Here is a 112944-nt window from a genome sequence, read left to right as displayed (position 1 = left end):
CAGGCGCTGTTCGGGGTTGCCCAGTTCGCGCCAGAGGGCGGGGCGGCCGGGGCCCTGGCGCTTGCGGCAGGTGAGCAGGGCGGCGGGGCCGGACGGCGACGGGGACAACTCGACCTGCCAGTACATGGTGTTGGCGGAGAGGAAGACCAGGGAGGTGCCGCCGTCGCGGGCGCCCTCGATCGTGCGGCGCATGGGTACCGACCAGTACTCGTCGTGGCCGGGGAAGACGATGCCGCGGTAGCGGGTGGGGTCGACGCGGCCGGCGTGCAGATCGCGGGCGTCGGCATAGGCGAGGTCGTAGCCGTAGCGCTCGGCCCAGCGGATGAAGTCGTAGGCGTGGCCTACGTGGAGGGGCAGGCCGGCGCCGGCGTAGGGGCGGTCGAAGGAGACGGTGGTGGCGGCGTCCCGTTCGCCGAGGAGGGCGCCCTTCTCGTCCCAGGCGTGGTAGAGGCTGGCGCCCGTACGGCCGTCCTCGGGGTAGAGGTTGTACGCCTGCCAGGTGATGTCGGGGAGCAGCAGCAGGAGGTCGGCGGGCTGGTCGTCGCGGACGGTGAAGGGGATGTGGGAGCGGTAGCGGCCGTCGGCGGTGGTCAACACGGCGACGTAGGCGCCCAGTTGCCAGTACGTGGGCACCTGGAGGCGCCAGGACAGCCACCAGTGGTGGCAGGAGACCGTGCGGTCGACCAGCAGGGGGGACGGCTGGACGATGCCGGCCAGCCGGGGGCTGGTGGTGATCTTGGCGGCTCCGGCGCCGGCGTAATGGCCGATGCGGTAGACGTCGATGCTGAAGGGCTGCGGCGGGTCGACCGAGACCCGGAAGTCGATGGCCTCGCCGGGGGCCACCGTGCCGGTGCCGGCGAAGCCCTTGATCTGGCAGTGCACGTCGTCGGCGGTGCGCGGGCCGTTGTGCTTGCGGGGCGCGGGCACCAGCAGGTCGCCGCGGGCGACCGCGGGATCGACGTACCAGGGAATGATGTGGCCGGAGTCGAAGTACGTCTCGCTGCCGCGCAACCAGGGCAGCGGGCCCTGTCCGAACGGGTCCGTGACCGCGTGGGCGAGGGCGCCCGACTCCCAGCGCCTGATCTGTTCCGTCGCCACCTTCCACTCCCCTCCCGCGTCCCCCTTGGCCGCGGCCGACCGGGCGGGTGGCCGCCGCCCGCCGCTCCGGGCCGCCGCCGTACGCACGGGGACGGATCCCGGCATCGGGGCGAACGGGCCTTACCCGCCCCCCAGCACATCACATTACGCACTCACTTCGTCACCCTTCGTCGTGAATTTAGGTGCGCTTGCCCCGAAGCATGAACTGAAAGCGAACACTCAGCCGATCCGGCGGTCCCCTGCGATCACACGAGCGGTCACACCAGCCGGACCGGCTTCTCGGGGCGGATGCCTATGGTCGTCAGCCAGCCGCGGAGCGGTTCCGCGTCGCCGTCGTCGACGAGGCAGAGGACCGGGCGGCCGAGGTCGGCGCGGCGGGTGCCGTCGACGATGAGGGCGGGGCCGTCGAGCCAGTCCAGGCCGGGGGCGGCGCCGGCGGTGTCGACGGCGGCGCAGCAGACCATGGCCGTGACGTGGTCGGCGAGCAGTTCGCGGCCGGTACGCGGCGGTTGCAGGGGGAACAGCGGGAGGCCGCCCTCGGCCAGGCCGTCGCCCCAGGCCACCCCTGCGGCGGCGTCCCGCGTACCGCTGCCGCGGGCGGCCTGGCGGGCGGCTTCCTCGCGCTCCTCGCGGGCGACCTCCGCGCCCAGCCGGGCGGCGACGAGATCGCCGGTGCGGGAGTCGCGGGCCAGGCGGTCGATCACCCGGGCCAGGGTCGGGCCGGTGGGGGCGGCGGCCGCGGGGGCGGCGGCCGAGCCGGGGGGCTCCCCGCCGGGCCGGCCCGCGGGGCGATGGCCGGCGGACGCACGGGCGCGGGCGTAGGTCAGCGGCGGGGCGGTGGTGGTGCGGTGGGTGGTGGTGGGCGCCGTGGGCGGGGCCGGGGAGGACGGCTCGGCGGGGGTGGCGGGGTGGTCCGGCGTACGGGACGCGGGGCCGTCCTCGGAGGCGGTGTCCGGCGGCGGGGTCACCGGGAGTTGGTCGAGGACGCGGTGCAGGCGGGCCGCCTCCAGGCGCCACTTCCGGTCCACGACCTCTTCCGGATACTGCTGCCAGCCGACCGGTGACCAGTCGGGCCCCGGCTCGGCCGGGCCGCCGTGGAAGAGCCGGGCCGCCAGCAGGGAGGCGGCACGGTCGATGGCGCCGGGCTCCTCCAGGAGGTCGCAGGCGGGCCGTTCGCCGAGGCGGGAGGCGAAGCCCTCGGCGAGGCGGTCGCGGCGGGAGAGTTCGGTGAGCGCGGAGACCACGCCGGCGTCCAGCCGGGAGGGCCAGCGGCCCATCCGCCAGGCGGGCAGCGCGACCCTGGTCAGCAGCCGGTCCCAGCCCGCGTACGCCAGCCCGACCTGTTCCTGGGCGACGATCCGCAGGCCGTAGTCGACGGTCTGGGCGCGCTCGGAGGCGGCGGCCGCCACCCCGCGCTCCATGATCGTGGCGTGTTCGCGGCAGGCGCGCAGCAGCAGCCGGGCCACTCGGCCGACGAAGCGGAGCGGGAGGCCGCGCAGCGGGCCCCTGGCGCGGGCCGCGACCGCGACGGCTGCGTCCAGGCCGCGGATGAAGCGGCGGGCGGCGGCTATGTCGGGGTGCGCCGACGGGCCGGTGCCGGCGACCACCGGGGCCAGCAGGGCGCGCAGCTCGGCGACCCGCATCCACCACAGGAACGGTGAGCCGATCACCAGGACCGGGGCGTCAGACGCCCGGCGGCCGGCGCCCCGCGCGGGCCGCGGCGGGCCGTGGGCGCGGTGCGTACGGTCCTCCAGCCAGCTGTCGCAGTCCGGGGTGAGCGCTATCGCGGACGGAGCGGGGACGTCGAGGCGGTCGGCGAGGTCGCGGACGAGGCGGTAGAGATCGGGGGCGGACTCCTCGGAGAGCGGCACGGAGGGGCTGAGGGCCGGCCGCGCGCGGACGACGACCGCGGCCACCAGCGCGGCCAGCAGGAGCGTGAGCACGGCGGCACCGCTGACCGTCCAGCGGGCGATGCCCCAGCCGCCGTCGGCGCCGAGACCGGCGCCGAGATGGCCGGTGGCGCCGCCCGCGAAGAGCACCACGGCGACCGCGGCGGGCAGTATCGCCGCGGCCAGCGCCGCGCCGCGGACGCGGAGTACGGCCAGGGCGCGGGCACGCGCCGCCAGGACGCCTGTTTCCGGACTTGCCACGAGCCTGTACACCCCCTGCTGTCCTGATGGAGCCGGACCGGAGAGATAAGGAAGGAGAGCGAACACGGGACGGGGAACGGGACGGACGGACAAAAGATGATGCGGTGCGTGGGCGAGCGAGGTCACTCCCCCACCACTGTGGCACTGGCCACTGACATCGCAATGCCGGTGACCCACTTGCCGGACGCCACCGTGGCAACCGTGCCGGATGAGGGCACTGCGACCACAGGACGCTTGCGCGGCACCCTAGTTGGGGGTTGTTCTTTCGTCAGCCGGTTACCGGCGCGGTCACTCGATGGAATGGCTTTGGGTAAAGCCGAGGACCGGCGACCGGTCGATCTGGGCCGCTTCCCGGATGTCCGGAAGGCCCGGAAATAGTCGAGGCATATGCCATGGGGAATGACATATGCCTCGGACCACGTGTGCGACGCGTGCGGACGCGCCGGGAGACGCGCTACGCCTCCGCCGCCGCCTTGGCGGCGATGTCGGTGCGGTGCTGGGAGCCGTCCAGGGAGATCCGGCCGATGGCCCGGTAGGCGCGCTCCCGGGCGGTGGCCAGGTCGGCGCCGGTGGCCGTGACGGACAGCACCCGGCCGCCCGCGCTGAGCACCGCGCCGGACGCATCGCGCTCGGTGCCGGCGTGCAGCACGTACGCATCGGGGGCGTCCTGCTCGGCCACCTCGGCCAGGCCCTCGATCGGGTCGCCGGTGCGCGGGGTGCCCGGGTAGTTGTGGGAGGCGATGACGACGGTGACCGCGGCGCCGTCGGTCCAGCGCAGCGGCGGGAAGGTGGCCAGGGTGCCGGTCGCGGCGGCGTGCAGCAGGCCGGCGAGCGGGGTCTGGAGACGGGCCAGTACGACCTGGGTCTCCGGGTCGCCGAACCGCGCGTTGAACTCGATCACGCGGACCCCGCGGGAGGTGATCGCCAGGCCCGCGTAGAGCAGCCCGGAGAACGGGGTGCCGCGGCGCCGCAGTTCGTCGACGGTGGGCTGGAGCACGGTCTCGAGGACCTCGTCGACCAGCTTCGGGTCGGCCCAGGGCAGCGGGCTGTAGGCGCCCATCCCGCCGGTGTTGGGGCCCGCGTCGCCGTCGTGGGCGCGCTTGAAGTCCTGGGCGGGCTGGAGCGGGACGACGGTCTCGCCGTCGGTGACGGCGAAGAGGGAGACCTCGGGACCGTCCAGGAACTCCTCGATCACTACGCGGTCGCAGGCCAGCGCGTGGGCGCGGGCGGCTGCCACGTCCTCGGTGACGACGACGCCCTTGCCGGCCGCCAGGCCGTCGTCCTTGACCACGTACGGGGCGCCGAAGGCGTCCAGCGCCTCGTCGATCTCCTCGGGGGTGGTGCAGACGTAGCTGCGGGCGGTGGGCACGGCCGCGGCGGCCATCACGTCCTTGGCGAACGCCTTGGAGCCCTCCAGCTGTGCGGCCTGGGCCGACGGGCCGAAGACCGGGATGCCGCGGTCGCGTACGGCGTCGGCGACGCCCGCCACCAGGGGGGCCTCGGGGCCGACGACGACGAGGTCGGCCTCCAGGCCCGCGGCGAGTTCGGCGACGGCCGCGCCGTCGAGGGCGTCGACGCCGTGCAGTTCGGCCACCTCGGCGATGCCGGCGTTGCCGGGAGCGCAGTGCAGCGCGGTGACGTCGGGGTCGAGGGACAGAGAGCGGCACAGGGCGTGTTCGCGGGCGCCGCCGCCGATGACGAGGACCTTCACGCAGTGCAGCCTAGACGAGCGGCGCGACGGGCCCGACGCCAGCCCGCAGGGCTGCGGGCACGGGCGCGGGCGCGGACACGGGCCGCCGGGCGGGCCGGAAACCGTCCGCCCCCGCGGCGGCAACTCTTTCGGGTGAGATCCGCGGCGGCCCTATACCCGATCCCGCACCACTTCCGGGCGGAAACGGCGGGACCGCGGGACGGTGGCCAGCCGTTCGGCGGTAGGAAGGGGGACGTGCGCAGCCGCCGTCTCGTTACGCCACGGGCGCACCGCACATATCCGTACAGAGGGAGCGCACGGGTGAGTCAGCCGGAGATGCAGCCCGAGGTGCCCCCTCGGGGGGAGGGCGGGCGGGGACGTGGCCGCGGGCGGCACCCGGACCGCTTTCGGGACCGGGGGCAGCCGGAGCGCCGCGCCACCGGCCGGTTGCGGGGCCCGGGCGATCTCATCGGGCGGGCCTTTCCGGGCGGCGACTGGGGCGAGCCGGCCGACCGGCTGGACGCGCTCTATCTGTGGACCGAGGAGAACGCGCTGCGCACCGCCGACTGGTACCTGCACGACCGGCTGGCCAAGCGCCGGGGCGCGCGGGTGCTGCGGCTGGGCACCGCGGCCGGGATGACCGCGGGCGGGGCGCTGCCGCTGCTGGACCTCGCCGGGGTGTGGGGGCACGGGGCGCCGTGGGGCGCGCTGGCGCTGCTGCTGGCGGCGGTGTGCGTGGGCGGCGACCGGTATTTCGGGGTGACCACCGGCTGGATGCGCGATCTGGCCACCGCGCAGGCGATCCACCGGCGGCTGGAGGCGTTGCAGTTCGACTGGGCGTCCGAGGGGGTGCGCGAGGTGCTCGGGCCGACGGAGGGCACCGCGAGCGAGGCGGCGGAGCGCTGCCTGGGGGTGCTGCGGCGGTTCAACGAGGACGTCGGGGAGCTGGTCCGGGCCGAGACGGCGGACTGGATGGTGGAGTTCCGGTCCGGGCCGGTGCCGCAGGCCACGCAGGCGGTGCTGCCGTGGGCGGCGCCGCGGCAGGAGGGCCCGGGCCAGGCGGGGCGGTTCATGCTGCCGCCCGGTGCGCGGCCGAACATGCCGCGGCAGCGGCCACCGGAGGCGCCCCGCTGACGGTGCGCCCGCGCCGGGTGCGCGGTGGGAGGGCGGGACCGGGCGGGCCGGCGGGGGTGTGGGGCGCCCCCACCGGCCCGCCCGGTGCGGTGTCCGTACCGGTGCGGTGTCCGTACCGGTTCAGCTGAAGACGATCATGGAGCCTTGGCCCAGGCTCCGGGTGGCGGCGGCGTGCAGCCCGAGCCAGACGTGCCGCTCCCGGGCGAACGGGCCGTCGTCCAGAGGGGCCGCGCCCGCCCGCTCCTCCAGCGATGTGGGGCCGGCCGGCGGCGCGGGCGCGGCCGGCGGGTTGGCCGGATCGATGCCGAGGGCCGGTGCGACCAGTTCGAGGTCGCGCAGCAGGCCGTGCGAGGAGCCCAACGGGCCGCCGCCGGCGAGCAGTTCGTCGTTGGCGAGCGGGTGCGGGAAGTCGACCGGGACGTACGCGCCCGCGTGGTCGTAGTGCCAGACCAGGTGGGACTGCTGTGCGGTGGTCTCGAACATCTCCAGCAACTGCTCGTAGTCGCCGCCCAGTTCGTCGACCGGGGTCACCTCCAGGCCGCACAGCCGCAGGAGGTAGGCGCGGCGCAGGAAGTGCAGCGCGTCGTAGTCGAAGCCGGCGACCGGTGCCACGTCGCCGGAGAGGCCCGGCATGTAGCTGAAGACCGGGACCGTGGGCAGGCCCGCCTCGGCCAGGGCGCTGTCGTAGGCGGCGATCTCTTCGGAGAACGGGTTGTCGGGGCTGTGGCACAGCACATCGACGAGGGGTACCAGCCACAGGTCACATGCCACGGGTGAGGGCTCGCTTCCGGTCGGGGACGGGGACACCGGCGCACGTACAGGTACGGGTACGGCCCATTACGGCCGATGGTCGGGACAGCGTAGTGCTACCCGGGCCTTCCGACGAGAGCGAGGGAGTGCTCGTTGTACTCGGCGATCAGCCGCTGGGCGTCCGGCAGGTCGTGCCGCAGGAGGGCGTCGGCGAGTTCGCTGTGGCCGTGCCAGAGGCGGCCCCTCAGCTGCGGCTCGCGGCGCAGCAGGGGCACCGCGAACATCCAGGTCTGGACGCGGAGCCGGTCGAGGAAGTCGCTGATGTAGGGGTTCTTGACGATGCCGCTCAGCTCGCGCCAGAACCGCAGGTCGTAGCCGATGAGGACGTCCAGGTCGCCGGCCCGCGCGGCGCGCTCGGCCTCCTCGGCGCGGCGCCGGACGGAGATCAGCACCTCGGCGGGGGTGGCCAGCAGGGCCCGTTCGGCGCCGCTGCGGAAGATGCCCTCGATGATCAGGGTGCGAGCCTCGACCATGGCGCGGAAGTCGTCGGCGGTGAAGGCGTGCACCTTGAAGCCGCGGTGCTGCTCGACGTCCAGCAGGCCCTGGGCGCACAGGTCGAGCAGCGCCTCGCGCACCGGCGTCGCGGAGACGCCGTACTGGTCGGCGATCTCCTTGACGGTGAAGGGGTGGCCGCACGGCAGCCGGCCGGCCAGCACCTCGTCGCGCAGCGCGTCGGCGATCTGCTGGCGCAGGGTGCTGCGCCGTATGACTGAGCTCTCTCCGCCGGCGGCCATCCGGTGCGTCCCCTTCGACGTCCATGACCGCAGGTGAGCGCGGCCCTCGCCCACGATAGGCGAGGGCCGCCGCACGGTGCCTCCCGATGGGTACGAGCGATCGGCCGGCTCAGGCGGTGTGCGCGTCCGCGGCGGTCAGCGCCTCGTCGAGGGCGGCCAGGCCCTCCTTGGCCTCGGCCTCGGTGACGGTGCAGGCCGGGACGACATGCGTCCGGTTCATGTTCACGAAGGGCCACAGGCCGCCGCGCTTGCAGGCCGCGGCGAATTCGGCCATCGGGGCGTTGGCGGCGCCGGACGCGTTGTAGGGCACCAGCGGTTCGCGGGTCGCCTTGTTCTTCACCAGGTCCAGGGCCCAGAAGACGCCCATGCCGCGGACCTCGCCGACCGAGGGGTGGCGCTCGGCGATGGCGCGCAGCGCCGGGCCGATCACCGTCTCGCCGATCTCCGCGGCGTTCTCCACGATCCGCTCCTCGGCCATCGCGTTGAGGGTGGCGACGGCGGAGGCGCAGGCCAGCGGGTGGCCGGAGTAGGTCAGGCCGCCGGGGTAGGGCCGCTGGTCGAAGGTGGCGGCGATCTCGGCGCTGATGGCGACGCCGCCCAGCGGTACGTAGCCGGAGTTGACGCCCTTGGCGAAGGTGAGCAGGTCGGGGGTGACGCCGAAGTGGTCGGCGGCGAACCAGCGGCCGGTACGGCCGAAGCCGGCCATCACCTCGTCGAGGATGAAGACGATGCCGTGGCGGTCGCAGATCTCGCGGACGCCGGCGAGGTAGCCGGGCGGCGGGACCATGATCCCGGCGGTGCCCGGGACGGTCTCCAGGATGATCGCGGCGATCGACTGCGGGCCCTCGAAGGCGATGGTCTCTTCCAGGTGGGCCAGGGCGCGCTCGCACTCCTGGGCCTCGTTCTCCGCGTGGAACGGCGAGCGGTAGAGGAACGGGCCCCAGAAGTGGACGACGCCGGCCGAGGCGGTGTCGGAGGGCCAGCGGCGCGGGTCGCCGGTCAGGTTGATCGCGGCGGCGGTGGCGCCGTGGTACGAGCGGTAGGTGGACAGCACCTTGGCGCGGCCGGTGTGCAGCCGGGCCATCCGGACCGCGTTCTCCACGGCCTCGGCACCGCCGTTGGTGAAGAAGATCTTGTCGAGGTCGCCGGGGGTGCGCTCGGCGATCAGCCGGGCGGCCTCGGAGCGGACGTCCACGGCGAAGCCCGGGGCGAGCGTGCAGAGCTTGCCGGCCTGCTCCTGGATGGCCGCGACGACCTTGGGGTGCTGGTGGCCGATGTTGGTGTTGACCAGCTGGGAGGAGAAGTCGAGGTAGCGGTTGCCGTCGTAGTCCCAGAAGTACGAGCCCTCGGCACCGGCGACCGGCAGCGGGTCGATCAGGCCCTGTGCGGACCATGAGTGGAAGACGTGCGCGCGGTCGGCGGCCTTGACTGCGGCGCCGGCGGAGGGGTCGGGGTGCTTCGTGGTCACGGTCGGTACCTCGGATCGGTCGCGGGGGTCCACCGCTGGACAGGAACGGCGAACGGCTCCCAGCCTAAGGATCACGGTCCGCCGACCGGTACCGACACTGTGTATGGCACTCACCACGCGCACGGACAGAATGTCTACGGTCCTGGAGGAAACTCCAGGGATGCCCGGGGGTGGGGTACCTCCCCCGGGCTCCGTCAGGAACCGCGGCGCTCGGCGTGCGGCGCGCGGGGCACGGCGGTCAGGCCGCCGCTGTGGGAAAGGCGGTGCGGACCGCCCCGTGCCAGTGGTTGGCGTACAGATGGGGCCGCAGCGCCGATAATCCGGCGCAGTACTTGGTGAACTCGGCTGCCTGGAGCCCGTATCCCGTCAGCAGCCGGTCGGCCTCGGTGAGCCGCCCGCAGGTCTTCGTGTCGACGAGGACCAGCCCGCCGTCGGCCCGTACGGTGCGGCCGGTCTCCAGGTCGCGGCAGAGGAGGGCCGCGTCGCAGGTGACGCGCTGGCCGTCCGCCACGAAGGTCGTCCGCTGGTAGTCGGTCTCCAGGGAGCGGCCCAGCTGGGTGGGGGCCTGGATGCCGTACGTGCGGTCGAGCACGGAGGCGAGGAAGCCGCGCGGGGCGTCTCCCAGGGCCGCGGCGCCGGGCATCAGCGGCTGGCGGTGTTTGACCGTTTCGCCGTGCCGCCCCTTGAGCTTGATCTCGAACTGCCGCTCTCCGGTGTCGGCGTAGAGCCGTTCGCGGATCTTGAAGCGGAGCCGGTTGCGCTGCCGGTGGTCGTGGAAGGAGCGCAGGTCGGGGGTGTCGTAGTAGAGGGAGTGGTAGCGGAACCAGCGGCGGCCGTTGATGCACAGCACCGCGAACGGGCCGCCGGGGCGCCGCCGGTCGGTGAGTTCGGCCGCGAAGGCGGCGAAGACCTCGACCGGGACGAGGTAGGTGCTGCTGTAGCGGGCGAGGAGTTCGGCGCGGGCCTGGACCTCGGCCAGCGGAACCGGTCGGGCGGCCATCGCGGCGCGCGCGATGGCTCGTACGGCGGGTATCACACGGTCTCCTTGTGATGGGGGACGGGGGATCGTGCACGCCTGGGCATCGTGAGGTGTCTGTCGTCGCTCTGTGCGTCGCTCTGTGCGGTTGTTCTGTGCGGTTGTTCTCCGCTCTCGACGATCGGTAACCCCGTAAAGTTCCGGAACGCGGAATCAGACATCCATTCCGTCAATTCCCGGACAGGGAAGCCCTCTTGGCGACACGGCAGGCCGTCAGGCCACCGCCCTGTATGCCGCGCAGCGGGGAACCCGGCCCTCGTGGACGGCGGCGCCCCGGCCCGCCCCTACGGGCGCACGCCTTGGCCGAATCCCGCCCCACCGGCCTGACGTACGGCCTCGATATCCTCACCGCGGACGAGTTGGCGCTCCCACTGGGCGGGGTCGGGGGAGACCGGGCAAAGGGGCGGCGGATCATGGAACAGCAGGGGCGTTCGGGACGGGCGGGCCGGTCCGGAGGGCTGACTCCGCTGGGCGCGCAGGATCCCCAGTGGATCGGGGACTACCGCCTGATCGGACGGCTCGGCGAGGGCGGCATGGGCCGGGTGTTCCTGGCCCGTTCGGACCGCGGCCGGACCGTCGCCGTCAAGCTGGTGCGTGCGGAACTGGCCCACCAGGAGGAGTTCCGGGCCCGCTTCCGGCGCGAGGTACGGGCCGCCCAGCAGGTCGGCGGGGAGTGGACCGCTCCCGTACTGGACGCGGACACCGAGGCCGAGACCCCCTGGCTCGCCACCGGGTACATCGCCGGCCCCTCCCTCCAGCAGGTCGTCGGCGGGGGCGCACCGCTGCCGGAGCGCACGGTGCGGATCCTGGCCGCCGGGCTGGCCCGCGCGCTGCGGTCGGTGCACGCCGCCGGGATCATCCACCGCGACCTCAAGCCGTCCAACATCCTGATCACCATCGACGGCCCGCGGGTCATCGACTTCGGCATCGCGCGGGCGCTGGAGGGGGTGGCCGCGAGCGGGGTGACGCATACGGGGGCGGCGGTGGGCTCGCCCGGCTTCATGGCCCCCGAGCAGGTCCGCGGTACACCGCTCACCCCGGCCTGCGACGTCTTCTGCCTCGGCTCGGTGCTGGTGTACGCGGCCACCGGCCGCCAGCCGTTCGGCTCCGACACGACCCTGCCGCACGCGATGATGTACCGCATCGCCGAAGAGGAACCGGACCTGACCGGCCTCCCCGACGGGCTGTACGACCTGGTCACCGCCTGCCTGGCGAAGGACCCGGCCCGGCGCCCCGCGCCCGGGGACCTGGCGGCGCGGGCCGAGGAGGGCCTGCCCGCCGCCGGGGCGGCCGACGACGAACCGTGGCTCCCGGGCGCGCTGATCGCCCGCCTGGGGCGGCATGCGGTGGAGCTGCTGGACGCGGAGAACCCGCACGACGGCCCGGACCGCACGCCCACCCCGCCGACCGCCGTCCGGCCGCACGGGACATCCGCCGCGGACCCGGCCGCCGGGCCGCCCGCCACCGTGGCGCCGTCGGCCGCCCCGGCGCACCGCCGCCGCACCCGTCGGACCCGCCGCACGCGCCGCACCCGCCGGACGCTGCTGGCCGCGGCCGCGCTGGTGCTGGCCGGAGCGGGCGCCGCCACCGCGTACGCGCTGCTGGGCGGGTCGGACGGCAGCGCCGTCGCCACCGAGAAGGCCCCGGCCCGGACCACCGCGCCGGACGGCGGCATTCCGGCCGGCTATCTGGGCGTCTGGTCGACGACGGTGGGCGACTCCGCGCTGGACGTCCGCCGCTTCACCCTCGTCCAGGGCAAGCCGGGGGAGACCGTGCTCCGGATGGCTGCCACCGGGCCCACGTACGACTGCCGGTTCGCGGCCACCCTCAAGAGCGCCGGTCCGCCGGTGCGGCTCGGCCCGTCCACCGTGGTCTCCGGCCCGCCCGACACCTGCCGCCCCGGCTCCCCCAGCACCCTGGAGCTGATCGGCGGCCAGCTGCGGCGCACCTTCGACAAGGCGGGCGGCCTGGCGCCGCTGCTGTACACGAAAACGGGGTGACGGCACAGGCGCGCCGCCTGTGCCGTCACCCCGGGCGGCGGTCCGGCCCCGAGGGGACCGGACCGCCGGGGCCGTGCCGGACTTCCTTACGACAGGAAGGAGTTGATCTCGATGGTCTCGTCCCGGCCCGGGCCCACACCGATCGCGGAGATCGGGGCGCCGGACATCTCCTCCAGCGCCTTGACGTACGCCTGGGCGTTCTTCGGCAGGTCGGAGAAGGTCTTCGCCTGGGTGATGTCCTCGGACCAGCCCGGCAGCATCTCGTAGACCGGCTTCGCGTGGTGGAAGTCGGTCTGGCTGTAGGGCAGTTCCTCGACGCGCCTGCCGTCGATCTCGTAGGCCACGCAGACCGGGATCTGCTCCCAGCCGGTGAGGACGTCGAGCTTGGTGAGGAAGAAGTCCGTCAGGCCGTTGACCCGGGTCGCGTAGCGGGCGATGACCGCGTCGAACCAGCCGCAGCGGCGGTCACGGCCGGTGGTGACACCGCGCTCGCCGCCGATCCGGCGCAGCGCCTCGCCGTCCTCGTCGAACAGCTCGGTCGGGAACGGGCCGGCGCCGACGCGGGTGGTGTACGCCTTGAGGATGCCGATGACCCGGCTGATCTTGGTCGGGCCGACACCCGCGCCGGTGCAGGCACCGCCCGCGGTCGGGTTCGAGGACGTCACGAAGGGGTACGTGCCGTGATCGATGTCGAGCAGGGTGCCCTGCCCGCCCTCGAAGAGCACGACCTTGTCGTTGTCCAGGGCGTCGTTGAGGATCAGGGTGGTGTCGGCGACATAGCCCTTGATCTGGTCGGCGTAGCCCAGCAGCTCCTCGACGACCTGGCCGGCCTCGATGGCGCGGCGGTTGTAGAGCTTGGTGAGCAGCTGGTTCTTGACGTCGAGCGCCGCCTCGACCTTCTGGACCAGGATCGACTCGTCGTAGAGGTCCTGGACCCGGATGCCGGTGCGGTTGATCTTGTCGGCGTAGGTCGGGCCGATGCCGCGCCCGGTGGTGCCGATCTTCCGCTTTCCGAGGAAGCGTTCCGTCACCTTGTCGACGGTGATGTTGTACGGCGTGATCAGATGCGCGTTACCGCTGATCAGCAGCTTGGACGTGTCGACGCCGCGCTCGTTGAGTCCGCTCAGCTCGGAGAGCAGGACCGCGGGGTCGACGACGACACCGTTGCCGATGACCGGGGTGCACCCCGGCGAGAGGATTCCGGAAGGGAGGAGGTGCAGTGCGTACTTCTGGTCGCCGACGACGACCGTGTGGCCGGCGTTGTTGCCGCCCTGGTAGCGCACCACGTAGTCCACGGACCCACCGAGCAGATCGGTGGCCTTTCCCTTGCCTTCATCACCCCACTGAGCACCGAGCAGCACAAGTGCGGGCACAGGCGTACACCCCTTCCGGGCGGGGCATGTCCAACGTGCGTGGATGGCGTGGCGTCGCGTGTTCGCGCAGACGTCATCGCCAGAGCCGTCGGACCGGTGCCCCGGAATAGACGAAGCCCCTGGCGCAATAGCGCAAGGGGCTCTTGCACCGAGATGCTACCTGAGGAAGGACCGAGGTGTCGGCGCAGCCTTCTGGGCACTCTCCCGCGGACTCCGTTCGGGGGTGCCCCCTGCTTGTGGTCATCGACCCGGTCGCCCGCAGTACGGACGGCGAGTCCGTACGCATCGCGAAGGATGTCCTGTGCGCGGGCGCGGGAGCGAAAATCTGCCTCCCCGAGGGGCCCGAGGAATTCGCCAGGGCACTGGCCCGGCGCGGCCACCGCCGCCCGGTGGTGATCGGCGACGACCGCGCGCTCCTGCGGGTCGTGGGCCTGCTCCACAGAGAGCGGGAACTGGGCGGGGTGCCGCTGTCGATGGTGCCGGTGGGCGCGCCGGCCGCGGTCGCGCTGAGCCGGACGCTGGGCGTCCCCACGGACGCCGTCGCCGCCGCGCGCGCCGTACTGGACGGCGGGGAGCGACCGATGGACCTGCTCACGGACGACAGCGACGGCATCGTGCTGGGCGGGCTGCGGATCCCCTGCGGGGACGGGGCGCCGCCGGAATACGGGGTGCTCGGCGATCCGGGGCGGTGCGGCGGCTACGACCCGCCGGGCCATGTCGGGGCCACGGGGTACACGGACGAGGCCGAGGCCCCGGAGGACGCGGCGCACCCCGGGGCCGGGCACCGCCCCTGGTGGCGGCCGGCCGCGCGGACCGCCCGCACGGCGCTGTCGCTGCTGGCCCCGGCGGCCGGGCTGGGCGGCCGGCGCGGTCGGGTGCCGGCGCAGCGGCTGCGGCTGCGGATCGAGGCGGACGGGGCGCTGCTGGCGGACCTGGACCGGCCGGTGCGCGGGGTGTCGGTGATGCCCGGCGGGGTGCGTGCCGAGGGCGGCGCCGGTCCGCACGACGCGGACGGCGCGAGCGACACGGCCGGTGCGCACGGGCCGGCGGCGGCACCGGACGTCCCGGCGCCGTCCGGCGGGCTGGCCGAGGTGGTGGTCCACTGGGCCGGCGAGGGGCACCCCGTACGGGCCCGGGCGCGGGCGGTGACGGTGTCCGGGGCGGACTTCCACTACCGGGCGGACGCGCTGGTCGGCGGGCCGGTCAGGACGCGTACGTGGACGGTGCAGCCGGGGGCCTGGCGGCTCCAGCTGCCGCGGCGGGACTAGGGCCTGTCCGACCCTGGCCCAGAAAGGCCCTGACCGCCGGCACCGGGGAACGGCCGGTGCCAGGGCTCAGCGCCGGGGGGCCTCGGCCGGGGCGGTGCCGTCCTGGTCGGTGCGCAGCCGGCCGAGGTGGTTGCGCCAGCGGTCCATCATGCCGGTGAGCTCCTGCTGCATGAACTCGATGAAGGCGAGGGTCTCGGCGATCCGGCGGCCCGCGTCGGAGTCCTCGCCCAGGCTCTCGACGCCGTCGCGGAGGGTGTGCTCCCAGCGGATGAGGACGCTGTCCCGGCGGGTGAGCGCCTCGTACCACTGGTCGCTGTGGACGCGGTACCGGTCGCGGCGGGAGCCCGGCTCGCGCTCGCGGCCGACCATGCCCACCTGGGAGAGGTAGCGGATCGCGCCGGAGACCGCGGCGGGGCTGACCTGGAGCCGCTCGCCCAGCTCGGCCGAGGTCAGCACGCCGGTGTCGGAGGCGAGCAGGCAGGCGAAGACCCGGGCCGGCATGCGCTGCATCCCGGCGTCGACCATCTGCGCCGCGAACCGCTCGACGAAGGTCGGCACAGCGTCGTCACGGCCCGCGCGGACGTCCCGGCCGTCGCGCCCGGCTGCGTCCTGCGCCTCCTGTGTCTCTGGTGCCTCCGGTGCCTCCGGTGCCTCCGATGCGTCCAGCGCGGTCCGTCCGCTCCGCCGGTCGCTGCTGCCCTGCTGTCGCTGCTCGCCCATACCCGCATCATCTCCCCTGATCAGAGCCGCTCCGCCAACTTTATACGGTTTCTTAACTTCACAAGTTTGTGAATCTCGCGTACCTTCGGAATCATGACGAAGGCGATCAGCGTGTCCGGCCTCCACAAGTCCTTCGGCCGGACACAGGCGTTGGACGGCCTCGACCTCGAAGTCGAGGCCGGTGAGGTGCACGGCTTCCTCGGGCCCAACGGCGCGGGCAAGTCCACGACGATCCGGGTGCTGCTGGGTCTGCTGCGCGCCGACCGCGGTGCCGCCCGGCTGCTGGGCAGGGACCCCTGGCAGGACGCGGTCGCGGTCCACCGCCGGGTGGCGTATGTGCCCGGCGACGTCACCCTGTGGCGGAACCTCTCCGGCGGCGAGGTCATCGACCTCTACGGCCGGCTGCGCGGCCGGCTCGACACCGCGCGCCGGGCCGAGCTCCTGGAGCGCTTCGAGCTGGACCCCACCAAGAAGGGGCGCACGTACTCCAAGGGCAACCGCCAGAAGGTCGCGCTGGTCGCCGCCTTCGCCTCGGACGTCGACCTGCTGATACTCGACGAGCCGACCTCCGGGCTCGACCCGCTGATGGAGGAGGTCTTCCAGTCCTGCGTGGCGGAGGAGCGCGACCGCGGCCGTACGGTCCTGCTCTCCAGCCATGTGCTGTCCGAGGTCGAGGCGCTCTGCGACCGCGTCAGCATCATCCGCAAGGGCCGCACCGTGGAGTCCGGCTCCCTCGGCGAGCTGCGGCACCTCGCCCGTACGTCCGTCGTCGCCGAGCTCGCCGGAGCGCCCGAGGGTCTCTCCGGACTGCCCGGCGTCCACGACCTGGACGTGCGGCCGGGGGCGGGCGGCGCGGGCTGCCGGGTCCGGCTCCAGGCCGACACCGACAAGCTCGACGCGGTGCTCCGGCTGCTCGGCGCGGCGGGCCTGCGCAGCCTCAGCAGCACGCCGCCCACCCTGGAGGAGCTGTTCCTCCGCCACTATCAGGACGACGTCCGGCGGCCGGGCGGCGCCCGCACCGAAGGGGCGGTCGCGCGATGACCGCGGTAGCGGCGGCCCCCGCCCGCGCCGGGGGAGCCCGCCATCTCGCGGGCACCGGCGCCCTGTTGCGCCTCGCCCTGCGCCGCGACCGGCTGATGATCCCGGCCTGGGTGCTGGTCCTCGGGCTGTCCGTCGCCGGCATGGGCTCGTCCCTCCAGGCGCTGTACGGCACCGCCGCCAAGCGCGCCGACCTCGCCGCGTCGATGAACGCCAACGCCTCGCTGCGCGCGCTGTACGGACCGGTCTTCAGCGACTCCGTCGGCGGCCTGGTCGCCTGGCGGATGGCCGGGCTCGGCGCGGTGCTGGCCGCCGTGATGAGCCTGCTGATCGTCGTCCGGCACACCCGCGAGGAAGAGGAGACGGGCCGTCAGGAGCTGCTCTCCGCCGCCATGGTGGGACGCCGGGCGCCGCTGACCGCGGCCCTGCTGGCGGCGCTCGTCGCCAACGCCGGGCTCGCCGTGCTGATCGCCGCCGGACTCGCCAAGTCCGGGCAGCCGGCGGGCGGTTCGCTCGCCCTGGGCATCGCGGTCGGCGGCGCCGGCATGTTCTTCGCCGCCCTGGCCGCGATCGCCGCGCAGCTCACCGAGAGCGCCCGGATGGCCAAGGGCCTGACCGGCGCGGCCCTCGGGCTGGCCTTCGCGCTGCGCGCCGCCGGTGACGCCGCGAGCGCCCCGGGCGGGGCCACCGCCAGGGAAGGCGGCGCCCCCGTGCTCACCTGGCTCTCGCCGGTCGGCTGGTCGCAGAACCTCCGGGCGTACGCCGGTGAGCGCTGGTGGGTGGTGCTGCTCTTCGCCACCGCGACGGCCGTGGCGACGGCGGCGGCGTACGCCCTCACCGCACGCCGCGACATCGGGATGAGCTTTCTGCCGGCCCGCCCCGGACCGGCCCGGGCGCCCCGCTCGCTGGGCGGCCCGTCGGGCCTGGCCTGGCGGCTCCAGCGCACCACCCTGCTGGGCTGGACGGCCGGCTTCGCGCTCGCCGGTGCGGCGTTCGGCGGGATCGCCAAGGGGGCCGCGAGCATGGTCGGCGGCAATCAGCAGACCCGCGAGCTCTTCGAGCGGATGGGCGGCCAACGGGGGCTGACCGACGCCTTCCTGGCCACGATGACCGGCCTGCTCGGCATGATCGCCGCGATCTACGCCGTGGGCGCGGTGCTCCGGATGCGCGCCGAGGAGACCGGTGACCGCGCCGAACCGCTCTTGGCGAGCGCGGTGGGCCGGGTGCGCTGGGCGTGCGGTCATCTGGCCGTCGCCGTGGCGGGCAGCGCCGTGGTGCTGGCCACCGGCGGGCTGGCCCTGGGCATCAGCTACGGCGCCTCCGTGGGCGACCTCGCCGGCCGTACGGGTCCGGTGCTGACCGCCGCGCTCGCCCAGCTCCCGGCGGTGTGGACCCTCACGGGGCTGGCGGTGCTGGTCTTCGGCCTGCTGCCGAAGGCGACCGGCGCCGTCTGGGCCCTGGTCGGCGGCTGCCTCGCCCTGGGCTGGGTCGGTCCCGCCCTCGATCTCCCCCAGTGGGCGATGGACCTCTCGCCGTACGGGCATCTGCCCAAGCTCCCCGGCGGGACGGTGACGGCCGCACCCTTCCTGTGGCTGCCGGCCCTGTCGGCGGTCTTCATATCCGCCGGCCTGACCGGCCTCCGCCGCCGCGACCTCGGCTGACCCTCTGTCGTGCGCCGCCGGAGCTGTAGCGGACTCCGGCGGCGCACTCCCGCCGGCCCGCCGAATCGTCCACAGCCTGTGGACAGTGCCGTCCGAAGCGTCGACCGACGTGCCGCCCCGGTGTGCGGACCAGGCCGGCGCACCGGGCGCACCCGTACCGGAAAGGAGATCATTGTGGCGCGGACCGCCCGCCGTATCGCCCGCCGCACCGGCCGTCCGCGGCCCTCAGCCGCCCGGCGTCACCAGCCGCGCCTCGTACGCGAACACCGCCGCCTGGGTCCGGTCGCGCAGCCCGAGCTTCACGAGAATCCGGCTGACATGCGTCTTCACGGTCGATTCGGCGACGACGAGATGCTCCGCGATCTCGCCGTTCGACAGCCCCTGGGCCACCAGCACCAGCACCTCCGTCTCCCGCTCCGTGAGATCGCCGATGCGCTCCTGGGCCGGCGCACGGGGTGCGCCGAGCCGGGAGAACTCGCTGATCAGCCGCTTGGTGACGGTCGGGGCGAGCAGCGCCTCCCCCGAGGCGACGATCCGCACGCCCTCGGCGAGCTGGCCGGCCGAGGCGTCCTTGAGGAGGAAGCCGCTGGCTCCGGCGCGCAGCGCCTGGTAGACGTACTCGTCCAGGTCGAAGGTGGTCAGCACGAGGACCTTGGCGTCCGCGTCGGCGGCGACGATCTCGCGGGTCGCCTCCAGCCCGTTCATCTCCGGCATGCGGATGTCCATCAGGACGACGTCGGGCCGCAGGACCGCCACCTTGTGCACCGCCTGCCGGCCGTCGACGGCCTCGCCGACGACCTCGATGTCCGGCATGGCGTTCAGCAGCACGGAGAAACCCTCGCGAACCATCACCTGGTCGTCGACGATCAGTACCCGGATCATGCGGTCCCCCTGCCCGACGCGGTCTCCCCCGCCGTGTGCGCGACGGGAATGAAGGCCGCGACCTCGAACCCGCCGTCCTCGGTGTGGTCGGCCGTTATCTCGCCACCCAGCATCTGCACCCGCTCCCGCATACCGAGCACCCCGTGCCCGGCGCCCGGGGACGGCTTGGCGAGCCGGCTCGGCGCGCCGTTGACGATCCGCAGTCCGAGCCCGCCCAGGACGTAGGAGATCTCCACCCGGGCCTCCGCGCCCGGCGCATGCCGCAGCGTGTTGCTCAGCGCCTCCTGCACGATCCGGTAGGCGGACAGCTCGACGCCCTGCGGCAGTGGCCGGGGCGCCCCGGTGGTCACCGCCTCGACGGTCAGACCGGCGCTACGGACGCTGCCCAACAGCGAATCGAGGCTGTCGAGCGTCGGCTGCGGGGCCTCCGGGTCGCTCTCGACGAAGGCGTCCGGATCCTCGGAGCGGACCACGCCCAGGATGCGGCGCAGTTCGGTGAGCGCGGCGACCGCGTTCTCGCGGATGGTGGCGAAGGATGTGGCGAGTTCGGGCGGGGTGTCCGCCACCCGGTAGGGCGCCGCCTCGGCCTGGATGGCGATCACCGACATATGGTGCGCGACGACGTCGTGCAGCTCGCGGGCGATCAGGGCGCGCTCCTCCAGCAGCGTGCGCCGGGAGCGCTCCTCGGCGGTGACACTCTGCGTCTCGACGACCTGCCGGCGCTCCTCGCGCCAGGCGCGGATCGCCGCGGCGGAGACGAGGACGACGCCGCAGAAGAAGGCCACCTCCGCATTGTCGGTCGCGCTCCCGCCGGCGAGCGTCGACAGCACCGCCCCCAGCCCGAAGGTGACCAGCCACATCTCGACGGCCAGCCGCGGCCGGGTGCGCAGCACCACCAGCGCCATCACGACGAGGTGGATGGCGAAGGCCGCGCCGTACGAGAAGCCGCCGCCGTACGGGGAGAAGATCCGCCCCAAGATCATCCCCAGGACGACCGCCGACAGCGACAGCCAGAAGGCGCCCACCGGCCGGAAGAGGGTGAGCGCCGGTGGCGCGGCGAGCAGCAGCGCGAATCCCACCGCGAAAACGCCGCGGATCGGGCCCGGGTCATAGCCGGTGGCGACGGTCGAGAGGAAGACACATGCCGAGAAGAAGCCGACGGCGGAGTGCGGCAGCCAGCGCGCCCAGCGCCGTACCCGCCCCGGCAGCCACCGGGGCAGTCTGGAGTCCTCCAGCGGCGGCATCGGACGGAGGGCGAAGGCGTCGACGAACAGGTCCTGGCGCAGGGTGTGCAGCGCGCCATGGGCTATTCGGGCCTCCGAGCGCAGGGTGCTCTGCGTCTGGGTCGTCTCATTCACGCAGACAACGGTAAGCAGCGATGGCCGCCCAGGCGTCCCCACGGAAGCGGATCTATGGGCGTCCGTCTCAGGTACTACGCGGGCGGGATCGGCTGCCCCGCAGGTCACACGGGCGGCGGGCGGTCGCCGCCGACGCCATGGTCATATCGGTCACATCTGGATATCCCGCACAAGACAGGCGGCTGCGGCGTCGGGCCGCTGCCGTCCTGGCCGGCTGGCGTCCTCCCCCGACCGACGTCCCGTCCACGATCGACGCCCTACCCTCGGCTGCCGTCTCCCGGCGGACGCCGCCTTGGCCGGTGGCCACCGCCCTGTGTCCGCCGGCCGGCCCCCGCTCCGCCCGCCAGCCCGTCAGCCCGCTGGTCAGCCCGTCTGCCGGCCCTCGTCGGCCAGCAGCGCGAGGAGGGTGCGGAAGGCGGCGGTACCGGGCGTGACGGGTGCGTAGTGGCCGACGTCCGGGAGTTCGCGCAGCTCCGTGGCGGTGGGGTGGGCGGCGGCGTAGCGGCGCGAGAGGTCCGGCGGGACGTCCAGGTCGGCGGTGCCGTGCAGCAGCGTGACCGGGACGCCGGCGGGCGGGTGGGCCATCGGGTCCGCGGCGGCCAGGCGTTCCGCGAACCCCGGCCCGGGGCCCAGCAGCTCGGCGACCGCGCCGTCGCTCAGGCCCAGCTCGTGGGCGCGGGCCAGATCGGCGACCGGCGCGACCGCGACGACCCGGGCCACCGGCGGGCCGGGGCGGGCGGCGGCGAGCAGCGCGAGGTGCCCGCCCGCCGAGTGCCCCACGAGGACGACACCACGGCGGCCCGGCCCGGCCCCCGCCGCACCACCGGACCCGCCACCGGGCTCGCCACCAGCCCCCGCCGCGGCCCCGGGGCCGGGCACCGCACCGACCGCCGCGCCGACCGCCGTGCCGATGGCCGCCGCCACGTCCGCGAACGTCCGCGGCGCGCCGCCGCCCGCGCCCACCCTGCGGTATTCGGCCAAGGCGACCGACAGGCCGTGGCGGGCCAACGCGTCGGCACACGGCGACAGATGGCGCCGGTCGTACGCCGCGCGCCAGAACCCGCCGTGCAGCAGCACCACCAACGGGCCCCCGGGACCGGCCCCGGCCCCGGACCTGGACCCCGGCTCCGGCCACCGCCCGTACAGGTCCACCACCTGGTCCGGATGGGGCCCGTACGCCACCGTGCGGACCGGCGCCACCGGGGCGAGCCCCAGCAGCGCCGCCTCCTCGCCGGCCGCGCTCACCCGCCGTCGCCGCCGGCCGCCGGGCCCGCCGCCCCGGGCCCCTCGGCCGTCTCGCGGTCCACCTGCTCCCGTAGCACCTCGCCGAGCACCCAGGCCGCCCGCTCCGCGTCCGCGAAGGTCGTATAGAGCGGGGTGAAGCCGAAGCGCAGCACGTCCGGGCGGCGGAAGTCGCCGACCACACCGCGCCGGATGAGCTCGTCCATCACCTCACCGGCGCCCACCGCCTCCAGCGACACCTGGCTGCCGCGCCGCCGGTGCTCGTACGGCGTGACCGAGCGGACCCGGCCCGGCGGCGCGTACTCGTTGACGCACTCCAGGAAGAAGTCGGTCAGCGCCAGGCTCTTGGTGCGCACCTCCTCGATGGAGACGCCCTCCCACGCCTCCAGCGCCGCCTCCAGCGCCAGCAGCGACAGGATGTCGGGGGTGCCGACCCTGCCGCGCACGATGCCGTCGGCCGGGGTGTAGCCGGGCTCCATCCCGAACGGGTCGGTATGCGAGTTCCAGCCGGGCAGCGGCGACTCGAACCGCTCCTGGAGGCTCTCCCGGATGTAGAGGTACGCGGGCGAACCCGGGCCGCCGTTGAGGTACTTGTACGTGCAGCCGACGGCGAGATCCACCCCGTGGGCATCCAGCCCGACCGGCAGCGCACCGGCGCTGTGGCACAGGTCCCAGACGGCGAGCGCGCCCGCGGAGTGCAGCGCGGCGGTGATGCCGGGCAGGTCGTTGAGCTCCCCGGTGCGGTAGTCGACGTGGTTGACCAGCGCGAGCGCGGTCCGCTCGGTGACCTCGTCGGCGATGCGCGCGGGCTCGACCGGGCGCACCGCGAGACCGGCCATCCGGGCCGCCGAGCGCGCGATGTAGCCGTCGGTCGGGAAGGTCGTGGCGTCGACCAGGATTTCCGTACAGCCCTTTCCGGCCATCCGGATGCCGCCGACCACCGCCTTGAAGATGTTGACGCTGGTCGAGTCGCCGACCACCACCCGGCCCGGCGCCGCCCCGACGAGCGGCGCGATCCGGTCGCCGACCCGCTCCGGCGCGGTCCACCAGCCCGACTCGGTCCAGGACCGGATGCGCAGCTCACCCCACTCACGGGTGATGACATCCGCGATCCGGCCGGGCACCGAGCGGGGCAGTGCGCCCAGCGAGTTGCCGTCCAGATAGACGGTGTCCTCGTCGAGGACGAAGCGGTCGCGGGTGGCGGTGAGCGGCCCGGCCGCGTCCAGCTCCGCGGCGCGCGCCGCCTCCTTGCGCGTGCCGAAACCGCCGGACGAGCCCGCGGACTGCCGCGGCGTCACGGCGCGCTCCGGGCTCCCGGCACCCTCGGGGCGCTGTGCCCCGCTGCTCTCAGGACTCCCACTGCTCTCAGGACTCCCGCTGCTCTCGGGACTCCCACCGTTCTCGGGACTCCTGCTGTTCTCAGGACTCTCAGACATGGCTTCGCGCCGTCCACAGCTCGGGGAAGACGTTCTTGCGGGCCCGCTTCTCCAGCCAGGCGACTCCCGCGGACCCACCGGTACCCATTTTCGCTCCCATCGCCCTCCGGGTCGCCACCAGATGGTCGTTGCGCCAGCGCCAGACCAGCTCGGCGACATCGGTCAAGAGCTCGCCGAGCCGGACCAGTTCGGACTCCTGCGGCCCGGCGAAGATCTCGGCCCACACCGCCTCGACGGCCGGGTCCGGCTCGTAGCGCAGCGCCGGGTCCCGCCGGAGCACGGCCGCCGGGACGGCGTGGCCGCGGCGCGCCAGCAGCCGCAGCGTCTCGTCGTACAGGCTCGGTTCCTGGAGCGCCTTCTCCAGTTCGGCGTGCTCCTGGGCGGCGCCGCGGTGCGGCACCAGCATCGACGCGGACTTCTCGCCGAGCAGGAACTCCAGCCGCCGGTACATCGCTGACTGGAACCCGCTGCCCTCGCCGAGCGCGGCGCGGTAGGAGTTGAACTGCGCCGGGGTCAGCCGGGCGAGCGGCTTCCAGGCGGCGTTCAGCGCCTCCAGCTCGTACGTGGAACGGCGCAGCGCGTCCATCGCCACCGTCAGATCGTCGCGGCGCAGCGCGTCGGCGGCGGTCTGCCACTCATGGACGATGACGGTGAACCACAGCTCCATGACCTGGGTGGTGACCAGGAAGACCATCTCGCCGGGGTCGTCGGAGTGCGGCTGCTGGAGATGCGTGAGGACACGCGCCTGGACGTAGTCCTCGTACGGGGTGGTGGTGCTGCTGCCGATGCTCAGATCGGGGCCGAACGGCGGGTCCGCCTCGGGGGCCTCGGCGGCCTCAGGGACCTCGGTGGCCGGCGCCGGCGGGCGGTGCGCGGGATCGGTGGGAGACGGATGCGACATGAGGGACTCCTCAGGTGCGAACTCCGGGTAGCGGTCCGCTCCTTCCTTGTCGGCACGGGAGCCCCGGTCCCCTCAGGCTCGGGATGACCCGGCCCACTGAAATCATCGGTGCTGGGCCACCACCGCGCAAGGGCCGACCGCGGACATGCGGCCGGCCCCTGGGACCCCGGCTCCCGGGCCCCCGTCCCACCCCGTAGGGCGAGCGCAGGCGCTCCTGTCAGGGCGACGTGTTCCCGTCAGGGCAACGTGCTCCCATGAGGACGACGTGTTCCGTCAGGGCAGCGCGTTTCGTCAGGACAGCGTGTCGGCCGCGGTCGGCGAGGAGTCCCGCAGGAAGGCCGAGCAACGCTCGTACTCGTCCTGCTCACCGATCGCCTGAGCGGCGCGGGCAAGGGCGTGCAGCGCCCGCAGGAAGCCGCGGTTGGGCTCGTGCTCGAAGGGCACCGGGCCGTGGCCCTTCCAACCGGCCCGGCGCAGCGCGTCCAGCCCGCGGTGGTAGCCGGTACGGGCGTAGGCGTACGACTCGACGGTCCGGCCGGCCTGGAAGGCATCGTCCGCGAGCTGGGCCCAGGCCAGCGAGGAGGTCGGGTACTTCGCGGCGACATCGGACGGGGCCGTGCCCGACGCGAGCAGCTCGCGGGGCTCGGGGTCGTCGGGCAGATGGGTCGGGGGCGGTCCCCCGAGCAGGTTCTCGTGAATGGGCATGGTCTCAGTATTGCCTGGCCGCTGCGCTGGGCTGCATCCCACGTTGTCGGCCCTCCCGCCGGTCCGCTGCGCTTGGCCGGCTTCCCACGTTGTCGGCTCTCCCACCGTCGGGGTTTGGCTGTGCTGCGCCTGCGGCGCGGAGCCGCTGCGCGGGGCCCGCCTCCCACGTTGTCGGGTGCCCCGCCGTGGTGGTTTTTGTCCGCTGCGCGGGGCTTTCGGGGTGCGGTGACGGTCCTCCGGGGCGGGGTGTCCGGACTGCTTCGCTTTACGTCCGGACACCCCGCCACTCCGGCCCGTCCCCTCCCGTGGGTGGGTGAGTTTCGGGAGGTGGGGGTCAGTGCGAGTGGTGTGGTGCGGCCGGCTACGGGTCGGGGACACCGGGGGGTTGCTCCTGTCCGGGGTTGGCTTCGCCCGGGTCCAGGGGCGGGGAGGTCACGCCGCAGTGGTACGTGCACTCGGCGTGGCACGGTTCCGGGGCCTGCAGGGCGTCGTTGCGGACGGTCAGCCAGGCGGTCAGCGCGCCCAGCAGCAGCACGAGCGCGCACAGCAGCATGGCCCGCCGGAAGGCCGCCGAGAACTCGGTCGACGAGCGGTACGCCTCCGGGCCCATCCCGGCCAGCAGCGGCAGCGCGGCCACCGCCATCAGGCTCGCGGCCCGGGCCGCCGCGTTGTTGATCCCGCTGGCCAGGCCCGCCCGGTCCACATCCACCGAAGCCAGCACGGTGGACGTGAGCGGGGCGACCAGGGTCACCATGCCGGCGCCCAGCACCACCAGCGCGGGCAGCACATCGGCGACGTAGGACGCGCCCGGGCCCACCCTGGTCATCAGCAGCATCCCGGCCGCGCAGAGCACCGGGCCGGCGGTGAGCGGGATCCGCGGGCCGATGCGCTGGCCCAGCTCGCCCGAGCGGGCGGACAGCAGGAGCATCAGCACGGTCGTGGGCAGCAGCGCCGTACCGGCCTGGAGCGCGGAGTAGCCCGCGACGACCTGCAGCTGGAGCACGGTCAGGAAGAAGAACCCGCCGAACGCGGCATAGACGCACACCGTCACCGCGTTGACCGCGGTGAACTGCCGGCCGGCGAAGATCTCCGGCGGCAGCATCGGATCGGCCCGCCGGCGCTCCACCCGGACGAACGCCACCCCGAGCAGCACCCCGGCCACCGCGGGCCCGATCACCCCCGGCGCGACGCCCCGTCCCGGCGCCGCGATCAGCGCGTACGTCACCCCGGCCAGCGCCAGCGCGCCGAGCACCGCGCCCGGTACGTCGAAGCCGCGCACCCCGCGGGCGCCCCGCTCCCGGGTCTCGGGTACGTGCCGCAGCGCCACCGGCACGCAGACCGCCGCCAGCGGCACGTTCAGGAAGAACACCCAGCGCCAGCCGGCCCCGTCCACCAGCCAGCCGCCGATGAACGGACCGACCGCCGCGGCCACCCCGCCCAGCCCCGACCAGGCGCCGACCGCCCGCGCCCGGTCGTCCGGATGGAAGACGGCCTGGATCAGCGCGAGCGAGCCGGGGGTGAGCAGCGCCCCGCCGACGCCCTGGAGCGCCCGTGCCGCGACCAGCACCCCGGCGTTCGGCGCCAGCCCGCACACCAGCGAGGCCACCGCGAACCACACGACTCCGATGACGAAGACCTTGCGCCGCCCGAGCCGGTCGCCCAGCGCCCCGCCCAGCAGGATCAGCGAGGAGAGCGTCAGCATGTAGGCGGTGACGGTCCACTGGAGGACCGCGAGATCCGCGTTGAGGTCCGCGCCGATCTTCGGCAGCGCGACATTGACGACCGTGGTGTCGAGCATCGCCATGCCCGACCCCAGTACGGCCGTCGCCAGCACCCAGCGGCCCTGCGGCGAGGCCAGCCGGATCCCGCCGGGCTCATCCATGGCGCGGCTCACTCATACCGTGAGCATGCCCCGATCCGCGGGCGGCCGCACGAGCCCCGGACGCGGCAGGGCCCCGTACCCGGAACGGATACGGGGCCCTGGTGAACCGATGTGCCTACTTCAGCTTGGTACCCGTGGAGCGCAGGTTGGCGCACGCCTCGGTGACGCGCTTGGCCATCCCGCCCTCGGCCAGCTTGCCCCAGCTGCGCGGGTCGTAGGTCTTCTTGTTGCCGACCTCGCCGTCGACCTTCAGCACGCCGTCGTAGTTGCGGAACATGTGGTCCGCGACCGGGCGGGTGAAGGCGTACTGGGTGTCGGTGTCCAGGTTCATCTTGACCACGCCGTTCTCCAGCGCGGTGGCGATCTCCTGCTCGGTGGAGCCGGAGCCGCCGTGGAAGACGAAGTCGAACGGCGCGGTCTTGCCGTACTTGGCGCCGACGCCCTGCTGGAGGTCCTTCAGCAGCTCGGGACGGAGCACGACGTTGCCCGGCTTGTAGACGCCGTGGACGTTGCCGAAGGAGGCGGCGAGCAGGTAGCGGCCCTTCTCGCCCAGGCCCAGCGCCTCGGCGGTACGCAGCGCGTCCTCGACCGTGGTGTAGAGCTCGTCGTTGATCTCGTGGGTGACGCCGTCCTCCTCGCCGCCGGTCGGAGTGATCTCGACCTCAAGGATGATCTTGGCGGCGGCGGCCTTGGCCAGCAGCTCCTGGCCGATGGCCAGGTTGTCGGCGAGGGTCTCGGCCGAGCCGTCCCACATGTGCGACTGGAACAGCGGGTTCTCGCCCTTGGCGACGCGCTCCGCGGAGATGTCCAGCAGCGGGCGGACGTAGCCGTCCAGCTTGTCCTTGGGGCAGTGGTCGGTGTGCAGCGCGACGGTGATGTCGTACTTCTTGGCCACGACGTGCGCGAACTCGGCGAGCGCGACGGCGCCGGTCACCATGTCCTTGCTGTACTGACCGCCCAGGAACTCCGCACCACCGGTGGAGATCTGGATGATGCCGTCACTCTCGGCCTCGGCGAAACCGCGCAGCGCTGCATGCAGGGTCTGCGACGAGGTCACGTTGATGGCCGGGTAGGCGAACTTGCCCGCCTTCGCCCGGTCCAGCATCTCGTTGTAGATCTCAGGAGTTGCGATGGGCATCTGTCCGCTCCTTGTATGTGCGGGGTGTGCGTTCTTGGCCCTGACCAGGGGGCGACGACTTCGCCGTGGCACATCTTCCCAGACTCGCTGCGCAGCTCCACATCGCCCGTTCGGCGGGCCCGCGCGTGCGGTGTGCCGTTTCACGTGAAACGGCGTGCCGGGTTTCACGTGAAACGGCGCGCCGGGTCACCCCCGGCACGCCGCATCTGCATCAAAACCGCAGTTCAGAGGCCGCTCCGTCGACCGGTACTCAGCTGAGGCCGAGGTCCCCGAGCTGGTATCCGGTGATGTACGGGAGCCCGGCGTCGGCAAGAGCCGAAGCGGCACCCCGGTCAACGATCGTCGCAACCGCAACGACCTCGGCCCCGGCCTCACGCGCCGCCTCGACGGCGGTCAGCGGCGAGCCACCCGTGGTGGAGGTGTCCTCGACGACCAGCACCCGGCGGCCGGTGATGTCCGGACCTTCGATACGGCGCTGCATACCGTGGGTCTTCTGCGCCTTGCGCACCACGAACGCGTCCAGCCGCCGGCCGCGCGCGGCGGCGGCGTGCAGCATCGACGTGGCCACCGGGTCGGCACCGAGCGTCAACCCGCCGACCGCGTCGTACTCCAGATCGGCGGTGATGTCGAGCATCAGCTGACCGACCAGCGGCGCCGCCTGGCCATCGAGGGTGATCCGGCGCAGGTCGATGTAGTAGTCGGCCTCCTTGCCGGAGGAGAGCGTCACCTTGCCGTGCACCACGGCCTTGTCCTTGATCTGCTGCAGCAGCTCGCCGCGCACGTCGTCAGTCATGCGTATGAGCTTAGGACAGAGCGCGTGGACGGCCGGGCCCGCCGGCTACAGCGCCCGCCAGGCCCACGTCGTGGAGATCTCCAGCGGATCGATCGGGGTGACCAGGCGCGGGGCGGTGTTCAGACCGTTCGGCGGGCCGGACTGCGGCTCGACGCAGACCGCCGCCTCCTGCTCGTCGTAGACCACGACCCATTCGGCGCGGCTGGACACCGTCAGCTCCAGCCGCCCCGGCCAGGTGAGCGTCACCTCGACACCGCGCGGCATTCCGAAGCAGTCGTCCCAGGGACCGGGCCGCTGCGGGATCCGGCGGCCGGTCGGCAGATGGTCCGGCCCGCGATCCTCCTGCCACTCGGCGGCGAAGTCGACGCGCACGTCCCCGCCCGTACCGAGGTTCCGCAGGAACCACGGGTGCCAGCCGGCCTGCGCCGGGAAGGAGTCGCCGGTCGCCTCGACGCCCATGGTGAGCGTCAGCGAACCGCCGTCCTCGGCCAGCTCGACGACCTGGGTGACGGTCCCCGGATACGGCCACGGCGCCGCCGGATCGGTCAGCTCGTAGGTGAAGGCAGCCGCGGTGCCGCCGGTCCGCACGGTGCGCCAGCGGACGTCGCGGCCGGTGCCGTGGATGGCGTGCGGCGGCGAGTTGACCGGCATCTGGTGCCGCTCGGCGCCGTTGCGGAACTGGCCGTTCTCGATCCGGCCGCACCACGGCACCATCGGGAAGCAGCCGTACTTGTCGCCCTGCCGCAGCAGCTCCGTGCCGCCGACGCGCAGACTGCCGATCCGGCAGCCGTTCTCCGGGTGGACGGTCAGTTCGGTGTCTCGGGCGGCCAGCCGTACGCCGTCCGCCCCGCGCGTACCGGCCGCGCTCTGCGTGGTGTTCTCGGTGCTCACGGAAGCGACCCTAGCGGTGTGGCGGCGGCCCCGCCGGTGCACGGCCACCGGCAGGGGGAGGCCGGACGGAGACCGCCCCGGTCAGCGGCGGCGCCGCAGCACCCGGCCGACGACCACCGCCGACGCCAGCACCACCGCGGCGGCGGGCGCCGCCCAGCGCAGCGTCGCCGAGCCCCCGCTCGTCTCGGGCGCGGGCACCGGCGCGTACCGGCCGCGCGGCGGGGCGTGGTCCACCTCCTCCGCGCTGCGCCCGATCATCGTCCGGCGGGCGTGCGCGGCCTCCGCGGGCACGGTGCCGTGCCCGGCACCGATGTCGTCCGGCGCGGCCAGGTCGTCCCCGAGCTCGTCGTCGAGGTCGTCCTCGTCGTCGGCGTCGATGACGTCGTCCACGCCATCGACGTCCTCGACGGAGAAGTCGTCCGCCGCGTCGGCCGCGGCCGCCTCCTCGGCGTCCGCGACGACGCTGACGTCGTCCTCCGCGTCGCTGAGCGGGTCGAGCGCCGGCGGCGGCACCTCGGTGTCGAAGACGCTCTGCGGCACCGGCCCGGCGCCGCCCTCCGGCTCCGCCACCGGCCGCGCCTCCAGATCGGCCGCGAGGTTCTCCGCGAAGCGGTCCAGCAGCCGGCGCCCGGCGGTCCGCGCGGCCTGGCCGTCGACATCGGCCAGCCGGCCGTCGCTGCGGACCGTGCCCCGGCACGTCAGCACCGTCCCCGGGCCGGGCTCGCCGGCGGAGGACAGTCCTACGGTCAGCGTCAGCGACACCGCCCCCTCGCCGCGTGTCTCGGCGCCGGTCGCCTCGACGGTCAACGGACCGGTGCCGTCCGCCGCGCCGCCGCTGACGGTCAGCGCCCCGCGATAGGTGATGGTGGAGCTCCCGACGCGCAGTCGCAGCCGGCCCTCGGGGCGGTGCGGGGCCGCATCGGCGTCGAGTTGGACTCCCGGGACGCAGCGCGCCACCCGCTCCGGCTCGGTGAGTGCCTGCCGCACGGTCCCGACGGGAAACGGAACGTACACCTCATGCTCCATGTCATGGGAGCCTAATTCCTTCGTCAGCGCCACGGGGAGCCCTTGGTGGATGTCCGTGGTGTTCGGGTCGGGCCCGCGGCTCACTCCAGATACCGGGGACGCATCAGCGTCGACGGCGCCAGGCCGGGGATCCGGTCCCGTACCGCGCCCTGCCGCCCGGCCTGCGCCTCGCCGAGGACGACGGACGCCGCCGGCGGGGCGTCGGGAGCCGAGGCCAGCCGCGGCGGCTGCCGAGCGGCCAGGAGGAAGCCCCAGTACCGGACCCCGCCCGGCGGGGCGGCGGGCGGTACCCGCCAGAGGTACGGCACCGTCGTGGGCGCCCGGTCGCTCGTCCCGGGCCGCCCGAACACGGTGTACGGCGCGACCGAGCGGTCGGGGCCGCCCGAGAAGTCCGAGAGCCGGCCGGGGATGCGGTACGGGAGGGTCGCCAGGCCCACCGACCGCAGGGTCGCGTCCACCGTCCAGTACGTCTGCGGCCGGGCGCACGGCGGTCCGGCGTGCACCACCATCCGGCCGTCGTCGGCCAGCAGCCGCAGAGCGAGGCCGTAGAACTCCTGGGAGTAGAGCTTGGTGCTCGCGGTGATCCCCGGGTCCGGCAGATCGGAGACGATCACGTCGTACCGCTCCGGGCGCGGCCGGTGGACCGAAGCACCCTGCTTCCGCAGCCAGTTGAACGCGTCGGCGGTCACCACCCGGACCCGCGGATCACGCAGCGCCCGCGCGTTGAGCGCCGACAGTCCGGGGTCCGTGCGCGCCAGCCGCACCACCCCCGGGTCGATCTCGACGACGGTGACCGAGCGGACCGTGCGGTAGCGCAGCAGCTCGCGTACCGCGAGGCCGTCGCCGCCGCCCAGGACCAGCACCCGGCGGTGCGGGCCGCCGGCCATCGCCGGGTGCACCAGCCCCTCGTGGTAGAGGAACTCGTTGACCGCGCTGACCTTCAACCGCCCGTCGAGATAGAGCTCCAGCGGCCTGCCGGAACCTTTCCTCCCCCGCCCCGCACCGCTCGCGCCGCCGCGCGATCCGCCCGTGCCGCCGGTCAGCACCACCTCCTGGATGCCGGTCTGCACCGCGACCCGGGCCGCCGACCCGTACACCGCCTGCCGGGCGGCCTGTTCGAAGGGCCCGGCCAGCACCACGCCGGTGGCGAGCAGCGCGAGCACCAGCACGTTGGCGGCGAGCAGCAGCCAGCGCGTACGGGCGGTCAGCTCGCGCCCGAAGAGCCACAGCACCAGCACCGAGCCGGCCACCGCGTTGATCCCGCCGGTGAGCAGCGCACCGGTCAACTGGCCCAGGCAGGGCAGCAGAAGAAAGGGGAAGGCCAGCCCGCCGACCAGTGCGCCCACGTAGTCGGCGGCGAACAGATCGGCCACCGCGCCGCCCGCGTCCTGCCGGCGCACCCGCTGGATCAGCGTCATCAGCAGCGGCACCTCGGCGCCGATCAGCGTGCCGATCGCCAGCGTGAAGCCGACGAGCGCGGAGCGGGACTGCCCGAACCACGCGAAGCAGGCGTAGAGCGCCATCGCGGAACTGCCGCCGACCAGCGCGAGGACCGTCTCGACCACCCCGAAGCCGACCGCGGCGCGGCAGCGCAGCCGCTTGGCCAGCAGCGCGCCGACCCCCATCGCGAAGACCATCACGGAGAGCACGACCGACGCCTGGGTGACCGAGTCGCCGATCAAGTAGCTTGCCATGGCGACCAGTTCGAGTTCGTAGACCAGCCCGCAGGCCGCGCAGACGAAGACCACCGCGAGCACCAGCAGCCGACCGAGCCCGGACGGCACCGGCAGCCGGGCCGGCATCATGGCCTCGGGCGGCCCGAGGGCGCCGAGGAAAGGCTCTGGCGGGTCGATCATGACATGAACGCTACGTGACGACGAGGTGGCCCTATGTCACCCACACGAGTGCACTCTGGGTGCCGCGCGCACCAGTTGACACCTCTACGACCACGGCGCAACCAGGGCCTCACACACCACCTCCGGCGCCCCTCAGGCCGCGATCACCGCCCGCACCCCCACCCGCGTACGGGTCGCCACCAGGCGCCCCTCCTGCGGGTAGGCGTGCCAGGTCCGCCAGCGCACCTGCCCCTGCTGACGCTGCGCCAGCATCGCGGTGAAGGCGTGCGGCGAGCCCGGGAAGGTGCCGGCGAGGCCGTGCGGATGCTCCGCGACCAGCGCGAGCAGCTCCTGCGCCCGCCCGGCGAACGAGCCGCGCGACAGCGTCTCGACGTGCGCGGCGAACTCGTACTCCCAGTCCCCCAGCCGCTTGGCCACACCGAGCGGCAGCGGCGTGCTGCTGCCCGGCATACAGGCGACCGTCTCGGAACAGTTGCCGTGCTCCTCATCCAGCAGCACCTGGTGGGAAGCCCCGAGCAGCCTCAACTGCACCCGGGCGTCGTCGAGTTGGAGATTCAGTACGGCCAGGGCCGGCAGGGGTTCCCTGCCCAGGGCCCAGGCGAGATCGGATGCGCGGGTATCGGTGTACGCCGTTTTCAGGGTCGTGAGCATGGGTCGGCTCCGCAAGCACGCAGTGGATGGTGGGCCGGTCCGCCCGAGAAGGATCAGGGATGTACGACTGCCTGCCGGCTCGTGCCCACGTGGGGTCCGAGAACTGGGGGATTCTCAAAGGAGAGGGAATCACGGATGGCGTGCCGCCCACAGTGATTTTACCCAGCTTCGCCGGGTTTCCATCCCCTAGAGGGCCATGCAGTTCACCTGTTCAACCACCAATCCCACAAAGGGCGTTGAACGTTTCACGCCATGCGCTGGACGCATATGCAAGGCCGCATGGGCTGCCCGCATGTGTGCCACCGGAGACCGGGTACGAGCGCGACACAACGGCCGTTTCCGCCAGGAAAAGCGGAGTGCCCGCGACCGCGCGCGGAACCCGCGCCGCGACCGTGGGCACATTCGTGCGAGTTCCCCCAGGGGTCTGTCAGGGTCCCCTTAGAGCGGCCCCTCAGGAACTGCCGCAGCCGCCACCGCCGCAGGAGGAGTGCCCGCCGCAGGAATGGCCGCCGTGGTGGCCGCCGCCACCACCGCACGAGTGGTGATGGTGGTGCCCGCCGCTCGAACCGGAACCGACGTCGCCGGCCCCCGCCGCCCACCAACTGCCGCCCCCGTCGCCGCCCCTGCTCCGGGAGCCCTTGGACGCGCCGTACCCGCTCCGCTTCCGGCCGGAGCCGCCCCGCGAGGCCACCCCCACCAGCCCGAGCACCACCACGCAGATCACCGCGAAAAAGAACAGGCCCATCATTCCCGCCTCACACTCCTTCCGTTCCCCCGAAGCGAGGCATCGCTCCGTCCGGCGCCGGTGCGCCGCCGCGGCGCCGTCCCGCGCCGCCGGCCGCGCTCTCCAGCGGCCTCATGGTCTGTCGTGCAGGGGCTGATGCCCCGCCCAGGAGGGCTCAAAGCACAGTTGAGGAACTCCAGAGGTTCGGCGCAGGATGGCGCGCATGGACCGACCGCTGCTCAACCGCCGCCTCGCCGCCTTCGGCACCACGATCTTCGCCGAGATGTCGGCGCTCGCCCAACGCACCGGCTCCATCAACCTCGGCCAGGGCTTCCCGGACGCCGACGGCCCGGAGGAGGTCCGCGAAGCGGCGGTGCGCGCCCTGCGGGACGGCCGCGGCAACCAGTACCCCCCGGGCCCCGGAATCCCCGAGCTGCGCACCGCCGTCGCCGCCCACCAGCAGCGCTTCTACGGGCACCTGGGGCTGTCGTACGACCCCGACACCGAGGTCCTGGTCACCGCCGGCGCCACCGAGGCCATCGCCGCCTCGCTGCTCGCCCTCCTCGAACCGGGCGACGAGGTCGTCGCCCTGGAGCCGTACTACGACTCGTACGCCGCCTGCATCGCGATGGCGGGCGGCAGCCGCGTCCCGGTGACGCTGCGCCCGTCCCCCGAGACCGGCACGTACCACCTCGATCTCGACGAGCTGCGCGACGCGGTCACCGACCGCACCCGCCTCATCCTCCTCAACACCCCGCACAACCCCACCGGCACCGTCCTGACCCGCGACGAACTCGCCGCCGTCGCCGAACTGGCCGTGGAGCGCGACCTCCTGGTCGTCACGGACGAGGTCTACGAACACCTCGTCTTCGAGGGCGAGCACCTCCCCCTCGCCTCGTTCCCCGGCATGCGCGAGCGCACCGTCACCATCGGGTCGGCCGGCAAGACCTTCTCCTTCACCGGCTGGAAGGTCGGCTGGGTCACCGCGTCCCCCGAGCTGACCGCGGCCGTCCGCTCCGCCAAGCAGTTCCTCACCTACGTCTCGGCCGGCCCCTTCCAGTACGCCGTCGCCGAGGCCCTCGCCCTGCCCGACAGCTACTTCACCGCCCTGCGCGACGACCTCCGCGCCAAGCGCGACATCCTCGCCGGCGGCCTCGCCGACGCCGGCTTCCAGGTCTTCCGGCCGGCCGGCACGTACTTCATCACCACCGACATCCGCCCGCTGGGCGAGCAGGACGGCTTCGCCTTCTGCCGCACCCTGCCCGAACGCGCCGGCGTGGTCGCCATCCCGAACGCCGTCTTCTACGACCACCAGGACCAGGGCGCCCCGTTCGTGCGCTTCGCCTTCTGCAAGTGCACCGCGACCCTGGAGGAGGCGGCGGGGCGGCTGAAGCGGCTCTGAGACCGCGGTCCTCCGAGGAGGGGCCGCCACCCGTTCGGGCGGCTGCGGTCGCGGGCGGGGGCGGGGCGCGGGGAGTCTGGGTGCGGACCCGGCCCCGACCCGTCGGACAGGCCCTGGCGGTCCGGTGCCCTGACCTGCCTCCGGCGCGGAGGCGCGCCCCCGAACCGGAGGTGTTCCGTGTCCGCCGAGACCGCCGAAACACCGGAGACCGCCGAGCCGCCGGGGACGCCGCGGGCGGCGGACCCGGGCGGGCGTCCGGGGCCCCTACGGGAGCGGGTGCGGGCGGGGCTGCGGCGGGCGCGGACCGCGCTCGTCCTGTTCGCCGGGATCCGGGCCGCCGGGATGCTGTGCACCGCGGTGTGGGCCTGGCACACCGGGCGGCATCCGCGGACGCTGCTGGGCGCGTCCTGGGACTCCAGGTGGTATCTGAGCATCGCGCTGCACGGCTACGGGGCGCCGGCGCCGACCGGGATGTGGCCCGATCTGCCCGTCGCGGACCTGGCGTTCTTCCCGCTGTACCCGTGGCTGGTGCGGGCGGTGGGGACGGCGGCCGCCCCGGTCGGGGCGGTGAACGCCGCCCTGCTGGTCTCCTGGACGGCGGCCGGGGTGGCCGCCTGGGGGATCTACGCGGTCGGGGAGCGGCTCCACGGGCGACGTACCGGAACCCTGCTCGTCGTCCTGTGGGCGCTGCTGCCGCAGGCCGTCATCGAGTCGCTCGCGTACACCGAGTCGCTGCTGACCGCGCTGTCCGCCTGGTCGCTGTACGCGCTGCTCACCCGGCGCTTCCTGTGGGCCGGGGTGCTGGCGGCGACGGCGGGGCTGACCCGGCCCAGCGCGCTGGCCATCGTGGCGGCGGTGGGCGCGGGAGCGGCCGCGGAGGCGTGGCGGCGGGGAAGCGGCGGTGCCGGGGAGGGCGGCGGCCGGGGGCCGGGGCTGCGGCCGGTGGCGGCCGTGCTGGTCGCGCCGGCGGGCTGGCTGGGATACGTGCTGTGGGTCGGCGTGCGGACCGGCGGCGGGCCGCTCGGGTACTTCGACGTACAGGAGCTGTGGGGCTCCCGTTTCGACTTCGGGCGGGACACGCTGCGGGAGATCAGGCACCTGGTGCTCGCCGGCGCCCCGCCGGTGCACTTCATGGCGGTCGCGGTGATCGCCGCGGCGCTGCTGCTGTACGCGCTGCTGGTGCTGGACCGGCCGCCGGTCGCGCTGCTCGTCTACACCACGGTCCTGGTCGCGATCGCGCTCGGCGGCACCGGATACTTCCCGTCGAAGCCCCGCTTCCTGCTGCCGGCCTTTCCGCTGCTGCTGCCGGCGGCGCGGGCGCTGGCGCGGGCCCGGATCCGCACCGCCGTCCCGGTCGCCGGCGCGCTCGCCGCGCTCTCGCTCGGGTACGGGGTCTATCTGCTGGCGATCGCGTCGCTGCCGCCGTGACGTCGTTACCACGGCCCGCTCCCGGGACTCGCCGCTGTAACGGCGTCACAGACGGACGCGGGCCCCGGGAACCGACAACGGTCGGCTCCTGGGGCCCGCGCAGCCGGGGTGCGGGTCGGACGGGGCTCAGCCCTCGTCGTCCCCCGGCTTCTCATCGCCTTCGATCTCGGCCTCCAGACCGAGCTGCTCGACGAGCCACTTGTCGAATTCGATCGAGGCGCGGACCCAGCTGACCGTGCTCGACACGAAGTGTTCGAGCGAGACACCGGTGCCGACCAGCATCGATGCCTCACCGATCAGACGGACCGTGCCGTCGTCATGGGTGTGGGTGTACGCCTTGGGCCACAGCGTCCGGCGGTTCCAGTCGTCGATCGCTTCCAGCAGCTTCGACTTCTCGTCGATGCCGTGGGCACGGTCGTAGAACGTCCGGACGGAGAAGATCTGCTGCTCCTCCTCGCCCCGGAACATGAAGTACGTGCGGAACTGCTCCCACGGGGCGGCGAGGTCACCCTCCTCGTCGACTACGTACTTCAGCTCCATCTGGTCGAGGAGCTGCTTGACCAGGTCCTGGTCGGGCACGACGGGACCATCAGGCCCCGACGGCTGAGGTTCGGGCTGGCCCCCGAAATTCGGAATCGAGGACGGGTCGATGCTCACCGTGGAATTCCCTTCGTATGGTCTCTGCCATCCTCCCCCATATGCGCCCCGTCCTGGCAACCCCGGACCGGCAGACGCCGCGCATCCGGGGTGGCCGGAGGGCGCGGCCCGGCCGGGAAGGTCAGCCGGCCGGTCGGGCGGCCGCCACCGTCAGGCCCTCGCCGTCCCCGTCCACGTCCACGTCCACCCGGACGGTGTCCCCGTCGAGCACCTCGCCCGACAGGATGGCGCGCGCCAGCTGGTCGCCGATGGCCGTCTGGACCAGGCGGCGCAGCGGCCGGGCACCGTACGAGAGGTCCGGCGCCGGGGCGCCTGCGACCGGCTCCCGGCCGAGCCAGGCGAGCCAGGTCAGCGCCCGGTCGCTGACATCCAGGGTGAGGCGGCGGTCGCTCAGCCGGTGCTGGAGGTGGCTCAGCTGGAGCTGCGCGATCCGCTGGAGCTGGTCGGTGCCGAGGGGGTGGAAGACGACCAGGTCGTCGAGGCGGTTGAGGAACTCGGGGCGGAAGGAGGCGCGGACCGCCTCCAGCACCTTCTCCTTCTTCTGCTCCTCCTTCAGGAGCGGGTCCATCAGGAAGGCGGAGCCGAGGTTGGAGGTGAGGATGAGGATGGTGTTGCGGAAGTCGACGGTGCGGCCCTGGCCGTCCGTGAGGCGGCCGTCGTCGAGCACCTGGAGCAGGATGTCGAAGACCTCGTGGTGGGCCTTCTCGACCTCGTCGAGCAGCACCACGCTGTACGGGCGGCGGCGGACCGCCTCCGTCAGCTGGCCGCCCTCCTCGTAGCCGACATAGCCGGGCGGCGCGCCGACCAGCCGGGCCACGCTGTGCTTCTCGCCGTACTCCGACATGTCGATCCGGACCATCGCCCGCTCGTCGTCGAAGAGGAAGTCCGCCAGCGCCTTGGCCAGCTCGGTCTTGCCGACACCGGTCGGGCCGAGGAAGAGGAAGGAGCCGGTGGGCCGGTCCGGGTCGGCGATACCGGCGCGGGTGCGGCGCACCGCGTCGGAGACCGCGCGTACCGCCTCGCCCTGGCCGATCAGCCGCTTGCCCAGCTCCTCCTCCATCCGCAGCAGCTTGCGGGTCTCGCCCTCCAGGAGGCGCCCGGCCGGGATGCCGGTCCAGGAGCCGACCACGTCCGCGATGTCGTCCGGGCCGACCTCCTCCTTGACCATCGGCTCCCTGGTCCCAGCGCCCTTGGCGGCCTCCTGCTCGGCCTCCGCCCGCGCGGCCTCCTCCAACTCCCGCTCCAGGGACGGGATCTCCCCGTACAGCAGCTTGGAGGCGGTGTCGAAGTCGCCGTCGCGCTGGGCGCGTTCGGCCTGGCCGCGCAGTTCGTCGAGCCGCTCCTTCAGCTCGCCGACGCGGTTGAGGCTCTGCTTCTCCTTCTCCCAGCGGGCGGTCAGACCGCGCAGGTCCTCCTCCTTGTCGGCGAGGTCCTTGCGCAGCCGCTCCAGCCGCTGCACGGAGCCGGCGTCGGTCTCGTTGCGGAGCGCCAGCTCCTCCATCTTGAGGCGGTCGACGGCGCGCTGGAGCTCGTCGATCTCGACGGGGGACGAGTCGATCTCCATCCGCAGCCGGGAGGCGGCCTCGTCGACCAGGTCGATGGCCTTGTCGGGGAGGAACCGGGAGGTGATGTAGCGGTCCGAGAGGGTGGCCGCGGCGACCAGCGCCGAGTCCGCGATCTGCACCTTGTGGTGGGCCTCGTAGCGGCCCTTGAGCCCGCGCAGGATCGCCACCGTGTCCTCGACGGTCGGCTCGGCGACCAGCACCTGCTGGAAGCGCCGCTCCAGCGCCGGGTCCTTCTCGATGCGCTCGCGGTACTCGTCGAGGGTGGTGGCGCCGACCATCCGCAGCTCGCCGCGGGCCAGCATCGGCTTGAGCATGTTGCCCGCGTCCATGGACGAGTCGCCGCCGGCGCCCGCGCCCACGACCGTGTGCAGCTCGTCGATGAAGGTGATGACCTGGCCGTCGCTGTCCTTGATCTCGGCCAGGACGGTCTTGAGCCGCTCCTCGAACTCGCCGCGGTACTTCGCGCCGGCGACCATCGCGCCCAGGTCGAGCGCGACCAGCCGCTTGTCGCGCAGCGACTCGGGGACGTCGCCCTTGACGATGCGCTGGGCCAGCCCCTCGACGACGGCGGTCTTGCCGACGCCCGGCTCGCCGATGAGGACCGGGTTGTTCTTCGTACGGCGGGACAGCACCTGCACCACCCGCCGGATCTCGTGGTCCCGGCCGATGACCGGGTCGAGCTTGCCCTCGCGAGCCGCCGCGGTGAGGTCCGTGCCGAACTTCTCCAGCGCCTTGTACGTGCCCTCCGGGTCCGGGGTAGTCACCCGCCGGCCGCCGCGGCTCGCCTCGAAGGCGGCCAGCAGCTTCTTGGCCGTGGCGCCCTGCTGCTCCAGCAGCTCACCGGTGCGCCCGCCCTTGGCGGCGATGCCGATGAGGAGGTGCTCGGTGGAGATGTACGCGTCGCCCAGGTCCTTGGCCCGCTGGGCGGCGTCCGCGATGACGGCGAGCAGCTCGCGGTCCGGCTGCGGCGGGGCCACGGTCGAGCCCTGCACGCTGGGCAGCCCGGCGAGCTGGCGCTCGGCCCCGGAGCGCAGCGCGACGGCGTCCGCCTCGACGGCCGCCAGCAGGTCCATGATGTTGGCGTTGTCATCGGGCCGCCCCGCCAGCAGCGCGAGCAGCAGATGCGCGGACGTCATGTCCGCATGCCCGGCGGCGATCGCCCGCTCGTTGGCGGCGCTCAGCGCCTCCCGGCTCTTGTTGGTCAGCTCGGCGTCCACGTCCTCGTGATCCTCCTCGTGCCCTGTGCGCTGCGCGCGCCTCTGCGTACCGATCCTGCCGCGGGGGCTAGCCCTGCTTTGGCTAACGTGCGATAAGTTGAGTCTATTCCACTCAAGGTTCGTTTCCCACCCACGGGCGAACCGACCGGACACCGCCACCGGGGCGCGCAGTCGCCCGGCGGGCTGGGAGGCATGACCGCCGAGCCCACCCCCCGCGAGACCGACGCCCAGTCCGCGATCCTGCTGGAGATCTTCCACGAGCTGGACGCGGCAGCACCCGAGTGCGTACGGGCCCAGCTCATCGAGGGCGAGATGGTGGTGACGACGGCACCGGCCGGGAACCACGAACACTGCCTCAGCGGCTTCACGGAGCAGCTGCTGCGGAACCGCCCAGAATTCGACCTATCCGCGCACAAGGGGCTGATCCCGCCGTCGTCCGGCTCGCATCCCGACAACCACGTGATCCCCGACTTGACGATCGTCGGAACCCGGGAGTTCCGGGGCACCCCGCCATGGTGGAGACCCGGCACGGAGCTGAAGATGGTCATCGAGGTGACGGGCGACCGGCCGGAACTCGACCGAACCGCCAAGCGCCGCAGCTATGCCCTCGGAGGCACGCCTCTCTATCTGCTGATCGACCGCGGCCGGGCCACCACCACGCTCTTCCACGAGCCCTCCGACGGCGATTACGAATCGCGCGTCACTGCCCCCTTCGGCAAGCCCCTCTCCCTCCCCGCCCCCTTCTCCTTCGACCTGGAGACGGGCGACTTCCTCTGATTCCCGGGCCCCCAACTACCCTGGCCCCCATGGCCCACGACCTCTCCGCCCTCACCCCCGAGTACCTCGCCTTCTGGGGCGAGTACTTCATGCCCACGCTGACGACCCTGCGTACGGACGGCACACCGCATGTCGTGCCGGTCGGTGTCACCTACGACGCCGGGCAGCGGATCGCGCGGATCATCACCCGCAAGGACAGCACCAAGGTCAAGAACGTCCTGGCCGCCGGAGCGGGCGGGGCCACCGTGGCGGTGTGCCAGGTGGACCGCGGTCGCTGGGCGACGCTGGAGGGCACCGCCCGGGTGCGTACGGACGCCGAGTCGGTGGCCGACGCGGTGCGCCGGTACGCCGAGCGGTACGGCCGGACCCCGGAGCCCAACCCCGATCGCGTCGTGATCGAGATCTCGGTGACCAAGGCCCTCGGCCGGGCCTGAGAGCCCGCGGCCGAGTCCCTTTCACGAGCCTCTTCCACGAGTCCCGCGCGTTCCACGAGCCCCGTTCCGGACCCGTACGCGCGCCGGGCGGCGCCGCGTCCGCGCACTGGTCCGGACCTGGCCGAAACCGAACCCTCCGGATCCGCCATCGGGCGCCTTCCTGGTACTCAGGAACGGCAGGAACGAACACCTCCGCACAACGGCGAGCGGCATCGGACCTGTCCCGGGCACAAAGACGGCAGCTGGAGGCCGCATGGCGTCGGCATCACGTATCGCGACGACCGTTCCACGCCGTCCGCGCCCCGCCCCTCCCCGCCCGTACGCCGAGAACTGCCCCCGGTGCGGCGGTCAGCTCGCCGTGAACCAGGACGGCTGGAAGATCTGCCATGCCTGCGGATACGCCTCGCCACCCGGTGCAGCCCCTCCACCGCGGGCCGTCGGCGGGGGTATCGTCGCCCCCACAGTCGCCACGCCCCGGAGGGCACGATGAACTCGGTCCGAGTGACGGCGATCGCCTGCCTGATGCCGCTGTCCGAGCTGGACGAGGATCCGTTCCTGGTCGATGACCGCAGCCAGCACGACATGTGCAAACAGTGGGCGGCAGCCCGTGATTACCACCTGACCTGCCAGCTCAGCCTGCACCAGCTGCGCGCCGACCACAGCGCACTGTGGAGCGACGTCGAAGACGGCCGGGTCGATGTGTTCGTGACGCCCAACCGCCGGGCGCTGGAGTACGCCATCGACGGGGCCGACGAGTTCGGCCGGCGGTGCGCGGCGGCGGGCGTCCGCCTGGAGACCGCCGATCTGGACGAGCCGGTCTACACGCTCGCGATGAAGTCCCATGTGCACCGGCGGCTTTCGATGCCGACCGCGGGATACAACGGCTGCTGACGACACGCGAAGGGCCGGGGTGGTCTCCCCGGCCCTTGCCGCACGGACGAGCGGCGGTGGCGCTCCGCGCGCTACTCCGACGACCGCTTGGGCCGCCACACCACCAGCGCACTGGTCTGCTGGACGTCCTGATACGGCACCAGATCGCGGCGGTACGAGGCGTGCACCGCCGCCTCCCGCTGCCGCATCGCGCTGGCCGCGCCCTCCAGGGCGCCCTGGAGCTCGGCGACCCGCTGCTGGAGGGCCGCGACCTGGTTCTCCAGCTCGATGATGCGCTTGATGCCGGCGAGGTTGATGCCCTCCTCCTGCGACAACTGCTGGACGGTGCGCAGCAGTTCGATGTCGCGGGCGGAGTACCGGCGGCCCCGGCCGGCGGTGCGGTCGGGGGAGACCAGGCCCAGGCGGTCGTACTGCCGCAGGGTCTGCGGATGCAGGCCAGAGAGCTGAGCCGCGACGGAGATGACGTACACCGGCGATTCATCGGTCAGTTCATACGGGTTACGACGCTGCCCGCCCCGGCTGTCCATCTCAAGCTCCCTTCGCGGCCTTGAACAGCTCCGCCCGCGGGTCCGGGCCCGCGGTCGCCTCGCGATAGGTCTCCAGCGACTCCCTTGCCTTGTCGCTGAGATCCTTGGGAACGATCACCTCTATGGTGACCAGCAGATCACCGCGGGTGCCGTCCTTACGGGCCGCGCCCTTGCCGCGGGCCCGCATCGTGCGTCCGTTGGGAGTGCCGGCCGGCAGCTTGAGCTTCACCGGCGGTCCGCCCAGCGTCGGCACCTTGATCTCGCCACCGAGCGCGGCCTCCGGGAAGGTGACCGGCACCGTGACGGTGAGGTTGTCGCCGTTGCGGCCGAAGACCGGGTGGGCGTCGACATGGACGACCACGTACAGATCGCCGGCCGGGCCGCCCTGTTCACCGGGAGCGCCCTTGCCGCGCAGCCGGATGCGCTGCCCGTCCGAGACGCCCGCGGGGATGCGGACCTGCATCGTGCGGGCACTGGTCGCCCGCCCGCTGCCCTTGCAGACGTCGCAGGGGTCCTGGGCGATCAGGCCGCGGCCCTTGCAGTCGGCGCACGGGTCGGTGAGCGAGAAGCCGCCGCCCGCGCCCCGGCTGACCTGGCCGGTGCCGACACAGGTCGGGCAGACCCGAGGCGTACCGTTTTTGTCGCCGGTGCCCGAACACGCCTTGCAGGGAGCCTGGCTGGACATCCGCAGCGGGACCGTGGCCCCGTCGACCGCCTCGGTGAAGCTGAGCGTCACCTCGGACTCGATGTCCTGGCCGCGGCGCGGCTGGGTGCGCGTACCGGTGCCGCCGCGGTTGAACAGGCCGCCGAAGACGTCGCCGAGCCCGCCGCCGAAGCCGCCGGCGCCGCCGCCCTGACCGTGCGAGCCCCCGAAGAGGTCGCCCAGGTCGAAGTTGAAGCTGCCGCCGCCTCCGGGGCCGGGCCGGAAGCCGCCGTTGCCGAACAGCGCGCGGGCCTCGTCGTACTCCTTGCGGCGCTTGGCGTCGCCCAGGATGTCGTTGGCCTCGGAGATCTCCTTGAAGCGCTCCTCGGCCTTGGCGTCGCCCTTGTTGGCGTCCGGGTGGAACTCGCGGGCCAGCTTGCGGTACGCCTTCTTGATCTCCGCTTCGGTGGCGTCCTTCGGGACGCCGAGGACCTTGTAGTAGTCCTTCTCGACGAAGTCCTTGGTGCTCATCCCCGACGTCCCTCCTTCCGCGCGGATCTCTCTGCCGCCCTTACGTCAGCCCTCGTCCGGGCCACCGCTCTCCTCGTCCGAAGCCTTGGCCCCCTTGGCGCCCTTGGCACCCTTGGGGCCCTTGGCGTCCTCGTCGGAGGCCGACTTGGCGCTCTGCGCACCCGGCTGCGGTTCGGCGACGGCGACCCGCGCGGGGCGGATCGTCCGCTCACCGATGCGATACCCGGGCTGCAGGATGGCGACGCATGTCGTCTCCGTCACGTCCGGCGCATACGAATGCATCAGCGCTTCGTGGATCGTCGGGTCGAAGGGCTCGCCCTCCTTGCCGAACTGCTGCAGACCGAGCTTGGCGACCACGGTCTCCAGCGATTCGGCGACCGACTTGAAGCCGCCGACCAGTTCGCCGTGCTCACGGGCCCGGCCGACGTCGTCGAGCACCGGAAGGAGCTCGGACAGCAGATTCGCCGCGGCGATCTCCTTGACCGTGACCCGGTCCCGCTCCACCCGGCGGCGGTAGTTCTGGTACTCCGCCTGGAGCCGCTGGAGGTCCGCCGTGCGCTCGCTGAGCGCCGAACGCACCTGGTCCAGCTGCGCCTGGAGCGCCACGTCCTGTACGTCCCCGGCCGGGGCCGAGCCCGCCTTGTCGGCGGACTCGGCCTGCGCCGCGTCTTCGGGGGCGGCGTCGGAGGGGACGTCGGGCTTCTCGTCGAAGCCCGGGGTCTCCTCCGTCACGCCGCACCGTCCTTCTTGGGCTTCTCCTCGTCGACGATCTCGGCGTCCACGATGTGGTCCTCGGCCTTGGCCTGCTGGCCGGCCTGGGCGCCCTCGGCACCGCCGGCGGCGGCCTGCGCGGCCTGGGCGTCGGCGTACATGGCCTGGCCCAGCTTCTGCGAGACGGCCGCGACCTTCTCGGTGGCGGTGCGGATCTCGGCCGTGTCCTCGCCCTTGAGCTTCTCCTTCAGCTCACCGACGGCGGTCTCGACCTCGGTCTTCACCTCAGCGGGGACCTTGTCCTCGTTGTCCTTGAGGAACTTCTCGGTCTGGTAGACCAGCTGCTCGCCCTGGTTGCGGGTCTCGGCGGCCTCGCGGCGCTTGTGGTCCTCGTCCGCGTAGCGCTCGGCCTCCTCGCGCATCCGGTCGACCTCGTCCTTCGGCAGCGAGGAGCCGCCGGTGACGGTCATCTTCTGCTCCTTGCCGGTGCCGAGGTCCTTGGCCGTGACGTGCATGATGCCGTTGGCGTCGATGTCGAAGGAGACCTCGATCTGCGGGACACCGCGCGGGGCCGGCGGCAGACCGGTCAGCTCGAACATCCCGAGCTTCTTGTTGTACGCCGCGATCTCGCGTTCGCCCTGGTAGACCTGGATCTGCACGGACGGCTGGTTGTCCTCGGCCGTGGTGAAGATCTCGGAGCGCTTGGTCGGGATGGTCGTGTTGCGCTCGATGAGCTTGGTCATGATGCCGCCCTTGGTCTCGATGCCGAGGGACAGCGGGGTGACGTCCAGCAGGAGGACGTCCTTGACCTCGCCCTTGAGGACACCGGCCTGGAGCGTGGCGCCGATGGCGACGACCTCGTCCGGGTTGACGCCCTTGTTGGCGTCCTTGCCGCCGGTCAGCTCCTTGACCAGCTCGGCGACGGCCGGCATACGGGTCGAGCCGCCGACCAGGACCACGTGGTCGATCTCGGCCAGCGCGATACCGGCGTCCTTGATGACGTTGTGGAACGGGGTCTTGCAGCGGTCGAGCAGGTCCGCGGTCAGCTGCTGGAACTGGGAGCGGGTGAGCTTCTCGTCCAGGTGGAGCGGGCCCTCGGCGGAGGCGGTGATGTAGGGCAGGTTGATCGTCGTCTCGGTGGACGACGACAGCTCGATCTTCGCCTTCTCCGCGGCCTCGCGCAGGCGCTGGAGCGCCATCTTGTCCTTGGAGAGGTCGACGCCGTGGCCGTTGGCGAACTGCTTGACCAGGTAGTCGACGACGCGCTGGTCCCAGTCGTCACCACCGAGGTGGTTGTCACCGTTGGTGGCCTTCACCTCGACGACGCCGTCGCCGATCTCCAGCAGCGAGACGTCGAAGGTGCCGCCACCGAGGTCGAAGACCAGAATGGTCTGGTCATCCTTCTCCAGGCCGTAGGCCAGGGCGGCGGCGGTCGGCTCGTTGACGATCCGCAGGACGTTGAGACCCGCGATCTCGCCGGCCTCCTTGGTGGCCTGGCGCTCGGAGTCGTTGAAGTAGGCGGGGACGGTGATGACCGCGTCCACAACCTTCTCGCCCAGGTACGCCTCGGCATCCCGCTTGAGCTTCTGCAGGATGAAGGCGCTCATCTGCTGCGGGTTGAAGTCCTTGCCGTCGATGTTGATCTTCCAGTCGGTGCCCATGTGGCGCTTGACCGACCGGATGGTCCTGTCGACGTTGGTGACCGCCTGGCGCTTCGCGACCTCGCCGACCAGCACCTCGCCGTTCTTGGCGAAGGCGACGACGGACGGCGTGGTCCTGGCGCCCTCGGCGTTGGTGATGACGGTGGGCTCACCGCCTTCGAGAACACTGACGACGGAGTTCGTCGTGCCCAGGTCGATGCCGACCGCACGTGCCATTTCGATTCCTCCAGCTGACTTGAGTGGAACAGGCTCAAGAGTGCAACACAGGTGCAAACCTGTCAACAGACCTGAGTCCGACCCACTCAACTTTTATGTGGCCCTTATCCTCACCAGGCCGCCACTCAAGACGCGGACCCCCGGCGGAGGGTTGCCCGCGCGACACAGATCACCGGCCGCGCGGCTTCATGAGGCCCGGAATACTGGGTAACCTCAGCCGCAGACCCAAAAAGTTACTGCTTAGTAGTTCCGCTCGGATCCGGCTGATCTGGTCGCGCAGATCCCTCAGATCCCGCAGATCCTTCTGATTTCGCCCGCTCTCGCAGGTTCGAGGAGCCCCCAATGCAACTCGCCGCGATCATCGTGTCGCTGGTCCTAATCGCGGTCGGCGTAGCGCTGTTCGGCCGTGCCATCCTGCAGATCTACCGCCAGCTGCGGCTCGGCCAGTCCGTCCCCGCCGGTACCCGCACCGACGAGCCCGTGCAGCGCACGGTCACGGTCGCCAAGGAGTTCGTCGGCCACACCCGGATGAACCGCTGGGGCGTCGTCGGTGTGGCGCACTGGTTCGTGGCGGTCGGCTTCCTCACCCTGCTGCTGACGATCGTCAACGCCATCGGCCAGCTCTTCAAGGCCGACTGGCTGCTGCCGTTCCTCGGCAACTGGCTGCCCTGGGAGCTGTGGGTCGAGGGCATGGGCACGCTGACGACCGTGGGCATCATCGTCCTGATCGTCATCCGGCAGCTGAGCAGGCCGGGCGGGGCGGGCCGCAAGTCCCGCTTCGCGGGCTCCAACACCGGCCAGGCGTACTTCGTCGAGGGCGTCATCCTCATCGTCGGCGTCTGCATCGTGATGCTGCACGCCCTGGAGGGCGCCCAGCACGGCGTCGACCACTACGAGGCGGCGTACTTCGTCACGTACCCGGTGGTCGCGGCGCTGAAGGGGCTGAGCGTCGGCACGCTGCAGAACCTGACGTACCTCTTCGCCGGCATCAAGATCGCGACGTCCTTCATCTGGATGATCACGGTCGCCCTCAAGACCGACATGGGCGTGGCCTGGCACCGCTTCCTGGCCTTCCCCAACATCTGGTTCAAGCGCGAGGCGGACGGCGGGACGGCGCTCGGCGCGCTCCAGCCGATGACGTCGGGCGGCAAGCCGATCGACTTCGAGGACCCGGGCGAGGACGACCAGTTCGGCGTCTCCCAGATCGAGCACTTCTCCTGGAAGGGCCTGCTGGACTTCGCCACCTGCACCGAGTGCGGCCGGTGCCAGTCGCAGTGCCCCGCCTGGAACACCGGCAAGCCGCTCTCCCCGAAGCTGCTGATCATGTCGCTGCGCGACCACGCGCACGCCAAGGCGCCGTACCTGCTCGCCGGCGGCGGCAAGGACGCCGAGGGCAACGAGAAGGGGACCGAGGAGCAGCTCAAGGACGTGCCGGCCGCCGCCCTCGCGGAGGCCGAGCGCCCGCTGATCGGCACCCTCGCCGAGAACGGCGTCATCGACCCCGACGTGCTGTGGTCCTGCACCACCTGCGGCGCCTGCGTCGAGCAGTGCCCGGTCGACATCGAGCACGTCGACCACATCGTCGACATGCGCCGCTACCAGGTCATGATCGAGTCCTCGTTCCCGTCCGAGGCGGGCACGATGCTCAAGAACCTGGAGAAGAAGGGCAACCCCTGGGGCCTGGCCAAGAAGCAGCGCCTCGCGTGGACCAAGGAGGTCGACTTCGAGGTCCCGGTCGTCGGCAAGGACGTCGAGGACCTCACCGAGGTCGACTACCTCTACTGGGTCGGCTGCGCCGGCGCCCTGGAGGACCGCGCCAAGAAGACCACCAAGGCGTTCGCCGAGCTGCTGCACATCGCGGGCGTGAAGTTCGCGATCATGGGCGGCGACGAGGCGTGCACCGGTGACTCCGCCCGCCGCCTGGGCAACGAGTTCCTCTTCCAGCAGCTGGGCCAGCAGAACGTCGAGGCGCTGAACATGGCCTTCGGCGAGGACAGCGAGGACGAGTCGACGAAGAAGCCCAAGGCGTCGAAGAAGATCGTGGCGACCTGCCCGCACTGCTTCAACACCATCGCCAACGAATACCCGCAGCTGGGCGGCGAGTTCGAGGTCATCCACCACACCCAGCTGCTCCAGCACCTGATCGACGAGGGCAAGCTGATCCCCGTCACGCCGGTCGAGGGCCTGATCACGTACCACGACCCGTGCTACCTGGGCCGTCACAACAAGGTCTACACGCCGCCGCGCGAGATCATCGCCAAGGTGCCGGGCCTGCGCAACGAGGAGATGCACCGCCACAAGGAGCGCGGCTTCTGCTGCGGCGCCGGCGGCGCCCGGATGTGGATGGAGGAGCGGATCGGCAAGCGCATCAACAACGAGCGCGTCGACGAGGCCCTCTCCCTCAACCCCGACATCGTCTCCACCGCCTGCCCGTTCTGCCTGGTCATGCTGACCGACTCGGTCAACGGCAAGAAGAACGACGGGAAGGCGAAGGAGTCCATCCAGGTCGTCGACGTGGCCCAGCTGCTGCTGGACTCCGTCAGGACCCCGATCGACCCGCCGTCGGACGACGCCGAGTCGGCGGACGCGCCGGAGCCCGAGCCGGTGAAGTAGCACCTCGGACGCAGCGCACGGTGGCCGGCCCCGCACCCCGCGGGACCGGCCACCGGCGTTCGGGGCCCGGTGCGCCCGGCCGGTGTCCCGTCACCGGTGTCCGATGTCCGGCGTCCGGTAATCGGTTGCCCGCTCCCCCCGCCGCCGCCGACGATGGCCGCATGGCACAGGAGACCCGCGGCACCGCGCCCGCCCCGTCACCCGTCGAGATCCGCGCCGCCGAGCCCGCCGACGCCGCCGGCATCGCCGCCGTCCACCGGGAATCGCGGCGCGTCGCCATGCCGTACCTGCCGCCCCAGCGGCGCAGCCACGGCGAGGTCACCCACTGGATCCGGGAGAGCGTGCTGCCCCGCTGCCACACCGTGGTCGCGGCCCGCGGCCCGGAGATCCTCGGCTACGCCGCCGTCGACGGCGACCTCCTCGACCAGCTCTACCTCCGCCCGGACGTCCGCCACGCCGGCATCGGCAGCCGGCTGCTCGCCGAGGCGCGGCGGCACAGCCCCGGCGGCTTGTCGCTGCACGTCTTCCAGCAGAACACCGGCGCCCGGGCGTTCTACGCCCACCACGGCTTCACCGTCGTGGCCACCGGCGACGGCAGCGGCAACATGGAGAACCTCCCGGAGCTGACCCTGCGCTGGACCCCGGCACCTTCCGGCCCCGACCCGGCGGACAGGCCCTAGGTGTATTGCCCTGTGAGGTTGGGGACGCGGCTGGCGGGTGGTTTGCCCTTGAGCGCGGTGTGTCCGCGGTGGTGATTGTAGGTGTGGAGCCATTGGGGGAACGCTTCGCGGCGTTCGGTCTCTGAGCGGTAGGGCTTCGCGTAGGCCCATTCGTCAAGCAGGGTGCGGTTGAAGCGTTCGACTTTGCCGTTGGTCTGTGGTCGGTAGGGCCGGGTTCGCTTGTGGGTGATCCCGGCTGCTGCGAGGGCATCGCGCCAGGTGTGGGACTTGTAGCAGGCGCCGTTGTCGGTCAGGACGCGTTCGACGGTGATGCCGCAGGTGGTGAAGAACGTTTGGGCCCGGGTCCAGAAGGCGGTGGCGGTCTCCTTTTTCTCGTCGGTGTGGATCTCGCTGTAGGCCAGGCGGGAGTGGTCGTCGACGGCGGTGTGGATGTAGCTGTAGCCGACTCCCGAGCGGGTCTTGCGGCCTGCTTGCCGGCCGAGTGTCCTGTGGCCGCCGCCGTCGGGGATGTTGCCGAGCTTCTTGATGTCCACGTGGACCAACTCGCCGGGGCGGTCGCGTTCGTAGCGGCGTATCGGCCGGCCTGTGGCCCGGTCCAGGTGGGTCAGGCGGGCCAGGCCGAACCGGGTCAGCACGCGGTGCACGGTCGAGGGGACCAGTCGCAGCAGGTGGGCGATGCGGGCCGGGCCCCACCGGCGCAGGAGGCGGACCTTGATGATGCGCCGTTCCGTGCGTGTCGGGGTGCGGCGCGGGCTGTGGTGTGGGCGGCTTGAACGGTCTGCCATCCCCGCCTCACCCAGCAGCCGGTAGCGGTCGGCCCAGCGTTGGGCGGTGGTGGGCGAGACCTGGAAGCGTTCGGCGGCCCGCCGCAGGGTCCAGCCCTCGTCGACGACGCAGCGGGCCAGACGCAGCCGTCCAGTCTCGGTCAGGGGTGCATTACGGTGGGGCACGAGGGCCTTTCGGTCGGTGTAGACGTCGCAATCCACACCGAACCCGGAAGGCCCTCACCTGTTCAAGATCCCTCAGCCGAGACCTGCCTCACCGTCCACAACCTCCCCGGACAGAACACCTAGGGATCCCCCCGGGACGTCCCCTAGGGGATGTCACAGGTCGGCAGCAAACCCCGGGCGGGTCTCCCGGTCCGGCCTCCGAGCCCGCGCGGACCAGGTACTTTCGAAGGCGTGGCTGGATTCAGGATGGGTCGCGGACGGGATGCCCGCCCCGCGCAGAACGGACAGCAGCAGGGGCACCAGGGGCCGCACGCACCGTACGGGCAGCAAGGGCCGTACGGGCAGCAGCCCCCGCCTCCGCACGGCCAGTGGGTGCCCCCGCAGGCGCCGCCGCGGCCGTACGGCGCTCCCCCGGGCGGCCCGCGCCCGCAGGGGCAGCCCGAGTACCTCGACAACGGCGGCTATCAGGACGCGGGCCCGTCCTACGCGCCGTACTCCGACGACAACTCCCCGAGCCGCACCCGGGAGTTCAGAGTGGGCGAGGCCCCCGACGCGTACGGGGACGGGTACGGCCCCGCCGACGGCGAGTACGCGGCCGGCGGCACCTACCGCGCCGGCCAGACGACGGCGCCGCCGGCCGGCCCCCGGCTGCACTGGAAGCAGCTGCTGTCCGGTGTGGTGCTGCGCCCCACCCCGACGTTCTGGCAGATGCGGGACCACACGCTCTGGGGCCCGGCGCTGATCGTCAGCTTCGTCTACGGCCTGCTGGCGGTCTTCGGCTTCGAGAAGGCGCGCGCGGATGTGCTGAACGCCACGCTCGGCAACAGCGTCCCCTGGGTGCTGATCACCGCCGTGATGTTCGTCATCGGCGGTCTGATCCTGGGCGCGGTCACCCACACCATGGCCCGCCAGCTGGGCGGCGACGGCGCCTGGCAGCCCACCGTCGGCCTGTCCATGCTGGTCATGACGATCCCGGACGCGCCCCGGCTGCTGTTCGCGATGTTCCTGGGCGGCGACAGCCCGCTGGTGCAGGTCCTGGGCTGGGCCACCTGGCTCGCCACCGGCTATCTGCTGGCCTCCATGGTCGGCAAGTCGCACGACCTGCCGTGGCCCAAGGCCCTGGGCGCGTCCGCGATCCAGCTGGTCGCCCTGCTGGCCCTGGTGAAGCTCGGCACGCTGTAGCCGGCCGGCGCCCCGCTCCGGCCGACGGAAAAGGGGGCCCGCCCCGGGAGATTGTTTCCCAGGGCGGGCCCCTTCCGCTGTGCGGGACGGGCCGCCGGCCACGTCACGGTCACGCGCACCGCTGACCCGCCGACGTCACGCGAACCGCTGACCCGCCGTCCCGTCGCACCGCTGCAGCCGGAGCGGGTCCTTCGCGGCGCCCAGCGTCAGGCACAGCGACGGCGCGGCGGCCGGCCGGAGGGTCCCGCCGTCCCGGACGAACTGCTGGTTTCCCACCCCCGAGCAGTTCCAGAGCACCAGCGCGGCGCCCACCTCGTAGCGCCCGCCCGGCACGTCCAGGCACCGGGCGTGGGTCAGCTCCACATGGACCGACTTCTGCTCCGGGTCGTACCACCAGCCCTGATTGCGCTGCCCGTTGCAGTCCCAGCCGCCGACCGCGGTCCCGTTGCGGCTGGCGCCGCCGTCGGCGTCCAGGCAGCTGCCTGTCCCGGCGTTCTTCAGCGGCCGGAAGGCGTCGTCCCAGGCGCCCGGGTAGAGCTTCGGCTGCCCGGTGTTCGCCGGGTCCGCGCAGGCCGCCTCGCGCAGCTGCGGCGCCGCGTACAGCTGCGTCAGGCAGGACGCGAAGGCGCCGTGCCCGCGCACGTTCGGGTGGAACGACTGGCGGACCGAATTCGCGTCCGGCGGGAAGGGGTTGGTGATGTTCACGTACAGCCCGCGGGCCCACGTATCGGCCATGCACACCTCGTGGCCGTGGAACAACCGCGAGGCGTCGAGATAGCTGGCCCCCGTGTCCTGCGCGATCTTCCGCATCCCGCGCTCGAACGCCGGCACCGCGGCGTTCCGCCCCCACGCCGCGTCCGACGTGTATCCGGTGCACCCGCCCGGCAGCTTGCCCGGGTAATTCGGGTTGTCCTCCACATCCGGCCCGATCGGGCTCGGATACGACATCACCACGAGCCGGTAGTCGCCGTCGGCGTACCCCGCGCCCCGCATCACGGTCCGCAGGTCCCGCACCGTCGCCTCGATTTTGGGCACCAGCCCGTCGACCCGCGCCTGCCAGCCCGGCTGGTACTTCGGCTCACAGGTGCCCTGGAGCAGGAACCAGTGCTCGACGCAGTCCGTCATCACCGGCCCGAACTGGAGATCGTCATTGGCCCCGGCCACCAGCAGCACCATCTTCAGCCGCGTGTTGCGGGCCGCGATCGCCAGGCTGTCGCTCTGCACCAGCTCATCCGGATACTGCTTGCTGCCGCCGATCCGGATATTGCCGCTGTACGCGCCGGAGCAGGCGACGTTGTAGGTCACGTCGGCCGCGATCCCGGTCCGGTGGATCGCCGAATCCGGCGACCGGTGGCACCAGTTGGTGGGCCCGTCGGTGCCCGGCTCGTACGTCCCGACGCCCTCCCCGGAAATCTCGCTGTCCCCCAGCGAGATCAGCGAGGTCTTCCGCTCCGCGACCGGCCGCACGGCGGAGTCGCCGTACAGTTCCGCCGCCTGCCGCGCCCGGATCCTCTCCAGTTCCGGCGAGAGCGGCCGCACGGACAACGGCCGCGCGGAGCGCGCCCCGGCGGAGGGCACCTGCGCGGCGCTCGCACCGCCCGCCGTCACCGTGAACGCGGCGGTCAGCGCCACCGCCGAGGCCGCCACGGCGGCACGTAATCGCCGCCCGCTCCGCCACCTGTGTCCGCGTCTGCCGTGCACCATCGGGCCTCCCCTCCGGTCTGCTGTTACCGCCGGTTTCTACGCGGCGGCGGCAACCGTTGGAACACCCGGAACAGAACTGGCCGAAACGCGCTCCACCCCACGCACCACGGGAACACCACGGGTACGGGAGCCCTACGGGCATGAGAGCACTACGGGGTGGCCGGCCCCGTCACGCGTCGAGGATCTGCCCGTCCCGCCGGACCACGGGAGCTTCGACGCTCCACGGGAAGTTGATCCAGTCATCCGTGCGCTTCCACACGTACTCGCACTTCACCAGCGACTGCGACTTCTCGTAGATCACCGCGCTGCGCACCTCCGCCACGGTCCCCTGGCAGAAGTCGTGCACCAGCTTCAGCGTCTTGCCGGTGTCGGCGACGTCATCCGCGATCAGCACCTTCTTCTCCGAGAAGTCGATCGCGTTGGGCACCGGCGCCAGCATGACCGGCATCTCCAGGGTGGTCCCGACGCCGGTGTAGAACTCCACGTTCACCAGGTGGATGTTCTTGCAGTCCAGCGCGTACGCCAGCCCGCCGGCCACGAACACCCCGCCGCGGGCGATCGACAGCACGATGTCGGGCTCGTACCCGTCATCCGCGATCGTCTGCGCCAGCTCACGGATCGCCCCGCCGAACCGCTCGTACGTCAGGTTCTCCCGCACGTCACCCACGAAATCTCTCAGACCTTCTCTTCGTCCCCGAAGCTCGTCTCCGAAGCGCACGCCCGGCGCGGCGCCCCGCCTCACACCTGCGTACGGTGGAAGTTCTTGAACGACCGGGACGGCGTCGGACCGCGCTGCCCCTGATACCGCGAGCCGTAGCGCTCGCTGCCGTAGGAGTGCTCCGCCGGCGACGTCAGCCGGAACATGCACAGCTGCCCGATCTTCATTCCCGGCCACAGCTTGATCGGCAGCGTCGCGACATTGCTCAGCTCCAGCGTCACGTGCCCGCTGAACCCCGGGTCGATGAACCCGGCGGTGGAATGCGTCAGCAGCCCCAGGCGCCCCAGGCTGGACTTCCCCTCCAGCCGCGACGCGAGATCGTCGGGCAGCGAGATGACCTCGTACGTCGAGGCCAGCACGAACTCGCCGGGGTGCAGGATGAACGCCTCGTCCCCCTCCGGAATGACCTCGCGGGTCAGATCGGGCTGCTCGACGGCCGGGTCGATGTGCGGGTAGCGGTGGTTCTCGAACACCCGGAAATAGCGATCGAGCCGCACGTCGATGCTGGACGGCTGCACCATCGACTCGTCATAGGGGTCGATGCGCACCCGACCCGCGTCGATCTCGGCCCGGATGTCCTTGTCTGAGAGAAGCACGCAGACGAGGATACGCGCCCGCACACCCCGCACCGCACGACGAGGGCCCGGCCCCACCAGGGGACCGGGCCACGACTACCTCACCTCGACATCCTCAGCGAACATCACGAACGGCCGGCCGGAGCCGCGCGCCGCCTTACCGCTTGGCATGCTCCACGGGCACCGAGTGCCGCAGCCGAGCACAGCGCGGGCAGCGCAGCAGCCGTCCCGGACCGAGCCGGTCGGTGGTCTGCATCGGGAACGAAGCGGTGCTGAAGACATGCCCCTCGGCACAACGTACGACGGTGCGCTCCATCAAGTCCCTCTCCCAACTGCGTGGACAACAAAAGCCACATTAGGGGATGAACTGGGCGCAGCCGCAGGCGGCACTCCGATGCCCCACCGTACGCCCCAACTCCCGTCGCCCGCACCCGCATCCCACCCCGCGGGGACCACCCGGCCCGCCCGCCGCACCGCACTCCGAACACGCCAAAAGCACCGCGGGGCGGCGATGGGGTAGAGTGTGCGACGACGCTCCGCCTCCAGATCCGAGGCAGGGTTACGCGGGTGTAGTTTAATGGTAGAACATGAGCTTCCCAAGCTCAGAGCGCGGGTTCGATTCCCGTCACCCGCTCCATAGTTGAGGCCCAGGTCAGCGACCTGGGCCTTGTTTGTTGTCTAGACCATTCTCGGGCCACCCAGCCCTCCGCCAGCCCCATCTGCCGGCCGAGGCGTAAGTTTCACGCACACCCACACCGAGCCAGGCACCTTGGGAGTCGGCCTTCTCAAATAGCGAGACGCATTTTCTGTGACTTGGGTCACCGACACCTGAGGTGTCGTGAGATTACGGATGCAAAATGGGCCCTTGGCAAGGGAGTTCGTCTGACCCCCTGCCCTCGCGCTCCGGACGCCGAACGCACTCCGCCGAAGACACAGCGCATCGTTGGCCAGGTAATCGACGCGCTCCCCCGGACGTTCGTCTGCAGGACCTGCGCTCGCCGACCATCTGCGAGGGGCCTACGTCACCCCTTGTCTTTCTTCACTTTGTACAGTTCGAGATCTCTGTTCACGAACAGGTGCACATAGCCGCAGTTCCAGCAAATCAGCCCGGTCGCCGACTCGTTCGCCCAGCCGAAGTTCATGAACTCCATGCCGGAGCTGTTGAGTTTCACCTCACGGTCCCGAAACAGATCGCCCTGACAGAAACTGCACTTGACCCACACATTCCCGACAGCCGCACGTACAGGCTTGGCCACACCCTCACCTCTCCCAAGAACAACCGGAGTGGCGCAACCGTCTCGCACACACCGCGCGGCGGTCAGCATAGTCAGGGCATCGCACCGGACCCTGAGCTGGAGGGGCCGCGGACCGCCCCTGTCCGGTCTCCTCCTTGGTCTCCCGCACAGCGACGTTCTCGCGGGATTCGCCGGGCTCGACTTCGCCAGCCGGGAACTGCCAGGAGAGCTTCCCCTCGCCGATCCGGCGCCGCACCGCCAGAACACGTCCGCGAGGCGTTGCCGGCCCTGTCAACGGAGGCCGGACGCGTCGCACAACTCATCGTCGCCACAGAACTGGTGCGGTCTGCGTCGTGCCCAGTCCGCGTCGGCTAGGAGGTGTTCACCCTCGCAGTCCGGCGCCACCGGCAGGCTGGACGTCGATCCGCTCGGGCGGACCGACAGCAGCGGCATCGCCTGCCCGATCAGTTCCTTCACCCCGGCAACGGACAGCGAGCCCTCATGGTCAGCCGCACTGCGCCAGATCTCCGTGACCCACACCACGTCGTCCTCGCTGGAGGCGGTGTTCACGACCTACAACTCGCAGCCCGGAGCGTCAGCCATGAGGTCCGCTGCCGCCAGTAGAACCTTCACGAGGGCGTCACGCTGTCCCGACTGCGTACGGTTTCAGTTGGCGGGGGATGCCGTCTTGATGTCCGGGCTCGCGGCCATCCCCGAGGGGGTGCAGGGTGGAGACGTGGCAGCCCAGCAGCGCCTTGCCGGTCTGCGGCAGTCATGGCAGTCCAGCCATGCGCTGCTGGCGATCCCTGTTGCGCTCATCCTGGTGATCACTGTGGCGGACATCAACTCTCCCGCGGACGTCCACCTGGGACCGGCGCTGGTCATCGCACCCGCGATCACCGCTTCGTTCGCCGGTCCCCGGCTGACCGGGGTGATCGGCGTTCTGGCCGTGGCGGCCCAGGTGATCATTGGCGTGTCTCACGGCGGGCTGACCACAACGAACCACGTGGTGCAGATCGCCACCCTCACGGTGCTCTCGGTTTTGATCGTGTTCTTCTGCGCGGTGCGCGAGCGGCGCAGTCGGCAATTGGCCCAGGTGCGGTCGGTGGCCGAGGCCGCGCAGCACGTCCTGCTGTGGCCGCTGCCGGACCGGATCGGGCCGCTGCAGGTCGCCTGCCTGTATCTGGCGGCTGAGGACGAGGCTCAGATCGGCGGCGATCTGTACGCGGCCACCCGCACCGAGCACGGGGCCCGCTTGATGATCGGTGACGTGCGGGGCAAGGGCCTGCCCGCCATCGGCGAGGCCGCCCTGCTGCTCGGCGCCTTCCGCGAGGCCGCCCACCAGCACACCACACTGCCGGCGCTGGCCGCTGGGCTGGAACAGAGCGTCGCCCGCTACCTGGCCGACTTCGAACCAGAGGAGGAGGCCGGGGAACGCTTCGCCACCACCTTGCTGCTGGAGATCCCCGACGAGGACCCCATCACCCGACTGACCAGCTGCGGCCACCCTCCGCCACTGCTGCTACGGCCGGGTGAAGCGGTCACCGTTCTCGTGCACCCCGCACCCCCGCTGGGGGTGGGCCACACGGGACCGCAGGACTACACCCTCGATGTGTTCTCCTTCGAGCCCGGAGACACCCTCCTGCTCTATACCGACGGCGTCATCGAAGCCCGCGACCCTGCCGGCGAGTTCTACCCGTTCACGGAACGGGCAGCCCAGTGGACCGACGCCAGCCCCGAGACGCTTTTGCATCACATCCGGCGCGATCTTCTCGCCCACGCCGGCGGACGCCTCGACGACGACGCCGCCCTGATCGCGATCCGCCGCACGACCACTCCGCACCCGAGGCGCCGCCACGGGAGACTCATCCATGGCGGCGGATTCCGCCACGGCTCCACAACAAGCCAATGAGCAGGCGCGCCAACTGAAATGCTTCAGCCTCGCCAACTCAAGCGACCGCCAGGTGAAGCGCTTAAAACACAGCGCAGCGTAGGCAGGACCGTTCAGTTACTGAACGGTCCTGCCTACGCTGCGCATTGCCCTCTGGATTGGGGAAAGCCGACGCCTCAGCCGGAGTGCTTCCGCTCCTCCGCCTGAAGTTGCTCGGCTGCCTCCCGACGCTGCTGACGCACCTCGGCGTCGATGCTCTTCGCGAGCTTGCGCTGGTGCTTCTTCTTGGAGTGCTGGTAGATCAGCTGAGCCTTGGGGCTGGACTGGCCCGCGCGGACCATGAGGTCCTTGAGCTTCGCACCGGAGTCGGCCGCCAGGGTGTTACCGGTATGGCGCAGATCGTAGAAGCGGAAGTTGTCCGGCAGTCCCGCGGCGATGCGTGCCTTGCGCCACTTGCGCCCGAAGGAGGACCGTCGCAGAGCGGCCCCGCGCTCGCCCACGATGAGGAGTCCGTCCGGTTCCTTCTCGGCGAACCACTGAAGGTGGCGACGCAGCTCGGGCACCAGGAAATCAGGCAGGTACACGGCACGCTTGCCCGCTCGCGACTTCGGATCGCCGATCACCTTCTTGCCGTTGGTCAGCTCCGGCGCGGCGCGCCTGATCCACACCACGCCCTCGTCGACGTCGATGTCGCTGCGACGCAGCTCGGCGAGTTCTTCGGGACGCAGGGACGCGAAGGCCCCGAGGAAGATCATGATGCGCCAGCGTGGTCCGATGGCTTCGGCCAGGGCATAGACCTGTTCGACCTCGGCGACGTCGCGTTCGTCGGCCTCCTCCTTGCCGGCGCCCTTGATACGGCACGGGTTGCTCTTGAGGAGATCGTCGTCGACCGCGGTCTGAAGGATGGCCTTCAGCAGGCGGTAGGACTTGGCCACTGTCGTCTTCGCACCGTTGGTCGCCTTCAGCCGCTCGGCTCGCCAGACGCGCACATCCGCCGGTTGGATCTCGTCCAGGTCCCATGTGCCGAACGTGGGCGCGATGTGCCTGGTGAGCAAGCGTGTGTACAGGTCCTCGGTGGTCGCTGCGAGGCCGCGCTCGTTGACCCACTTCCTCGCGAAGTCCTCGAAGTTGACGGCGCCGGCGTCGGGGTCGGCCCAGTGCTTGCGCTCGATATCGGCCTGGGTCAGTGCGAGCCAGGTCGTTGCCTCCGTCTTGGTCTCGAACGTCTTCGGCGCATAGCGCCGCTTGCCGTCCGGAGCCCAGTAACGGGCCTGGAAGCGCCCCGACTCGGTCTGGCGCACACTGCCGAATTCACGCCGCCGCTGCGGCTTGCGCGCCATCAGGCAGCCTGACCGTAGCCGGAGCGGAACCGTCGTGCCGGCTGAACGGTGCGGGCCGCTATATAGGCGGCGAGCACGCTCTCGGCGATACGGACGTGCCGCCCGACCTTGACGAAGGCGATCCGGCGCTCAGCGACGAGGCGGCGGGGGAAACGCTCCGTGGTGCCGAGGCGCTCGGCGACCTCGGGGATGGTCAGATAGCGCTCGGACGCGCTGGAAGAAGGCATGGAAGTCCTCCTCGCCGACCTGGGGCTGGCACCCCTGCGGCGTGATCGTTGATGGGTGGTCATTTGAAAGAGCTCGCTCACCTCGCGGGCGCGCTAACACCGTTGCGAGGAAAGCGGGTTAGACCAAGGGGTAGATGTCTCCCTTTTCGTCGACGTGGAAGTCAACGTAGGCCAGATCCTCGGGGAGGGCTGGGGGCACGAGACCCTCTTTACGCATGGCGTTGCGTTGGGCCCGAAGGTCCGTGAGTTGGTGCCGGGCGTAGTCGTCCAGCTTCTCCTGCATCTCGACGTTGATAGCCCGCTGCTCCGGATCACGGACCATGCTGAGGGTGCGACGGGTGCCGTCTGCGAATTCGACCGCCTTCCGCGCCGCGCTGAGCACCTGTGCGTGGAGGCGGAACTCGTAGAGCTTCGCCTCGATGGTGCCCTCCGGCGGCTCCTCACTGAGCGGGACCTCCGCGGTGAACCACGTCACCGCATCCCAGACCGACACTTCCTGGCCGGGGAGCACCTCGATGCTGCCGGCGACACCGACCGGCATCAGCAGCGCGATCGGGGGCACCTTCAGCGCCTTGGCGAGTACGAGCAGATCGGCGATCTCCACGCTCGCGCGCCGACCGTTCTCCAGGTTGGCGATCACGGTACGCGGGATCTCGTAGCCGATCTCGGCGCACGCGTCAGCGAGTGCCTGAGCGCTCATCCCCCGTTCCTTGCGGTAGCGACGCACGGCATCCGCCACTCGCTCAGCCAGCCGTCCTCGCCAGTCCTTCTCCGTCATACCCACCACGTAACCACACCTTCCGCACAGGATCAAGCGCAATATGTGCAGCGAAGGCACATTGATTGTGTTGCAGGAGCCCAATATCGCGCCTTGACTGTGCGCACAGGGTGTGTAGTGTTCCTGTTCCCCTGCGGGGGTTGGTGGTGGCACTGCCTGCGGTGACGCCCCTGAAAACGGGAGCGGCCCCCGGTGTTAGCGCACCGAGGGCCGCGAACGGCTCCCTGAATGACCACCCATCAAGCGATCAACCGGAGTGCGGCCTGCCAGGGCCGTATGCACTCCGGGGAGGGATTCCATGTACAAGCCTACGGGCACAGGACCGAGCGACGCACCCCCGTCTGGGCCTTTCTCCCGCCCCGGCCTGTCGGGGCCGGATGCCGGCACGCCGCTACCGATGCAGCACGACGCCGACGCCGAGATGGCCGTGCTCGGGGCGTGCATGTTCCAGAGCGAGGTCATCGACCGGATCCGCCAGGTCCTGGAGCCGGGAGACTTCTTCCAGCCAGCGCACACCACGATCTGGCACGCATTGCTGCAGCTACGGAAGGAGGGCGCGCCCACCGACGCGATCGCCCTCTCCCACCAGCTGACGTCCACGGGCGATCTCACCCGCGTCGGCGGCCCCCCGTACCTGCACACCGTGGCCTCCGCGGCATCGGTGGGCTCCGGCGCCGAGTACTACGCCGACATCGTGCGCCACCACGCCGACCTGCGGGTCCTACAAGCCACAGCGGTGCGTGTCCTGCAGGGCGCCACCGCACCAGGAGCGGACCCAGCAGAAGTTCGCAGCCTGCTGACAGCCTCGCTGAGCGAGGCAGCCGACCGCGCCCGCCGCAGCTCGGGCGGACGGCTTCAGCGCTACGCCACCGATGGCTGGTCCTTCGTCACCGACACCCCCGCCAGTACGGCCCCCGTCTGGGGCACGCCGGGGAAGACGGCCTGGGCGTCGGGCGAGAGCCTGATGCTGGTCGGCCCGCCGGGAGTCGGGAAGTCCACCATCGCCCAGCAAATCGTCCTCGCCCGCCTCGGCCTGCTCGCCCAAGTCCTGGACATGCCCGTACAGCAGGGCGAGAAGGTCCTCTACATCGCCGCGGACCGGCCCAGCCAGCTCGCCCGCGCCTTCACCCGCGTCGTGGACCCAGCCCACCAGGACATCCTTCGGCAGCGCCTGGTCTTCTGGTCCGGCCCGCTGCCCGCGTCTCTCAACGCCGAGCCGCAGCTGCTCACCGAGCTGGCCGCCGAACACGGCGCGGACACCGTGGTGATCGACAGCCTCAAGGACGTGGTCGGCAAGCTCACCGATGACGAAGCCGGGCTCGCCTACAACAACGCCCGCCAGCAACTGCTGCGCGACGGCATCGAACTGCTCGAACTGCACCACCAGCGCAAGCAAGGCCCCGACGCCTCGCGCAACCAACGCCCCGTGCTGGACCAGGTCTACGGGTCGGCGTGGTTCACCGCCGGAGCGGGAAGCGTCCTCTTCCTCAACGGCGCGGCCGGCGACCCGGTGGTCCAGCTCCACCACCTCAAGACCGTCGACGACGAGATCGGCCCCCTGCCGGTCATCCACGACCACCCCCGTGGCACCTCCCACGTCGACACCAGCCTCGACCCGCTCACCCTGCTGCGCCAGGCAGGCACTCACGGGCTCACCGCCCGCCAACTCGCCACGCAGACAACCGGTGAAGCCAACCCCCGCCCCGCGGACCTCGCCAAAGCGAGGCGCCGCCTGGAAGCCCTCACCAAGAGCGGACACGCCGTCCAGGAGACCGGCGCCGGAGGCGGGGCAGGCGGAGGCCAGGCCACCCGCTGGACCGCCGCCACCCGCCACATCAGCGCCGTCTCCTAACCGGCCCGGCTCCGTACGCACCCCCGTATGCGGTCTCCCCCGCCGAGACCGCCCACGCGCCGCTCACACCGCCTACGGATCGAACAAAACCGCAGGTCAAACGCGTACGCAGCCCCGTACGGCGCTTCCTCGCCCCAGCGCCTACGCGCGACCCCCTCCTTGTAAAGGGGGTCGCGTAAGCGCCCCGCCTCAAGCCCCCCGGAGAACCCCTTTGTCCACCACCGCAGCTCCAGCGCTCAAGCACCCGTCGGCAACACGGGCGACGGCCTGGGACCGCGCCGCGATCGTCGCCCTCGGCGGCGCCGGCTGCGCCCTGTCCTACGACGCCCTCCAGCAGATGGCCATCGCCATACACATCCGCGGATTCCTCACCTACCTGTTCCCCCTCGTGATCGACGGCTTCATCGCCTACGGCGTCCGCGCCCTCCTCGTCCTGCGCACCGCCCCGTTCCGGGCCCGCCTCTACGTGTGGACGCTCTTCGGTACCGCCACCGCCGCGAGCATCTGGGCCAACGCCCTCCATGCCATCCGCCTCAACCAGCAGGGCGCCACGGGCGAACTGCACTTGGGAGACGCCACCGTCGGTGTCCTGTCCACCATCGCCCCGCTCGCCCTCGCCGGAGCCGTCCATCTCCACATCCTCGTCACCCGCGAAGCCTCCGACGATGGCACGCCGGAACCGGTCGCCGCGGTTCAGGAGGCCGGGGTTCAGAGCGCGGGGGTTCAGGAGGCCAAGCACCGAGGCGGCCGTCCGGCCGACGCCACCCTGGACAAGCTCGTGGAGGTCGGGCGCATCGCCGCCGCCGAGCAGGGACGACTCTCCCGCGCGGTCGTCCTGAAAGCCGTGCGGGACAAGGGCCTCAAGGTCGGCGGCGAACGACTGACCGAGGTCATGAACATCCTGCGGACCGAACTCGAAGCCGCCGCTGACACCGGTTCGGACAGCGGCTGACCACCTGCCCCACCGGGTGACCGGAACCCTTCCGGTCACCCGGTGAGCCGGTCACCGCCCCACTCGGGGTCCGCTTATCCACACCTGTGGACAGGGCGCTGACCACCCGCACTCCGCCGGGCCTTCCCCGCCGACCCGCCTGCCCTGCCCGCCCCTTCCGGAGAACCACCCGTGACACACGACCAGCACCATGTAGACAACACCCCCGACAAGCCGCTGCCCCTGACGAAGTCCCCTACGCTGATGGACCGTCTGCGGCGTGCGTTCGGAAGGACGGCCCCTGGCGGAGCCAGTAGTACCCCGAGTCCGACTCAAGGCCGGTCTTCGGGGATCTCCGCCCCGGGGGTGGCGGAGACGGCCCAGCGCCAGGGGGCGCAGGACCAGGAGGTCGGGGCCGAGGGTGGCCCCGACCTGGACACGCTCCACGCCGTCCAGAGCGAGATCCTTCGCCCCTCCCGCGCTGCCGAGACCGCCGCCGGCGAGCCCGCCGTGAAGAGTGCCCAGCCCACGATCCGCCGCTTCACCGGCACCAAACGCACCGTTCGTGTCGGCCCCATGCTCTTCACCGATGACGAGGAAACCCGTCTCCAGGAGACGGCCATCGAGCACGGCTATAAGGGCAAGTCCGGCTTCGCCGCCGACGTCGTCCTCGCCTTCATCACCGGTCGGTTCACCGCGAACCTTCCCCTGTCTGAGGACCGCCGCCGCACGCACATCTTCCGCGCCCAGGTCCTACGTCAGCTCAACCGCATCGGCGTCAACGTCAACCAGATCGCCCGCGCCCTCAACAGCGATCTCACCCCGCCCGACCTGCGTCAGCGCCTCGACGAACTCCACGACCTACTTGAGTTGATCGCCGAGGCTCTGCGTCAGCCCGCCGACGTGACGGAGGACCTCGCCGCATGATCGCCGCCATCAAGGCGCCCGGCGCCAACACCCGTGGTCTGCTGGCCTACCTCTACGGCCGGGGCACCCACGACGAACACTTCGACCCGCACATCGTCGCCGGCTTCGCCACGCTTGGCATGCCCGACCCCGGCCGTGACGAGAACGCCACCTTGACCGAACTCGCCCGCCACCTCGACGAGCCCGTCCGTCTGCGCAACAGCGAGTTCGGCAAGAAGATCACCGATCACGTCTGGCACTGCCCTGTCCGCGCCGCACCCGAGGACCGCTACCTCTCCGACGCCGAATGGGGCGAGATCGCCCAGCGCATCGTCGAGGCTGCCGGTATCGCTCCGGCCGGCGACGATCTGGCCTGCCGCTGGATCGCCGTTCGCCACGCGGACGACCACATCCACATCCTGGCTACCACCGTCCGCGAAGACGGCCGACGCCCCAAACTCCACGACAGCGGCATCCGCGTCGGCGACGCATGCCGCGAGATCGAGAAGGACTATGGACTGCGGCAGTTGAAGAAGGGCGACCGGACCGGCACCCGTCGGCCTACCCAGGCCGAGATGCACAAGGCCGAACGGCTCGGCTGGGAGCAGACGAGTCCGGAGTGGCTCCAGGGTCGCATTCGTGCCGCCATTCCCCATGTGACCAATGCAGAGGAATTCATCGCCTACCTCGAAGCCGACGGCATCGAGGTGCAGGTCCGGCGCGGCCCGTCAGGAGACCTACTGGGATATGCCGTTGGCCGCCCCGGCGACCTCAACGAGCAGGGTGAGCAGATCTTCCACCCCGGCGGAAAGATCTCCCCCGACCTCTCCCTGCCCAAGATCCAGGGCCGCCTTGAATCCAGCCGGCCGGAAGAGCACCCCACCGCCCGCCGCAACCAGCCGGACACCCCCTGGCACCAAGCCACCGGCGCCCTCGACACCCTCCACACCGATCTCACAGACGACGTACGAGCCCAGGCACACATCACCGCCCTCGGCGAACTGATCGAGGCCACCGCGCAGAAAGCCCCCGCCGACCTGCGCACCGAACTCCGGGCTGCCTCGAAGGCTTTCGCTCGCGCCCAGCGCTCCCAGATCCGGGCGGAGGACCGAGCCGCCCATGCCCTGCGGTCCGCGGCACGCGATATCGCCAACACAGCTACCGGCCCCGACGGCAGCGCCCTCGCCGCCCTGGTCTCAGCGCTCGTCTGGGCGGCGATCGTCGCCGGACGCTGGCATGAGGCCAAGGGCCACGCGCACCAGTCCGATGCCACCCGCCAAGCCCTCCAGCACCTCCAGGCCGCTGCCGACCAAGCTCTCGTCCCCGTGCTCGCTGAACTTGAACCCCGCCCGCCCAGGGAGCAGGCCCAGCGCGTGCTCGCCAGCGACATACGGGCGGCCGTCCCCGACCACGCCGATCGCATCCTCTCCGACCCCGCCTGGCCGGCTCTGGCCACCGTCCTCGCCGACGCCGAAGCCCGCGGCCACAAACCGCACCAACTGCTCAAGGAGGCCGCCGCCCAACGTGAACTGACCAGCGCCCGCCAACCCGCTCGGGTCCTGATCACCCGCATCCAGCACACCAGCCGCAACCCCGCCCCCAACCGCCGCGCCGAAGCCGCCCGCAGCCGTTCAACCATGGCGACAGACATCACTTCCCGGCAGGTCCAGGCCCCGCAGCCCGTAGCGGCCACGCCAGCCCCCACCAGCCAGCAGCACCAACGTCGCTGACACCGTGCACGACGAGCCTCCGATCCCGCACATGGCCGGATCGGAGGCTCGGGACTCCAGCTGTCGGCAGAGGTGATGTGGTTCAGGATCGGCACGGCTGATGTCCTCCCCCACTCGTCGCGAAGGAGGACATCCGGCTTTTCTTCGCCGCCCTTCAGGCCGTACCCAGGAGACAGCGTGAGGGCCGGCCGACTAGCTGGCGAGCGTGGCGTCCAGGTACTCCTGCACCGGCCCGAACAAGCCGTACGGGACGTACTCGGGGATCTGGACGTGAGCCACCCAGGCAAACTCGGCCAGTTCCTCAGTGTCCGCGACATACGCGGTTCCGCTGAGCACTTCGCAGGCGGTGTAGGACATCAGCCTGCCCGTTGCCGGGTGGACGCGCTCGCCCAGCAGCTTGACGGCGGAGACGTTGAGTCCGGTCTCCTCCTTGGTCTCCCGCACGGCGGCATCCTCGCGGGTTTCGCCGGGCTCGACTTCGCCAGCAGGGAACTGCCAGGAGAGCTTCCCCTCACTGATCCGGCGCCGGACCATCAGAACGCGTCCCTCGTGAACGATGATGGCCGCTGCAATGCCGGGTCGCTCATCGGCTGTCTGCTGCGTCACGTCTCCTCCTCCAGGACGGCAAGCACGGGTGGAAAGATCGTATCGACGGGGATGAAACGGGTCACCGCGTTTCTGGGAACCCACATCACATCGATGTTCTCGACAGCATCGGAGTTGGTGGCCTGGCCCGCGAGGTACTCGCACAGGAAGTATTCGCACTGGACGCCAGTCACCGGGTGAAGGCGGTTTCCGAGATGCTGCCGGATCGCGCAGTGCACACCGGTCTCGTCCAGCGTTTCCCGCACGGTCGCCGTCTCGGCCCTGGCGCCTGGTTTGATCACGCCCGCCGGAAACTGCCAGCTGAGGCCCGTTGCGTCATCGTCTCGTCGGCAGACGAGCAGCACCTCGCTGTCACGTATCACCACGGCGATCGCAACGCGCAGGGCCTGCGCACCTGCTGGGCCCGGTGCGGACGAGCCGCGTTCAGCGGAGACCAGGAGCGCGAACCGCTGTCGTGCCGTTGGCGGGGCCTTCTCGTGGACGGTGTCGAGGAGCTGTTGCATCTCCTTGCGCGGCACTACGGCCGGGTCGGAGTGCCAGGCCGCCACGGTCCGTACCGCGATGCCGAGCCGGGCCGCGAACTGTTCATTGGTGAGGCGCAGGGCGGACTGCAGCAGGCAGGCGTGGCGGCCATTCCAGAGTTCGATCACGTCCACGTCTACCCCTTCCTTCGCCACCGTCCTCAGTGCAGGAATCTGCGCACTGAAGGTGCACTCCGGCTGCACTGGCGGTTCATGGCCGTCCCGTAGGTGACTCGGAAGAATGATGGTCGCCAGGGCGGAGTCAGCCGTAGGAATCGCCCTGAGCGGCCAATCTGACCGCGCCCGACAGCGCCGGTCCACCAAGGGGAGAGTCTAGGTGAACGGACCCAACGAGCAGTAAGACCAACGCACTTGGCTGAAACGAATCCCTGTTTTCGGCCCTATCGTGCCGCCTTCCGGTGTCCGCCATCTGAGGGAAGGCCCGAGAGTCCGGTCGAGCAAATGGGCGCCGGTAACCTCAGCTACCTGGCGGCTGATCCGCCGTCAATCTCTGTGCATACAAGCGAAAGGGACCCCATGGCTGAGGATCAGGAACACCCCGTTGAGCGCACGCTCGTCCTGCTCAAGCCCGATGCGCTGGTGCGTGGTCTGGCGGGAAGGATCATCACCCGTTTCGAGGAAGCCGCGCTGAAGATCGTCGGCACCAAGATGAAGTGGATGGACGAGGAGTTCACCCGGCGCCACTACTTCGATCTTGAGGAGCGGCTGGGGTCGGAGGTCTACCGCGTCACGTCGACGTTCATGCAGCAGGGGCCGGTCATCGCGCTGGTGCTGGAAGGGTTCGACGCCATCGCCACGGTGCGGAAGATTGTCGGCAGCACGTACCCGAACCAGGCGCCGGCGGGGACGGTGCGAGGCGACTTCTCGCACTACAGCGCCGCGGGCAGCATCGCCTCGGGCAAGGCCGTGGCGAACCTCGTGCACGCCTCCGGCAACAAGGAGGAAGCGCAGCAGGAGCTTGAGCTGTGGTTCGACAAGGACGAGCTGCACGACTACAAGACCCTCGCGGAGATCTACACCTACTAGCGGCGGGTTACGGCGTCACCGCGGGGACGCCGATGCGTTGAGCACCATCAGTGCACGACCGAACTTCAGAGGGGAATCCATGACCATCCAGACCCGCCTGGCCTCCGCCGAGGAGCTGGAGTCCGTCTTCCAGCGCGAACTGACGACGGACCGGTGGGCGGCCACCGAGACCGCGTACGCCCTGGCAGTACGCCACCGCGACCTGGGGGACCGGCCCAAGTCCCGTGAGTGGGTGCAGCAGTGCCTGCGACTCCTGGAGGGCTTCCCCAGCGACACCGAGGAGCAGGTGGCCACCAGCCGCACCTCGGTGGGCGGTGTCCAGCTCCCCACCTACCTGCACGAAGGCGTAGTCCGGGAACGCTTCGGCGACCTGGACTGACTAGTGATCCATCCGGCGGGGTGGTGAGCCGGGCCGAGTGACGGCCGCACCGCCCCGCCCCTGCCCCACAACCGAAGAAGCAGCAGCCGTCCGAACCGGCACCCACCCCCTTGGCGCCGGTCCGGCTGGCTCCGTCATGCCTGATTCAGGAGGCGATACGCCCATGCCCATCGAGATCGAGATGCGTGCCCGCTTCGGCAAGGAGACTCGTGACCAGCTCGTCGACCGTCTGCGGAGGGACGGCAAGGACCTGGGCCCCGACGACAAGCACATCTACTTCTACGTACTGCCGGACCAGTTGCTGAAGGTCACCGACAACACGGCTGCCGGCACCGCCAAGATCACCCTCAAGGGAAGCAAGATCGGCCAGGGCGCCTCATTCGCGGAGACGGAGTTCGCCATCGCCCCGGCCGACGTGGGCGCCGCGGTGAAGCTGTTCAACGCTCTCGGGTTCGAGGAAGAGATGCACGAGGCGTCCAATCTTCGGCACAACTTCCGCTTCGACGGTGTCGAGATCGCGGTCAAGTGGAGCGAGGCATGGGGATACCACGCCGAATTCGAGGTCCTGCTGGACGACGACGCCCCCGACGCCGCTCGTGCCGTGGCAGCCGCCAAGATCACGGATGTCGCCAATGAGCTGGGCGTCACCCTGATGACCGAGCAGGAGCTGGCCGAGTTCACCGCCGCCTTCGAAGCCGCTGAGAAGGAACGCAAGGAGCGCGAGCGGCAAGCCGCGCCCATCCGGTAGGAGCACGTCACCGCGGAGACCACCGAGGGGGTGGGCACTGATGGGCACGACCCCAACGACCGCAAGCCTGATCGACCTTGCTGCCCGAGGGCAGCTACCACTCCACCAGTACATGGACCGGGCCACCATCGACTGGATCACCACCAATCGGCCTGACCTCCAGCCCTCACCGCAACCGGCCCTTCGGCCGATCGCGCAGCACCTCCTGCGGCGGACCGGGCTACCACGCGACTGGATGGCCGAGCCCCGGCTGTACGACTCGATCCACGGCGTTCGGCACGCCATGCGCACCGCAGCACTGGCCGCCATCCTCGCCGAGGCGAACGGCTTGGACGATTCCGACACCACCACCGCCATCGTTGCCGCCGCCGTCCACGACTACCAGCGCCATCACGACAAGGACGACCGTGGCCACGGGGAACGCGCGGCGATATGGCTCGCCGCCAATGCGGACACCGTCTGGGGCCGCTTCGACCTCACGGCCACACCGCGCCGCGTCACAAGGGCCGCCACCGCCATACGACTGCACGACGTGCCCTACGGCGCATTCAGCCCTGACGACCAGGCCGACTACCTGCGAACCCAGATCATCTGCGACGTGGTGAAGGCCGCCGATGCCCTGGACAGATACCGCCTGCCGAAGACCAGGTGCTGGCCGAACGCCCAGCACGTCAAAGAGCCCGCCTTCGACACGTTCCGCAGCCTCGCTTTCGACCTCGTGAGCATCTCCGAGAAGGCCCACCTTGCCGGTGCCCACAGCCCGGCGGCCGTCCTGTACGCGCTTGCGGAGAAGGAGCTGGCGTGACCATGGACTTCCTCGACGCCTACCACCTCTGGGCCGACGCCCACGCCTTCTACGACACCACCCTCATCCCCAGCCCTGCCGACACAAACGACCCGCTGGCCCGACAGTCGGCAACCTGGGACGAGCGGCTCGCCGCCACACCAAACGGGCGCCTGCTGCGCCAGAACTCCCTCTTCGAGGCCCTCAACGGCAACAGCAGACTGCACCTTCTCCACGTCACCCACGCCCTTGAACAGATCAACGAGCAAGGAGTGCTCTACCCGTCCGGCGGCTGCCTCGTCGGCAGCATCTACTGCGCCCCGCTCACGGCTACGGACCGGGGCCTGCGGATGCACAACCTGGCCGCGTACGTCCTGACCAAGGAGGCGCCGGCCTTCCTGGCCAAGCTCGGCGTCACCGACCGCGTACCCACCCCACTGATCTTCGAGATCAACACCCCACCGCAGGCGTACCAAGGGCTGGCGGGAGTGGACTACCTGCGCCTCGGCCTCATCCACCTGCGGATCTACTGCCACCTCGAATACCTGCTGAGCAAAAGCGAGCGCCACCGCTTACGCGAGACCGTCGTGGCCCGGGTGAAGAACTCTGCTGCGTTCCTCGCCACCGCAGCAGCCGTGGCCTACCGAGGCACACACATCGCCGCCAGGCCCTTCCTCGGCCTACTCGACGAGACCATCCCCCGCTTACCGATCCTCGGCTACCTGTACTTCGAGGCGCTGGCGGAGTACCTGATGCTCCACTCGACCTCGCAGCACACTCGACGCCTGGCCGACATCGGAGAGCTGAACAACTGGCTGTACAAGGAGATGCTCTTCGCCTCCTACCCGAACATGGCCGGCAAGTTCGACCTCGCGAAGTTCCGCCCCAGGCCCGGCCAGCTGGCCGACCTCATCCACCAGGTCGACCCGACCATCGAGATCAACCACGCGGCCGACTACCTGGTCGAACGAATCAGCCACCTCATCGCAGCCCGGCTCTTCGCCCCTGGGGAGGCCCCGGAAGCCTGGCATCACAAACGCTGGGAATTCGACGCCCTCTCCACCCAGCTCGGCCCCCTGCTGGGCCACCTCATCCACCGGGAACTGCGCACATTCGGTCGCTACCCCGACTTCTACTTCTACTTCGACCAGTACAAGGCCCTGCAAGCCTGGAACTACTGGAACCACATGGACATCGTCGCCCCGTTCAACGGCACGATGCCCAAGGGCGAGATCGGGATCAACCCCGCCTACCCCAACCTCGACTACCGCATCTGGCGCGCCGAACAGGACGACGCCGGCCACCTCCACCCGGCCGAGCAGCTCTCCTTGACCATCGCCCCGCGGCTGGTGGACATCAAGTACACCCTCATGCGCAACAACCAGTGGACCGCCCCGGCGCCCAGCGCCGCGTAACCACTGCAGCCTTCACCAGCAGCTGCTCTGCTACCTCTTCTTCCCAGGAGCCCCGCCATGAGTTACTTCGGCTTGCCCTCCGTCGACCTCCTCGGCGAGCAGATCGACGCCCTACTGAGCGACCCCTCCACCACCCACGGCCTGGCCCGAGCACTCCGCCACACAGCCAAGGAGATCGAACTCCACCGCTACCACCACGCCAGCCAGCGGGCTTGGCCCGACGGCCGCATCAACCGGAAGCCCTCCAAGGTCCAGATCGGCGGCGGAACCCACCGCATCGAGGGCTTCTTCAACATCGACGCCGTCCCGCCGGCGGACCTGCTCTGGGATGTCCGCGAAGGCATCCCCCTGAACGACGACACCGTCGAGCTGATCTTCTCCGAGCACTTCCTGGAGCACATCGACTACCCCCGCTCCGCCAAGAACTACGTCCGCGAGGCCCACCACGCACTCACACCGGGCGGCAAGATCATCACCGGCGTCCCCGACGCCGCCTTCGCCCTCAGCCAGTACCCCGGGCCACTGAACCCCGCCGACGAGATGCTCGAACGCTGGTACGCCAAGCGCAACTGCCGCAACGACATCAACACCCGGCTCGACCTCGTCAACCTCGTCTTCCGCGACCAGGACGACGATCCCAAGTACACCCCGCACCTCTGGGCCTACGACTACGAGAAGCTCGTCCAGCTCTTCACCGAGGCCGGCTTCACCACCGTGGAGCCGTGGACCTTCGACCCCACGATCGCCAACCCGAAGCGCCGTTGGGGAAGCGTGTACGTCATCGCCACGAAGTAGCGACGACGTAGCCCACAGACCACCCGGATAGCGACCTCCCCGGCCGCACTCCCCCCTGAGGGCTGTCATACCGACAACGGTCGGCATGCGGCGCCCACCCACGCACAGCCGTCCCTGCTGAGGGAGGCATCCCCGTGAATCACGTCGGCCTGCCGCTCAGCGATCTCCCCTCGCCTCAAGCCCCGGTCTGAAGTCCGTCGAAGGGTCTCCGGCATGCGCCTTCACAGCCAAAGTTTCCTTCTGGTCCGCGATCCGACCTCGGTGCCGATCAGCCGTCGCCGTCTCCAGGGTCTGGTGAAAGAGTGGGGGCTCCGCCTCGACGAGTCCTCCGATACCGCACTGACCGTCATCACCTCGGAACTGGTCACCAACGCGGTGCGGCACGGCACCAGCACGGTGCTCACCATCACGGTGTCCGCCAACCTCAGCCGACGGCGAATCCTCGTCGAGGTCTACGATGGTTCGCTCGTCCTCCCTGTTCCGCACTGGGCGGATTCGGAGGACGAGTCCGGGCGCGGTATGGCACTCATCGACCGCCTGTCCCTCTGCCACGGGGCCGAGCACACCACCTGCGGCAAATGCGTCTGGGCCGAGATCGCCATGCCCCCACAGCGAGTCATCCGTCAACGGCTCATTCTCCGCCCCCGACGGGCCGCCAGAGCTATCGCCCGCCGTTTGGGCCCAGCCCGCAAGCCCCTGACGACCGTACGCGCAGGAAGCCGTGCTGGTCACGGGCGCCATTCGTCGGCTGTTACGCGCATATCCTCAGCCCTGCGGCCTGATCGCGAGCACCCGGCGCAGATCCGTGACACCCGGGAGGCCCTCCGTGGCAGCTGAAGCTGGGGGCCTCTGGGCGGTGGGTAGATGGACTGGGCGTCGCGCCCGCGACGCGGATAGCACCCTATGGCCAAGGGCACGGGACGCGACGCAATCGTGCGTAACCACCTGGCACGATCTCGCAGGCCCCCGGCGGAAGAGCACCACATGGCGATCATGGTTGCTTCCTGACTATGACAAGCAGCTGCCACACCGGCGATGGGCGACGAGAGTCGTATCCCCCTCCGTGGCGTGCACAGGGCGCGTTGGACCTATGTCCTCCCACAGCCCCTTCGCGGGCTGTGGGATCCATCCCCACCCTGCGTCTCGATGGCTCTGCTCCGGATGGTGGTTGCACGCGTCCGGAAGGTGAGCCACCCCGTGTGGAGAGATCAGAACCGAGCCCAACACGACGGCCGCGCCATGGCTGGTGACCAGCGAGTCAGCCGCGCGTGACCGTCCGCATGCGGACGAGGTCCGAGGAAGCCGGGCCTCAGATACGCGGCTGTGACAGAGCCGGCCCCTCGACCGGGCATCCGGCACTTCTCCGCCGCGATGAGCGCGACACCGTTCTCCCCGGAGGTAGCAGCCATGGCATCACTGACCGAGCGGAAGGCGTACCGCGAGAAGATCATGCAGGCTCTGTACGAGGCCACTGAAGGCAACCGCCTCCTGGGTGTCACCGGAGCCAAGCTGGCCCAAGATCTCGCGATCCCGGCAGAGGATCTGGCTGCCGCCTGCACGTATCTGGTGGGCGAGGACCTGATCACGGTCGACTGGACCGCGGGCAATACGCCGGCCATGGTCACGCTGACGCACCAAGGCATCCGGTGTATGGAGGCCGAAGAAGAAGAGCGCAGTTGACGCCCTGCTCAGGCGGCGTCCGAACCGGGAGCACGTGCCCCTATCGGCGGAGGCCCGGAGGAACAACCCATCCAGCCGTTAGTGCTTTTCCTCCGCGAGGGGAACCGGTGAAGCATGGCTGGCACCTTCACCACACGCACCCTCGACATTGCAACCGGCGCCACGGAGACCATGCACGACCTGACGAACGCATGCTCCGCGTTCCTCCGGGAGGTCGCTCACGGGCGAAACGGACTGCTGAACGTCTTCACCCCCGACGCGACGTCCGGCCTGGCCATCATCGAGACCGGCGCGGGCAGTGACGATGACCTGCTGGCGGCGCTTCGCGACATTCTTCCCGCGGACGGCCGTTGGCGGGACCGCCACGGCGGTCCCGGCCACGGCAGCGGCCACGTACTCCCGGCTCTGGTCCCGCCACACGCCACGTTGCCCGTAGTCGACGGTGAGCTGGAGCTGGGGACCTCGCAGTCCGTCGTACTGGTGAACACCGACCGGGACAGCCCCGAACGCCAAGTCCGGCTGTCCTTCCTCGGATGACGGCCCACGCCGTCCCGCGGCTGACAGCCCCCTTTTGGCAGCCGATGTCACACGCCGGCTGCCCGCACGGGAGGCTCTGCCCCTTCGCGGTTCTCGGGCCGACTGCTCCAAGGTCTTCTCTGTCGTGCACCCACGTCGCTCCGCATCGGTCCAGCGGGCCTTACCGGGAGTAAGCTGAAATTACCGAGGGCACTCCGCACACCAGCTCCCATGCTCGTGTCGTTTTCGGCGATTCACGACACCGGGCTGGTCACGGTTGGCCCGGGGCAGGGTCCAACGTCATGACCACGACCATTGCGTATACGCCGGCGGTCGAAGACCGGACCGCTTCGCTGCCCCTGCGACTCGTGCTGGCGCCGGCCGGCAGTGCTCCGGCTCTGCTCGACGGTGCGTGGTGGCCCCGCTCCCGTGACCTCGCGGCGGAACTGCCCGCACTGACGGCCGTCCTCGACCCACTGTGGGGGCGAATCACCCATGCCACGGTGAACCCCACGTTCTGGCCGGTCATCCCACGGAAGGTGCCCGTCGACGGGCATGTGGTGGGTGTCGGCTGGTTCAAGGCCGAGCAAGATCCCCACAAGTTGCTGCTGTTCTCCTACACCGTCGGCCGTTGGGACCTCCTGGTGATCCCTCCGGAGACCAGCCCCGCCACGGCCGCCCGGCTCATGGCCGAGGCCGCCGATCCGCGGTGCACCCTCACCGCGAGCGCCCTGATGGACGAAGCGGAGCAACGCCGGATCGCGGAGGAGATGGAACTGTCCCTGGTCTCGGTCTGGGACTCCGAAGGCGGCCATGGCGCAAGCCTGCCGACCTCACGTTCGCCCGCCCAAGCAGCCATTGCCCAGGTACCAGATGCCACGAAAGGTGCCTGAGCATCGTGTCAGTCATCGGGAGCGCGACGTCGGTCCCGCAGCCTGCTCCGGAGGAAAGCTCCAGGCCAACCAGCCTGGGGCTTATCTCTTATCCGGACCTTTCCACCGCACGCCACGCCATTGAGCCGGCGGCCCTGAAGGAGAGACTGACACGCCGCCACTGGCTCAATGAGCCCTCTGGCCCGGTTGGCCGGGTCACTCTGTGCGAGTCGATCACGGTGGTTTCCGGAGCCCGCGTGCACAGTCGCATGAGGGGGTCTGCCAGTCCTTGCGCGGCCGGCGGCCGCCGAGCAAGGCGTGAACTTGTGCTCCGGCCCCTCACCGAGCGGGAGGAGCCGAAGGGCCGCAACGGACTCGAACACTCCGACCGTGGAGTGCGGCAGGGCCTCGTTGCCTCCCGCCCGCACTCAGTCATTCACGGACCGGCTCACCTTCCCCTCCCCCTCATCCAGACCCGCGCGCAGTGCTACCGGAGCCAAGCCACCGAAGTCGAACGCCAGGCCGCTCGGTGACCGACCCGTTGGAGACGGCCGGCATGGCGGGTGACGTCGCAACGAGGCTGCTTGGTGAAAGGGCATGGGTATGGCGGCAGGTGAGCGGGAGGCGGACACGGGCGCCGTGGACCGGTCGGAAGGGTTCGGCGAGCGACTGCTGGGGGTGCTGCTGGACCGGGCGCACGAGATGCCGCCGCAGTTGATCGCCCCGCTGGTCGCGGAAGAGGTGGCGAGGGTCGGCGGCCGTCACGTCTCGATCCTCCTCCAGGACTATGCGCAGTTGCTGCTGGTGCCGCTGCCAGGTAGGCGGCTGACCGTCGGCCGGCCCGAGCTGATCGATGACTCGCACGCGGGCACGGCCTTCCTGTGCGGGGCCCCTGTCGAGGTATCGCAGGACGACGGCGTTCGGATGTATCTGCCGTTGCTGGACGGCAGCGACCAGGTGGGTGTGCTGGCTCTCACCATGGACACCGTCGATGACGATGACCGGCGCTTGCTGCGCAGACTCACCGGCCTCGTCGCCGACATGCTGGTCACCAAGCACAGCTACACCGACCAGTTCTTCCTCGCCCGGCGCCGCGAACCGATGAGCGTGGCCGCGGAGATCCAGTGGTCCCTGCTGCCGCCGCTGGCGATGTCCGTCCCGCAGGTCGCGGTGGCGGGAATCCTGGAGCCCGCCTACAACGTGGCAGGCGACAGCTTCGACTACGCCCTCAACGAGGACATCCTGCATGTGGCCATGGTCGATGCGATGGGCCACGGCCTGGATGCCGCCACCATGGCGACCGTCGCCATCGGCGCCTACCGGCACGCCAGACGCGCCGAAGTCGGTCTGTCCGAGATCTACGCGTTCATGGACCGGGCCATCGCCGAGCAATTCGGACCCGACCACTTCGTCACCGCGCAGATGATGCGCCTCAACATCACAACGGGCCATCTGCAGTGGGTCAACGCGGGCCACCCCGCACCGCTGCTGATCCGCAACCGCCAGGTCGTCCGGCAACTGGAGAGCCCGACCACCTTGCCGGTCGGCTTCGGTGGTGAAGAGCCCCAGATCAGCGAGCAGATGCTCCAACGCGGCGACCGGGTGCTGTGCTTCACCGACGGCCTGATCGAGGAGCACGAAGCCGGCGAAGAGCAGTTCGGCGAGGAACAACTCATCCACTGGGTCAACCGCATCGAGCACTCAGGGAAGGGGCCGCGGGCGGTGGTGCGCTCGCTCTCCCACACCCTGAAACAGGAGCGGGGCGGGAGCACCAGCGACGACGCAACCCTCTTCCTGATCGAGTGGCGCGGGGGCGCCGCCGACCACCTCGCCGTCCTGGAGTGAGCCGACAGCCGCACCACCATGCGATGGCTGTACCGGGCCAGCTCTCCCGCCGCGGCGTCTTTGCTGGCCAGACAGGATGCCCCAAAAGCCCACCTGATTCCCAAGCTCAGAGCGCGGGTTCGATTCCCGTCACCCGCTCCATAGTTGAGGCCCAGGTCAGCGACCTGGGCCTTGTTTATTGTCTGGACCTCTCGAAGGCCGCGTGCCCTCCTCGTTCCCCAACTCACGGAAATGGGCCGGCTGGAGGGGATCGGACCACCTGCGGCACATGCGTCTGGGCGGAGATCGCCATGCCCCCGCAGCGAGCCACCGGCCAGCACATCATCCTCCACCCCCGATGGGCCGCCCGAGCTGTCGCACACCGTTCAGGTCACCGGCACGTCCTGGTCGGCAGGCCGCAAAGCACCGACACAGCCACGGGGAGGTGGCTACACGTGGAAGGGGACCGTGGTGATGACGATCTTCGGCAGTGGGCGCAGGGCGTGCCGCAGCCGTGGGGCGATCCTGCTGTGCAGCAGGCGGTAACGCCGGCGCATGGTGACGATCTCCGGCACGATGACCGTCACGGTGAGGTCCGGGCGCTTCGCGTGCAGGGCTTCGATGTAGTGGACGAGTGGTGCGACGATCGCGCGATAGGGGGAGACCACGACTTCCAGCGGGAGGTGGTCGCCCCACAGGGTCCAGTACTGGCGGAAGCGTTCGGCCTCGTCCTCTTCGGGGCTGACGTGGAGGGCGAGTACGGGCTGGTGGAGCGAGGCGGCGTAGGCCAGTGCGCGCATGCCGGCCAGGTCCATGGCCGCGATGGGGACGACCGACAGGTGGCGGATCTCCTGGGGTGTCTCCTCGTCCTCTTCTTCCGTCCGGGCGTCGGGAAGTGCCGTGGGGGACTGCGGAGTTGTCGCCGCGGACGGTGCCGCGTCGGGACCGGGGCGGGCCGGGAGGGTGGGGGTGGGAAGCTCGATGGCGTGCGGGTGCAGACGAAGAGCCTTGCCCACGGTCTCGTAGTGGTGCCGGATGCGCATCGTCACCACGAGGAACAGTCCGACGGCGAGCACGGCGACCCATGCGCCCTCGGTGAACTTGGTGAGGCCGGCGGTGAGGAAGACGACGGCCGACAGCAGGGCGCCGGTGGCGTTGAAGAACAGGCTCTTGCGCCAGTGGCGGTCACGCAGGCGCCACCAGTGGACCACCATTCCGGCCTGGGACAGGGTGAAGGCCAGGAAGACGCCGACCGCGTACAGCGGGATCAGGGACGCGGTCGTGCCGTTGAAGGCCACGTAGACCAGCGTCGCCGCGATCGTCAGCAGAATGATCCCGTTGCTGAAGGCGAGGCGGTCGCCCAGGCGCAGAAAGAGCTGTGGGGCGTGTCGGTCGCGGGCGAGCAGGAACAGCACGCGGGGGAAGTCGTTGTAGGCGGTGTTCGCCGCGAGCAGCAGCACCGCGGCCGTGGCGGCCTGTGTGAGGACGTACAGCGGTCCGGAGCCGAAGCTGTGGTGGGCGAGTTGGGAGAGGACCGTCTCCTGGGTGCCGGGCACGACGCCGTCGAGTCGGACCATGGCGATCGTGCCGGCGAACAGCGCGATGAGCAGGCCGATCATCCAGGTCAGCGTGGTACGGGCGTTGCGCCACTCCACGGGCTTGAATGCCGGCACCGCGTTGGAGATCGCCTCGATACCGGTCATCGCCGTGGCCCCGGAGGCGAAGGCGCGCGTCACCAGCAGTACACCGACACTCTCCGTGGCGTTCAGGTGCGGAGCCGCAGTGGGGTGGAAACCGCGGCCGGCGGCGTCGACGAGGCCCACGGTGACGAGCGCGAACACCGCGATGATGAAGGCGTAGGTCGGCGCGGCGAACAGTGCGCCGGCCTGCCGGATGCCTCGCAGGTTCCCGGCGAGCAGCAGGGCGATCACACCGACGCCGATCGGGACCGCGTCGGTGGCGAGTGAGGGAACCGCCGAGGTGATCGCCGCCACTCCGGAGGCGATCGACACGGCGACCGTGAGGATGTAATCGGTCATCAGGCCGGCGGCGGCGATCAGTCCGGGAACGCGGCCCAGATTGCCGCTGGCGACGATGTACGAGCCGCCGCCGTACGGATACGCGCGGATCGTCTGGCGGTACGACACCCCCACCGCCAGCATCAGGAAGGAGATCGTGGCGGCGATCGGCACGGAGCAGGCCAGTCCCGCCGCGCCGCCGAGCACGAGGACGGCGAGCATGGCCTCGGGCCCGTAGGCAACCGAGGAGAGCGCGTCGGCGGACAGGACGGGCAACGCCACCAGCTTGCGCATCCGCTCCTGCGCGATCGCCGTGCTTTTCAGGGCGGCCCCCAGGACGACGCGTCGCACGTGGTAGCCGAAGCGGCCCAGTCGGCCGGGCGGCAGCTCTCCCGCGGCCTCGCCGGGGGCGGGCGGCCGCCCGCCGAGAGGCGAGACGCTGACCAGACGACCCCACCCGACAGGCTGGATCTCCGCGGGGGACGGAAAACGGCCCAGATCGGAATCCACGGGCAGCGCCCGGTGCCACGCCTCGGGAGCCGACACCCGCCCCCATTCACGCCCCACCCGACGCAGCAGCCCCAGCTGCTCCTCGTCGAGCCCCGGCAAGACGGCCGAAGGGCTCAGCGCACCGGAGTCCCGGCCCTCTCCACCGCCATCACTCTGCACATGCGACACGTGACGTAGTGTCACCTATTGGTGCCCGTCGGAACCGCACCTTCGAGGCGACCTGCGTCCCTGTCGTCAAAGGAGCGTCGAAGCCTCGACGGCTACCTCACCGCTCGCCGGGTTCACGGCCCGTCCGAGGCTCTTCCGCGGGAACCGGGTATGGCCGATGGGTGCCGGTGTCGATGAGGATCTGCTCGGCCTGGGTGAGGTTGCCGGCCTGGACGGCCCTGGCCATGGCGGAGCGGGCGGCTTCAGGTGTCGCGTGCGGCGGGACCACGAGCAGGGAGAAGTAGTCCTGGTCGCCTCGGGTGATGAGGACGGTGTCGTCGCCGACCGGGAAGGAGTCGATGTGCACGACCCGGTCGTCGATGATCAGGCGGGTCGGTAGTTCTTCCCAGGCGCCGGCGTCGAGGCCGACGCGCAGGACGGGTCCGAGGTGCTCGGTCAGCGCGGCGATCAGGCTGGGGAGCTCGGCGCCGATGTCGCGGGAACGCGGCCACCACGCGCCGTCGAGAACCTGCTCGCGGGTTTGCGTGGTCGCCAGCCTCAACAGGGCCGTCCCGGACCTGACGGCGTGGTGCACCGCGTCCGGCAGAAGCTGCGGGACGCCGGGAGTGTCGGAGTCGGCCATGTGCATTCGCCCGCCTTCCAGCGCGGTGCGTCCGCCCGGCGAGGCGACCTCCTCACTTCACCGTACTCCGCGTGCCGGGGCACGGGCGCACCCCGCGGTGACGGCGCCGGATCCGCGTTCGCCGGGAAAGTTCCTGCTCACGTACACCGTCACGGACGGCCTTGGCCGGAGTAGGGTGAAGAGACCGGGAGTATTTTGCACACCGGCTCCCACGCCGGTGTCGTTTCCGGCGAGCAACAACACCGGGACGTTCGACGACGAGCCCCGGGGACAGGTCCGCGCCATGACCGCGACCATCGACCGCGTCATCATCAGCGAGCGCGCACCTTCGCCACCGGTCCGCCTCTCCTTCACTCCGGCAGGATCGCCTCCGGGTCTTCTGGACGGTGCCTGGTGGCCTCGCTCTCGCGACCTCTTCCGTGAACTTCCCGCTCTGATAGCGATGTTGGACGCGCGCTGGGGCCGGATCACTCATGTCACGGTGAACCCGACCTACTGGCCCGTGGTGCCGCGCAAGGTGCCGGTGGCCGGGCACACGGTGCACGTGGGCTGGTTCGCGGAAGAGCAGGATCCGAACAAGCTGATCCTCCTCTCCTACACCGCGGGCCGCTGGGACCTGCTGGTGATCCCGCCGGAGACCCATCCGGCCGCCGCCGCCCGGCTGATGTCCGCCGCAGCCACCTCCGGCGGCCTGCTGACCGCCAGCGCCCTCATGACGAGCGAGCACACCACCCATGACGCACAGGAGGAGCTGTGGCGGGAAGAAGACTGGGAGACCGACGGCGGAGCCGTCTCGGCAAACGGGGGCCGCGGATGACACCGACCTGTTTCTGACTGGGGGCGGTGGGTGTGACGCGACGGCATCACACCCACCGACACGTCCTCCTGTCGCCCTCAATGAGCGAGGTCCCCATGAGCGAGGTCAGCATGAAGTCGCCAGAACACCCTTCAGCGGGGCGCGCCGACGTACGCATCGTCGCCGCGTCCCCCGAAGCCGCCCGTCAGGTCGCAGACGCCCTCCGTCGTCGCTTCGCCGCCACCGAACAGCGCAGCTACCCCGTCGACGACTCAGGCGGAACCCGCCTCCACCTCACCGTCGACACCACCCACAGGCCAGAGCCGGCGCAGCCCTGGCTGGTATCCAGTCGATCCTCCGGGGACGCCCGCACACAGACAGACGAAATCTGAAGCGAGGGCCCGCAAGGGCGGTGGGGCAGGCTTACCACCGCGCCTGGCCCACAGGCGCCGAGTCGGTGCCCGGCACGAGTGAGCGGCAATCATGGCAACACTGCACGAGCGGAAGCACTACCGCGAGACGATCATGAAGGCTCTGTACGAGACCACGGAAGGCAATCGATTCCTCGGCGTCACCGGGGCGAAGCTGCGCGACGATCTTCAGATCCCCGAGCAGGACCTGGCCGCCGCCTGCGCATACCTGGTGGGCGAAGGGCTGGTCACCGTCGACTGGGCACAGGGAAACACCCCCGTGATGGTCACGCTGACGCACCAGGGAATCCGGCTCCTGGAAGCCGAAGAGGAGGAACGGGGCTGACGCGACACGAAGGCCGCTTCCGGGAGCCGAGCCACCCCATTGCCACGTAATCGCCCTTATGCCGTAAAAGTGCCTCACGCATAGCATGAAAGGTGGGTCTGCGCACTCTCACGTGCAACGATATGAAAGTGCGGCCCCGGCGGGTGTACGCCGGGGCCGTTGGCAACACGGATCGAGTGGCCGCCGCTACCAAAGGTGCGATGCCTATTCGCGGGCAACCGCCTCAAACGGCTGGTCAGCCGTCCGCCATGCGTGAGCGATGCGTGAGCGGACGACGTGGCACAGACTGGCTGGCGGTGGACCCGACGCCAGCCAGATGTCCTCCGGCCTGGCATGAGTGGACTGTGGCCGACTGCGTAGGACCGTCGGTCACGTGTCCGTCGGGACTTTTAATCCAGTAGCCGGCCGCATTCGCGCGTGCACACCTCATTGCCGGCACCGACCCACTGCGCCTCTCCGCACCCGAGCCAAGCCCGCACAAGCCACCTCCGCCCCCACACCATCGGCAGCCAGCCCCATCCCAGCCCTTTAGCGCGGTACACCAGGGTCAACAGCGGTCGAAACTGACCGCCTCCAGCAAGGCCCGGCACCCAAATAGTCGCAGTTCAGAGCGCCGTTGCCCCCTAAGATCCCGTTGATTCCCAAGCTCAGAGCGCGGGTTCGATTCCCGTCACCCGCTCCATAGCGAAGGCCCAGGTCGGAGACCTGGGCCTTGTTTGTTGCCTGGACCTGTCGCGAGGCGGCGTGTCCTCCGCGTGCCCCAACTCGCCTGAACGGCCCGCCCAATGGGTCGTCGACGCGTGAACAGCGCCCCACCCAGACCGAGTTATCTCGCATCGCGAGACGCGCTTTTCGTGGCCTGTGTCACCCACTCCCTATGGGTGTGCACATTCGCAGACACGAAGCGGAGCTGATGGTCGCGCCATCCGCCTCCCGCGTGCTTCCGCCCCCAGGGGTGCCTTCGAGGAAGGCCGCCACCGGGCCCAGATCACTTATCCGGGCCCGGTGTTGTCCCAACCGCCGGGGTGCCGTGCGACACCCGTGCCCTGGCGCGCACCCCCGCTCCGGGCGCTGGCGGTACAGGACTCGGCGAGTTGTTCCTGGTAGAGGCTCTGGGGCCGGACTGGCGTTCCCGGACTGGCTACGACGCCGGTCGCCGGGGTGGGGTGCCCCGAGCAGTGCCTTCATCACGGCCGGGCACAGCGGTTCCGCGTGCGTGACTGAGCCTCGGCTGCCGACCAGGCAGCCTCGCCAAGTCGGCCCACTCATCACCGGTCCTCAATAGAGTGCGGCCACGAGGGTGTTCAGGGTCGGTCGTCACAAACCGGTCCTGAACACCCTCTCCTTGTGCCCGCAGGCATTCGGACCGACTCGTCCACCACCCGCAGACATCCTGTCTGGCCTGCCGCCGCCCCAGGCAACTCGCGCCGTGGGCACGGCCAGGACGACATGCGTGAGCCAGGTCACTTGCCGGGAGTGCATAGCGGGGCAGGGGCCAGTGCCTTTATTGAGGGTGTAGGGGCGTGTTGAGGTGAGGGGGGACGCTGATGGGGCAGTTGCGGGCCGACGAGTTCGACCGGTTCGTGGCGGCTCGGTGGTCGGCGTTGCTTCACCTGGCGCGGCTGTTCACCGGTGGAGACCGGCACCGGGCCGAGGACCTGCTGCAGGAAGCGCTCGTCAAACTGTGGTTTGCCTGGCCGAAGGTGGCCGAGCAGGCGCCCGAGGCGTATGTGCGCAGGGTCCTGGCCCGTGCTGCGGCTCGCTCGGCACGGCGTCGCTGGTGGGGCGAGCACCCTGTGGACCAGCTGCCCGACCCGCCCGAGGTGGCAGACGAGACCGCTGCCGTGGACGAACAGACCCGGCTGGAGGCCGTGTTGGCGTTGCTGCCGGCGCGGCAGCGGGCCGCGGTGGTGCTGCGCTACTACCAGGACCTGCCCGAGCGGGATGTCGCGGAGGTGCTGGGCTGTCCGGTGGGTACCGCCCGTTCACTGACGGCACGCGGCGTTGCACGACTGCGTCAGCTTCTGGCTGAGGCAGAGCCGGTGGAGTGAAGAGGGAGCCATGGATCACTTCGAGCAGGAGCTGGCGCGGATGATGCGCGACAGCCAGGAGGACACGCTCTATGAGGACCGGCACCGAGACCGACTGCACGCCGGCGTGCGCGCACGCCGGCGTGCGCGAGCGGCCTGGGCGGCCACCGGATCCGTGCTGACCGTTGCCGGACTCGGAGTCGGACTGATGGTCATGCCCAACTCCTTCGCCCAGGACGGCCCCACCGGCCCTCAGCACCGCCCCGGCACCCCCGCCGAGTCGGTCCCGATGCCGTCGACGCCCCGCCCCGCGCCCACTGCCACCCAGGCGCCGATGCCGAACTGCACGTCAACCACCCGGCCGGTGCCGATGCCGTATCGCCCCTCGCCCCCCGAGCCTCCGATGCCCACCCGCACATCACCCCCCAGGCCGGTTCCGATGCCGACCTGTGCCTCAACTACCGGTCCGGGGCCGATGCCGTACCGTCGCTCAACCGCCGAGCCGGTTCCGACGCCGACACGAACCTCGACCGCCAGGTAGCGCCCTGGCCGCGTTCAAGCGGTCCCGACAGGTGTGTACGGAAGCCCAGTGTCCGGACACCTGGGCGAGAGGGAGACGGCGACTTCGTCTGCGCGCGCACCGCACCCTGGGCAACCACGTCGGCCACGGGCCCCTGCCTCGGAACCCGCCGTGCGGGCGAGCTCCGCGCCGTACAGCCGCTACGTATTCGTCGATCCTCAAGACCGTCGCCTCCCTGCCCTGAAAGTGGCGGGAGGCGCAGGAGGCACCGTGCTCACCGCGTTCGCCCGAGCGTTCAAGACGCCCGACCTGCGCAAGAAGCTGCTGTTCACGTTGGGCATCGTCGTGCTCTACCGGATCGGAGTGCACATCCCGGTCCCCGGGGTCAACTACGCGAACGTCGAGTTCTGCATGCAGCGGACCCACGCCAGCAGCGGGTTGTTCGGCCTGGTGAACATGTTCAGCGGTGGAGCGCTGCTGCAGATCACGATCTTCGCGCTGGGGATCATGCCGTACATCACGGCGAGCATCATCCTCCAGCTGCTGACCGTCGTGATCCCAAGGCTGGAGGCCCTCAAGAAGGAGGGCCAGTCCGGGCAGGGGAAGATCACCCAGTACACCCGCTACCTGACCGTGGCGCTCGCCGCTCTGGAGGGCACCGCCCTGGTGACCGCCGCCCGCGCCGGTTCGCTCTTCCAGGGCTGCACGCGCCAGATCGTGCCCAACGACTCGGTCTTCACCACCATCACGATGGTGATCACGATGACCGCCGGCACCTGCCTGACCATGTGGCTCGGTGAGCTGGTCACCGCCCGCGGCATCGGCAACGGCATGTCGATCCTGATGTTCATCTCGATCGCCGCCCGCTTCCCGGGCGCGCTGTGGCAGGTCAAGCTCACCGGCAAGCTCGCCGGCGGCTGGATCGAGTTCTTCGCGGTGATCCTGGTGGGCCTGGCGATGGTCGCCCTGGTGGTCTTCGTCGAGCAGGCGCAGCGGCGCGTCCCGGTGCAGTACGCGAAGCGCATGATCGGGCGCCGGTCCTACGGCGGTACGTCCACCTACATCCCGCTCAAGGTCAACCAGGCAGGCGTGATTCCCGTCATCTTCGCGTCGTCGCTGCTCTCCATCCCGACGCTCATCGCACAGTTCAGCGGGTCGAAGGCGGCATGGGCGACCTGGATCGCCACCACCTTCACCAAGGGAGACCACCCCGTTTACCTCGCCGCGTACGTCTTGCTGATCGTGTTCTTCGCCTTCTTCTACGTGGCCATCAGCTTCAACCCCGAAGAAGTCGCCGACAACATGAAGAAGCACGGTGGCTTCGTCCCGGGCATCCGGGCCGGTCGCCCGACGGCCGAGTACCTCAGCTACGTACTCAACCGGATCACGTGGCCCGGCTCGCTGTATCTGGGGCTGATCGCGCTCGTACCGACAATGGAGTTGGTGCTGTTCCACGCGAACCAGAACTTCCCGTTCGGCGGGACGAGCATCCTCATCATCGTGAGTGTGGGCCTGGAGACCGTGAAGCAGATCGAGAGCCAGCTTCAGCAGCGCAACTACGAAGGGTTCCTCCGCTGATGCGCATCGTCCTCGTCGGACCCCCGGGGGCCGGCAGGGGGACCCAGGCCGCGTACCCCGGCAGACAGCTCGACTGCGGCGAAGTCCTCGGCCTGACAGCAGTGGCAGTTGTTCTGTCAGGCCAGGACGACCGGCTCGCCGCTCAGCGCCACACCCGCCTGGCGCAGCTCGTTGATCGCGGCACTGGTCGTGTCGGCGGCGACGCCGGCGGTGTAGTCGAGCAGGACCCGTACCGCGAAGCCCGTTCGTACGCCGTCCAGCGCGGTGGCCTTCACGCAGTGGTCGGTGGCGATGCCGACGACGTCGAGATCGCTGACGTCGCGGGCACGCAGCCAGTCGGTCAGTGACGTGCCGTCCTGGGTCGAGCCCTCGAAGCCGCTCTTCGAGGCGGAGTGCGCCCCCTTGTAGAAGACCTCGTCGACGGACCCGGAGGTGGCGGCGGGCTCGAAGTTCGGATGGAACCCGCTTCCTTCGCTGCCGACGACGCAGTGCACGGGGAAGGAGTTCTCGAAGTCCGGGTGCTCGGCGAAGTGGGCCCCCGGGTCGATGTGGTGGTCGCGGGTCGCGACGATGTAGGCGTAACTCCCGTCGGCGCGTCGCACCAGGTCGGCGATGGCAGCGGCCCTGTCCGCGCCGCCCTTCACCGGAACACTGCCGCCCTCGCAGAAGTCCTTCTGCACATCGACGACGATCAATGCACGGCGCACGGCGCATCCTTTCCCGTGGGTGAACCCCTTGCCGGTATGTTCGCCCCTCCGGCAACGCGCAGACGCAGCACTCGCCAGCCGCTCACCCGACTGGGCGCCGGACGGCAGGTGTTGCTCGCCAACCGGGCACACACTGCGCGGTCGTTCCCATAAGCGGGCAGGACTCACCGGTGCCGTTGAGCCACTGTCTGCGATTGCCGATGGACGGGCAGCCGGACGGCGGCAGAATCCTGTGGATCTTCAAGCCGCAGCCTGAGAGGGGGCAACGGCTACCCGGGGTGCCAGTGCGGCAGGGACGTTCAGTGTTCCACGACGCAGATCTGTCGGAGGGCATCGCTACTGAGTGGGCGGTCGGCCGAGCCGTACAGCTGAATTCCTCGCTTTTCTCGGAAGAATCCTTACGGCTCACTCATACGGGCGTGGTCTGGGAGCGGAGTGTTTTCGGCTCTGCCCGCGTGCCCATGCTCGTCGTCACGAGGGTTGGGGCCGGGTAGCCAAGGAAGCTGTGCTGCGCCGCGCGGCGTGGGAGTGAGGCCGTGGAGGCCCCGCCCCGGGCTGTCGACGGTCATGGCCGGTCCCGGCTCCGATGTCCAGAGCATGAGCCCTGGACAGGGCGAACGCAGGGTAGGGCTATGCACCTGACTCCACACGAACAAGAGCGCCTGATGATCCATGTGGCGGCGGATGTCGCCGAGAAACGTCGCGCCCGGGGGATTCGACTCAACTACCCCGAGGTCATTGCGCTGTTAACCGTCCACGTCCTTGAAGGTGCTCGCGAGGGGAGAACCGTCGCCGAGCTCATGTCCTCCGGGAAGAAGCTGCTGACCCGGGAGGAGGTCATGGAGGGCGTCCCGGAGATGATCAAGAACGTGCAGGTGGAGGCTACGTTCCCCGACGGCACGAAGCTGGTCACCATCCACGATCCCTTCCCCGAAGCGGGCGAGGAGGACAAGCCGCTCGTCTCCCCGGGCAAGGTTGACTACTTCGAGAACGACAAGGAGCCGGCCGACGAGCTTGTGTGCTTCAACGAGGGCCGCGAGGTCACTGCCCTGACCGTGAACAACCCGTGCGACCGCCCCGTCCAGGTCGGTTCCCACTACCACTTCTTCGAAGCCAACCCCGGCCTGGACTTCGTCCGTGACGCCGCCTGGGGCAAGCGCCTCCACGTCCCGGCCGGTAGCTCGGTACGCTTCGAGCCCAATGTGCCCGAGGACGTCGAGCTCGTGCCCATCGAGGGCAAGCGTGTGGTGCACGGCCTGCGCGGCCAGGTCGGCGGCCCCCTCGACAGTGTCCAGGATTCGTCCGATGAGGTCGGGGGTGAGCTCGATGACTGAGTGCTGCTGCCCTGAGCCCCCCAAGCCGTCCGCCCCCCTGACCCGCGCCCAGTACGCGGACCGGTTCGGCCCGACGACCCGCGACCGTATCCGTCTCGCCGACACGGAGCTGCGGATCGAGATCGAGGACGACTGGGCCGGCGGTCCCGGGCGCAGCGGGAACGAGATGGTCTTCGGTGGCGGCAAGGTGATCCGTGAGTCGATGGGGCAGTCCGTCACGCCACGCGACCCACGCAGGCTCGGCGTACCTGACGAGCCCGGTGCCCCCGACGCCGACGATGTCGTCGAGCCTCCCGACACCGTGATCACCGGCGCCGTCATCCTGGACCACTGGGGCATCGTCAAGGCCGATGTGGCCATCCGCGACGGCCAGATCACCGCGCTCGGCAAGGCGTACAACGACGAGACGATGGACCGTCTCCATGACGGGGCCGGACAGCACAACGGCGTCGGCCCGGCACCCACGGATTTCGTCATCGGTCCCGAGACGGAGGTCATCGCGGGCAACGGGAAGATCCTGACCGCCGGCGGGGTCGACACGCACGTCCACTTCATCTGCCCCGAGCAGGTCGGTGAGGCGCTGGCCGCGGGTGTCACCACGCTCATCGGCGGCGGTACCGGCCCGGCGGAAGGCAGTACCGCCACCACCGTCACGCCCGGTTGCTGGCACATCGCCCGCACCTTCGAGGCGCTGGACGCCTTCCCGGTCAACGTCGGGCTGCTCGGCAAGGGCGCCACCATGTCCGAGGACTCCATGCTCAACCAGGTGGACGCGGGCATCATCGGCTTCAAGATCCACGAAGACTGGGGTGCCACCCCGGCCGTCATCAAGAAGTGCCTGGAGGTCTGCGAGCAGACCGGTGTCCAACTCGCGCTGCACGCCGACTCGTTGAACGAAGCGGGCTTCGTCGACGACACGATCGCAGCCATCGACGGCAGCGACGGAAGCGATGGGCGCCCCGTTCGCTCCATCCACGTCTTCCATGTCGAGGGCGCCGGTGGCGGCCACGCTCCCGACATGATCAAGATGGTGAAGGAGCCGAATGTCCTGCCCGCCTCCACCAATCCCACCCGGCCGCTGACCGTCAACACGGTCAAGGAGCACTTCGACATGGTGATGGTCTGCCATCACCTCAACCCGAAGATCGAGGAGGACCTGGCCTTCGCGGACTCCCGGATCCGGCCCTCCACGATGGCCGCCGAGGACATCCTGCACGACCTCGGCGCCATCTCGATCATGTCGTCGGATGCCCAGGCCATGGGCCGCATCGGCGAAATGATCACGCGTACGTGGCAGACCGCGCACGTCATGAAGGTCCGGCGGGGCTTCCTGGAGGAGGACAGGCTGCCGGAGGGGGAACGCCCAACGGGCAAAAAGGGTGCCGACAACAGGCGCGCCCGCCGCTACGTCGCGAAGTACACGATCAACCCGGCGATCGCCCAGGGCATCGATGCGGTGGTCGGGTCCGTAGAGCCCAGGAAACTGGCCGACCTGGTGCTGTGGGAGCCGAAGTTCTTCGGCGTCAAACCGCACCAGGTCATCAAGGGCGGCCAGATCGCCTACGCGCAGGTGGGCGACGCCAACGCCTCCATCCCCACCCCGCAGCCGGTCCTGCCCCGCGCCGTGTGGGGCGCCACCGGTCTGGCTCCGCGCTCCACCTCGTTCAACTTCGTCACCCAACGGGCCATCGACAGCGGGTTGGCCGAACGGCTCAGGCTGACCAAGCAGTTCAAGGCCATCACCAGCACGCGCGGCGTCCGCAAGGCGGACATGAAGGAGAACTGCGCCACCCCCGACGTCGAGGTCGACCCCGACACCTACGAGGTGATCGCCGGAGGCGCGAAGGTGGAGGACGTGACGACATCCGTCGCGGGCCAGGTCGTCGAGCGGAAGTATCCGAGCGAACTCCCCATGGCCCAGAGGTACTTCCTCTTCTGAGCCTTGACGAGCAGGCGATGCAACGGCACAGAGGCCCGCGCCATGGAGCCGGGCGACGGAAGGTGAACTGCGAAAGATGAGTCGTGCCGCACTGCTCGTCCTGGCCGATGGCCGGTTCCCCGCCGGAGGGCACGCGCACTCCGGCGGGGCCGAACCCGCCGTGGCAGCGGGCCGTATCCAGGACCCGCACTCACTGGAGGACTTCTGCCGGGGGCGACTGCACACCGCGGGCCTGGTGGCTGCGGCGCTCGCCGCCGCAGCCGCCGCGGGCCATGACCCACTGCTGCTTGACGAGGCCGCCGACGCCCGCACACCCGTCCAGGCGCTACGGACCACCGCGCGCAAGCTGGGACGGCAGATGATGCGGGCCGCCCGCGCGACCTGGCCATCGGCCGAGCTGGACGCACTGGCCACGGCCCGGCCACAGGGCGCGCACCAGCCGGTGGTACTCGGGCTGGTTGCGCGGTCCGCCGGGCTGACCCCGTTGGATGCCGCGTACGCGGCGGCGTACGAAGCGGTCAGCGGGCCGGCCACGGCCGCGGTCCGGCTGCTGAGCCTGGACCCCTTCCACGCCACCGCCGTCCTCGCCCACCTCGCCCCCGACCTCGACCGGACCGCCACCGCGGCGACTGCGGCCGCCGCGCGCATTCCCGACGAAGGGTTCGACGCGCTTCCCGCCGCCTCCGCGCCGCTGCTCGACATCACCGCTCAGCAGCACGCCACTTGGCCGACACGCCTCTTCGCCTCCTGACCACCAAGAACCCAAAAACCGAGAACGCCACACGCACACCACGCAGAACCGGAGCCCGTATGCACCGCGACCACGACGAGACGTTCCCCGAGCGCCGCACCTACAGCGCCGCCGATCCCGTAGGGCCCGACGGGCGCCGGCGTGCCCTGCGTATCGGCCTGGGCGGGCCGGTCGGCTCGGGCAAGACCGCCACCGTCGCCGCGCTGTGCCGCGTACTGCGCGACGAGCTGTCCATCGCCGTGGTCACCAACGACATCTACACCCGCGAGGACGCCGAATTCCTGCTCCGCGAAGCCGTCCTGCCCGCCGAGCGGATCGCCGCCGTGGAGACCGGTGCCTGCCCGCACACCGCCATCCGCGACGACATCTCCGCCAACCTGGAGGCCGTAGAGGACCTGGAACAGACGGTGGGACCGCTCGACCTGGTGCTGGTGGAGTCCGGGGGCGACAACCTGACCGCGACGTTCTCCAAGGGCCTGGTCGACGCGCAGATCTTCGTCATCGACGTGGCCGGCGGCGACGACATCCCGCGCAAGGGCGGCCCCGGCGTCACCACCGCCGACCTGCTCGTCATCAACAAGACCGACCTCGCCCCCTACGTCGGATCCGACCTCGACGGCATGGCCCGCGACGCCAAGGCCCAACGCGGCGACCTCCCCGTCGCCTTCACCGCCCTCAAGCAGGCCGACGGCATCAAGCCGGTCGCCGACTGGGTCCGCGACCGCCTCACCGACTGGAGCGCGGGCCCCGCATGACCCTCACCGCCCCCACCCACCCGAAGACCGGATCGGCCCCTGACCGGACTGTCATAGGGGTGCGCGCAACCGCCCGCGTCCTGGCCGCCGTCAGGGGCGGCACCACCACCCTGCCCGTCCTCGACGGCGACGGTCCCTTCGAACTACGCCGCCTCCGCTCACACGGGACCCAGGCGCGGGTGTGCATCGTCGGCGCCATGAGCGCCCCCCTCGGCGGCGACCGGCTGCGGATCGAAGCCACCGTCCAACAGGGCGCGGCGCTCCACGTCACCTCCGCCGCAGCGACCCTCGCCCTGCGCGGTCCAACCTCCGAACACGCCACCTACGACGTGCACCTGACCGTAGGAGAACACGCGCAGCTCCACTGGCTCCCCAAACCGCTGATCTGCGCGGCCGGCAGCGACCTGCGCCAAACCTGGACCATCGACCTCGCCCCCTCCGCACGCCTCGTACTACGTGAGGAACAGATCCTCGGCCGCACCGGCGAACCCCCCGGCCATGTGACGACTCGCCTCACTGTCCGACGCGGTGGACGCACCCTGCTCGACCAACAGGCCGCGTACGGACCGGGCGAACCCGGCTGGGACGGCCCAGCAGTCCTCGCCGACAACCGCGCGACCGGACAACTCCTTGTCGTCGACCCGGCCTTCGAGGAAAACGCCCCTCAAGTGCAGCTTCTCGGTGGCGCCCCGCAAGACGGCCAGGCCGTGCTGACACCGCTCGCCGGCCCCGCGACACTCGTCACCGCCGTCGCCCCCGACAGCCTCCTCCTGCGCCGGCTCCTCAACACAGCACACCTACCGCCAACCCTTCACAACGGGTGACGCGCACGGAAACGGGGGAACTGACACCAACGTCAGCCGCCCCCGCAGAGACCCCGCTCGCGGTAAGGATGCAGGCCCGAGTACCGCCTTACGCCCAAAAGGAACGACCGGTCCGTCCTGTGAGGAAGAACCGGCCGCTGTCTGACCTCAGCCCAGTGAAGAGCATCCTTCTCTTTTCCTCTCCGATAACGACGCGGACGAAGGGGCAATACGGCCGAAAGGCACGGTTCATCCGATCAGCGGACGCAGAAGCCCGATCCCGGTTGCCAAGGTTCCCGCACACGCGCCGGCCGCCGTGTCGGGTAACACGGTGAAATTTCATCTGGCCTGCTCAACGGATGCTCATAAGCCGGTTGGGCCGCAGGGATGTTTAACCACCGGTTGTCGTGCCATCCGAGGCGGCCAGGCGTTGGCAGCGTGTAATCCAGCGACTGGGTTACCGGACAACCGTAGGAGGACTATCCGTGAACACTGCCAAGAAGGCTGCCATGGTCCTTATGGCGGCCGGCATCGCGACGGGAGTGTCGACAGGCGCGGCTTTGGCGAGCAGCGGTGCGAAGGGCGCCGCCGTCAAGTCACCCGGCTTCGCCTCGGGCAACCTGCTCCAGATGCCGATCCACATGCCGATCAACATCTGCGGCAACACGGTCAACGTGGTCGGCGTCCTCAACCCCGCCTTCGGGAACACCTGCATCAACTCCGACGTGCACCCGGTCCACCACGAAGAGGAGCACCACCACCGCCACCACCACGAGGACGAGGACGAGGACTGATCGGTTTCGCACCAAGGCCCTGCGGACCATCCGGTCCGCAGGGCCGCACCGTGCCGGACTCAGCCCCGCCGGATCGGATACCCGAGCGCCGACCGTCACCAGGGCTCAGTCCTGCTCGTCCCGCCCGAGGACGTGAACAGCCGGCCGCGGCCGCCCGCACCGCTCCACACCGTTCGGGTGTCCGGCCACAGCTACGAGCCCCGGACGGGCCCGGCACCGCCCACCACGACGCGGGCCCTACCAAAAGCCGGGCGACAGGGTGCGTCACGCCGCCCAGCCTCGCAGGACCAGCCACCGCTCGCGGCGGCAATGCCTACTCTCGCCCTGTCACTGCGAACGCGTACCGAGCAGGCTCTCGGCTACAACGCGAGCCCGGTGAACGGGCACGTCCACCCGGCGGGCCATTCGCGTGCCGGACAGGACGGCCAGCAAGGGTTGCCGGGCTGCGGGCTGTCGGTACGTCAGGCCGAAAGGCCGGCGTCCCGGGCCAACAGCGCTGCCTGGACCCGGTTTTCGCAGCCCAGCTTGGCGAGGATGCGGCTGACGTAGGTCTTCACCGTGGCCTCGCTCATGTGGATGCGCCGCCCGGCATCGGCGTTCGAGAGCCCTTCGCCGAGCAGTGCCAGTACCTCGCGCTCACGCCCGGTCAGTGCCGAGATGCGCCGGCGCGCCTCCTCGCCACGGCTCACGGCGGGTTCGGCCGCGAGCGAGTCGGCCACGTGCCGGGTGGCCGTGGGGGACAGGTACGCCTTGCCGGCGGCCGCCGCCCGTACCGCCGCGATCAGTTCGCCGGGGGCGGTGTCCTTGAGCAGGAAGCCCGCCCCGCCCTGGCGCAGTGCCCGCAGGACGTTGTCGCGTTCCCCGAAGGTCGTGAGGATCAGCACGCGTATACCGGGGGCGGCCCGGCCGAGTTCGGCCAGGGCCGAGAGCCCGTCCAGGAGGGGCATCTGGATGTCGAGGAGGGCGACGTCCACCGTGTGGCGGCGCGCCAGCTCGACCGCGTCGCGTCCGTCGGCCGCCTCCGCCACCACCTCGATGTCGTCGGCGGAGGTGAGGATCATCCTGATGCCCGCCCGGATGAGCGGCTCGTCGTCGGCGACGAGGACGCGGATCACCTGGTCTCCTGTCTCCCGGCGGTCAGCTCTTGACGTGGAACTCCCGCTTGTCGGCCAGTTTGCCGTCCTTGAAGCAGAAACGGTAAACCGTGTCGGCGGCGGGGTCGTCCTCGTCTGCGGTGGACAGGAACAGCAGGCATGTCGAACCGGCCGGTTCGGCCGGCAGCTTGCTCCTGGTGCCGGACGTGAGGAAGGAATTGCCGGAGGGCAGTGTGTGCCGTACCTGCGCCTCGGGCTCGCCCACCTTCACACCGGCGTAGAGCTGCGGGTCGATCGCCCCCTTCTCGGCCTCGCGGACCACCGTGCCGACCCCGAAGAGGCCGGCGACCACGAGCCCCACCAGCATGAGCAGGGCGGTCCCGCCGATGATCAGGCAGCCGTTGCTCCGCTTCTTCGCACTCATGATGCTCTTGAGCTCCTCGCGTGGGTCGAGCTGGTCGATGACCGGTTCACCCTCGCCGAGCGGCCCGTCGCCGTTCTGCCGCCAAAAGTCGTCCACCGCGCCGTCGGAAGTCGTCCGTGCGTTCCCCGGACCGTGCGTGTCGCCCGGACCGTGGCCGTTCCCCGCTCCGTACGGGAAGACGCCCGCGAGCCGGAAGCCGCCGTCCTCCGTCGAGCCGGCGTACAGCATTCCGCCGACCAGCCGGGCCCGCTCCCCCAGACCGGTCAGCCCCTGCCCGCCGCTGACCGCGGCCCGGTGCCCGACGCCGGCCTGCGGTACCGGCCCGTTGCCCACATCCACCACCAGGGAGTCCGGCTCGTAGCGCAGGCTGACCGTGATCGGCGCACCCGGTGCGTGCTTGTACGCGTTGGTCAGCCCCTCCTGGGCGACGCGATACCCGGCGTGGTCGGCGGTCGGCGCGAGCGGACGGGGCTCCCCGGATTCCTCCAGGCGTACCGGCGTACCGGCGGCCGCCGCCGACTCGACGAGGCTCCGGATGCCGGCCACCCCCTTGGCGGCGGGTTCCGCATCCTCCGGGGTGCCGTCGCTGAGGATGCCGACGACCGCCCTCAGTTCGTGCATGGCCGCCACCGACGCCTCGCGCAGCACTCCGACCGCCTCCCGCTGCCGCCCGGTCAGCTCCTGGTCCACCTCAAGGGCGCCGGTGTGCACGGTGATGAGGGCCAGTTGGTGCCCGAGGCTGTCGTGCATGTCCTGCGCGATGCGCTGCCGCTCCCGCATCCGCGCCTGACCGGCGATCATCTGCCGCTCGCGGAGCAACTGGAGGTTGCGCTCCTGAAGCGTCCGCAGCAGGGTGCGCCGCTGGGCCCAGTAACGGCTGGCCAGCCCCGGAACCACCGCGAACACCAGGAAACCCACGGCCGTGAACAGCGCCGTCCCCGGAGCCGCCTCGGACCACGGCCGCAGATCGAGCGCCTCGTAGACGGCGAAGGACGCGCAGAGGGACACCGTCGCCCGCAGCACCCCGCCGACCCTGCGCCCCGCGGACCAGGCCACCACGATCAGCAGCAGGTCGCCGCCGTCGGTTCCGCCGCCCAGGGCACCCGCGACGATCAGCATGGCCTCCGGCAGGGCACGCCGGAGCAGGGACGCCGTCGCGACGGCCCCCGCGACGAGCGCCATCCGCAGCCCGCCGTGCCCGCCCAGCGCCTCCGTACCCAGCGCGAGCAGCGCCAGCACGACAGCCAGCACGCATTCCCCGGCCACCCGCCGCGGGGACCACTGGCCCGGCTCGGCCAGGCGCCGCCACAGGGCACGGACCCACGCCCTGGCATCCGCCCGTTCCACGCTCTTCACCCTCGCACCATAGGCAGCGGCGCCGCCGGCCGGCGACCGACGAAGGTCGCGTGACCGGTCTACGAAAGTGGTCGCGGAAAGTGGTCGCGGAGCCGTGCCCCGCCGGCCGGCCGGCGGGCGGGGCCGGCGGGGCCTGGCCGGTTTCCGGGGGGGCGGCGAGCAGCCGGGGTGCGGTCGGGTGGTGCCCGAAGGCCGGGTCGACGACGAGGAGTTGGCCGACGGCCCCACGCCCGCGCAGGTCGGCCGTGGACGGATCCGCTCGCCGCGCCCGGCCCGGCCGCGGCTAAGGTCGTCCGCGTGAACCGTACGGACAGGTTGTACGCGCTGGTCGAGGAGTTGCGGGCCGCCTCACCCCGGCCGCGCAGTGCCCGGTGGCTCGCCGGGCGCTTCGAGGTGAGCGTGCGCACCATCGAGCGTGACCTCCAGGCGCTCCAGCAGTCCGGTGTGCCGGTCTACGCGGAGCAGGGACGCACCGGCGGCTACGTCCTGGACAGGGAACGCACCCTGCCGCCGCTGAACATCACCCCGGCACAGGCCACCGCACTGGCCGTCGGACTGCACGCCCTCGGCGGAACCCCCTTCGCCGCGGACGCCCGCGACGCCCTGCGCAAGGTGCGGGCCGTGATGCCGGAACGGGAGCGGGCGGCGGCGGACGAGTTCGCCGCGCGGGTGCAGCTCCTGGTGTCGCCGTCGCCGTCACCCGAGGTCTCGCGCGTACTGCGGGACGCCGTGTCCGACCGTCGCGTGCTGCGGCTGGTCTACGCGGACGCACGGGGCGCGACGACCGACCGGCTGGTCGAGCCGTTGGGGTTCCTCGGTGGTGAGCGGTGGTACCTGATCGCCTGGTGCAGGCTGCGGGACGCCGTCCGCGGTTTCCGGCTCGACCGGATCCAGGAGGCGCACCGGCTCGACGAGACCGCACCGCCGCGGCTGGTCGACCTCGCGGAACTGGACACCTTCGGCCACGAGAAGACCGGGCTGAGCGAGGTCGTGAAGTCCGGTTAATCACCGACAGGACGGTGTCGCCGGAGCGCCGGAGAGTGGTGCCCACACCAAGCGGAGGGCCGACCGGCCCCAGTGGAAAGGCATCCGAATGACCACGCACGCCCCGGCGACCGACCTGACCCGCGACCACGCCGTCACCCTGTTCGACCAGTGGACGGCCATCTGGAACGGCGAACTCGCGCTCGCCTCGCGGATTCTCACCCCGGCGTTCCGCATCCGCTTCGGAGGCGCCGCCACCGCCGACGCCGATGCCTTCCGCGGCCCGGACGACATCGCCGCCTACATCGGCGCGTTCCGTGACCGCTTCCCCGCTCCCGGCCTGCGCTACGCCGTCGACGGCGCCCCCGTCGTGGACACCGGGACCGGATGCGCCGTCGCCCGGTGGACCGTCGATGTGCCGGACGCCGAGGGGTCCGTGGTCACCAAGAGCGGCATCGACATGTTCGCGATCGACGGCGGCCGGATCGCCGAGGTGTGGTCGATCACGGGCGCGCGTCGCTTCGCGCCGTGACACCCGCACGGGTCGGCCGGGGCCGTGGTGGAGGCAACTCACCCGCCGGTCCGGCCCGATGGGCCGTCGGTGGATGAACGTCCTTGTGAGCGGCGGGAGTTGCGTCCCCCGACGAGACCGTTGTGGTTCCCGGCGTCGGGGTACGCCTGGATCCGAGGGGGCTCGGCGGGGGCCCGGCGGCCTGCGGCGGGTGCTGCGGGCGCGGTACGGGCGTCGGCCGTGTACCGCATCCGCGGCAGGTGAGGTGTCTGCGGGTGGGCGACGACAGCGGCGGGGGCGGACGGCACGGTGGACAGGGCCGGGGGCCGGAGCGGACGGCGTCCGCCGAAAGGGCCCCGGGCACCGAGAAGTTCCGTAACTTCCGTCGCTAACTTCCGTCGTTCGTCGCGAAAGGACCGCTGCGTGAGCCAGACGTCACACGTCACCGAGAGGCAGCCGGTGGCACGGACCTGCCCGTTCGACCCGCCCGCGGAGTACCGCACGCTGCGGGACGAGGCCCCGGTCGCCGAGGTGACCCTGCCCGACGGCGCGACCGGGTGGCTGGTCAGCCGGTACGCGGACGTACGGTCGGTGCTGTCCGACCCGCGGTTCAGCGCCCGCCGGCGGCAGCTGCGGACCGGCGACCCCGCGGCGGCGGGCACGCCGGCGCCGCCGCCCCCGCCGGGGATGTTCATCCTGATGGACGCGCCGGAGCACACCCGGTTCCGCCGGCTGCTCACCGGGCAGTTCACGGTGCGCCGGATGCGGCAGCTGGCCCCCGCCGTGGAGCGGATGGTGTCCGAGCACCTGGACGCGATGGCCGCCGCCGGGGGCCCGGTCGACCTGGTCCAGGACTTCGCGCTGCCGATCCCGTCCCTGGTGATCTGCGAGCTGCTCGGGGTGCCGTACGCGGACCGGGAGGAGTTCCAGCGGAACTCGGCCACGCTGATCCGGCTGGACGCGGGCCCCGAGGAGGTGCAGCAGGCCCAGGCGGCGATGAACGCGTACTTCCGCCGGCTGGCGGCCGACAAGCGGGCCGAGCCCCGTGACGACATCCTCAGCGGGCTGGTGCAGTCGGGCGAGCTGACGGACGAGGAACTGGCCGGTGTCGGCGGGCTGTTGCTGCTCGCCGGACACGAGACGACCGCCAACATGATCGCGCTGAGCACCATGTGCCTGCTGCGCAACCCCGGGCAGCTGGCCGCCCTGCGCGCCGACCCGTCCCTGATGGACGGCGCCGTCGAGGAGCTGCTGCGCTATCTCAGCGTCGTCCAGTACGGGGTGCGCCGCACCGCGCTGGAGGACGTGGAACTGGACGGCCGGCTGATCAAGGCGGGCAGCATGGTGGTCGCCGTGCTGTCGTCCGGCAACCGCGATGCGGACCAGTTCCCCGACGAGCCCGACCAGTTGGACGTCAGCCGGTCGAGCCGGTCGCACCTCGCCTTCGGGCACGGCATCCACCAGTGCCTGGGGCAGCAGCTGGCGCGGGTGGAGATGAAGGCCGCGCTGTCCGCGCTGTTCGCACGGTTCCCGGACCTGCGGCTGGCGGTGCCGGTGGAGCAGGTGCCGATGCGCGACGACATGCTCGTCTACGGCGTCCACGAGCTGCCGGTGACCTGGTGAGCACTACAGCGGCGCGGCGGCGCGCCACGACTCCGCAACACCCCGCCATCCCGTACGGAGGATCCCTGTGAAGGTCACGATCGACGAGGACAGGTGCGTCGGCGCCGGGCAGTGCGTGCTGGCGGCCGAGGACGTCTTCGACCAGCGCGACGAGGACGGCATCGTCGTCCTGCTCGACCCCGCCCCGTCCGACGCGCGGCTGGTCGAGGTCGAGGAGGCCGCCGCCAGCTGCCCGGCGCTCGCCATCACGGTGGAGAGGTAGCCGGCCGCAACGGCTCCGCCGCAGGTCCGGAACGGGATGCGTACGGTGAGGGAGTGCAGTTGAGCGACCGGACCGGGCGGCCGGGGGCCCGGCCCTGGACGGCGGATCCGGTGGGCGCGGGGCTCTGCTTCGTGCTGTCGAGTCCGGTGGCGGTGATCACCGCGTACTACCACCGGACGCCGGCCGCCTGGTACCTCGGCGGCCTGGCGCTGGCCTGCCTGCCGCTGCTGGTCCGCAGCCGGTGGCCGTTCCAGGTGGTCGCGGCGACCCTGGCCGCCAACATCGCCCAGCTCGCCCTGGTCTCCTTCCCCGGCCCGTCGCCCGCCGCCACCGCGGTCGCGCTCTACACGGTGGCGGTGCGCAGCGAGCGGCGGACGGCGTGGCGCATCGGCGGGGGCGCCGGCGCGCTGCTGCTCGCCGTATCGGTGATCCGGCGGCCGAGCCTGGACAACCTCTGGCAGTACCTGGCGGTGCTCATCGGCATCGGCCTGGCGGCGGCCAGCGGCGACGCCGTGCGCAGCAGCCGCCGGCTGCTCGCCGCCGCGGTGGAACGCGCCGAGCGCGCCGAGCACACGCGGGAGGCGGAGGCCCGCCGCCGGGTCACCGAGGAGCGGCTGCGCATCGCCCGGGAGCTGCACGACGTCGTCGCCCACCACATCACCCTGGTCAACGCCCAGGCGGGCGTGGCCCACCACCTGATGCGGTCCGACCCCGACCACGCCTACCAGGCGCTGGAGCGCATCCGGGACACCAGCCGGACGGCGCTGGACGAACTGCGCACCACCGTGGGGCTGCTGCGGCACGGCGAGTCCCCGGACGCGCCCCGTGAGCCCGCACCCGGCCTCGCCGGCCTCGACGCGCTGCTGGCCTCGTTCCGGCACAGCGGGCTCGACGTCACCCTGGAGCGCACCGGCCACCCCGCCGAGCCGGCGTCGATCACCGGCCTGGCGGCCTACCGGATCATCCAGGAAGCACTCACCAACACCCGCAAGCACGCCGGCCCCGTGGCGGCGCGGGTCCGCCTGGACTTCCGCACCGACGTCCTGCGCCTCACCGTCGAGGACGACGGCCGGGCCGGGACCGGTGCGCAGCCCGGCCCCGGCGCCGGGACCGGGCACGGGATGATCGGCATGTACGAGCGCGCCAAGGCCGCCGGCGGCACCCTCAGCGCGGGGCCGCGCCCCGACGGGGGCTTCCGTCTCCACGCCGAACTGCCGCTGCACACCGGCCGAAAGGGCTGATCATGACCATCCGCGTCCTGCTCGCCGACGACCAGGCGCTGCTGCGCGGCACCTTCCGGATGCTCATCGACTCCACCCCCGGCATGGAGGTCGTCGCCGAGGCGGCCACCGGGCGCGAGGCCGTGGCGCTCGCCCGCAGCCGGCGCGCCGACCTCGTGCTGATGGACATCCGGATGCCCGACCTCGACGGGATCACCGCGACCGGGCTGATCACCGCCGACGAGGACCTCGCGGGCGTGAAGGTCCTGGTCCTGACCACCTTCGAGAACGAGGAGTACGTCGCCGAGGCGCTCCGCGCCGGTGCCAGCGGCTTCCTCGGCAAGGGCATCAACCCCGGTGAACTCCTGGACGCCATCCGGCTCGTCGCGGCCGGCGACGCCCTGCTGTCACCGCACGCCACCAAGGCCCTGATCGCCCGCTTCCTCGCCCAGCCGGCCCCGCGCAGCCGTACCGCGCCACCGGGGCTCGCCACGCTCACGCCGCGGGAGGAAGAGGTCGTCACCCTGGTCGCCGCGGGGCTGTCCAACGACGAGATCGCCGAGCTGCTCTTCGTCACGCCGCTCACCGCCAAGACCCATGTCAACCGCGCGATGGCCAAGCTCGGCGCCCGCGACCGGGCGCAACTCGTGGTCCTCGCCTACCGGACCGGGCTGGCCCACCCGGACGACCCGGACCCGCGGGAGCGCCCCTAGGGCCGGTCCAATGGGCCAGGCCCTAGCTGGGGTTGAAGACGACGCTGGCGAAGCGCGTACCGGAGGGGGCCGAGGCGCCCGGGGCGAGACGGGTCGCCGGTCCCTTGCAGCCCTTGCGGGCGTAGATGCGAAGGGGCTGCTTCGTCCCGTTGCGGGCGCCGCGGGCCTCCTGGCGCATGTCGAGACACCGCTTGCCCGGCAGGTTCCGGACGAAGTACTGCTTGCCGCCGGGCCCCACCCAGCCGAACGTTCCGCTGTCGGCGAGCGCCGCGCTTGCGGGGAGGGTCACGGCCAGTGCGAAACCGGTGATACCGAGGGTGATCGGGCGGAACAGACGCATCATGGTCCCTTCGTGAGGAGAGCGAAAAATTGCCACCAGGGCCAACGGCCGAGTCCGGGGAAGGAAACGGGCCGGTGGGCCGATGGATGGAGGGCACCCGCAACCGGGCCCGGAACGGGGAGAGATGAGCGATCCGGAGATCAGGGCCGCCCGGCCCGACGAGCGCGAGACGGTGGAGACCCTGTTCACCGAAGCCTCAACCTGGCTTGCCGTACGGGGAATCGACCAGTGGCAGTACCCACCGCGCCGCGACCTGATCACCGCGGCGCTGCGGCGCGGCGAGCTGTTCCTCGCGCTGCGGCGGCAGCGCCCCGTCGGGATGTTCCAGCTCGACGGGTTCGCCGACCCGGAGTTCTGGGGTGCCGCCGACCGGCCGGACTCGGCGCTGTACATGCACCGGATGACGGTCGGCCGGCAGGCCGTTGGGGAGGGGATCGGGGCCGTGCTGCTGGACTGGGCCGCCGGCCGGGCGGCGGCGGCCGGGAAGGCGTATCTGCGGCTGGACGCCTGGAAGGACAACCCCGGGCTGCACCGCTACTACCGCTCGGTGGGCTTCGTGCCGGTGCGCGTCGTGGACCTGCCGCACCGGCGGTCGGGTGCGCTGTTCCAGCGGGCGGTGTGAGCGGTGAGACCGGGGCCGGGCACCGCGGCGCCCGCGGGGCTCTCGCGCTGCGTGATCAAGGGCACACGTACTGCCCGGTAATGTCGGGCGGTCGCGGACCTAGAGTGAGCCCGGCGGTCGCCGTCGGATGGCGGGTGGGGGCGGCCGGGATGCCGATCCGAGTTGGGAGATGTGGATGCGCTCTCCGAAGGACTTCTTTCGCCCGTTGGCGGTCGGGGCACCGGAGCCGGTGCGGGAGGTGCCGTTCCGTCCGTCGCGGATGATCCATTTCTTTGATCCGGGGAACCCGAAGATGGCGGCCAAGGTGCCGGCCATCGCGCCGACGGTCGATGTGCTGCTCGGCAATCTGGAGGACGCGGTCGCCGCGGACCGCAAGGAGGCGGCGCGGGCGGGGCTGGTCGAGGTCGCCCGGAGCGTCGACTTCGGCGAGACGCAGCTGTGGACGCGGATCAACAGCCTTGACTCGCCGTGGGCGTTGGACGATCTGCTGACGCTGGTCACCGAGATCGGGGACCGGCTCGACGTGATCATGGTGCCGAAGGTGGAGAGCGCCGCGGACATCCACTACGTGGACCGGCTGGTGGCCCAGCTGGAGGCGCGGGCCGGGATCCGGCGGCCGATCCTGGTGCACGCCATTCTGGAGACGCCCGCCGGTGTCGCAAACGTCGAGGAGATCGCCGGGGCCAGCCCCCGGATGCAGGGGATGTCGCTGGGGCCGGCCGATCTGGCGGCCAGCCGGCGGATGAAGACCACCCGGGTCGGCGGCGGGCATCCGGGATACCTGGTGCGCCAGGACCCGGACCGGGAGCGACCGGACGCCCCGCGCGCCGTGTTCCAACAGGACCTCTGGCACTACACGATCGCGCGGATGGTGGACGCCTGCGCGGCGCACGGGATCCTGCCGTATTACGGGCCGTTCGGCGACATCAAGGACACCGTCGGCTGCGAGGACCAGTTCCGCAACGCGTTCCTGCTCGGGTGCGTCGGGGCGTGGAGCCTGCATCCGGTGCAGATCGGGATCGCGAAGAAGGTGTTCTCGCCGGACCCGGACGACGTCGCCTGGGCCCGCCGGGTCATCGCGGCCATGGGCGACGGCACCGGCGCGGTGATGATCGACGGCAAGATGCAGGACGACGCCACGTTCAAGCAGTGCCGGGTGGTGGCGGAGCTGGCGCAGACGCTCGCGGCGCGGGACCCGGAGCTGCGGGCGGCGTATGCCGCAGCGGCGGCGGCAGGGGAGGAGCAGTGACGGACGTGGTGCGGAGCGCGGAGGCGCACGGTGCCGTGCGGGCCCGGCGGTCGGTGCTGTACATGCCGGGGGCCAACGAACGGGCGCTGGAGAAGGCCAGGTCGCTGCCGGCCGACGCGCTGATCCTCGACCTGGAGGACGCGGTCGCGCCGGACGCCAAGGCCGAGGCCCGGCAGCGGGTGGCGGCGGCCGCGGCCTCGGGCGCGTACGGGCACCGGGAGGTGACGATCCGGGTCAACGGGCCCGGTACCGCGTGGCACGCCGACGACCTGCGGGCGGCGGCCGAGGCCGGTCCGGACGCGGTCGTGGTGCCGAAGGTGGAGTCCGCGCAGACCGTACGGGAGGTCGAGCGGGCGCTGGAGGCGGCCGGGGCGCCGGACCGCACCGCGATCTGGGCGATGGTGGAGACGCCGCGGGCGATGCTGGACGCCCGTGCGGTGGCCGGGGCGAGCGAGCGCCTCACGGTGCTGGTGATGGGCACCAACGACCTGGCGAAGGAGCTGCACGCGGAACACGTGCCGGGCCGGGCGCCGCTGCTGACCGGGCTGTCGCTGGCGCTGCTGGCGGCCCGCGAGTCGGGGAAGGCGATCCTGGACGGGGTCTACAACGACGTGCGGGACCTCGTGGGGTTCGAGGCGGAATGCGTCCAGGGGCGGCAGTTCGGCTTCGACGGGAAGACGCTGATCCATCCGTCCCAAGTCGAGCCGTGCAACCGGGTGTTCGCACCGGCCGAGGAGGACATCGCCCGCGCGCGCAAGGTCATCGAGGCGTTCGAGCTCGCCGAGCGGGAGGGGCGGGGCGTGGTCACCGTCGACGGGCGGATGATCGAGAACCTGCATGTGGAGGACGCCCGGCGGGTGCTGGCGCTGGCCGAGGCGGTGGCCGGGAGGTAGCGCGGTACTGCCGGGGGCCGGGGGCGGTCACACCGCGTCCGGTGCCGGGCGGAGGGTCAGGGTGGCCTCCGCGGCCGAGACGGCGCAGGGGCGGAAGCCGGTGCCGATCCGGTCGAGGAGGGCCGCCAGCCACCGGCAGTCGTCCGGCCCGGCGTACCGCAGGCGCATCCGGTGGGCCTGGAAGAGGACGATCCGCAGTGCGTGGAGCCGTCCGGTGTCGGGCTCCAGGGAGGCGAGGTAGAGCGGGCGCAGGTCGTCGCGGTAGCGCTCGAAGCCGGTGATGCCCTCGTAGTCGTCGATGAAGTCGCCGCAGCCGTGGAGGACGAGCTTTCCCCGGTAGACCTCCAGGGGGCGGGGGTGGTGCGCGGAGTGGCCGTGGACGACGTCCACACCGCCGTCGACGAGCGTGTGGGCGAAGGCGATCTGCTCGGGGGAGACCTCGTAGCCCCAGTTGGAGCCCCAGTGGACCGAGGCCACCGCCAGGTCGCCGGGGCGCTTCTCCGGGCCCAGCCGGGCCACCAGCTCGGTCGCGGCGGCGAGCGTCGGGCGGGCCACGAAGTGCACCCCGCCGTGCCGCGCGGTCGCGGCCCAGGTGTGGGGGATGCCGCTGGACGGCATCCCGAAGGAGAGGGTCAGCAGCCGGCGGCCGCCGTCGAGGGGGACGGCGGCCGGGTGCCGCGCCGCCGCCGCGTTCGCCCCCGCGCCCGCGGCGCGCAGGCCCGCGCCCGCCAGGCTCTCCAGGGTCTCCGCCAGCCCGGCGCGGCCGAAGTCCAGCACGTGGTTGTTGGCCAGCACGCAGACGTCCGGGCGGGCCGCGGCCAGGCACGGGAGGTTGGCGGGGTTCATGCGGTAGTGGATCTGCCGGCCGGGGGCGAAGGTGTCGCTCCGGGTGACGCTGGTCTCCAGGTTGATCACGCGGGCGGCGGGCGCGGCCCCGTCGAGGGCCGCCAGCGCGTCGCCCCACGGCCAGGGGAAGGCGACCGGGCGGGGGATCGGGCCGTTCGCCGCCTCGGCCAGCCCGATGTAGGAGCGGGCGTCCGCCACGTACGGCTCGCGCAGCTCGGGATCGCCGGGATGCGGCAGGATCTGGTCGACGCCGCGGCCGAGCATCACATCGCCGCAGAGACTGACTGTGACCAGATCACCGGCCATTTTCCCAGGTTAAGGCGGGTGGCGGGGGTTGTCATGCGGCGGGCCGGGGCGCCGTGGGCGGACCGAAGCGGCGCCGGTACGCGGACGGTGTCAGCCCCGTCTCGCGACGCATCAGGGCGCGCAGATTGGCGGCCGTGCCCAGGCCGCACTTCCGGGCGACGACGTCGAGGCGGGGCTCGCCGCGTTCGATCAACCGGCAGGCGAGGGCGAGCCGTTCGCCGGTCAGCCAGGCCAGCGGGGTGGTGCCCAGCTGGGCACGGAAGCGGCGGTGGAGGGTGGCCGGGCTGACGGTGGCGCGTGCGGCCAGCCCGGAGACGGTGAGCGGGGCGTCCAGGTGTTCCTGCGCCCAGGCCAGGAGGGGGGCCAGCGAGGAGTCGGCCACGCGCGGCACGGGGCGCTCCACGAACTGGCGCTGGCCGCCGTCCCGGTGGCCGGCGAAGACCAGCCGCCGGCTGACCGCGTTGGCGATCTCCGCGCCGTGGTCGCGGCGGACCACGTACAGCCCCAGGTCGAGCGCCGCGGCGCTGCCCGCGGCGGTGAGGATGTCGCCGTCGTCCACGAACAGCACGTCGGTCTCCAGCCGGACGGCGGGGAAGCGGGCCCGGAAGCTGTCCGCCCACCGCCAGTGGGCGGTGGCCCGGCGGCCGTCCAGGACCCCCGCCTCGGCGAGGGTGAACGCGCCGCTGCAGAAGCCGACCAGGCGCGCGCCGCGGTCCCGCGCCCGGCGGACGGCATCGAGCACGGCGGCGCGGCGCGGCACGTCGACGTCCGGCCGGTTCGGGACGATCAGGGTGTCCGCTTCGTCGGCCGCGGCCAGGTCGGCGACGCCGGTGAGGGTGAAGAACCCGTCGCGCATCAATGTCCTCGGCTCGGGTGAGCAGAGCCGGAAGTCGTAGAGGTCCCGGCCGATTTCGGGGCGGGGCAGGCCGAACACCTCGATGGCGCAGCCGAGTTCGAAGGGGTTGGAGTTCTCGTCGACGATGACGACGACGCGGTGCGGGCGGCCGGCGGCCGGTTGCGAGGATCCTTGCGGCATATGCGATTCCTAGCACTCGCGGCGGCCGCGCGCCCGGGACAGGATCGGGCCATGAGTGATCAAGCACGTGACCAGGCAACCGAGCCGCTCGTCCTCAGCGCGGCGCTGGCCTCCTTCGACGCCCTGTGGAGCCCCCGGATCGTCACCCGGGTCAACGACTACGACGTACGGGTCGCCAAGGTGCGGGGCGAGCACCTCTGGCACGCCCACACCGACACGGACGAGTTCTTCCTGGTCGTGGAGGGCGAGCTGTTCATCTCGCTGCGCGAAGCCGCAGGGGAGCGGACGGTCCGACTCCCCCGGGGCTCGGTCTTCACCGTCCCCCGCGGCACCGAGCACAAGCCGCACTCCCCGTCCGGCGCCTCGATCCTGGTCTTCGAGCCCACCGGCACGATGACGGTCGGCGACCGGCACGAGGAGATCCCGGACCACGTGGACGCGACCGCCGGGCACGCGCTCGGGGCGGCGGGCCGCTGAGAGTACGGCCGGGCCGGACCGCCCCCGCACGGGTGCTCCGGCCCGGCCGCGCCCAGCCGCGCCCGGCCGCCGAGGGCGGCCCGCATCCGCAACGCACCGAAGTACGGGGTGCACGGGTCCCGACGGTTCTGGATCACCAGGATGTCGGACGGCCCGTCGGAGGGATCCCCGCGTAAGTCGCAATGGATCAAGGGGGGTTGGCGCCGCCGCCGCTACCCATGAGGGCCGCGCGGACTTCGGGTCGGGCTGCCCCCCGCACCTTCCGGGCCGGGCCGCGCCGTACGGGGCTGTTGGGCCACCCGACTGATTATGGCCCGTGAGGGTTTGGCTCCCTGCGGGTTATCGACGACACGGGCGGACAACGGCAGCACGATACGTCCGGACGGCAGGCTGACGAAGCAAGGAGCGTCGTGAAAAGACTAGTGCAGGCGGGAACGGTCGCCGGGGTGTGCGGTCTGGTGCTGTTCGGCTCCGGAGCCGCGCAGGCGCAGACCCCTCCGAACGGATCGCTGCTGTCCGCGGTGACGGGTACGGACGGATCACTGCTGTCCGCGGTGACGGGCGCCGATCTCGCCACGGTGACCGGAATGATGTCCGGCGTGCTGTGCGACAACCGCCTCGTCGACTTCAACTACCAGTCCCCCAGGGTGAAATCGCCGCATCCGTGCGTCAACGGGCCGGTGCACAGCGGCAACAACAAGAACAGCAACAACTTCCGCAACCGCGGGAACCCGGTGGACGCCGGCAACCCCAAGATCGCCGCCGGCTCCACCAACAGCCTCAACGAGTCCCACGGTAACGAGCGGGCCAGTCACAACGACATCTCCAAGATCGCCAAGCTCGTCAAGGTCATTCGCTGAGGCCGTTCCCCCACCGGGCTCCGGCCCGCGGACAACGGAAAACCGGCCCCGGATCGCTCCGGGGCCGGTTCGGGCAGGCCCTGGGGCCCGGCTGACCGGTCAGCCCGATTTGTTGCTGCTGCCCGCCGAGGGGCCCGTAACGCTGGAACCGCTGTTGTTGGAACCGCTGTTGGACACCGGGCTGGCGGTGCTGCCGGGATTGCCGGTGATGCTGATGTTCTGCGCGTCCCTGACGTTTCCGCTGCCCACGGGGCCGTTGATGCAGACCCTGCTGGTGCGGCCCTCGCACCTGAATCCGGCGTGGAAGCTGGTGTAGCTGTAGCCCTCGGCGTCGTTCTCTCCGTCCCCCCAGGCCATGGCGGGTGACGCCGCGCCGCCGACCAGCAGGAGGCCGAGAACCCCTGCGAGCAGAATGTTGATGCGTGCCGTTCTCTTCACTGTGCGGTCCTGCCCCTCGCGGTTGGTAAACCCGTTGGTAAACCCCGCAGTCTTGCTATCGGGCGACCTCATGCCGGCCAAGCCTGTACAGCGGCCGGTCTCGCGCGTTCACCCTGTCCGACCACCGATTTCACCGTGACGGCCCTCCGGCCGGACCGGCCGGCGGGCCGGGACGCGTTCCGCCCGGTCAGAGACGCAGCCCGAGGCGCCGTCCCGGATAGCCGCGGTCGGCCACGTAGCGGGCGCGGGCGAGGGCCTGCGGGGCGCAGTTGGGCCAGGCGCCCAGGCCCTGGTCCTGGACGATGCGCTCGGCGACGGCGATCTGCTCGGCGCGGCTGGCCAGGTCGGCGCGCCGCGCGAACCGGTCGCCGCCGTAGGCGCGCCAGGTGGACGGGGAGATCTGGAGGCCGCCGTGGTAGCCGTTGCCGGTGTTGGAGTGCCAGTCGCCGCTGCTCTCGCAGGCGGCGACCTTCTCCCAGTCGGTACCGGAGGGGGGCGGTTCGTCCGCCGCGGCGCCGCCGGCGGCGGTCAGCAGGGCGAGCAGGGCGGACGGGAGTGCGACGGCGGTGCGTACGGCGAGAGGCGACGGCATGGCGGTACTTCCTCCTGCGTGCTCCGGCGGCGTCGTGGGGTCCTGCCCGCCGCGACTGAGGGGCAGGCACCAGGTAACCCGTCAATATGCTTTTCGGCAGGATCACGTAGGCCGGACGGAGGCGTTTTCACCCGGGTGGGCCTCCTGTCGGTCGGGATACGGCAATTCAGCCGCGGAGACGGAAGCCGCCCCGCGGATCGGCCCGTTTCCCTTTCCCCGGACCGCCGGGGTGGAAACGGGCGGTGTCCGCGGGAATTTACCTGACGGAATAGGCGAACGCGGGCGTGACACAGTGCGGTTCCGGAGTCGCCACCGCGAACTCGTACGCCGGGGAGAAGGTGAAGTTGCGGACGCTGACCGGGATTTCGCTGCCGCAGGGGCCGGGGACGGCGACCGTGCCGGAGTCGGCGGGGAAACCGGCTTCGATGCGCTCGGGGGCGAGGGAGAGGCCGCGGCCGACAGCCTGGAGGGCGGCGTCCTTGCGCACCCAGAAGCGGGTGATGAGGCGTTCGCGTTCGGCGGCCGGGCGGCCGGCGGCTGCGCGGGACTCCCGCGCGGTGAGGATCTCGTACGGGGTGTGCAGCGCGGAGGTCTCCTGGCGTACGCGGCGCACGGATTCGACGGAGAAGCCCATCTGGCGGGCACCGTCGCCGCAGGCCACGACCAGCAGGCCGCGGGTGCCGTACAGCTCCCAGTGGCCGGCGGCGGTCATCGCGGCGCGGACCCGGGCGGGGAGCCGGGCGAGCAGCCAGCCGCGGGACGCGGCGTCCAGGGTGGCTCTGGTGTGTCCGTTGAGGGACGGACAGCTGTCGGCGGTCAACTCGCTCCCGCACCCGGGGTGCGGGTCGTTCCCTTCGGGGACGTCCCCCACGGGGACCACGAAGACGGGGACTTGATCGGGGCCGAACTGGCCAGGGAGTTCCTGGTCGAGGAGTTCCTGGTCAAGATCGAGAAGAGCGGCGTTCGTTTCCACGTACTTTCCGTCCTCCACAGTTGAGCGGTGGCTCGGCCGCACCGGTGAGTGGCAGCCTTCAATCGGCGGGCGACTCGTGCTCCCCCTATTTCGCCTACATCGATCGGTACAGTCAGCCCTAGGTTTGCATGCCCTCCGGAGCCTTCGAGTCATCCCTCCTGCTGATGTCCGGCTACATACTTCGATGTAGGGAGCAGCGACCCAATTCGGCGGCCAGGCCAAGGGATCGGGCCGTACGCGGAAGTAGTGTCCTGGTGTGTGGTTACGCCATTTCGCAAGTAAGCAACTGCGCCGCGCGCCCATACCGCTCCGTGACCTCAGAATGGCGGTGGGTTTCTTCGCCGGCTGCCTGATTCTGTATGTCCTGGGCGGGCCGCGGGTGATGGGAGGCGAGATCCCCGTATGGCAGGCCGTCCTCCCGGTGCTGGTGCTGTGCGCGGCGACCGCCTTCCGCAGTGTGCTGCCGTTGGCCGCGGTGCTCGTGGGCACCGTGACCGTCAGCCTCGAAGCGGCGGCCAGCGGCGGGCTGGGGCCGGTGCTGATCTACACCGACCTGCTGTACGCGGCGGCGCTGTACGGGGCGCCCTGGCTGTGCCGGGCGCTCCAGTTCGGCACCGTCGCGGCGACCATGGCCGCCACCGTCGTCTTCCTCTTCATCGGCGACCGGTCCGAGGGCGTGACGACCGGGCTGATCGTGGCGCTGCTGCTCATCTCCCCGGTCTGGACCGGGGTGTTGATACGGAACCACAAGGAGCAGGCGGACGCCGAGCGGCAGCGGGCGGCGCAGATCAACCGGCTGGCGGAGCTGGACCGCAAGACCGTGCTCCAGACCGAACGCACCCGGATGGCACGGGAGTTGCACGACCTGGTCGCCAACCACCTCAGCGCCATCGCCATCCACTCCAGCGCGGTGCTGTCCCTCCAGGAGGCCCACGGCGGCCGGAAGGACCGGGGCGGCGGGGCGGACGAGGAGGATCCGGTGCTGCGGGCGCTGGCGGTGATCCGCGAGAACAGCGTGCAGGGGCTGGCCGAGATGCGGCGCATGGTGGTGCTGCTGCGCTCCGACCGGGCGGTGGACGACGACTGGGACCGGCCGCAGCTGAACGCGCTGGGGGCGCTGGTCGAACAGGCCCGGCCCGCCGCCGCCGCGGCGGAGCTGACGCTGCACACCGAGTTCCCCGAGAGCTTCCCCGAGGTGTCGTCGGTGATCGAGGTGACCGCGTACCGCATCGTGCAGGAGGCGCTGACCAACTGCCTCAAGCACGCCGCGGCCGGGCGGGTGCGGATCCGCTGCGAGACCGGCGCCGAGCAGCTGACCATCTCCGTCGAGAGCCCGCTGGCCCGCCCGGACGTGCCCGCCCGGCAGCGGCGCCCCGGGGATCCGGCGACCGCCGGGGCCGGCGCCGGGCTCGCCGGGATGTCCGAGCGGGCCACGCTGGTCGGCGGCGTCTTCGACGCGGGCCCCGACCGGTCGGCCCCCGGCCGCTGGCGGGTCCGCGCGGTGCTCCCGTTGGGTCAGAACTCCTGATGGGCGGGCGGGTGTTGGCCGACGTGCGGGTGCCGGCGGGTGCCGCTGCCCGGCCGCGCCGACCGGGGTCCGCGTCCTTGGGGGGCGCGTCCTGCGGGAGCGCGTCCCGCAGTCCTGTGTGTCCGAGCGCTCTGCGTCCGAGTCCCGGGTGTCCGAGCGCCGGGTGTCCGAGTCCCGAGTTCCTGGACGGTGATCAGAAGTGGAGTATGCGGTGGAGAAACCGGTGGCGGAGCGTGCCCAGGCCCCTGAGGAGAGCCGGCCGGACATTCGGGTGCTGGTCGCCGACGACCAGGCGGCGGTGCGTTCCGGTCTGGTCCTCGTCCTCCAGACCGACCCGGGCATCACGGTCGTCGGCGAGGCCGGCGACGGTGAGGCGGCGGTGCGGATGGCCGGCGAACTGAGGCCCGACGTCGTGCTGATGGATGTGCAGATGCCGCTGCTCAACGGTGTCGCCGCCACCCGCAGGATCGTCGAGCGCGGTCTCGCGGAGGTCCTGGTGCTGACCACCTTCGACCTCAACGAGTACATCTTCGGGGCGCTGCGGGCCGGGGCCGGCGGCTTCATCCTCAAGAACGCGGAACCGGCCGTCCTGGTCGGCGCCGTACGGGAGGTGGCGCACGGGGAGGGCTTCCTGACCCCGGCGATCGCCCGGCGGCTGATCTCCGAGTTCGCCCTCCAGGCGCCGTCGTCGCGGCCCTCGCTGCCGGACGGGGCCGCGCAGACCCTGGACACCCTCACCAAGCGGGAGTTGGAGGTGCTGGCCTGCATCGGGCGGGGGCTGGCCAACAGCGCCATCGCCCAGACCCTGAACCTGGCCGAGGGCACCGTCAAGACGCATACCAGCCGGATCCTGTCGAAGCTGAACCTGCGCAGCCGGGTGCAGGCGGCGATCCTGGCGCAGCAGCACGGGGTCACCCTGCGGGGGTGAGGGCCGGGCGCCGGGGCCGGACTCAGCGGGCCAGCAACCGCCGGGCGATGGCGTCGTTCTGGCGGAAGGCCACGGCGTTGGCCCGCGGGCGCGGGAACTGGGCCGGGCCGGCCACGATCCGGTCGCGGTGCACGGTGCCGTCCGCGGCGACCGGGTGCAGCTCCGCACCGGACAGCCGCGGCGGCCCGCCGTCCTCTCCGGCGGGGTCCGGTGCCAGCTCACCGCGGGCCGCAAGCGCGCGCAGCAGCGGGTCGGCGACCCGGTCCGGACCGGCGGGCGCCAGCCGGGCGTCCAGGAGGACGGCCGCCTCGTGGACGGCGCCGGGGACGGCGGGGCTGAGCGCCCGGAAGCCGGCCGGCCCGGTCTCCACGCGCATGCCGGGGCCCACGAACGTCACCACGCCCGCCTCCGCCAGCGCCAGCAGCTGCCGGGCGCGCAGCGGCGGCGGGCCCGAGCTGAGGTACGTACCGAGGGCGAAGCGGCGCAGCGCGTCGGCGACCGAGGCCTCGTCCAGGTCGCCGGAGCGCCACAGCTCCTCGACGACCTCGCCGGTCCGGCGGAGGCCGTCCACCAGGGCGAGTTCGGGGCCGGCCGCCGGTCCCGTACGGCGGCGCAGGGTCGCGGCCAGGTGGGCGCGCAGCTGCCGCTGGAGGTCGTCGCCGCCGGTGAAGCGGCGGCCGGCCAGCGGGTCGGCCAGCCGGTCGAGGTCGAGGCGGTCGGCGGGGTCGGGGACCGCCGCGCGGGCCAGTTTGGCCAGCCGGCCG

At 71.3% G+C, this 112944-nt stretch carries 107 protein-coding genes, 1 tRNA gene and 3 pseudogenes (2 of these 111 running past the window's edge); 54 read left to right on the top strand and 57 right to left on the bottom strand.

Features of this window, described 5'->3' with window-relative positions; all coding sequences use genetic code 11:
* The 3 genes from GR130_RS01275 to purD form a co-directional block, all read right to left on the bottom strand.
* On the bottom strand, positions 1-1098 hold the 5' portion of the coding sequence (locus GR130_RS01275) for a N,N-dimethylformamidase beta subunit family domain-containing protein (protein WP_159503005.1). Its footprint begins 384 nt before the window's first position; only the first 1098 of its 1482 coding nucleotides appear in the window; its start codon is at positions 1096-1098; its stop codon lies beyond the left edge, outside the window.
* 257 nt (positions 1099-1355) lie between these two features.
* Positions 1356-3248 carry a hypothetical protein gene (locus GR130_RS01270; RefSeq protein WP_236572664.1) on the bottom strand — a complete coding sequence of 631 codons (1893 nt, stop codon included), beginning with the start codon at positions 3246-3248 and terminating at the stop codon, positions 1356-1358.
* Between the two features lie 454 nt (positions 3249-3702).
* On the bottom strand, positions 3703-4959 hold the full coding sequence (gene purD / locus GR130_RS01265) for a phosphoribosylamine--glycine ligase (protein ID WP_159503004.1): 1257 nt from the start codon (positions 4957-4959) through the stop codon (positions 3703-3705).
* Positions 4960-5259: 300 nt separating this feature from the next.
* Here purD and GR130_RS01260 point away from each other — a divergent pair, with 300 nt between their 5' ends.
* Entirely contained in the window at positions 5260-6072 is an 813-nt protein-coding gene (locus GR130_RS01260; protein WP_159503003.1) for an SLATT domain-containing protein, read from the top strand.
* A 120-nt stretch (positions 6073-6192) separates the two neighbouring features.
* Here the strand turns inward: GR130_RS01260 and GR130_RS01255 are convergent, their stop codons facing one another.
* The 4 genes from GR130_RS01255 to GR130_RS01240 all read right to left on the bottom strand — a co-directional run bounded on the left by GR130_RS01255 (position 6193) and on the right by GR130_RS01240 (position 10120).
* Entirely contained in the window at positions 6193-6843 is a 651-nt protein-coding gene (locus GR130_RS01255) for a hypothetical protein (protein WP_043265042.1), read from the bottom strand.
* Between the two features lie 95 nt (positions 6844-6938).
* A complete protein-coding gene (locus GR130_RS01250) occupies positions 6939-7616 on the bottom strand; it encodes a GntR family transcriptional regulator (RefSeq protein ID WP_159503002.1) in 678 nt (225 codons plus the stop codon).
* Between the two features lie 109 nt (positions 7617-7725).
* A complete protein-coding gene (locus GR130_RS01245; RefSeq protein ID WP_159503001.1) occupies positions 7726-9084 on the bottom strand; it encodes an aspartate aminotransferase family protein in 1359 nt (452 codons plus the stop codon).
* A gap of 238 nt (positions 9085-9322) precedes the next feature.
* Positions 9323-10120, bottom strand: a complete 798-nt coding sequence (locus GR130_RS01240) for a polyphosphate polymerase domain-containing protein (protein ID WP_201304770.1) — start codon at positions 10118-10120, stop codon at positions 9323-9325.
* Between the two features lie 413 nt (positions 10121-10533).
* On the opposite strand from GR130_RS01240, the gene GR130_RS01235 reads away from it, so the two are divergent.
* A complete protein-coding gene (locus GR130_RS01235; RefSeq protein WP_159509615.1) occupies positions 10534-12120 on the top strand; it encodes a serine/threonine-protein kinase in 1587 nt (528 codons plus the stop codon).
* A gap of 86 nt (positions 12121-12206) precedes the next feature.
* Here the strand turns inward: GR130_RS01235 and GR130_RS01230 are convergent, their stop codons facing one another.
* Positions 12207-13493 (bottom strand): adenylosuccinate synthase, encoded by a 1287-nt coding sequence (locus GR130_RS01230; RefSeq protein WP_159503000.1) that lies wholly within the window; start codon positions 13491-13493, stop codon positions 12207-12209.
* Between the two features lie 236 nt (positions 13494-13729).
* Here GR130_RS01230 and GR130_RS01225 point away from each other — a divergent pair, with 236 nt between their 5' ends.
* Positions 13730-14761: a hypothetical protein gene (locus GR130_RS01225; RefSeq protein ID WP_159502999.1), complete on the top strand. Its 1032-nt coding sequence runs from the start codon at positions 13730-13732 to the stop codon at positions 14759-14761.
* Between the two features lie 66 nt (positions 14762-14827).
* Here GR130_RS01225 and GR130_RS01220 read toward each other — a convergent pair whose 3' ends face one another.
* Positions 14828-15481 (bottom strand): GbsR/MarR family transcriptional regulator, encoded by a 654-nt coding sequence (locus GR130_RS01220; RefSeq protein WP_159502998.1) that lies wholly within the window; start codon positions 15479-15481, stop codon positions 14828-14830.
* A gap of 93 nt (positions 15482-15574) precedes the next feature.
* On the opposite strand from GR130_RS01220, the gene GR130_RS01215 reads away from it, so the two are divergent.
* Complete coding sequence (locus GR130_RS01215; RefSeq protein WP_159502997.1) at positions 15575-16522, top strand: ABC transporter ATP-binding protein; 948 nt, start codon at positions 15575-15577, stop codon at positions 16520-16522.
* On the top strand, positions 16519-18180 hold the full coding sequence (locus GR130_RS01210; protein WP_159502996.1) for an ABC transporter permease: 1662 nt from the start codon (positions 16519-16521) through the stop codon (positions 18178-18180). The genes GR130_RS01215 and GR130_RS01210 overlap by 4 nt, the downstream gene beginning before the upstream one ends.
* Before the next feature lie 225 nt (positions 18181-18405).
* On the opposite strand, the gene GR130_RS01205 is transcribed toward GR130_RS01210, so the two are convergent.
* The 14 genes from GR130_RS01205 to GR130_RS01140 form a co-directional block, all read right to left on the bottom strand.
* A complete protein-coding gene (locus GR130_RS01205) occupies positions 18406-19062 on the bottom strand; it encodes a response regulator (protein WP_159502995.1) in 657 nt (218 codons plus the stop codon).
* Entirely contained in the window at positions 19059-20420 is a 1362-nt protein-coding gene (locus GR130_RS01200) for a sensor histidine kinase (RefSeq protein ID WP_236572662.1), read from the bottom strand. The genes GR130_RS01205 and GR130_RS01200 overlap by 4 nt, the downstream gene beginning before the upstream one ends.
* Before the next feature lie 363 nt (positions 20421-20783).
* Positions 20784-21665 carry an alpha/beta hydrolase family protein gene (locus tag GR130_RS01195; protein ID WP_159502994.1) on the bottom strand — a complete coding sequence of 294 codons (882 nt, stop codon included), beginning with the start codon at positions 21663-21665 and terminating at the stop codon, positions 20784-20786.
* Positions 21662-22960: a kynureninase gene (gene kynU / locus GR130_RS01190; RefSeq protein WP_159502993.1), complete on the bottom strand. Its 1299-nt coding sequence runs from the start codon at positions 22958-22960 to the stop codon at positions 21662-21664. Before kynU ends, GR130_RS01195 begins: the two co-directional genes overlap by 4 nt.
* A 130-nt stretch (positions 22961-23090) precedes the next feature.
* Positions 23091-23999, bottom strand: coding sequence for a tryptophan 2,3-dioxygenase family protein (locus GR130_RS01185; protein ID WP_159502992.1), 909 nt, complete (start codon positions 23997-23999; stop codon positions 23091-23093).
* A 291-nt stretch (positions 24000-24290) separates the two neighbouring features.
* Positions 24291-24704 carry a DUF3151 domain-containing protein gene (locus tag GR130_RS01180; protein ID WP_159502991.1) on the bottom strand — a complete coding sequence of 138 codons (414 nt, stop codon included), beginning with the start codon at positions 24702-24704 and terminating at the stop codon, positions 24291-24293.
* Between the two features lie 361 nt (positions 24705-25065).
* The gene (locus tag GR130_RS01175) at positions 25066-26586 is read right to left on the bottom strand and encodes an MFS transporter (RefSeq protein WP_159502990.1); all 1521 of its coding nucleotides are present in this window, start codon (positions 26584-26586) and stop codon (positions 25066-25068) included.
* Between the two features lie 115 nt (positions 26587-26701).
* A complete protein-coding gene (gene fbaA, locus GR130_RS01170; RefSeq protein WP_159502989.1) occupies positions 26702-27724 on the bottom strand; it encodes a class II fructose-bisphosphate aldolase in 1023 nt (340 codons plus the stop codon).
* A 250-nt stretch (positions 27725-27974) separates the two neighbouring features.
* Positions 27975-28517 carry an orotate phosphoribosyltransferase gene (pyrE, locus tag GR130_RS01165; protein WP_159502988.1) on the bottom strand — a complete coding sequence of 181 codons (543 nt, stop codon included), beginning with the start codon at positions 28515-28517 and terminating at the stop codon, positions 27975-27977.
* 45 nt (positions 28518-28562) lie between these two features.
* Positions 28563-29408: an aldose epimerase family protein gene (locus GR130_RS01160; protein ID WP_159502987.1), complete on the bottom strand. Its 846-nt coding sequence runs from the start codon at positions 29406-29408 to the stop codon at positions 28563-28565.
* Positions 29409-29489: 81 nt separating this feature from the next.
* Entirely contained in the window at positions 29490-30434 is a 945-nt protein-coding gene (locus tag GR130_RS01155) for an SRPBCC domain-containing protein (protein WP_159502986.1), read from the bottom strand.
* A gap of 80 nt (positions 30435-30514) precedes the next feature.
* Positions 30515-32290: a polyamine aminopropyltransferase gene (locus tag GR130_RS01150; protein ID WP_159502985.1), complete on the bottom strand. Its 1776-nt coding sequence runs from the start codon at positions 32288-32290 to the stop codon at positions 30515-30517.
* Positions 32291-32422: 132 nt separating this feature from the next.
* A complete protein-coding gene (locus GR130_RS01145) occupies positions 32423-32941 on the bottom strand; it encodes a DUF2617 family protein (protein WP_159502984.1) in 519 nt (172 codons plus the stop codon).
* Between the two features lie 451 nt (positions 32942-33392).
* Positions 33393-33689, bottom strand: coding sequence for a hypothetical protein (locus GR130_RS01140; protein WP_443043502.1), 297 nt, complete (start codon positions 33687-33689; stop codon positions 33393-33395).
* A 199-nt stretch (positions 33690-33888) separates the two neighbouring features.
* On the opposite strand from GR130_RS01140, the gene GR130_RS01135 reads away from it, so the two are divergent.
* The gene (locus GR130_RS01135; protein WP_159502983.1) at positions 33889-35067 is read left to right on the top strand and encodes a pyridoxal phosphate-dependent aminotransferase; all 1179 of its coding nucleotides are present in this window, start codon (positions 33889-33891) and stop codon (positions 35065-35067) included.
* 177 nt (positions 35068-35244) lie between these two features.
* A complete protein-coding gene (locus GR130_RS01130) occupies positions 35245-36495 on the top strand; it encodes a hypothetical protein (protein ID WP_236572660.1) in 1251 nt (416 codons plus the stop codon).
* 126 nt (positions 36496-36621) lie between these two features.
* Here GR130_RS01130 and GR130_RS01125 read toward each other — a convergent pair whose 3' ends face one another.
* The gene (locus GR130_RS01125; protein ID WP_159502982.1) at positions 36622-37152 is read right to left on the bottom strand and encodes a YbjN domain-containing protein; all 531 of its coding nucleotides are present in this window, start codon (positions 37150-37152) and stop codon (positions 36622-36624) included.
* Positions 37153-37273: 121 nt separating this feature from the next.
* Positions 37274-39934: an ATP-dependent chaperone ClpB gene (clpB, locus tag GR130_RS01120; RefSeq protein ID WP_159502981.1), complete on the bottom strand. Its 2661-nt coding sequence runs from the start codon at positions 39932-39934 to the stop codon at positions 37274-37276.
* A 192-nt stretch (positions 39935-40126) separates the two neighbouring features.
* On the opposite strand from clpB, the gene GR130_RS01115 reads away from it, so the two are divergent.
* From GR130_RS01115 to GR130_RS01105, 3 genes are all read left to right on the top strand, one after another.
* Complete coding sequence (locus GR130_RS01115; RefSeq protein ID WP_159502980.1) at positions 40127-40711, top strand: Uma2 family endonuclease; 585 nt, start codon at positions 40127-40129, stop codon at positions 40709-40711.
* 29 nt (positions 40712-40740) lie between these two features.
* Positions 40741-41145 (top strand): pyridoxamine 5'-phosphate oxidase family protein, encoded by a 405-nt coding sequence (locus tag GR130_RS01110; protein ID WP_159502979.1) that lies wholly within the window; start codon positions 40741-40743, stop codon positions 41143-41145.
* 486 nt (positions 41146-41631) lie between these two features.
* Positions 41632-42036 carry a hypothetical protein gene (locus GR130_RS01105; RefSeq protein ID WP_159502978.1) on the top strand — a complete coding sequence of 135 codons (405 nt, stop codon included), beginning with the start codon at positions 41632-41634 and terminating at the stop codon, positions 42034-42036.
* A gap of 71 nt (positions 42037-42107) precedes the next feature.
* Here GR130_RS01105 and GR130_RS01100 read toward each other — a convergent pair whose 3' ends face one another.
* From GR130_RS01100 to dnaK, 4 genes are read right to left on the bottom strand one after another with little or no spacing between them, the layout of a single operon-like run.
* Positions 42108-42563, bottom strand: coding sequence for a heat shock protein transcriptional repressor HspR (locus tag GR130_RS01100; protein WP_043265068.1), 456 nt, complete (start codon positions 42561-42563; stop codon positions 42108-42110).
* Between the two features lies 1 nt (position 42564).
* Positions 42565-43737 (bottom strand): molecular chaperone DnaJ, encoded by a 1173-nt coding sequence (gene dnaJ / locus GR130_RS01095; RefSeq protein ID WP_159502977.1) that lies wholly within the window; start codon positions 43735-43737, stop codon positions 42565-42567.
* Positions 43738-43782: 45 nt separating this feature from the next.
* Positions 43783-44469, bottom strand: a complete 687-nt coding sequence (gene grpE, locus GR130_RS01090) for a nucleotide exchange factor GrpE (RefSeq protein ID WP_159502976.1) — start codon at positions 44467-44469, stop codon at positions 43783-43785.
* Positions 44466-46325, bottom strand: coding sequence for a molecular chaperone DnaK (dnaK, locus tag GR130_RS01085; protein WP_159502975.1), 1860 nt, complete (start codon positions 46323-46325; stop codon positions 44466-44468). Before dnaK ends, grpE begins: the two co-directional genes overlap by 4 nt.
* 342 nt (positions 46326-46667) lie before the next feature.
* On the opposite strand from dnaK, the gene GR130_RS01080 reads away from it, so the two are divergent.
* A complete protein-coding gene (locus tag GR130_RS01080; RefSeq protein ID WP_159502974.1) occupies positions 46668-48938 on the top strand; it encodes a (Fe-S)-binding protein in 2271 nt (756 codons plus the stop codon).
* A gap of 161 nt (positions 48939-49099) precedes the next feature.
* Positions 49100-49618 (top strand): GNAT family N-acetyltransferase, encoded by a 519-nt coding sequence (locus tag GR130_RS01075; RefSeq protein WP_159502973.1) that lies wholly within the window; start codon positions 49100-49102, stop codon positions 49616-49618.
* On the opposite strand, the gene GR130_RS01070 is transcribed toward GR130_RS01075, so the two are convergent.
* On the bottom strand, positions 49615-50568 hold the full coding sequence (locus GR130_RS01070) for an IS481 family transposase (RefSeq protein ID WP_159502972.1): 954 nt from the start codon (positions 50566-50568) through the stop codon (positions 49615-49617). The two genes, GR130_RS01075 and GR130_RS01070, sit on opposite strands and share 4 nt — an antisense overlap.
* A gap of 246 nt (positions 50569-50814) precedes the next feature.
* On the opposite strand from GR130_RS01070, the gene GR130_RS01065 reads away from it, so the two are divergent.
* Entirely contained in the window at positions 50815-51750 is a 936-nt protein-coding gene (locus GR130_RS01065) for a Yip1 family protein (protein WP_159509607.1), read from the top strand.
* 135 nt (positions 51751-51885) lie between these two features.
* Here the strand turns inward: GR130_RS01065 and GR130_RS01060 are convergent, their stop codons facing one another.
* The 4 genes from GR130_RS01060 to GR130_RS39620 form a co-directional block, all read right to left on the bottom strand.
* Positions 51886-53454 (bottom strand): ricin-type beta-trefoil lectin domain protein, encoded by a 1569-nt coding sequence (locus GR130_RS01060; RefSeq protein ID WP_159502971.1) that lies wholly within the window; start codon positions 53452-53454, stop codon positions 51886-51888.
* A 169-nt stretch (positions 53455-53623) separates the two neighbouring features.
* On the bottom strand, positions 53624-54121 hold the full coding sequence (locus tag GR130_RS01055; protein ID WP_159502970.1) for a phosphoribosyltransferase: 498 nt from the start codon (positions 54119-54121) through the stop codon (positions 53624-53626).
* A gap of 71 nt (positions 54122-54192) precedes the next feature.
* Positions 54193-54768 carry a dCTP deaminase gene (gene dcd, locus GR130_RS01050; RefSeq protein ID WP_159502969.1) on the bottom strand — a complete coding sequence of 192 codons (576 nt, stop codon included), beginning with the start codon at positions 54766-54768 and terminating at the stop codon, positions 54193-54195.
* A 136-nt stretch (positions 54769-54904) separates the two neighbouring features.
* Positions 54905-55063 (bottom strand): hypothetical protein, encoded by a 159-nt coding sequence (locus tag GR130_RS39620; protein ID WP_016573140.1) that lies wholly within the window; start codon positions 55061-55063, stop codon positions 54905-54907.
* 247 nt (positions 55064-55310) lie between these two features.
* On the opposite strand from GR130_RS39620, the gene GR130_RS01045 reads away from it, so the two are divergent.
* A tRNA-Gly gene (locus GR130_RS01045) sits at positions 55311-55384 on the top strand.
* Positions 55385-55769: 385 nt separating this feature from the next.
* On the opposite strand, the gene GR130_RS01040 is transcribed toward GR130_RS01045, so the two are convergent.
* From GR130_RS01040 to GR130_RS01030, 3 genes and pseudogenes are all read right to left on the bottom strand, one after another.
* Positions 55770-56003: a hypothetical protein gene (locus GR130_RS01040; RefSeq protein WP_159502968.1), complete on the bottom strand. Its 234-nt coding sequence runs from the start codon at positions 56001-56003 to the stop codon at positions 55770-55772.
* 121 nt (positions 56004-56124) lie between these two features.
* A pseudogene (locus GR130_RS40185) lies at positions 56125-56298 on the bottom strand (NUDIX hydrolase); the annotation flags it as partial.
* On the bottom strand, positions 56274-56552 hold the full coding sequence (locus GR130_RS01030) for a hypothetical protein (RefSeq protein WP_236572652.1): 279 nt from the start codon (positions 56550-56552) through the stop codon (positions 56274-56276). The gene GR130_RS01030 and the pseudogene GR130_RS40185, both read right to left, overlap by 25 nt.
* 121 nt (positions 56553-56673) lie before the next feature.
* On the opposite strand from GR130_RS01030, the gene GR130_RS01025 reads away from it, so the two are divergent.
* On the top strand, positions 56674-57894 hold the full coding sequence (locus GR130_RS01025; RefSeq protein ID WP_159502966.1) for a PP2C family protein-serine/threonine phosphatase: 1221 nt from the start codon (positions 56674-56676) through the stop codon (positions 57892-57894).
* Between the two features lie 155 nt (positions 57895-58049).
* Here GR130_RS01025 and GR130_RS01020 read toward each other — a convergent pair whose 3' ends face one another.
* The 3 genes from GR130_RS01020 to GR130_RS01010 form a co-directional block, all read right to left on the bottom strand.
* The gene (locus tag GR130_RS01020) at positions 58050-59216 is read right to left on the bottom strand and encodes a tyrosine-type recombinase/integrase (protein WP_159509605.1); all 1167 of its coding nucleotides are present in this window, start codon (positions 59214-59216) and stop codon (positions 58050-58052) included.
* A complete protein-coding gene (locus GR130_RS01015) occupies positions 59213-59440 on the bottom strand; it encodes an excisionase family DNA-binding protein (RefSeq protein ID WP_159502965.1) in 228 nt (75 codons plus the stop codon). Before GR130_RS01015 ends, GR130_RS01020 begins: the two co-directional genes overlap by 4 nt.
* A gap of 118 nt (positions 59441-59558) precedes the next feature.
* A complete protein-coding gene (locus GR130_RS01010) occupies positions 59559-60218 on the bottom strand; it encodes a helix-turn-helix domain-containing protein (protein WP_073446489.1) in 660 nt (219 codons plus the stop codon).
* A gap of 397 nt (positions 60219-60615) precedes the next feature.
* Here GR130_RS01010 and GR130_RS01005 point away from each other — a divergent pair, with 397 nt between their 5' ends.
* The 4 genes from GR130_RS01005 (at position 60616) to GR130_RS00990 (ending at position 65637) form a co-directional block, all read left to right on the top strand.
* Positions 60616-62070 (top strand): DnaB-like helicase N-terminal domain-containing protein, encoded by a 1455-nt coding sequence (locus tag GR130_RS01005; RefSeq protein WP_236572647.1) that lies wholly within the window; start codon positions 60616-60618, stop codon positions 62068-62070.
* Between the two features lie 211 nt (positions 62071-62281).
* The gene (locus tag GR130_RS01000) at positions 62282-63022 is read left to right on the top strand and encodes a DUF2637 domain-containing protein (RefSeq protein ID WP_159502962.1); all 741 of its coding nucleotides are present in this window, start codon (positions 62282-62284) and stop codon (positions 63020-63022) included.
* 345 nt (positions 63023-63367) lie between these two features.
* Positions 63368-63928, top strand: a complete 561-nt coding sequence (locus tag GR130_RS00995; RefSeq protein ID WP_102926880.1) for a MobC family plasmid mobilization relaxosome protein — start codon at positions 63368-63370, stop codon at positions 63926-63928.
* On the top strand, positions 63925-65637 hold the full coding sequence (locus GR130_RS00990) for a relaxase/mobilization nuclease domain-containing protein (RefSeq protein ID WP_159502961.1): 1713 nt from the start codon (positions 63925-63927) through the stop codon (positions 65635-65637). The genes GR130_RS00995 and GR130_RS00990 overlap by 4 nt, the downstream gene beginning before the upstream one ends.
* A 192-nt stretch (positions 65638-65829) precedes the next feature.
* Here GR130_RS00990 and GR130_RS00985 read toward each other — a convergent pair whose 3' ends face one another.
* Positions 65830-66243, bottom strand: coding sequence for an NUDIX hydrolase (locus tag GR130_RS00985; RefSeq protein ID WP_159502960.1), 414 nt, complete (start codon positions 66241-66243; stop codon positions 65830-65832).
* The gene (locus GR130_RS00980) at positions 66240-66899 is read right to left on the bottom strand and encodes an NUDIX hydrolase (RefSeq protein ID WP_159502959.1); all 660 of its coding nucleotides are present in this window, start codon (positions 66897-66899) and stop codon (positions 66240-66242) included. Before GR130_RS00980 ends, GR130_RS00985 begins: the two co-directional genes overlap by 4 nt.
* A gap of 402 nt (positions 66900-67301) precedes the next feature.
* Between GR130_RS00980 and GR130_RS00975 the strand changes: the two genes are divergently transcribed.
* The 11 genes from GR130_RS00975 (at position 67302) to GR130_RS00925 (ending at position 76845) form a co-directional block, all read left to right on the top strand.
* Entirely contained in the window at positions 67302-67811 is a 510-nt protein-coding gene (locus tag GR130_RS00975; protein WP_159502958.1) for a nucleoside-diphosphate kinase, read from the top strand.
* A gap of 79 nt (positions 67812-67890) precedes the next feature.
* Positions 67891-68190 carry a hypothetical protein gene (locus GR130_RS00970; RefSeq protein WP_018088334.1) on the top strand — a complete coding sequence of 100 codons (300 nt, stop codon included), beginning with the start codon at positions 67891-67893 and terminating at the stop codon, positions 68188-68190.
* 163 nt (positions 68191-68353) lie between these two features.
* Complete coding sequence (locus tag GR130_RS00965; protein ID WP_055583427.1) at positions 68354-68938, top strand: hypothetical protein; 585 nt, start codon at positions 68354-68356, stop codon at positions 68936-68938.
* 112 nt (positions 68939-69050) lie between these two features.
* Positions 69051-69743 carry a hypothetical protein gene (locus GR130_RS00960; RefSeq protein WP_159502957.1) on the top strand — a complete coding sequence of 231 codons (693 nt, stop codon included), beginning with the start codon at positions 69051-69053 and terminating at the stop codon, positions 69741-69743.
* A 2-nt stretch (positions 69744-69745) separates the two neighbouring features.
* A complete protein-coding gene (locus GR130_RS00955) occupies positions 69746-71137 on the top strand; it encodes a hypothetical protein (RefSeq protein ID WP_159509603.1) in 1392 nt (463 codons plus the stop codon).
* A gap of 57 nt (positions 71138-71194) precedes the next feature.
* Positions 71195-71932, top strand: coding sequence for a class I SAM-dependent methyltransferase (locus GR130_RS00950; protein WP_159502956.1), 738 nt, complete (start codon positions 71195-71197; stop codon positions 71930-71932).
* Positions 71933-72145: 213 nt separating this feature from the next.
* A complete protein-coding gene (locus tag GR130_RS00945; protein WP_159502955.1) occupies positions 72146-72769 on the top strand; it encodes an ATP-binding protein in 624 nt (207 codons plus the stop codon).
* 570 nt (positions 72770-73339) lie between these two features.
* The gene (locus GR130_RS00940) at positions 73340-73612 is read left to right on the top strand and encodes a hypothetical protein (protein ID WP_055583423.1); all 273 of its coding nucleotides are present in this window, start codon (positions 73340-73342) and stop codon (positions 73610-73612) included.
* Between the two features lie 114 nt (positions 73613-73726).
* Positions 73727-74149, top strand: coding sequence for a YjbQ family protein (locus GR130_RS00935; protein WP_016578932.1), 423 nt, complete (start codon positions 73727-73729; stop codon positions 74147-74149).
* Between the two features lie 281 nt (positions 74150-74430).
* A complete protein-coding gene (locus tag GR130_RS00930; RefSeq protein WP_055583422.1) occupies positions 74431-75021 on the top strand; it encodes a DUF5994 family protein in 591 nt (196 codons plus the stop codon).
* A gap of 582 nt (positions 75022-75603) precedes the next feature.
* A complete protein-coding gene (locus GR130_RS00925; RefSeq protein WP_159509601.1) occupies positions 75604-76845 on the top strand; it encodes a PP2C family protein-serine/threonine phosphatase in 1242 nt (413 codons plus the stop codon).
* Positions 76846-77273: 428 nt separating this feature from the next.
* Here the strand turns inward: GR130_RS00925 and GR130_RS00920 are convergent, their stop codons facing one another.
* Positions 77274-79136: an APC family permease gene (locus GR130_RS00920; protein WP_236573888.1), complete on the bottom strand. Its 1863-nt coding sequence runs from the start codon at positions 79134-79136 to the stop codon at positions 77274-77276.
* 481 nt (positions 79137-79617) lie between these two features.
* A complete protein-coding gene (locus tag GR130_RS00915; protein WP_159502954.1) occupies positions 79618-80142 on the bottom strand; it encodes a DUF5994 family protein in 525 nt (174 codons plus the stop codon).
* A gap of 283 nt (positions 80143-80425) precedes the next feature.
* Here GR130_RS00915 and GR130_RS00910 point away from each other — a divergent pair, with 283 nt between their 5' ends.
* From GR130_RS00910 to GR130_RS00900, 3 genes are all read left to right on the top strand, one after another.
* Positions 80426-80959, top strand: a complete 534-nt coding sequence (locus GR130_RS00910) for a DUF5994 family protein (RefSeq protein WP_159502953.1) — start codon at positions 80426-80428, stop codon at positions 80957-80959.
* A gap of 110 nt (positions 80960-81069) precedes the next feature.
* Positions 81070-81330 carry a hypothetical protein gene (locus GR130_RS00905; RefSeq protein ID WP_159509597.1) on the top strand — a complete coding sequence of 87 codons (261 nt, stop codon included), beginning with the start codon at positions 81070-81072 and terminating at the stop codon, positions 81328-81330.
* Between the two features lie 91 nt (positions 81331-81421).
* The gene (locus GR130_RS00900; protein WP_016577979.1) at positions 81422-81694 is read left to right on the top strand and encodes a hypothetical protein; all 273 of its coding nucleotides are present in this window, start codon (positions 81422-81424) and stop codon (positions 81692-81694) included.
* Between the two features lie 1170 nt (positions 81695-82864).
* Here GR130_RS00900 and GR130_RS41745 read toward each other — a convergent pair.
* A pseudogene (locus tag GR130_RS41745) lies at positions 82865-83002 on the bottom strand (IS982 family transposase); the annotation flags it as partial.
* A gap of 239 nt (positions 83003-83241) precedes the next feature.
* Between GR130_RS41745 and GR130_RS00895 the strand changes: the two are divergent.
* Positions 83242-83745, top strand: coding sequence for a SigE family RNA polymerase sigma factor (locus GR130_RS00895; protein WP_159502952.1), 504 nt, complete (start codon positions 83242-83244; stop codon positions 83743-83745).
* 231 nt (positions 83746-83976) lie between these two features.
* On the opposite strand, the gene GR130_RS00890 is transcribed toward GR130_RS00895, so the two are convergent.
* On the bottom strand, positions 83977-84135 hold the full coding sequence (locus GR130_RS00890) for a hypothetical protein (RefSeq protein ID WP_159502951.1): 159 nt from the start codon (positions 84133-84135) through the stop codon (positions 83977-83979).
* 379 nt (positions 84136-84514) lie between these two features.
* On the opposite strand from GR130_RS00890, the gene secY reads away from it, so the two are divergent.
* Positions 84515-85822: a preprotein translocase subunit SecY gene (gene secY, locus GR130_RS00885; protein ID WP_159502950.1), complete on the top strand. Its 1308-nt coding sequence runs from the start codon at positions 84515-84517 to the stop codon at positions 85820-85822.
* 116 nt (positions 85823-85938) lie between these two features.
* Here secY and GR130_RS00880 read toward each other — a convergent pair whose 3' ends face one another.
* Positions 85939-86529, bottom strand: a complete 591-nt coding sequence (locus GR130_RS00880; RefSeq protein WP_159502949.1) for an isochorismatase family protein — start codon at positions 86527-86529, stop codon at positions 85939-85941.
* Between the two features lie 632 nt (positions 86530-87161).
* Here GR130_RS00880 and GR130_RS00875 point away from each other — a divergent pair.
* From GR130_RS00875 to GR130_RS00850, 6 genes are all read left to right on the top strand, one after another.
* Positions 87162-87863 carry an urease subunit gamma gene (locus GR130_RS00875; RefSeq protein ID WP_159502948.1) on the top strand — a complete coding sequence of 234 codons (702 nt, stop codon included), beginning with the start codon at positions 87162-87164 and terminating at the stop codon, positions 87861-87863.
* Positions 87856-89802: an urease subunit alpha gene (gene ureC / locus GR130_RS00870; RefSeq protein ID WP_159509595.1), complete on the top strand. Its 1947-nt coding sequence runs from the start codon at positions 87856-87858 to the stop codon at positions 89800-89802. Before GR130_RS00875 ends, ureC begins: the two co-directional genes overlap by 8 nt.
* A gap of 76 nt (positions 89803-89878) precedes the next feature.
* A complete protein-coding gene (locus tag GR130_RS00865; protein ID WP_159502947.1) occupies positions 89879-90553 on the top strand; it encodes an urease accessory protein UreF in 675 nt (224 codons plus the stop codon).
* A 59-nt stretch (positions 90554-90612) separates the two neighbouring features.
* Complete coding sequence (ureG, locus tag GR130_RS00860; protein ID WP_159502946.1) at positions 90613-91308, top strand: urease accessory protein UreG; 696 nt, start codon at positions 90613-90615, stop codon at positions 91306-91308.
* Complete coding sequence (locus GR130_RS00855) at positions 91305-92132, top strand: urease accessory protein UreD (protein ID WP_159502945.1); 828 nt, start codon at positions 91305-91307, stop codon at positions 92130-92132. Before ureG ends, GR130_RS00855 begins: the two co-directional genes overlap by 4 nt.
* A 464-nt stretch (positions 92133-92596) precedes the next feature.
* On the top strand, positions 92597-92905 hold the full coding sequence (locus GR130_RS00850; RefSeq protein ID WP_159502944.1) for a chaplin: 309 nt from the start codon (positions 92597-92599) through the stop codon (positions 92903-92905).
* 461 nt (positions 92906-93366) lie between these two features.
* Here GR130_RS00850 and GR130_RS00845 read toward each other — a convergent pair whose 3' ends face one another.
* Both GR130_RS00845 and GR130_RS00840 read right to left on the bottom strand, forming a co-directional pair.
* Positions 93367-94020, bottom strand: coding sequence for a response regulator (locus GR130_RS00845; protein ID WP_159502943.1), 654 nt, complete (start codon positions 94018-94020; stop codon positions 93367-93369).
* 22 nt (positions 94021-94042) lie between these two features.
* Positions 94043-95779, bottom strand: coding sequence for a sensor histidine kinase (locus tag GR130_RS00840; RefSeq protein WP_236572643.1), 1737 nt, complete (start codon positions 95777-95779; stop codon positions 94043-94045).
* Positions 95780-96076: 297 nt separating this feature from the next.
* Here GR130_RS00840 and GR130_RS00835 point away from each other — a divergent pair, with 297 nt between their 5' ends.
* From GR130_RS00835 to GR130_RS00810, 6 genes are all read left to right on the top strand, one after another.
* Positions 96077-96784 (top strand): helix-turn-helix transcriptional regulator, encoded by a 708-nt coding sequence (locus tag GR130_RS00835; RefSeq protein WP_159502942.1) that lies wholly within the window; start codon positions 96077-96079, stop codon positions 96782-96784.
* Between the two features lie 88 nt (positions 96785-96872).
* Positions 96873-97295, top strand: coding sequence for a nuclear transport factor 2 family protein (locus GR130_RS00830; RefSeq protein ID WP_159502941.1), 423 nt, complete (start codon positions 96873-96875; stop codon positions 97293-97295).
* A 402-nt stretch (positions 97296-97697) separates the two neighbouring features.
* Complete coding sequence (locus tag GR130_RS00825) at positions 97698-98897, top strand: cytochrome P450 (RefSeq protein ID WP_159502940.1); 1200 nt, start codon at positions 97698-97700, stop codon at positions 98895-98897.
* Positions 98898-98964: 67 nt separating this feature from the next.
* The gene (locus GR130_RS00820) at positions 98965-99159 is read left to right on the top strand and encodes a ferredoxin (RefSeq protein ID WP_159502939.1); all 195 of its coding nucleotides are present in this window, start codon (positions 98965-98967) and stop codon (positions 99157-99159) included.
* A 59-nt stretch (positions 99160-99218) separates the two neighbouring features.
* Entirely contained in the window at positions 99219-100400 is a 1182-nt protein-coding gene (locus GR130_RS00815; protein ID WP_236572634.1) for a sensor histidine kinase, read from the top strand.
* Positions 100401-100402: 2 nt separating this feature from the next.
* Positions 100403-101092 carry a response regulator gene (locus GR130_RS00810; protein WP_159502937.1) on the top strand — a complete coding sequence of 230 codons (690 nt, stop codon included), beginning with the start codon at positions 100403-100405 and terminating at the stop codon, positions 101090-101092.
* A gap of 22 nt (positions 101093-101114) precedes the next feature.
* On the opposite strand, the gene GR130_RS00805 is transcribed toward GR130_RS00810, so the two are convergent.
* Positions 101115-101435, bottom strand: coding sequence for a hypothetical protein (locus tag GR130_RS00805; RefSeq protein WP_159502936.1), 321 nt, complete (start codon positions 101433-101435; stop codon positions 101115-101117).
* Between the two features lie 121 nt (positions 101436-101556).
* On the opposite strand from GR130_RS00805, the gene GR130_RS00800 reads away from it, so the two are divergent.
* The 3 genes from GR130_RS00800 (at position 101557) to GR130_RS00790 (ending at position 104196) form a co-directional block, all read left to right on the top strand.
* Complete coding sequence (locus GR130_RS00800; protein WP_159502935.1) at positions 101557-102054, top strand: GNAT family N-acetyltransferase; 498 nt, start codon at positions 101557-101559, stop codon at positions 102052-102054.
* A 175-nt stretch (positions 102055-102229) separates the two neighbouring features.
* Complete coding sequence (locus GR130_RS00795) at positions 102230-103303, top strand: HpcH/HpaI aldolase/citrate lyase family protein (protein ID WP_159502934.1); 1074 nt, start codon at positions 102230-102232, stop codon at positions 103301-103303.
* On the top strand, positions 103300-104196 hold the full coding sequence (locus GR130_RS00790; RefSeq protein ID WP_328707535.1) for an HpcH/HpaI aldolase/citrate lyase family protein: 897 nt from the start codon (positions 103300-103302) through the stop codon (positions 104194-104196). Before GR130_RS00795 ends, GR130_RS00790 begins: the two co-directional genes overlap by 4 nt.
* 27 nt (positions 104197-104223) lie before the next feature.
* On the opposite strand, the gene GR130_RS00785 is transcribed toward GR130_RS00790, so the two are convergent.
* The gene (locus GR130_RS00785; RefSeq protein WP_159502933.1) at positions 104224-105348 is read right to left on the bottom strand and encodes a CapA family protein; all 1125 of its coding nucleotides are present in this window, start codon (positions 105346-105348) and stop codon (positions 104224-104226) included.
* Between the two features lie 31 nt (positions 105349-105379).
* Positions 105380-106384: a GlxA family transcriptional regulator gene (locus tag GR130_RS00780; RefSeq protein WP_159502932.1), complete on the bottom strand. Its 1005-nt coding sequence runs from the start codon at positions 106382-106384 to the stop codon at positions 105380-105382.
* Positions 106385-106435: 51 nt separating this feature from the next.
* On the opposite strand from GR130_RS00780, the gene GR130_RS39615 reads away from it, so the two are divergent.
* A complete protein-coding gene (locus GR130_RS39615; RefSeq protein ID WP_201304768.1) occupies positions 106436-106861 on the top strand; it encodes a cupin domain-containing protein in 426 nt (141 codons plus the stop codon).
* 44 nt (positions 106862-106905) lie between these two features.
* Here the strand turns inward: GR130_RS39615 and GR130_RS39610 are convergent.
* Positions 106906-107022, bottom strand: a pseudogene (locus GR130_RS39610) (alpha/beta hydrolase); the annotation flags it as partial.
* Between the two features lie 249 nt (positions 107023-107271).
* On the opposite strand from GR130_RS39610, the gene GR130_RS00770 reads away from it, so the two are divergent.
* Entirely contained in the window at positions 107272-107721 is a 450-nt protein-coding gene (locus GR130_RS00770) for a hypothetical protein (protein WP_236572632.1), read from the top strand.
* A 99-nt stretch (positions 107722-107820) separates the two neighbouring features.
* Here the strand turns inward: GR130_RS00770 and GR130_RS00765 are convergent, their stop codons facing one another.
* The 3 genes from GR130_RS00765 to GR130_RS00755 all read right to left on the bottom strand — a co-directional run bounded on the left by GR130_RS00765 (position 107821) and on the right by GR130_RS00755 (position 109724).
* The gene (locus GR130_RS00765; protein WP_236572631.1) at positions 107821-108231 is read right to left on the bottom strand and encodes a hypothetical protein; all 411 of its coding nucleotides are present in this window, start codon (positions 108229-108231) and stop codon (positions 107821-107823) included.
* Between the two features lie 115 nt (positions 108232-108346).
* Positions 108347-108751, bottom strand: a complete 405-nt coding sequence (locus GR130_RS41505; RefSeq protein ID WP_159502930.1) for a transglycosylase family protein — start codon at positions 108749-108751, stop codon at positions 108347-108349.
* 256 nt (positions 108752-109007) lie between these two features.
* On the bottom strand, positions 109008-109724 hold the full coding sequence (locus GR130_RS00755; RefSeq protein ID WP_159502929.1) for a 4'-phosphopantetheinyl transferase superfamily protein: 717 nt from the start codon (positions 109722-109724) through the stop codon (positions 109008-109010).
* Positions 109725-110052: 328 nt separating this feature from the next.
* On the opposite strand from GR130_RS00755, the gene GR130_RS00750 reads away from it, so the two are divergent.
* Positions 110053-111252 (top strand): sensor histidine kinase, encoded by a 1200-nt coding sequence (locus GR130_RS00750; RefSeq protein ID WP_159502928.1) that lies wholly within the window; start codon positions 110053-110055, stop codon positions 111250-111252.
* 223 nt (positions 111253-111475) lie between these two features.
* Complete coding sequence (locus GR130_RS00745; RefSeq protein WP_236572628.1) at positions 111476-112180, top strand: response regulator; 705 nt, start codon at positions 111476-111478, stop codon at positions 112178-112180.
* 22 nt (positions 112181-112202) lie between these two features.
* Here GR130_RS00745 and GR130_RS00740 read toward each other — a convergent pair whose 3' ends face one another.
* Positions 112203-112944, bottom strand: the final stretch of a protein-coding gene (locus GR130_RS00740) for an FAD/NAD(P)-binding protein (RefSeq protein ID WP_159502927.1). It continues 1049 nt past the right edge of the window; the window shows 742 of its 1791 coding nt (coding positions 1050-1791); the start codon falls outside the window, past its right edge — the gene reads right to left on this strand; the stop codon is at positions 112203-112205.

Source organism: Streptomyces sp. GS7, from assembly GCF_009834125.1.
GTDB lineage: Bacteria > Actinomycetota > Actinomycetes > Streptomycetales > Streptomycetaceae > Streptomyces.
This window is presented reverse-complemented; position numbering and strand designations above follow the sequence as displayed.

Excerpts from the sequence above, each read along its gene's own strand:
- GR130_RS01250 (WP_159503002.1), bottom strand. The coding sequence starts at position 7,616 with ATGGCCGCCGGCGGAGAGAGCTCAGTCATACGGCGCAGCACCCTGCGC.
- GR130_RS01235 (WP_159509615.1), top strand. The coding sequence starts at position 10,534 with ATGGAACAGCAGGGGCGTTCGGGACGGGCGGGCCGGTCCGGAGGGCTG.
- GR130_RS01220 (WP_159502998.1), bottom strand. The coding sequence starts at position 15,481 with ATGGGCGAGCAGCGACAGCAGGGCAGCAGCGACCGGCGGAGCGGACGG.
- GR130_RS01215 (WP_159502997.1), top strand. The coding sequence starts at position 15,575 with ATGACGAAGGCGATCAGCGTGTCCGGCCTCCACAAGTCCTTCGGCCGG.
- GR130_RS01210 (WP_159502996.1), top strand. The coding sequence starts at position 16,519 with ATGACCGCGGTAGCGGCGGCCCCCGCCCGCGCCGGGGGAGCCCGCCAT.
- GR130_RS01205 (WP_159502995.1), bottom strand. The coding sequence starts at position 19,062 with ATGATCCGGGTACTGATCGTCGACGACCAGGTGATGGTTCGCGAGGGT.
- GR130_RS01185 (WP_159502992.1), bottom strand. The coding sequence starts at position 23,999 with ATGTCGCATCCGTCTCCCACCGATCCCGCGCACCGCCCGCCGGCGCCG.
- GR130_RS01180 (WP_159502991.1), bottom strand. The coding sequence starts at position 24,704 with ATGCCCATTCACGAGAACCTGCTCGGGGGACCGCCCCCGACCCATCTG.
- GR130_RS01175 (WP_159502990.1), bottom strand. The coding sequence starts at position 26,586 with ATGGATGAGCCCGGCGGGATCCGGCTGGCCTCGCCGCAGGGCCGCTGG.
- fbaA (WP_159502989.1), bottom strand. The coding sequence starts at position 27,724 with ATGCCCATCGCAACTCCTGAGATCTACAACGAGATGCTGGACCGGGCG.
- pyrE (WP_159502988.1), bottom strand. The coding sequence starts at position 28,517 with ATGACTGACGACGTGCGCGGCGAGCTGCTGCAGCAGATCAAGGACAAG.
- GR130_RS01155 (WP_159502986.1), bottom strand. The coding sequence starts at position 30,434 with ATGGAGCATGAGGTGTACGTTCCGTTTCCCGTCGGGACCGTGCGGCAG.
- GR130_RS01150 (WP_159502985.1), bottom strand. The coding sequence starts at position 32,290 with ATGATCGACCCGCCAGAGCCTTTCCTCGGCGCCCTCGGGCCGCCCGAG.
- GR130_RS01145 (WP_159502984.1), bottom strand. The coding sequence starts at position 32,941 with ATGCTCACGACCCTGAAAACGGCGTACACCGATACCCGCGCATCCGAT.
- GR130_RS01140 (WP_443043502.1), bottom strand. The coding sequence starts at position 33,689 with ATGATGGGCCTGTTCTTTTTCGCGGTGATCTGCGTGGTGGTGCTCGGG.
- GR130_RS01135 (WP_159502983.1), top strand. The coding sequence starts at position 33,889 with ATGGACCGACCGCTGCTCAACCGCCGCCTCGCCGCCTTCGGCACCACG.
- GR130_RS01115 (WP_159502980.1), top strand. The coding sequence starts at position 40,127 with ATGACCGCCGAGCCCACCCCCCGCGAGACCGACGCCCAGTCCGCGATC.
- GR130_RS01110 (WP_159502979.1), top strand. The coding sequence starts at position 40,741 with ATGGCCCACGACCTCTCCGCCCTCACCCCCGAGTACCTCGCCTTCTGG.
- GR130_RS01105 (WP_159502978.1), top strand. The coding sequence starts at position 41,632 with ATGAACTCGGTCCGAGTGACGGCGATCGCCTGCCTGATGCCGCTGTCC.
- GR130_RS01100 (WP_043265068.1), bottom strand. The coding sequence starts at position 42,563 with ATGGACAGCCGGGGCGGGCAGCGTCGTAACCCGTATGAACTGACCGAT.
- dnaJ (WP_159502977.1), bottom strand. The coding sequence starts at position 43,737 with ATGAGCACCAAGGACTTCGTCGAGAAGGACTACTACAAGGTCCTCGGC.
- dnaK (WP_159502975.1), bottom strand. The coding sequence starts at position 46,325 with ATGGCACGTGCGGTCGGCATCGACCTGGGCACGACGAACTCCGTCGTC.
- GR130_RS01080 (WP_159502974.1), top strand. The coding sequence starts at position 46,668 with ATGCAACTCGCCGCGATCATCGTGTCGCTGGTCCTAATCGCGGTCGGC.
- GR130_RS01075 (WP_159502973.1), top strand. The coding sequence starts at position 49,100 with ATGGCACAGGAGACCCGCGGCACCGCGCCCGCCCCGTCACCCGTCGAG.
- GR130_RS01065 (WP_159509607.1), top strand. The coding sequence starts at position 50,815 with ATGGGTCGCGGACGGGATGCCCGCCCCGCGCAGAACGGACAGCAGCAG.
- GR130_RS01060 (WP_159502971.1), bottom strand. The coding sequence starts at position 53,454 with ATGGTGCACGGCAGACGCGGACACAGGTGGCGGAGCGGGCGGCGATTA.
- GR130_RS39620 (WP_016573140.1), bottom strand. The coding sequence starts at position 55,063 with ATGGAGCGCACCGTCGTACGTTGTGCCGAGGGGCATGTCTTCAGCACC.
- GR130_RS01025 (WP_159502966.1), top strand. The coding sequence starts at position 56,674 with ATGTCCGGGCTCGCGGCCATCCCCGAGGGGGTGCAGGGTGGAGACGTG.
- GR130_RS01015 (WP_159502965.1), bottom strand. The coding sequence starts at position 59,440 with ATGCCTTCTTCCAGCGCGTCCGAGCGCTATCTGACCATCCCCGAGGTC.
- GR130_RS01010 (WP_073446489.1), bottom strand. The coding sequence starts at position 60,218 with ATGACGGAGAAGGACTGGCGAGGACGGCTGGCTGAGCGAGTGGCGGAT.
- GR130_RS01005 (WP_236572647.1), top strand. The coding sequence starts at position 60,616 with ATGCAGCACGACGCCGACGCCGAGATGGCCGTGCTCGGGGCGTGCATG.
- GR130_RS00990 (WP_159502961.1), top strand. The coding sequence starts at position 63,925 with ATGATCGCCGCCATCAAGGCGCCCGGCGCCAACACCCGTGGTCTGCTG.
- GR130_RS00975 (WP_159502958.1), top strand. The coding sequence starts at position 67,302 with ATGGCTGAGGATCAGGAACACCCCGTTGAGCGCACGCTCGTCCTGCTC.
- GR130_RS00970 (WP_018088334.1), top strand. The coding sequence starts at position 67,891 with ATGACCATCCAGACCCGCCTGGCCTCCGCCGAGGAGCTGGAGTCCGTC.
- GR130_RS00965 (WP_055583427.1), top strand. The coding sequence starts at position 68,354 with ATGCCCATCGAGATCGAGATGCGTGCCCGCTTCGGCAAGGAGACTCGT.
- GR130_RS00960 (WP_159502957.1), top strand. The coding sequence starts at position 69,051 with ATGGACCGGGCCACCATCGACTGGATCACCACCAATCGGCCTGACCTC.
- GR130_RS00955 (WP_159509603.1), top strand. The coding sequence starts at position 69,746 with ATGGACTTCCTCGACGCCTACCACCTCTGGGCCGACGCCCACGCCTTC.
- GR130_RS00950 (WP_159502956.1), top strand. The coding sequence starts at position 71,195 with ATGAGTTACTTCGGCTTGCCCTCCGTCGACCTCCTCGGCGAGCAGATC.
- GR130_RS00945 (WP_159502955.1), top strand. The coding sequence starts at position 72,146 with ATGCGCCTTCACAGCCAAAGTTTCCTTCTGGTCCGCGATCCGACCTCG.
- GR130_RS00940 (WP_055583423.1), top strand. The coding sequence starts at position 73,340 with ATGGCATCACTGACCGAGCGGAAGGCGTACCGCGAGAAGATCATGCAG.
- GR130_RS00935 (WP_016578932.1), top strand. The coding sequence starts at position 73,727 with ATGGCTGGCACCTTCACCACACGCACCCTCGACATTGCAACCGGCGCC.
- GR130_RS00930 (WP_055583422.1), top strand. The coding sequence starts at position 74,431 with ATGACCACGACCATTGCGTATACGCCGGCGGTCGAAGACCGGACCGCT.
- GR130_RS00925 (WP_159509601.1), top strand. The coding sequence starts at position 75,604 with ATGGCGGCAGGTGAGCGGGAGGCGGACACGGGCGCCGTGGACCGGTCG.
- GR130_RS00920 (WP_236573888.1), bottom strand. The coding sequence starts at position 79,136 with ATGCGCAAGCTGGTGGCGTTGCCCGTCCTGTCCGCCGACGCGCTCTCC.
- GR130_RS00915 (WP_159502954.1), bottom strand. The coding sequence starts at position 80,142 with ATGGCCGACTCCGACACTCCCGGCGTCCCGCAGCTTCTGCCGGACGCG.
- GR130_RS00910 (WP_159502953.1), top strand. The coding sequence starts at position 80,426 with ATGACCGCGACCATCGACCGCGTCATCATCAGCGAGCGCGCACCTTCG.
- GR130_RS00905 (WP_159509597.1), top strand. The coding sequence starts at position 81,070 with ATGAAGTCGCCAGAACACCCTTCAGCGGGGCGCGCCGACGTACGCATC.
- GR130_RS00900 (WP_016577979.1), top strand. The coding sequence starts at position 81,422 with ATGGCAACACTGCACGAGCGGAAGCACTACCGCGAGACGATCATGAAG.
- GR130_RS00895 (WP_159502952.1), top strand. The coding sequence starts at position 83,242 with ATGGGGCAGTTGCGGGCCGACGAGTTCGACCGGTTCGTGGCGGCTCGG.
- GR130_RS00875 (WP_159502948.1), top strand. The coding sequence starts at position 87,162 with ATGCACCTGACTCCACACGAACAAGAGCGCCTGATGATCCATGTGGCG.
- ureC (WP_159509595.1), top strand. The coding sequence starts at position 87,856 with ATGACTGAGTGCTGCTGCCCTGAGCCCCCCAAGCCGTCCGCCCCCCTG.
- GR130_RS00865 (WP_159502947.1), top strand. The coding sequence starts at position 89,879 with ATGAGTCGTGCCGCACTGCTCGTCCTGGCCGATGGCCGGTTCCCCGCC.
- ureG (WP_159502946.1), top strand. The coding sequence starts at position 90,613 with ATGCACCGCGACCACGACGAGACGTTCCCCGAGCGCCGCACCTACAGC.
- GR130_RS00855 (WP_159502945.1), top strand. The coding sequence starts at position 91,305 with ATGACCCTCACCGCCCCCACCCACCCGAAGACCGGATCGGCCCCTGAC.
- GR130_RS00830 (WP_159502941.1), top strand. The coding sequence starts at position 96,873 with ATGACCACGCACGCCCCGGCGACCGACCTGACCCGCGACCACGCCGTC.
- GR130_RS00810 (WP_159502937.1), top strand. The coding sequence starts at position 100,403 with ATGACCATCCGCGTCCTGCTCGCCGACGACCAGGCGCTGCTGCGCGGC.
- GR130_RS00805 (WP_159502936.1), bottom strand. The coding sequence starts at position 101,435 with ATGATGCGTCTGTTCCGCCCGATCACCCTCGGTATCACCGGTTTCGCA.
- GR130_RS00800 (WP_159502935.1), top strand. The coding sequence starts at position 101,557 with ATGAGCGATCCGGAGATCAGGGCCGCCCGGCCCGACGAGCGCGAGACG.
- GR130_RS00795 (WP_159502934.1), top strand. The coding sequence starts at position 102,230 with ATGCGCTCTCCGAAGGACTTCTTTCGCCCGTTGGCGGTCGGGGCACCG.
- GR130_RS00785 (WP_159502933.1), bottom strand. The coding sequence starts at position 105,348 with ATGGCCGGTGATCTGGTCACAGTCAGTCTCTGCGGCGATGTGATGCTC.
- GR130_RS00780 (WP_159502932.1), bottom strand. The coding sequence starts at position 106,384 with ATGCCGCAAGGATCCTCGCAACCGGCCGCCGGCCGCCCGCACCGCGTC.
- GR130_RS39615 (WP_201304768.1), top strand. The coding sequence starts at position 106,436 with ATGAGTGATCAAGCACGTGACCAGGCAACCGAGCCGCTCGTCCTCAGC.
- GR130_RS00765 (WP_236572631.1), bottom strand. The coding sequence starts at position 108,231 with ATGAGGTCGCCCGATAGCAAGACTGCGGGGTTTACCAACGGGTTTACC.
- GR130_RS41505 (WP_159502930.1), bottom strand. The coding sequence starts at position 108,751 with ATGCCGTCGCCTCTCGCCGTACGCACCGCCGTCGCACTCCCGTCCGCC.